The organism is Roseixanthobacter glucoisosaccharinicivorans, assembly GCF_043195095.2.
Lineage (GTDB): Bacteria > Pseudomonadota > Alphaproteobacteria > Rhizobiales > Xanthobacteraceae > NCEH01.
Window position 1 is genome coordinate 57,672 of the sequence record NZ_JBAFWN020000003.1, and the last position, 115,343, is coordinate 173,014.

The 115,343-nt window shown below is 63.7% G+C and carries 98 protein-coding genes and 5 pseudogenes (1 of these 103 only partly in view); 53 read left to right on the forward strand and 50 right to left on the reverse strand.

The window, feature by feature from the left end:
- Positions 1-233: 233 nt before the first annotated feature.
- The 5 genes from V5F78_RS24235 to V5F78_RS24255 form a co-directional block, all read right to left on the reverse strand.
- A complete protein-coding gene (locus tag V5F78_RS24235) occupies positions 234-458 on the reverse strand; it encodes a hypothetical protein (protein ID WP_213375315.1) in 225 nt (74 codons plus the stop codon).
- 210 nt (positions 459-668) lie between these two features.
- Positions 669-1,439 carry a polyphosphate kinase 2 gene (ppk2, locus tag V5F78_RS24240; RefSeq protein WP_394015568.1) on the reverse strand — a complete coding sequence of 257 codons (771 nt, stop codon included), beginning with the start codon at positions 1,437-1,439 and terminating at the stop codon, positions 669-671.
- Between the two features lie 195 nt (positions 1,440-1,634).
- Positions 1,635-2,858 carry an MFS transporter gene (locus V5F78_RS24245; protein WP_454919309.1) on the reverse strand — a complete coding sequence of 408 codons (1,224 nt, stop codon included), beginning with the start codon at positions 2,856-2,858 and terminating at the stop codon, positions 1,635-1,637.
- A 35-nt stretch (positions 2,859-2,893) separates the two neighbouring features.
- A complete protein-coding gene (locus V5F78_RS24250; protein WP_394071850.1) occupies positions 2,894-5,302 on the reverse strand; it encodes a heavy metal translocating P-type ATPase in 2,409 nt (802 codons plus the stop codon).
- A 72-nt stretch (positions 5,303-5,374) separates the two neighbouring features.
- A complete protein-coding gene (locus tag V5F78_RS24255) occupies positions 5,375-5,617 on the reverse strand; it encodes a hypothetical protein (protein ID WP_394015565.1) in 243 nt (80 codons plus the stop codon).
- A gap of 335 nt (positions 5,618-5,952) precedes the next feature.
- Here V5F78_RS24255 and V5F78_RS24260 point away from each other — a divergent pair, with 335 nt between their 5' ends.
- From V5F78_RS24260 to V5F78_RS24270, 3 genes are read left to right on the forward strand one after another with little or no spacing between them, the layout of a single operon-like run.
- Entirely contained in the window at positions 5,953-6,951 is a 999-nt protein-coding gene (locus tag V5F78_RS24260; RefSeq protein ID WP_394015564.1) for an HlyD family secretion protein, read from the forward strand.
- The gene (rbbA, locus tag V5F78_RS24265; protein ID WP_394015563.1) at positions 6,941-9,727 is read left to right on the forward strand and encodes a ribosome-associated ATPase/putative transporter RbbA; all 2,787 of its coding nucleotides are present in this window, start codon (positions 6,941-6,943) and stop codon (positions 9,725-9,727) included. Before V5F78_RS24260 ends, rbbA (V5F78_RS24265) begins: the two co-directional genes overlap by 11 nt.
- A 2-nt stretch (positions 9,728-9,729) precedes the next feature.
- Positions 9,730-10,857 (forward strand): ABC transporter permease, encoded by a 1,128-nt coding sequence (locus V5F78_RS24270; RefSeq protein ID WP_213375327.1) that lies wholly within the window; start codon positions 9,730-9,732, stop codon positions 10,855-10,857.
- 179 nt (positions 10,858-11,036) lie between these two features.
- Here V5F78_RS24270 and V5F78_RS24275 read toward each other — a convergent pair whose 3' ends face one another.
- From V5F78_RS24275 to V5F78_RS24290, 4 genes are all read right to left on the reverse strand, one after another.
- Positions 11,037-12,092 carry a 2-oxoacid:ferredoxin oxidoreductase subunit beta gene (locus V5F78_RS24275; protein ID WP_298307262.1) on the reverse strand — a complete coding sequence of 352 codons (1,056 nt, stop codon included), beginning with the start codon at positions 12,090-12,092 and terminating at the stop codon, positions 11,037-11,039.
- Positions 12,089-13,933 (reverse strand): 2-oxoacid:acceptor oxidoreductase subunit alpha, encoded by a 1,845-nt coding sequence (locus V5F78_RS24280; protein WP_298307265.1) that lies wholly within the window; start codon positions 13,931-13,933, stop codon positions 12,089-12,091. Before V5F78_RS24280 ends, V5F78_RS24275 begins: the two co-directional genes overlap by 4 nt.
- A complete protein-coding gene (locus V5F78_RS24285) occupies positions 13,912-15,702 on the reverse strand; it encodes an FAD-dependent oxidoreductase (RefSeq protein WP_298307267.1) in 1,791 nt (596 codons plus the stop codon). The genes V5F78_RS24280 and V5F78_RS24285 overlap by 22 nt, the downstream gene beginning before the upstream one ends.
- 84 nt (positions 15,703-15,786) lie before the next feature.
- A complete protein-coding gene (locus V5F78_RS24290; protein ID WP_509210865.1) occupies positions 15,787-17,349 on the reverse strand; it encodes a DASS family sodium-coupled anion symporter in 1,563 nt (520 codons plus the stop codon).
- A 287-nt stretch (positions 17,350-17,636) separates the two neighbouring features.
- Here V5F78_RS24290 and V5F78_RS24295 point away from each other — a divergent pair, with 287 nt between their 5' ends.
- The 8 genes and pseudogenes from V5F78_RS24295 to V5F78_RS24330 all read left to right on the forward strand — a co-directional run bounded on the left by V5F78_RS24295 (position 17,637) and on the right by V5F78_RS24330 (position 24,493).
- Positions 17,637-19,511, forward strand: a complete 1,875-nt coding sequence (locus tag V5F78_RS24295; RefSeq protein WP_394015562.1) for a heavy metal translocating P-type ATPase — start codon at positions 17,637-17,639, stop codon at positions 19,509-19,511.
- A pseudogene (locus tag V5F78_RS24300) lies at positions 19,498-19,704 on the forward strand (chromate transporter); the annotation flags it as partial. The gene V5F78_RS24295 and the pseudogene V5F78_RS24300, both read left to right, overlap by 14 nt.
- Positions 19,705-20,003: 299 nt before the next feature.
- The gene (locus tag V5F78_RS24305; protein WP_298307270.1) at positions 20,004-20,207 is read left to right on the forward strand and encodes a DUF2934 domain-containing protein; all 204 of its coding nucleotides are present in this window, start codon (positions 20,004-20,006) and stop codon (positions 20,205-20,207) included.
- Positions 20,208-20,382: 175 nt separating this feature from the next.
- Positions 20,383-22,074, forward strand: a complete 1,692-nt coding sequence (gene glgP / locus V5F78_RS24310; RefSeq protein ID WP_394015561.1) for an alpha-glucan family phosphorylase — start codon at positions 20,383-20,385, stop codon at positions 22,072-22,074.
- 140 nt (positions 22,075-22,214) lie between these two features.
- Positions 22,215-22,889 carry a CBS domain-containing protein gene (locus V5F78_RS24315; protein ID WP_394015560.1) on the forward strand — a complete coding sequence of 225 codons (675 nt, stop codon included), beginning with the start codon at positions 22,215-22,217 and terminating at the stop codon, positions 22,887-22,889.
- Between the two features lie 6 nt (positions 22,890-22,895).
- Complete coding sequence (locus V5F78_RS24320; RefSeq protein WP_298314247.1) at positions 22,896-23,573, forward strand: DUF6629 family protein; 678 nt, start codon at positions 22,896-22,898, stop codon at positions 23,571-23,573.
- Positions 23,574-23,723: 150 nt separating this feature from the next.
- Positions 23,724-23,882, forward strand: a pseudogene (locus tag V5F78_RS24325) (transposase); the annotation flags it as partial.
- Positions 23,882-24,493: an IS5 family transposase gene (locus V5F78_RS24330; RefSeq protein ID WP_394015559.1), complete on the forward strand. Its 612-nt coding sequence runs from the start codon at positions 23,882-23,884 to the stop codon at positions 24,491-24,493. The pseudogene V5F78_RS24325 and the gene V5F78_RS24330, both read left to right, overlap by 1 nt.
- A 177-nt stretch (positions 24,494-24,670) precedes the next feature.
- Here the strand turns inward: V5F78_RS24330 and cueR are convergent, their stop codons facing one another.
- Positions 24,671-25,162 (reverse strand): Cu(I)-responsive transcriptional regulator, encoded by a 492-nt coding sequence (gene cueR / locus V5F78_RS24335; RefSeq protein ID WP_298314249.1) that lies wholly within the window; start codon positions 25,160-25,162, stop codon positions 24,671-24,673.
- Positions 25,163-25,195: 33 nt separating this feature from the next.
- Positions 25,196-27,733 carry a heavy metal translocating P-type ATPase gene (locus tag V5F78_RS24340; protein ID WP_394015558.1) on the reverse strand — a complete coding sequence of 846 codons (2,538 nt, stop codon included), beginning with the start codon at positions 27,731-27,733 and terminating at the stop codon, positions 25,196-25,198.
- Positions 27,734-27,895: 162 nt separating this feature from the next.
- On the opposite strand from V5F78_RS24340, the gene V5F78_RS24345 reads away from it, so the two are divergent.
- The gene (locus tag V5F78_RS24345; RefSeq protein ID WP_213375400.1) at positions 27,896-28,099 is read left to right on the forward strand and encodes a heavy-metal-associated domain-containing protein; all 204 of its coding nucleotides are present in this window, start codon (positions 27,896-27,898) and stop codon (positions 28,097-28,099) included.
- A gap of 120 nt (positions 28,100-28,219) precedes the next feature.
- Entirely contained in the window at positions 28,220-28,426 is a 207-nt protein-coding gene (locus V5F78_RS24350; protein ID WP_213375401.1) for a hypothetical protein, read from the forward strand.
- On the opposite strand, the gene V5F78_RS24355 is transcribed toward V5F78_RS24350, so the two are convergent.
- The 6 genes from V5F78_RS24355 to V5F78_RS24380 all read right to left on the reverse strand — a co-directional run bounded on the left by V5F78_RS24355 (position 28,406) and on the right by V5F78_RS24380 (position 38,253).
- Positions 28,406-29,692 carry an MgtC/SapB family protein gene (locus tag V5F78_RS24355; protein ID WP_213375403.1) on the reverse strand — a complete coding sequence of 429 codons (1,287 nt, stop codon included), beginning with the start codon at positions 29,690-29,692 and terminating at the stop codon, positions 28,406-28,408. The two genes, V5F78_RS24350 and V5F78_RS24355, sit on opposite strands and share 21 nt — an antisense overlap.
- A gap of 140 nt (positions 29,693-29,832) precedes the next feature.
- Positions 29,833-31,365: a thymidine phosphorylase family protein gene (locus V5F78_RS24360; RefSeq protein WP_213375404.1), complete on the reverse strand. Its 1,533-nt coding sequence runs from the start codon at positions 31,363-31,365 to the stop codon at positions 29,833-29,835.
- A complete protein-coding gene (locus tag V5F78_RS24365) occupies positions 31,362-32,720 on the reverse strand; it encodes an MBL fold metallo-hydrolase RNA specificity domain-containing protein (protein ID WP_394071851.1) in 1,359 nt (452 codons plus the stop codon). The genes V5F78_RS24360 and V5F78_RS24365 overlap by 4 nt, the downstream gene beginning before the upstream one ends.
- Positions 32,721-32,728: 8 nt before the next feature.
- Entirely contained in the window at positions 32,729-35,098 is a 2,370-nt protein-coding gene (locus V5F78_RS24370) for a phosphoketolase family protein (RefSeq protein ID WP_394071852.1), read from the reverse strand.
- Positions 35,095-36,141: a ribose-phosphate pyrophosphokinase gene (locus V5F78_RS24375; protein ID WP_213375406.1), complete on the reverse strand. Its 1,047-nt coding sequence runs from the start codon at positions 36,139-36,141 to the stop codon at positions 35,095-35,097. Before V5F78_RS24375 ends, V5F78_RS24370 begins: the two co-directional genes overlap by 4 nt.
- 12 nt (positions 36,142-36,153) lie before the next feature.
- Positions 36,154-38,253: a heavy metal translocating P-type ATPase gene (locus tag V5F78_RS24380; RefSeq protein ID WP_394071853.1), complete on the reverse strand. Its 2,100-nt coding sequence runs from the start codon at positions 38,251-38,253 to the stop codon at positions 36,154-36,156.
- Positions 38,254-38,878: 625 nt separating this feature from the next.
- On the opposite strand from V5F78_RS24380, the gene V5F78_RS24385 reads away from it, so the two are divergent.
- Entirely contained in the window at positions 38,879-40,519 is a 1,641-nt protein-coding gene (locus V5F78_RS24385) for a Na+/H+ antiporter (RefSeq protein WP_394071854.1), read from the forward strand.
- 373 nt (positions 40,520-40,892) lie between these two features.
- Positions 40,893-41,192: pseudogene (locus V5F78_RS24390) on the forward strand (IS630 family transposase); the annotation flags it as partial.
- 470 nt (positions 41,193-41,662) lie between these two features.
- Here the strand turns inward: V5F78_RS24390 and pdxR are convergent.
- Positions 41,663-43,090, reverse strand: a complete 1,428-nt coding sequence (gene pdxR, locus V5F78_RS24395) for a MocR-like pyridoxine biosynthesis transcription factor PdxR (protein ID WP_509210864.1) — start codon at positions 43,088-43,090, stop codon at positions 41,663-41,665.
- Between the two features lie 75 nt (positions 43,091-43,165).
- Here pdxR and V5F78_RS24400 point away from each other — a divergent pair, with 75 nt between their 5' ends.
- The 3 genes from V5F78_RS24400 to V5F78_RS24410 are packed head-to-tail and all read left to right on the forward strand — an operon-like array spanning position 43,166 to position 44,717.
- The gene (locus V5F78_RS24400; protein WP_394071855.1) at positions 43,166-43,585 is read left to right on the forward strand and encodes a cupin domain-containing protein; all 420 of its coding nucleotides are present in this window, start codon (positions 43,166-43,168) and stop codon (positions 43,583-43,585) included.
- Positions 43,586-43,603: 18 nt separating this feature from the next.
- Positions 43,604-44,059, forward strand: a complete 456-nt coding sequence (locus V5F78_RS24405; RefSeq protein WP_394071856.1) for a carboxymuconolactone decarboxylase family protein — start codon at positions 43,604-43,606, stop codon at positions 44,057-44,059.
- A gap of 13 nt (positions 44,060-44,072) precedes the next feature.
- The gene (locus V5F78_RS24410; protein ID WP_509210863.1) at positions 44,073-44,717 is read left to right on the forward strand and encodes an HD domain-containing protein; all 645 of its coding nucleotides are present in this window, start codon (positions 44,073-44,075) and stop codon (positions 44,715-44,717) included.
- A 506-nt stretch (positions 44,718-45,223) separates the two neighbouring features.
- Here the strand turns inward: V5F78_RS24410 and V5F78_RS24415 are convergent.
- Positions 45,224-45,922, reverse strand: a complete 699-nt coding sequence (locus V5F78_RS24415; protein WP_394071858.1) for a Crp/Fnr family transcriptional regulator — start codon at positions 45,920-45,922, stop codon at positions 45,224-45,226.
- 246 nt (positions 45,923-46,168) lie between these two features.
- Here V5F78_RS24415 and V5F78_RS24420 point away from each other — a divergent pair, with 246 nt between their 5' ends.
- A complete protein-coding gene (locus V5F78_RS24420; RefSeq protein ID WP_509210862.1) occupies positions 46,169-47,107 on the forward strand; it encodes a linear amide C-N hydrolase in 939 nt (312 codons plus the stop codon).
- Between the two features lie 545 nt (positions 47,108-47,652).
- On the opposite strand, the gene V5F78_RS24425 is transcribed toward V5F78_RS24420, so the two are convergent.
- From V5F78_RS24425 to V5F78_RS24465, 9 genes are all read right to left on the reverse strand, one after another.
- On the reverse strand, positions 47,653-48,150 hold the full coding sequence (locus tag V5F78_RS24425; RefSeq protein WP_394071860.1) for a hypothetical protein: 498 nt from the start codon (positions 48,148-48,150) through the stop codon (positions 47,653-47,655).
- Positions 48,151-48,235: 85 nt separating this feature from the next.
- The gene (locus V5F78_RS24430) at positions 48,236-48,799 is read right to left on the reverse strand and encodes a cytochrome b (protein ID WP_394071861.1); all 564 of its coding nucleotides are present in this window, start codon (positions 48,797-48,799) and stop codon (positions 48,236-48,238) included.
- Between the two features lie 10 nt (positions 48,800-48,809).
- Positions 48,810-49,283: a DUF411 domain-containing protein gene (locus V5F78_RS24435; RefSeq protein ID WP_213375416.1), complete on the reverse strand. Its 474-nt coding sequence runs from the start codon at positions 49,281-49,283 to the stop codon at positions 48,810-48,812.
- Between the two features lie 56 nt (positions 49,284-49,339).
- Entirely contained in the window at positions 49,340-49,624 is a 285-nt protein-coding gene (locus V5F78_RS24440; protein ID WP_213375418.1) for a copper-binding protein, read from the reverse strand.
- Between the two features lie 25 nt (positions 49,625-49,649).
- Entirely contained in the window at positions 49,650-50,147 is a 498-nt protein-coding gene (locus V5F78_RS24445) for a cupredoxin domain-containing protein (protein ID WP_246544835.1), read from the reverse strand.
- On the reverse strand, positions 50,134-51,531 hold the full coding sequence (locus tag V5F78_RS24450) for a multicopper oxidase family protein (RefSeq protein ID WP_394071862.1): 1,398 nt from the start codon (positions 51,529-51,531) through the stop codon (positions 50,134-50,136). Before V5F78_RS24450 ends, V5F78_RS24445 begins: the two co-directional genes overlap by 14 nt.
- 19 nt (positions 51,532-51,550) lie before the next feature.
- Positions 51,551-53,017 (reverse strand): TolC family protein, encoded by a 1,467-nt coding sequence (locus V5F78_RS24455; RefSeq protein WP_213375421.1) that lies wholly within the window; start codon positions 53,015-53,017, stop codon positions 51,551-51,553.
- Positions 53,017-53,235 carry a hypothetical protein gene (locus V5F78_RS24460; protein WP_213375423.1) on the reverse strand — a complete coding sequence of 73 codons (219 nt, stop codon included), beginning with the start codon at positions 53,233-53,235 and terminating at the stop codon, positions 53,017-53,019. The genes V5F78_RS24455 and V5F78_RS24460 overlap by 1 nt, the downstream gene beginning before the upstream one ends.
- Before the next feature lie 178 nt (positions 53,236-53,413).
- Positions 53,414-53,872, reverse strand: coding sequence for a hypothetical protein (locus V5F78_RS24465; protein WP_394071863.1), 459 nt, complete (start codon positions 53,870-53,872; stop codon positions 53,414-53,416).
- 237 nt (positions 53,873-54,109) lie between these two features.
- On the opposite strand from V5F78_RS24465, the gene V5F78_RS24470 reads away from it, so the two are divergent.
- From V5F78_RS24470 to V5F78_RS24510, 9 genes are all read left to right on the forward strand, one after another.
- Positions 54,110-54,505: a hypothetical protein gene (locus V5F78_RS24470; protein WP_213375425.1), complete on the forward strand. Its 396-nt coding sequence runs from the start codon at positions 54,110-54,112 to the stop codon at positions 54,503-54,505.
- Positions 54,506-54,644: 139 nt separating this feature from the next.
- On the forward strand, positions 54,645-55,049 hold the full coding sequence (locus tag V5F78_RS24475; protein WP_213375426.1) for a FixH family protein: 405 nt from the start codon (positions 54,645-54,647) through the stop codon (positions 55,047-55,049).
- Positions 55,046-56,458: an efflux RND transporter periplasmic adaptor subunit gene (locus V5F78_RS24480; RefSeq protein ID WP_394071864.1), complete on the forward strand. Its 1,413-nt coding sequence runs from the start codon at positions 55,046-55,048 to the stop codon at positions 56,456-56,458. The genes V5F78_RS24475 and V5F78_RS24480 overlap by 4 nt, the downstream gene beginning before the upstream one ends.
- On the forward strand, positions 56,455-59,628 hold the full coding sequence (locus V5F78_RS24485; protein WP_394071865.1) for an efflux RND transporter permease subunit: 3,174 nt from the start codon (positions 56,455-56,457) through the stop codon (positions 59,626-59,628). Before V5F78_RS24480 ends, V5F78_RS24485 begins: the two co-directional genes overlap by 4 nt.
- Before the next feature lie 633 nt (positions 59,629-60,261).
- Entirely contained in the window at positions 60,262-61,755 is a 1,494-nt protein-coding gene (locus V5F78_RS24490) for a multicopper oxidase family protein (RefSeq protein ID WP_213375429.1), read from the forward strand.
- Between the two features lie 14 nt (positions 61,756-61,769).
- On the forward strand, positions 61,770-62,813 hold the full coding sequence (locus V5F78_RS24495) for a nitroreductase family protein (protein WP_246544836.1): 1,044 nt from the start codon (positions 61,770-61,772) through the stop codon (positions 62,811-62,813).
- 46 nt (positions 62,814-62,859) lie between these two features.
- Complete coding sequence (locus V5F78_RS24500; protein ID WP_394071866.1) at positions 62,860-63,912, forward strand: AI-2E family transporter; 1,053 nt, start codon at positions 62,860-62,862, stop codon at positions 63,910-63,912.
- Between the two features lie 13 nt (positions 63,913-63,925).
- Positions 63,926-64,060 (forward strand): hypothetical protein, encoded by a 135-nt coding sequence (locus V5F78_RS24505; RefSeq protein WP_271188698.1) that lies wholly within the window; start codon positions 63,926-63,928, stop codon positions 64,058-64,060.
- 83 nt (positions 64,061-64,143) lie between these two features.
- Positions 64,144-66,987 (forward strand): cation-translocating P-type ATPase, encoded by a 2,844-nt coding sequence (locus V5F78_RS24510; protein ID WP_394071867.1) that lies wholly within the window; start codon positions 64,144-64,146, stop codon positions 66,985-66,987.
- Between the two features lie 197 nt (positions 66,988-67,184).
- Here the strand turns inward: V5F78_RS24510 and phbB are convergent, their stop codons facing one another.
- The 5 genes from phbB to V5F78_RS24535 all read right to left on the reverse strand — a co-directional run bounded on the left by phbB (position 67,185) and on the right by V5F78_RS24535 (position 73,488).
- Positions 67,185-67,907 carry an acetoacetyl-CoA reductase gene (gene phbB, locus V5F78_RS24515; RefSeq protein WP_394071868.1) on the reverse strand — a complete coding sequence of 241 codons (723 nt, stop codon included), beginning with the start codon at positions 67,905-67,907 and terminating at the stop codon, positions 67,185-67,187.
- Positions 67,908-68,040: 133 nt separating this feature from the next.
- Positions 68,041-69,153 carry an ABC transporter permease gene (locus V5F78_RS24520; RefSeq protein WP_213375432.1) on the reverse strand — a complete coding sequence of 371 codons (1,113 nt, stop codon included), beginning with the start codon at positions 69,151-69,153 and terminating at the stop codon, positions 68,041-68,043.
- Positions 69,154-69,155: 2 nt separating this feature from the next.
- Complete coding sequence (rbbA, locus tag V5F78_RS24525) at positions 69,156-71,945, reverse strand: ribosome-associated ATPase/putative transporter RbbA (protein ID WP_394071878.1); 2,790 nt, start codon at positions 71,943-71,945, stop codon at positions 69,156-69,158.
- Positions 71,942-73,012, reverse strand: coding sequence for an HlyD family secretion protein (locus V5F78_RS24530; RefSeq protein ID WP_213375433.1), 1,071 nt, complete (start codon positions 73,010-73,012; stop codon positions 71,942-71,944). The genes rbbA (V5F78_RS24525) and V5F78_RS24530 overlap by 4 nt, the downstream gene beginning before the upstream one ends.
- Positions 73,013-73,155: 143 nt before the next feature.
- Positions 73,156-73,488, reverse strand: a complete 333-nt coding sequence (locus tag V5F78_RS24535; RefSeq protein WP_213375434.1) for a phasin family protein — start codon at positions 73,486-73,488, stop codon at positions 73,156-73,158.
- 147 nt (positions 73,489-73,635) lie between these two features.
- On the opposite strand from V5F78_RS24535, the gene V5F78_RS24540 reads away from it, so the two are divergent.
- The 9 genes and pseudogenes from V5F78_RS24540 to V5F78_RS24580 all read left to right on the forward strand — a co-directional run bounded on the left by V5F78_RS24540 (position 73,636) and on the right by V5F78_RS24580 (position 88,829).
- Positions 73,636-74,244, forward strand: coding sequence for a TetR/AcrR family transcriptional regulator (locus V5F78_RS24540; protein ID WP_213375435.1), 609 nt, complete (start codon positions 73,636-73,638; stop codon positions 74,242-74,244).
- Complete coding sequence (locus tag V5F78_RS24545; RefSeq protein WP_394071869.1) at positions 74,241-76,031, forward strand: PHA/PHB synthase family protein; 1,791 nt, start codon at positions 74,241-74,243, stop codon at positions 76,029-76,031. The genes V5F78_RS24540 and V5F78_RS24545 overlap by 4 nt, the downstream gene beginning before the upstream one ends.
- A gap of 347 nt (positions 76,032-76,378) precedes the next feature.
- Entirely contained in the window at positions 76,379-77,368 is a 990-nt protein-coding gene (gene phaZ / locus V5F78_RS24550; RefSeq protein ID WP_509210861.1) for a polyhydroxyalkanoate depolymerase, read from the forward strand.
- A gap of 145 nt (positions 77,369-77,513) precedes the next feature.
- Positions 77,514-79,835: an FAD-dependent oxidoreductase gene (locus V5F78_RS24555; protein WP_394071870.1), complete on the forward strand. Its 2,322-nt coding sequence runs from the start codon at positions 77,514-77,516 to the stop codon at positions 79,833-79,835.
- A gap of 382 nt (positions 79,836-80,217) precedes the next feature.
- A complete protein-coding gene (locus V5F78_RS24560) occupies positions 80,218-82,167 on the forward strand; it encodes a sigma-54-dependent Fis family transcriptional regulator (protein ID WP_213375439.1) in 1,950 nt (649 codons plus the stop codon).
- Positions 82,168-82,416: 249 nt separating this feature from the next.
- Complete coding sequence (locus tag V5F78_RS24565) at positions 82,417-84,507, forward strand: hydantoinase/oxoprolinase family protein (RefSeq protein ID WP_246544842.1); 2,091 nt, start codon at positions 82,417-82,419, stop codon at positions 84,505-84,507.
- Positions 84,508-84,548: 41 nt separating this feature from the next.
- Positions 84,549-86,881: pseudogene (locus tag V5F78_RS24570) on the forward strand (hydantoinase B/oxoprolinase family protein).
- Positions 86,882-86,951: 70 nt separating this feature from the next.
- Positions 86,952-87,461, forward strand: coding sequence for an acetone carboxylase subunit gamma (locus V5F78_RS24575; protein ID WP_213375442.1), 510 nt, complete (start codon positions 86,952-86,954; stop codon positions 87,459-87,461).
- A gap of 639 nt (positions 87,462-88,100) precedes the next feature.
- Positions 88,101-88,829, forward strand: coding sequence for a helix-turn-helix transcriptional regulator (locus tag V5F78_RS24580; protein ID WP_298310043.1), 729 nt, complete (start codon positions 88,101-88,103; stop codon positions 88,827-88,829).
- Positions 88,830-88,851: 22 nt separating this feature from the next.
- Here the strand turns inward: V5F78_RS24580 and V5F78_RS24585 are convergent, their stop codons facing one another.
- Together V5F78_RS24585 and V5F78_RS24590 are read right to left on the reverse strand one after the other, a co-directional pair.
- Positions 88,852-91,188 carry a relaxase/mobilization nuclease domain-containing protein gene (locus V5F78_RS24585; RefSeq protein WP_394071871.1) on the reverse strand — a complete coding sequence of 779 codons (2,337 nt, stop codon included), beginning with the start codon at positions 91,186-91,188 and terminating at the stop codon, positions 88,852-88,854.
- Complete coding sequence (locus tag V5F78_RS24590; protein ID WP_394071872.1) at positions 91,185-91,601, reverse strand: hypothetical protein; 417 nt, start codon at positions 91,599-91,601, stop codon at positions 91,185-91,187. Before V5F78_RS24590 ends, V5F78_RS24585 begins: the two co-directional genes overlap by 4 nt.
- Positions 91,602-92,187: 586 nt before the next feature.
- On the opposite strand from V5F78_RS24590, the gene V5F78_RS24595 reads away from it, so the two are divergent.
- Positions 92,188-92,889, forward strand: coding sequence for a ParA family protein (locus V5F78_RS24595; RefSeq protein ID WP_126280900.1), 702 nt, complete (start codon positions 92,188-92,190; stop codon positions 92,887-92,889).
- On the forward strand, positions 92,886-93,320 hold the full coding sequence (locus tag V5F78_RS24600; protein ID WP_394071873.1) for a hypothetical protein: 435 nt from the start codon (positions 92,886-92,888) through the stop codon (positions 93,318-93,320). Before V5F78_RS24595 ends, V5F78_RS24600 begins: the two co-directional genes overlap by 4 nt.
- Before the next feature lie 105 nt (positions 93,321-93,425).
- On the opposite strand, the gene V5F78_RS24605 is transcribed toward V5F78_RS24600, so the two are convergent.
- From V5F78_RS24605 to repC, 5 genes and pseudogenes are all read right to left on the reverse strand, one after another.
- Positions 93,426-93,584, reverse strand: a complete 159-nt coding sequence (locus V5F78_RS24605; RefSeq protein ID WP_298310033.1) for a hypothetical protein — start codon at positions 93,582-93,584, stop codon at positions 93,426-93,428.
- A 267-nt stretch (positions 93,585-93,851) separates the two neighbouring features.
- Positions 93,852-94,145: a type II toxin-antitoxin system RelE/ParE family toxin gene (locus V5F78_RS24610; RefSeq protein ID WP_298310031.1), complete on the reverse strand. Its 294-nt coding sequence runs from the start codon at positions 94,143-94,145 to the stop codon at positions 93,852-93,854.
- The gene (locus V5F78_RS24615) at positions 94,145-94,450 is read right to left on the reverse strand and encodes a type II toxin-antitoxin system RelB/DinJ family antitoxin (RefSeq protein ID WP_298310029.1); all 306 of its coding nucleotides are present in this window, start codon (positions 94,448-94,450) and stop codon (positions 94,145-94,147) included. Before V5F78_RS24615 ends, V5F78_RS24610 begins: the two co-directional genes overlap by 1 nt.
- A gap of 59 nt (positions 94,451-94,509) precedes the next feature.
- Positions 94,510-94,689: pseudogene (locus tag V5F78_RS24620) on the reverse strand (hypothetical protein); the annotation flags it as partial.
- Positions 94,690-95,119: 430 nt separating this feature from the next.
- Complete coding sequence (repC, locus tag V5F78_RS24625; protein ID WP_394071880.1) at positions 95,120-96,319, reverse strand: plasmid replication protein RepC; 1,200 nt, start codon at positions 96,317-96,319, stop codon at positions 95,120-95,122.
- A 309-nt stretch (positions 96,320-96,628) separates the two neighbouring features.
- Between repC and V5F78_RS24630 the strand changes: the two genes are divergently transcribed.
- On the forward strand, positions 96,629-96,970 hold the full coding sequence (locus tag V5F78_RS24630; protein ID WP_394071874.1) for a helix-turn-helix domain-containing protein: 342 nt from the start codon (positions 96,629-96,631) through the stop codon (positions 96,968-96,970).
- Positions 96,971-97,000: 30 nt separating this feature from the next.
- Positions 97,001-97,435 (forward strand): XRE family transcriptional regulator, encoded by a 435-nt coding sequence (locus V5F78_RS24635; RefSeq protein ID WP_394015542.1) that lies wholly within the window; start codon positions 97,001-97,003, stop codon positions 97,433-97,435.
- A gap of 75 nt (positions 97,436-97,510) precedes the next feature.
- On the opposite strand, the gene V5F78_RS24640 is transcribed toward V5F78_RS24635, so the two are convergent.
- The 6 genes from V5F78_RS24640 to V5F78_RS24665 all read right to left on the reverse strand — a co-directional run bounded on the left by V5F78_RS24640 (position 97,511) and on the right by V5F78_RS24665 (position 102,159).
- The gene (locus tag V5F78_RS24640; RefSeq protein ID WP_394016449.1) at positions 97,511-97,831 is read right to left on the reverse strand and encodes a DUF736 domain-containing protein; all 321 of its coding nucleotides are present in this window, start codon (positions 97,829-97,831) and stop codon (positions 97,511-97,513) included.
- 1,245 nt (positions 97,832-99,076) lie between these two features.
- Positions 99,077-99,769, reverse strand: coding sequence for an arsenical resistance protein ArsH (arsH, locus tag V5F78_RS24645; RefSeq protein ID WP_394016356.1), 693 nt, complete (start codon positions 99,767-99,769; stop codon positions 99,077-99,079).
- Positions 99,769-100,824, reverse strand: a complete 1,056-nt coding sequence (gene arsB, locus V5F78_RS24650) for an ACR3 family arsenite efflux transporter (protein WP_394072508.1) — start codon at positions 100,822-100,824, stop codon at positions 99,769-99,771. Before arsB ends, arsH begins: the two co-directional genes overlap by 1 nt.
- 9 nt (positions 100,825-100,833) lie before the next feature.
- Complete coding sequence (arsC, locus tag V5F78_RS24655) at positions 100,834-101,259, reverse strand: arsenate reductase (glutaredoxin) (protein ID WP_394072510.1); 426 nt, start codon at positions 101,257-101,259, stop codon at positions 100,834-100,836.
- An 8-nt stretch (positions 101,260-101,267) separates the two neighbouring features.
- The gene (locus V5F78_RS24660; protein ID WP_394072512.1) at positions 101,268-101,795 is read right to left on the reverse strand and encodes an arsenate reductase ArsC; all 528 of its coding nucleotides are present in this window, start codon (positions 101,793-101,795) and stop codon (positions 101,268-101,270) included.
- Complete coding sequence (locus V5F78_RS24665) at positions 101,788-102,159, reverse strand: ArsR/SmtB family transcription factor (protein WP_394072514.1); 372 nt, start codon at positions 102,157-102,159, stop codon at positions 101,788-101,790. Before V5F78_RS24665 ends, V5F78_RS24660 begins: the two co-directional genes overlap by 8 nt.
- A 164-nt stretch (positions 102,160-102,323) precedes the next feature.
- On the opposite strand from V5F78_RS24665, the gene V5F78_RS24670 reads away from it, so the two are divergent.
- Together V5F78_RS24670 and V5F78_RS24675 are read left to right on the forward strand one after the other, a co-directional pair.
- Positions 102,324-103,010 carry a hypothetical protein gene (locus V5F78_RS24670; protein ID WP_394072516.1) on the forward strand — a complete coding sequence of 229 codons (687 nt, stop codon included), beginning with the start codon at positions 102,324-102,326 and terminating at the stop codon, positions 103,008-103,010.
- A 91-nt stretch (positions 103,011-103,101) separates the two neighbouring features.
- The gene (locus V5F78_RS24675; RefSeq protein WP_394072518.1) at positions 103,102-103,704 is read left to right on the forward strand and encodes an RES family NAD+ phosphorylase; all 603 of its coding nucleotides are present in this window, start codon (positions 103,102-103,104) and stop codon (positions 103,702-103,704) included.
- 75 nt (positions 103,705-103,779) lie between these two features.
- On the opposite strand, the gene V5F78_RS24680 is transcribed toward V5F78_RS24675, so the two are convergent.
- The gene (locus V5F78_RS24680) at positions 103,780-104,643 is read right to left on the reverse strand and encodes a hypothetical protein (RefSeq protein WP_394072520.1); all 864 of its coding nucleotides are present in this window, start codon (positions 104,641-104,643) and stop codon (positions 103,780-103,782) included.
- A 174-nt stretch (positions 104,644-104,817) separates the two neighbouring features.
- Here V5F78_RS24680 and V5F78_RS24685 point away from each other — a divergent pair, with 174 nt between their 5' ends.
- The 3 genes from V5F78_RS24685 to V5F78_RS24695 all read left to right on the forward strand — a co-directional run bounded on the left by V5F78_RS24685 (position 104,818) and on the right by V5F78_RS24695 (position 105,814).
- Complete coding sequence (locus tag V5F78_RS24685) at positions 104,818-105,456, forward strand: Ros/MucR family transcriptional regulator (protein WP_394072522.1); 639 nt, start codon at positions 104,818-104,820, stop codon at positions 105,454-105,456.
- A gap of 68 nt (positions 105,457-105,524) precedes the next feature.
- Positions 105,525-105,677, forward strand: coding sequence for an FAD-dependent monooxygenase (locus V5F78_RS24690; RefSeq protein ID WP_509276864.1), 153 nt, complete (start codon positions 105,525-105,527; stop codon positions 105,675-105,677).
- Positions 105,650-105,814 (forward strand): hypothetical protein, encoded by a 165-nt coding sequence (locus V5F78_RS24695; RefSeq protein ID WP_298316528.1) that lies wholly within the window; start codon positions 105,650-105,652, stop codon positions 105,812-105,814. Before V5F78_RS24690 ends, V5F78_RS24695 begins: the two co-directional genes overlap by 28 nt.
- A 499-nt stretch (positions 105,815-106,313) precedes the next feature.
- Here V5F78_RS24695 and V5F78_RS24700 read toward each other — a convergent pair whose 3' ends face one another.
- The 3 genes from V5F78_RS24700 to V5F78_RS24710 all read right to left on the reverse strand — a co-directional run bounded on the left by V5F78_RS24700 (position 106,314) and on the right by V5F78_RS24710 (position 108,164).
- Positions 106,314-106,967, reverse strand: a complete 654-nt coding sequence (locus V5F78_RS24700; RefSeq protein WP_298316530.1) for a transmembrane anchor protein — start codon at positions 106,965-106,967, stop codon at positions 106,314-106,316.
- Between the two features lie 23 nt (positions 106,968-106,990).
- Positions 106,991-107,659: a HupE/UreJ family protein gene (locus V5F78_RS24705; RefSeq protein ID WP_394072548.1), complete on the reverse strand. Its 669-nt coding sequence runs from the start codon at positions 107,657-107,659 to the stop codon at positions 106,991-106,993.
- 115 nt (positions 107,660-107,774) lie between these two features.
- Positions 107,775-108,164, reverse strand: a complete 390-nt coding sequence (locus V5F78_RS24710; protein WP_394072525.1) for a hypothetical protein — start codon at positions 108,162-108,164, stop codon at positions 107,775-107,777.
- Between the two features lie 104 nt (positions 108,165-108,268).
- Between V5F78_RS24710 and V5F78_RS24715 the strand changes: the two genes are divergently transcribed.
- From V5F78_RS24715 to V5F78_RS24745, 7 genes are all read left to right on the forward strand, one after another.
- Positions 108,269-108,550: a metal-sensing transcriptional repressor gene (locus V5F78_RS24715; protein ID WP_394072527.1), complete on the forward strand. Its 282-nt coding sequence runs from the start codon at positions 108,269-108,271 to the stop codon at positions 108,548-108,550.
- A gap of 7 nt (positions 108,551-108,557) precedes the next feature.
- Positions 108,558-109,784: a nickel/cobalt efflux transporter gene (locus V5F78_RS24720; protein ID WP_394072529.1), complete on the forward strand. Its 1,227-nt coding sequence runs from the start codon at positions 108,558-108,560 to the stop codon at positions 109,782-109,784.
- A gap of 124 nt (positions 109,785-109,908) precedes the next feature.
- On the forward strand, positions 109,909-111,735 hold the full coding sequence (locus V5F78_RS24725) for a heavy metal translocating P-type ATPase (RefSeq protein WP_394072531.1): 1,827 nt from the start codon (positions 109,909-109,911) through the stop codon (positions 111,733-111,735).
- 60 nt (positions 111,736-111,795) lie between these two features.
- Positions 111,796-112,230 carry a YqaA family protein gene (locus tag V5F78_RS24730; protein ID WP_394072533.1) on the forward strand — a complete coding sequence of 145 codons (435 nt, stop codon included), beginning with the start codon at positions 111,796-111,798 and terminating at the stop codon, positions 112,228-112,230.
- 5 nt (positions 112,231-112,235) lie between these two features.
- Positions 112,236-112,955 (forward strand): nickel/cobalt transporter, encoded by a 720-nt coding sequence (locus V5F78_RS24735; RefSeq protein WP_394072550.1) that lies wholly within the window; start codon positions 112,236-112,238, stop codon positions 112,953-112,955.
- Positions 112,956-113,067: 112 nt separating this feature from the next.
- A complete protein-coding gene (locus V5F78_RS24740; RefSeq protein ID WP_394072535.1) occupies positions 113,068-114,402 on the forward strand; it encodes a hemolysin family protein in 1,335 nt (444 codons plus the stop codon).
- Between the two features lie 128 nt (positions 114,403-114,530).
- A protein-coding gene (locus V5F78_RS24745; protein WP_394072537.1) for a chromate resistance protein ChrB domain-containing protein crosses the window boundary here: on the forward strand, positions 114,531-115,343 show its 5' portion. It continues 6 nt past the right edge of the window; 813 of the gene's 819 nt are visible here — the first part of the coding sequence; the start codon lies at positions 114,531-114,533; the stop codon falls past the right edge of the window.

Below are 115,343 nucleotides of genomic sequence, written 5' to 3' on the forward strand. Positions count from 1 at the left end.
GAACCGACTGTTTCATCCGTCCTCTCCAATCTCTCGGCAGGGCTTGCATGCTACGACACCGATGTGACTGGCGTTTGATCTCAGTCAATTCCGTCGCAGCGGCACACTTACCTCAACCAATACATCGTCACTCGAAGGACCGGACTGCCTGGCAAACGCCGGAGTGCCGAACTCGACTTCCCGCCAAGCGGCATTCGGGCCCCCAAGGCCTTTTGAGCGACAGGGGTCGCGCGTCAGCGCGATCCAGACCTATCCCGCGGCCATTCCTGCAACGCAACAATCCAGAGACCCACCAAGTTGGCCAGAGGCACGAGCGCAACGATCGACCAAAGTGGCGAGAATCCAATTCGAGCGAGAATGCGTCCGACGGGGTAAAGCAGCAGCGTGACAAACAAGACGAAAGCGATCCAGTGCCAAGCCGACCAATAGCCAATCATCATATAGGGTTGGTCCATCATTAGAATGTCCTTAGCACTTTTGCTGCGTGAATTCACAACCTGAGATACAAGAATCTGCGAAGGGGCGAGCCCTCCGTCCAGGCTCGTCGCGGCAACACGCAAAGCCAGATACTTCTCGTGTCAACACCACCAATTGACATGTCTCAGCAGCCATGCCGACCTAACGTGCGACGATTTCATCGTAAGATGGCAAGTTCTATGCTGGACTAATTACTCCGAGATAAGGCCGTTCGTAACCGCCGCCTTGTCGTACAAGAATACGAGATTGGGGTCGGGGAGGTCGCGAGCGCGGTCCTTACCGTCGAAGTCGAAGCGCGTCAGGAAATCTCGGATGACATTAAGCCGTGCCTCTGACTTGTCGTCCGCGCGCACGACGGTCCAGGGCGCAAATGGCGTGTGCGTACGGGCCAGCATCTCGTTCCGGGCTACACTATAATCGTCCCAGTGCTTTGTCGCTGTATCGTCGATCGGGCTCAGCTTCCACTGCTTGAGCGGATCGTCGCGGCGATCCTTCAGCCGGCGCTTCTGTTCGGTTCGCGAGATATCCAAATAGTATTTGAGGATGGTGACGCCACAATGGGCGAGCAGCTGCTCGAACAGCGGGGCCGTCATGAGGAACTCGTCATATTCCTCGTTGCTGCAGAAGCCCATTACCCGCTCGACCCCGGCGCGATTGTACCAACTGCGGTTGAACAGCACGATCTCCCCGCCTGCCGGCAGATGCGGCACCCAACGTTGGAAATACCAAGACTTCTGGTCTCGGTCGGACGGTTTGCCCAGTGCGACCACCCGCGTCTCGCGCGGGCTGAGATGCTCAACGATTCGCTTGATCGTTCCATCCTTGCCGGAGGCGTCCCGTCCTTCGAAGATCACGAGAACCTTCTTGCTGGATTTGATGAGGTGCTTCTGAAGGCCCGCCAGCTCCACCTGGAGTTCGTGAAGTGCTTGTCTGGTGGCTTCGTGTTTTTCTTTCTTGCCCATCTGGAATTCCTGTCATGAAGTTTGTTGCATTCCGAAGTATCGTCGGTTGCAATTCAACGGTACGAAAGCGCAGCCGCCTGCCAACCTAGACAGGCGTTCACCGGGGGCCGATCCTACTCAGTCGGATATCTTCGGCTTGCCAATTCGTAACTCCCATTCTCTCGCTGAATCGCGATCTAAAGGCGCCGAAATCCATCAGTGCGCCGTTTCAAGAGCGGCGGGAGAGTTAACCCGTGCCAGGAGGCCCGGGATACCAAGACTTCCGACGACGCCTCCCAGCACCACGAGGGCCGTTAGCGTGAAGGGCGCGTTTGGCACGAAGGAAACCCCAAACAGCAGACCGCCAGCGGCCGATCCTGCCGCTTGGCCGAGACTTGCGGCCGCAGTCTGCCGACCCAATTCCGCTCCTTGCCTTTCCCCCGCACTGAGCGAAATCCAGTACGTCGCGATGGGGGAGAGGATACCAGCGCTGGCCGCGATCGCGGCTACGACGATGGCCGTAGGCACGGTCGCTGCGGCGAATGGCACGGCGGCGACGCTCACTGCCAAGACAACAAGGGCGGGCGTGAGGAACCAGCGTGTGGTCTGCGGCTTGACGAGCGGCGAGAAGATGATCGTTTGAGCGACCAACATGACGAGGCTGCACACACTGAACATGAGCCCGATCTGGTAGGTACTCATGTCGAGAACTTGCATTCCGCGAAGCGACAGGCCGACTTCGAAGGCACCCACAGCCGCGGCGGTTACGAACGAAATGACAAGGAGGCGTGGAAGGGCGGCACGGCCCTCAGGCCCACTTGCAACTCCCTCCTGATTTACGCCGCGCTCCATGGCGTCAGGCACAAAGAACCATACTGCCAGCGCCACCAGAAGCGAAAAGCCCGATGTCGTTAAATAGGGTGAAAGGGAAATTGCAGCCTCGCCCGAGCCTGGAAGGAGTTCGCGGGCGACAACCACGGTGAAGCTTCCCAGCATCGGCCCGACCAGGAAGCCGATGGCACCGGCAATGTTGAGCAGAGCAAAGCGGCGCGCGCGCCATTCCTTGGTCCGAGCATAGTCGCCGACAAGGGCATAGGCTGCGGGCACAATGGAAGCCGCGAACAACCCGTTCAGGAAGCGGCCGAGATAGAGCAGAGGGAGGCCATCGGCGAGCGCAAACAGTGCCAGGGTCAAGGAGAACCCCATCAGTCCCGCGAGCAGCACGGGGCGGCTACCATGCCGATCCGCAAGGCGGCCCCATAGTGGTGCGAACAAAAACAGCGCGAGGGTGTAGGTTCCGGTCAGTATGCCGGTATGCCGCGATAGGACAGTAGGATCCGTCGTTCCTGCTATCCGTTGAATCGCAAGCGGAAGTATCGGCAGAAGGAACCCGTAACCCACGGTAATCGTGAACATTGCTAGAAGCAATGAGATCATCATCCACCATCGCAATGGCTGGAAGGAACTTGCCGCGATCACGCCGCCGCCTCGACTGCGGCTTCCGTTGAACCACTTTGGACTCTGCTGTCGCGCGTGATGCCGGCCAGCCGTGTGCGCTTGAGCATCAGGGCGTTGATCGCCACCAGAGCCGAGCTGCCCGACATGGCGAGAGCGGCGATTTCGGGGCTCAGCAGCATTGGGTAGAGCACGCCCGCTGCGAGCGGGAAGGCGATGACATTGTAGGCCACGGCCCACCACAGGTTCTGGTGCATCTTGCGCAGGGTTGCGCGGGAGAGCTCGATGGCGCCGACGATGTCGTACGGATCGCTCTTCATCAGCACGACGTCGGCGCTCTCGATGGCGACGTCCGTCCCCGCACCGATGGCGAACCCCACATCGGCCTGGGTGAGTGCCGGAGCGTCGTTGACGCCGTCGCCGACCATCCCGACCTTGTGGCCTTGTGCCTGCAGCTCCTGAATCTTCGCCGCCTTCTGGCCCGGCAGTACATCGGCCAGCACCATATCAATGCCGAGAGTTGCGGCGATTCGCTTCGCCGTGCCGGCGTTGTCGCCGGTCAGCATGGCGACCTGGACGCCACGCTCGCGCAGCTTGGCTACGGTCGCCTGGGCGGTCGGGCGCGGTGCGTCGGCGATCGCGACGATGCCGAGAAGGCGGCCGCCACGGGCGACATGAACCACGGTTCGGCCGGCGCCCTTCAACTGCTCCGCCGCATCGGCGAGTTCGTCAAGGCCGATCTTTTCCTCGTCCATGAGCCGACGGTTGCCGAGAAACGTCGTCTGACCCTCGATCTCGGCGCGGGCGCCTTTCCCCTCGAGATTGAGGAAGGACTGCGCGTCCGGCACAGTGAGCCCTTCAGCGCGCTCGATGATCGCCAGCGCGAGCGGATGATCCGAACCGTGCTCGACCGCGGCCGCGATGCGCAGCACCTCATCGGGCGACGCCTGGCCTGCCGCGATCACGTCGACCACGCGCGGCTGACCCATGGTCAGCGTGCCGGTCTTGTCGAAAACGATGACGTCGAGCTTGGTCGCATCCTCCAGCGCGGACGCGTTCTTGAACAGGATGCCGTTCATCGCGCCGAGCCCGGTTCCCACCATCACCGCCATCGGCGTGGCGAGCCCGAGCGCATCGGGACAGGCGATGACAAAGACGGTGATGGTCAGCGTCAGCGCGAAGAGGAGGGTCTGACCGATCCAGAAATACCAGACCGCGAAGGTGACGAGACCGATCAGGATCGCCGCGAGCACAAGCCATTGCGAGGCCCGATCGGCGAGAAGCTGCGCCGGCGCCTTGGAATTCTGCGCTTCCTGGACGAGCTTGACGATTTGGGCGAGGGCCGTGTCGGCACCCACCTTCGTCGCCTTGTAGCGCAAGCTGCCACTCTTGTTGATGGTGGCTCCGATGACCATGTCGCCCGGCTTCTTCGAGACCGGCATCGACTCGCCCGTCAACATCGATTCATCGACGTCGGAGCGACCTTCGAAAACCTCGCCGTCCACAGGGATTTTGTTGCCGGGACGCAGAATGACCGTATCGCCCAGTAGGACCTCGGCGGTCGGGATCTCGATCTCGGCACCGCTCCTGAGCACCGTGGCCTTGGGCGGCGCGAGGTCCATGAGCTGACGGATTGCCTCCGACGCGCCAGCTCGTGCCCGCATCTCAAGCCAGTGTCCGAGCAGAATGAACACCAACAGAACGGCAACAGCCTCGTAGAACTGCTGGCCTTTGAAGAAAAAGGTCGAGCCGACGCTGAACAGGTAGCCCGTGCCGACACTGAGCAGCACCAATACCGCCATGTTGAGCACGCCGTTGCGCAGCGCGCGGATCGCCGCGACGACGAAGGGCCAACTCGGATAGAGGATCGCGGCGCTCGCGAGAACGAAAAGGAGGATCTCGCGATCGAGGCCGAATGGCGGATCGATGCGCAGGAAATCCATGCCCATCGGCTGCAGCAGAAATATCGGCACGGAGAAAATCAACGCGACCCAGAACCGGTTGCGCATGTCCCGGACCATGCCCTGCATGTCCATTCCCGCGCCATGACCCATCTCATGGGCCATGGCATCGTGCGAGATCGGCATCGCCTTACCCGGCGTCCCAGAGGCAGGATGCGCCCCGTGGCCCGCGTGACCGGCGCCATGACGATGCGGCGCCGCCGGATGCGCCGGCGGCACGGTCGTCTCGTTTGGCACGCATTGGTGCCTCGGAACCACCTCGCCGCGGCAATGGAAGCCGCAGGCGATCACCTCGGCCTGGATGGTCTCCAGGCTGGTACGTGTCTCGTCGAAGCCGACCGTAGCCGTGCCGGACGCGAAGTTGACGGCGGCGGAGGTGACACCGGGCAATCGACGCAGGCGCTTCTCGACCACGAGCGGATCGAGCACATCGAAGAATTGCTCCACGTCAATTGTTGTGGTCGTCACAACCGGCGTCTCCTGTCGAAATCGGAGCGGATGCCCACCACGAACCACCCGCCTTTTTCACGGATCGCGCTGTCAACTGCCGCCGCAGCAGCCGGTCTTCTTCGGGTGATGACCAGCACTGGAGACTGACTTGTCCAGTTCGCCAGCGGGCGCGACCGTGTCGGGCGCCGCAGCATTTTCGTAATTGCCGCAGGAGCCAAGAGCATTCGCTTTCTCCGCGGCCTCTGCGCCGGCATGGCCATCGCAGCAGGAAGAGGCATTTGGGACCGAATGCTCGGAGGTCGTCTTGGTCTGGTCGGCAGACGTGGTGCTCATTCCGGTGACTCCTGCTTGCGGGCACGACGATAGATAGCGCCATTGCGGGCGCTGTCGCCCCATGCCGCACCCGCACTCTCATTTCCTGATTTTCAAACTTAGGCGATGGCCCGGTCAGCCATCTTTAATCTCGATTAAGGATCGGCATCCTTGGGTCGCGCATCGCTCCCGGAGCTGACGACCCCTTCAGACTCAGTGTTCCGCTTGTCTCATTTGGCGGCATTTCGAATTGCATCGCTGCGATACGCCGAAGGGGGTCAATCGCGCATCCAGAAATCGCTCTCCCCAGGGTTGGCTGAAGTCGTTTCCACGATGGCGCCGACTACTCGCCTAACATGGATGAGAATGTGCGTATTGCTCCGATCATTGCCGTCGTCATCCTCGCGGCCGCCGGGGCTGCCGGCTATGCCTATTGGTGGAGGCAACAGGCGACCCGCGTCCCCGCGGGACTGGCCCGGGCAAATGGCCGGATCGAAGTCGAACGCGTCGACATCGCTACCAAGTACGCGGGCCGCCTCGCCGAAGTGCGCGTCAACGAGGGCGCCGATGTTCAGAAGGATGGCATCCTCGCCCGCATCGACACGACCGAAATTCTTGCGCAACTCGCGGCAGCCAGAGCTGCCGTGCACCGCAGCCACCAGGGTGTGGCCATCGCCGAGTCCAATGTGGCTCTCCGCTCGGCAGAGTTGAAGCTTGCCGAAGTCGAGCTCCGGCGCATCGTCGAACTGATGCGCACGAATACGGCGACGCAAGCGGAACTTGATCGCCGCACGGCGCAAAGGGATATTTCAAAGGCCTCGCTGGATAGCGCGAAAGTCGCCATCGAGGACGCCAAGGCGGCCGTCGAGGCGGCTGAGGCCCAGGTCAGCCAGATCGAAGCCGCAATTGCGGACATGACGCTGAAAGCGCCGGTATCGGGTCGCGTCGAGTATCGTCTTGCACAGGCCGGGGAGGTCGTAGCTGTCGGCGGGCGGGTACTCACCCTTCTCGACCTTTCCGACGTCCACATGACGATCTTCCTGCCGACGAGCCAGGTCGGCAGCGTCGAACTCGGGTCGGATGCCCGTATCATGCTGGATGGTACGCCCGGCTACGTCGTTCCCGCAACAGTCGCCTTCGTTGCCTCGGAAGCGCAGTTCACGCCGAAATATGTCGAGACCGCGAACGAGCGCGAGAAGCTGATGTACCGCGTCAAGCTGCACATCGATCCGAAGCTCATCGAGACCTATCGCGCTTACGTCAAAGCCGGCATGACCGGCAACGCCTACGTCAAGGTCCAGCCCGGAGCGGCGTGGCCGACGAATCTGACGCCGAGGCTTCCGGATGTCCGCTGATGCCGAGCCGGCCGTTCGAGTCGATTCGGTCCATCACCGCTACGGTGACACCGTTGCGATTGACGGCGTCAGCCTATCGATCGCCTCCGGATCGACGGCGGCCTTCATCGGCCCCGATGGCGTCGGAAAGTCGACTCTCCTTGGCCTGATCGCCGGCGTCAAGCGCATCCAGTCCGGAACCGTGACGGCCCTCTCCGGCAACATGGCATCGAGCTCTCACCGTGACATCGTCGCGCCGCGCATCGCCTATATGCCGCAAGGCCTCGGCCGCAACCTCTATCCGACGCTCTCGGTGGTCGAGAACATCGATTTCTTCGGGCGCCTCTATGGCCAGAGCGAGAACGAACGTCGCTCACGCATCGCGGGCCTGCTGACCGCCACGGGGCTCGACCCATTCCCGGACCGCCTCGCCGGCAAGCTCTCGGGCGGGATGAAGCAGAAGCTCGGCCTGTGCTGCGCGCTGATCCACGATCCGGACCTCTTGATCCTCGACGAGCCGACGACCGGCGTCGATCCCCTGTCACGGCGTCAGTTCTGGGAGTTGATCGAACGGATCCGTGCTGAGCGCCCCGGCATGACACTTCTGGTGGCGACCGCCTATATGGAGGAGGCCGCGCGTTTCGACCACATCATAGCGATCGACGAGGGCAAGGTCATCGCCGCCGGCGACATGGCGGGGCTACTTGATCGGACCGCGACGCGTACGCTGGAGGAGGCCTATGTCGCGCTACAGCGCCCCGAACGGCGCGGCGATCAGGCGGCATTGGCAATCCCGCCGCTGCTGGAGAGCGGCGGGCCTCCGGCGATCGTCGCAGAGGCCCTGACCATGCGCTTCGGCGATTTCACCGCCGTCGATCATGTCAGTTTCCGCATCCGGCGCGGCGAGATTTTTGGGTTTCTCGGGTCGAACGGCTGCGGCAAGACGACGACGATGAAGATGCTCACTGGACTGCTGCCGGCGAGCGAAGGGCGAGCTGAGCTGCTGGGGAAACCGATCGACGCCCGTGATATCGCAACAAGAATGCGCATCGGCTACATGTCGCAAGCGTTCTCGCTCTATGAAGAGATCTCCGTCCGCGCGAATCTGGAGCTGCACGGACGTCTCTTCCGCATTCCCTCGGGCGAACTCAGGCTGCGCGTCGCCGCGGCGCTTACCCGTTTCGACCTCGACGCCGTTGCCGACGCCTCGCCGGCGTCGCTCCCGCTCGGGATGCGTCAGCGGCTCCAGCTTGCCGCCGCCTGTTTGCATCGGCCTGAAATATTGATCCTTGACGAGCCCACATCCGGCGTCGATCCGGCAGCGCGCGACAGGTTCTGGCGCCTCCTCGTCGAGATGTCGCGCCGCGACGGTGTAACGATCTTCATATCGACCCACTTCATGAACGAGGCCGAGCGGTGCGACCGCGTATCCTTGATGCATGCGGGCCGTGTCTTATCCGTCGGCAGCCCGGAGGAGCTTCGCGTCGCTCGTGGCACCACGACTCTCGAGGGCGCTTTCGTTGCCTATCTGGAGGAGGCGTCAGCGCCGCCTGCGTCCAAAGTGATGAAGGAAGCGCCTTCATTGGCGGCTGCCCCAAAGCCGATCGGTGCCCCGGATAATGTCCAAAAGGGAACATCGTCGGTATCCCAATCATCGCATAGGTCGTCGTCGGCTTCTTTGCGCCGAGTCTGGGCCTTTGCCCGGCGAGAGGCTGTGGAAGTCCTCCGGGATCGCATTCGGCTCGCCTTTGCGCTCCTCGGCCCGCTCGTACTTATGGTCGGGTTCGGCTACGGCATTTCGTTCGACATCGAGAATCTCCGTTATGCGGTTCTTGATCGCGATCAGTCCTACGAGAGCCGGCTATTCCTGGAGCAGTTTTCGCAATCCCGTTATTTTGTCGAACAAACGCGGCTGGACGACGAATTTGAGATTGATCGGCGTCTCCGATCCGGCGAGCTGCGGTTTGCCGTCGATATTCCGCCCGGCTTCGGTCGCGACCTTCTGCAGGATCGCCAGCCGCAAGTGAGCTTCTGGCTCGACGGTGGCGCGACGTTCCCTGCAGAGACGGCACGGGCCTATATCCAGGGCGCTGTTCTAACCTATGCCGCGGATCGCTACCGCCAGCTGCACGGCCGCGCTCCACAGGTCCTCCCGATCAATGTGGAACCCCGGTTTCGCTACAATCAGGATTTCCGCAGCGTTTTCGCGATCACGCCCGGCGCGATCATGCTTCTCCTGATCCTCATCCCCGCGATGCTGACAGCCGTTGGTGTCGTGCGTGAAAAGGAGATGGGGTCCATCACCAATGTGTATGCCTCGCCCGCGACCGTGGGCGAATATCTTATCGGCAAGCAATTGCCCTATATTGCGATTGGGTTTGTCAGCTTCGCCAGTCTCGTGCTCTTGGCCGGCGCGCTCTTTGGAGTTGTGGCCAAAGGGTCTCTCATCGGCCTTTCTCTCGCAGCGCTCATGTACGTGTTCGCGGCAACGGCCTTTGGACTACTGATATCCGCGTTCGTCTCGACGCAAGTCGCGGCGATCTTCGCGACGGCCGTTCTAACCGTAATCCCCACGGCGCACTATTCGGGGTTCCTCTATCCGGCCTCGACGTTGGAAGGCTTGGCGCGCGCGATGGGGGTCGGCTTTCCGGCATTCTGGTTTCAGACCGTGAGCCTGGGCGTCTTCGCGAAAGGGCTCGATGCCGATGCGTTCGTGCGCGAAATCGCCGTGCTGTTCGGCTTCGGGGTCGTCTTTCTCCTGCTGGCGCGCCTCGCCGTCCGCAAGCAAGGTTCGTAGCGATGCGCCAATGGATCCTCAACGTACTTTATCTGGGTTTCAAAGAGATCGCGAGCGTCCTGCGTGACGTGGCGATGGTCGGGCTGATCATCTACGTTTTTACAGTTGCCGTTTATTCTATGGCCACTGGTCTCAAGACCGAAGTGAACAATGCCAGCGTCGCTGTCGTCGACGCCGACCGTTCGACACTGTCGTCTCGCATCAAGGATGCGCTGCAGCCGCCTTACTTCAGCCCAGCGCGCGACATCGACCGTTCCGAAGTCGACGAGCTGTTGGACAAAGGGTCATATACGTTTGTCCTGGAGATACCCCCCCGCCTCGAAGCGGACCTCCTCGCAAATCGTGGCCCCTCGATTCAAATCAACGTCGACGCGACGGCCGTGAGCCAAGCCGCTGTGGGAACGGCCTATATCCAGGAAATCATCGCCCGCGAGGCGGCAAACTTTCTGCATCAGCACGGCACGAGCGAAGTCGTTCCCATCGAGCCGGTCATCCGCGCCTTGTTCAACCAGAACCTTGAGGCGATCCGCTTCAATGCGAGCATGGACATCATCATGAACGTAACGATGCTCGGGATCATTCTCGTCGGGGCAGCCGTCATGCGCGAACGAGAACACGGCACCATTGAACATTTGCTGGTGATGCCGGTCCGGCCGAGTGAGATTGCCGCAGCGAAGATCTGGGCGAACGGTCTGATCATTCTCCTGGCAGCCGGCTTTTCTTTGCACGTTGTCATAGAGTTCGTGCTGCAGATACCGATCATCGGCTCTGTCGAGCTTTTCCTGGCTGGAACCGCCATCTATCTCTTCGCGGTGACGTCGCTCGGTATTTTGCTCGCGACGATCGCGAACTCGATGCCGCAGTTCGCGCTGCTGGCGATCCCGGTGTTCGTCGTCATGTTCCTGCTGTCAGGCACGTTCACGCCGTTTGAGAGCATGCCTCCGATCCTGCAGGACATCATGTATGCGGTGCCCTCGACGCACTTTGTGAGATTTGCGCAGTCGATCTTGTATCGAGGTGCGGGACTCGATGTCGTCTGGAAGGATTTGATGGTCATGACCGCATTGGGGGCGGTGTTCCTTGCCGCCGCTCTCTCACGATTCAGGTCGATGCTCGTACGACAGTCGTAAGGTGCTGTTCGTGAGTGGTCGAGACCTGCCTCTTCCACCGAATAGCCGGCAACTGTTCGCGCAATCCGCGGAGCGTGGCGCTCGCGGTCGTCCATTGATACTTCCTCGCCCGCCCATCGCCAGTGCCATGGCGCCGTTTCAGTTACGATAAACTCAGAAACATCGTCGAGAGGCGACATTCAGCCAAGGCTTGCATTGATTTCCTCCAATCGTGCCATGCCTGGGCACAGTTCCTTTTGCGACAGCGCATTGAGGGGCGTATCTGTCGTGTTGAGATCGGCGTGCAATTCATCCTTGTCGCTTGCAACATAGAGCAGGCCCGTCACGATCTCGGACTTGGCCTCGTGTTCGAGCAGAAAGTCTATTGCGGCGCGGCGATCGTGCACGCTGTATTCGGCGTTCAGCTTTCTCAGCCGGAGCCAGGACCCGTCGTGCTGTTGAACCAATTCGAGCTTGCCGGGCTCGTAGTCGACCGTGATCGGCGTGCGCCCGACGATCACGTCTATCCGATTGACCGCAATGTTGTGCTCGCGGACATAGTCATAACTCTTGGTGGAGCCCTCGTGGTTGTTGAAGGCGACGCAGGGCGAGATGACGTCGACAAAGGCCGCGCCTTCGTGCTCGATCGCGCCCTTGATGAGCGAGACGAGCTGCGCCTTGTCGCCGGAGAACGAGCGGGCGACGTAGCTTGCGCCGAGCTGGAGTGCCAGGGCGGTAAGATCGATGGGCTTGTCGATGTTGACGACACCCTGCTTGGACGTCGATCCATCATCGGCGGTTGCGGAGAACTGGCCCTTGGTCAGGCCATAGACGCCGTTGTTCTCGACGATATAGACCATGTTGACGCCGCGGCGCAGCGCATGCGCGAACTGGCCAAGGCCGATCGAGGCGCTGTCTCCATCGCCTGACACGCCGAGATAGATCAGGTCGCGATTGGCAAGGCTGGCCCCGGTCAGGACCGACGGCATGCGCCCGTGCACGGAGTTGAAGCCGTGGGAATTTCCCAGAAAATAGGTCGGCGTCTTCGAGGAGCAGCCGATGCCCGAGATCTTGGCCACTCGGTGCGGTGCGATCGATAGCTCGAAGCATGCCTCGACGATCGCAGCAGTGATGGAATCGTGGCCGCATCCCGCGCACAGCGTGGAAATCGCCCCCTCATAGTCGCGTCGCGTATAGCCGAGCGTGTTTTCCGGCAGTGCGGGGTGATGGAATTTTGGCTTGGCGAGATAACTCATGCGACTGCCCTTTCGCTCTGCTTCGCGGCTTCGCCGAGACGGGCGGCGATGGCGGCCGCGATGAATCGGGCGGTGATCGGCGTTCCGTCGAAATGCAGCACCGGCGTCAGCTTCGCAGGATTGACGCCGCATTCCGTGATGATCAGCGTGCGAAGCTGGGCGTCGCGGTTCTGCTCGACCACGAACACCGCCTCATGTGTGCGCAGGAAAGCGTCGACATCGCGGTTGAAGGGAAACGCCCTGACCCGCATCCGGTCGAGAGCATGGCCATCAGCCACCAACAGATCGACTGCCTCGTCCATGGCAGGAGATGTCGAGCCGAAATAGATCACCCCGTAGCGCGAAGGGGTGCTGGCCAGGGTGATGACGGGGCCGGGAACGAGATCCTTTGCTGTCTCGAACTTCTTTAGCAGCCGTTCCATGTTGTCGACATAGGGGCCGCCCTCTTCAGTATAGCGTGCATAGCGGTCCCGGGTCGTGCCGCGGGTAAAGAAGGAGCCCTTGCGCGGATGGGTGCCAGGGTAGGTACGATAGGGAATGCCGTCGCCGTCGACGTCGAGATAACGGCCGAAGTCCTTGCCGGCGTCGAGATCGGCTGCGGTCATCACCTTGCCGCGGTCGTAGACCCGGTCGTCGTCCCAGCGCAGCGGCGCACAGAGCCGATGGTTCATGCCGATGTCGAGATCGAGCATGAGCAGGACCGGCGTCTGCAGCCGGTCGGCGAGATCGAAGGAGAGGGCGCTGAACTCGAAAGCCTCTGCCGGCCCCTCCGGGAAGAGCAGGACATGCTTGGTGTCGCCGTGCGAGGCATAAGCCGCGAGCAGGATGTCGGACTGCTGCGTGCGCGTCGGCATGCCCGTCGAGGGGCCGCCGCGCTGCACATCCATGATCACGGCCGGGATCTCGGCGAAATAGGCTAGCCCGAGAAACTCCTGCATCAGCGAGATGCCGGGTCCGGAGGTCGGCGCGAAGGCCCGCGCGCCGTTCCAGGCGGCGCCGATCACCATGCCACTGGAAGCGAGCTCGTCCTCTGTCTGGATGATGGCGTAGCGCTTCTTTCCGGTCTCGGGATCGATCCGGAAGCGCGCGCAATAGGCGGAGAAGGCGTCGGCGATCGAGGTCGAGGGCGTGATCGGATACCACGCGCAGACCGTAGCGCCGCCGAACACCGCGCCGAGCGCCGTCGCGGAATTGCCGTCGATGAAGATGCGCCCGCCGACGGCGTCCGCGCGCCGAACGCGCAGGCCGATCGGACAGGGGAGATTTTCGATCGCCCAGTCACGGCCGAGATGGAAGGCCCGGACGTTGGCCTCGATGAGGCGCTCCTTGCCCGCGAATTGTCGGCCGATAAGCGTGTCGATCTCACCGGTGTCCATCTCGAGCACCGCGGCGAGAACACCAATATACATGATGTTCTTGAAGAGCTGCCGTTCCCGCGGGTCGTTGTATTCCTTGTTGCAGATTGCGCCCAGCGGAGCGCCGAGGACGGTGATATCCTCGCGGAACTGGGATTTCTGAACGGGACGCGTCGAATCGTAGATCAGGTATCCACCCGGTTCGAGCCCGGCCTGGTCCTTGGCGAAGGTCTGGGGGTTCATCGCCACCACGAGATCGGTTCCGCCGCGTGCGCCCAGATAGCCGGCCTCGCAGACGCGGACCTCGTACCAGGTCGGAAGGCCCTGGATGTTCGATGGGAATATGTTGCGCGCCGCGACCGGCACGCCCATTCGCAGCACCGCCCGCGCGAACAGCTCGTTGGCGCTTGCGGACCCCGATCCATTGGTGTTGGCAAAGCGGACGACGAAGTCGTTGACGCGGCTTATCGCGAGCGTGTCGGGCATGTGTCACCTGCATGGGTCATGTCGATGAAGTATTTCTGCATGCTCCAGGCGCCGGTCGGGCAGCGCTCGGCGCACAATCCGCAATGCAGGCAAAGGTCCTCGTCCTTCACCATGACGCGTCCGGTCTTCAACCCGTCCGCGACATAGAGATCCTGGAGCGGGTTCAGCGCGGGCACCCGTAGCCGCAGGCGCAGCTCCTGCTCCTCGCCGTTCTCGGTGAAGGTGATGCAGTCCATCGGGCAGATGTCGACGCAGGAATCGCATTCGATGCAGGACGGCCCGCTGAACACCGTTTCGACATCGCAGTTGAGGCAGCGATCTGCCTCGGCGAGCGCCAGGGCCGGGTCATAGCCGAGTTCCACCTCCGTGCGGATGTCCTTCAGCGCGGTCTTGTTATCGCGCGAGGGCACCGGGAAGCGGTGGTCGAGCGTGACCTCGCTGTCATAGGCCCACTCGTGGATGCCCAGCTTTTCGCTCTCGATCTGCACATGGGGTAACAGGCGTTCGCCGATGTCCTCGCCTGACAGCAGGCGGTGGATCGACAGCGCTGCGTCGTGGCCGTGGGCGACGGCGCTGATGATGTTTTTCGGGCCCCGCGCCGCGTCGCCCCCGAAGAACACCTTGGGGTGGGTCGAGGCGAAGGTCGTTTCCGCCACGACCGGCATGTCCCATTTGTCGAAGTCGATTCCGATATCGCGTTCGATCCATGGAAAGGCGTTCTGCTGACCGATTGCGATTACGACCTCGTCGCAGTCGATCTGCCGCGGCGGCTCGCCCGTCGGTACGAACGTGGAGCGGCCGTTTTCGGTGACGGTCGTGACTGGTTCGACCAGCAGGCCCGTCAGGCGACCGCCCTCGACGATGAAGGCTTTGGGCGCGAGATCGGCCGAGATGGTGATCCCCTCGTGGAGGAGCGCTTCCTTCTCCCAGCTTGCCGCCGGCATGTCGTCGAAGCCCTCGCGGACGATGACGCTGACCTCCTCGCCGCCGAGGCGCCGGGCAGAGCGGCCGCAATCCATGGCGGTGTTGCCGCCGCCGATCACGACGACACGCCGGCCTGTGCTTGTCACATGCCCGAACGACACTGACGCCAGCCAGTCGAGTCCGATGTGGACACTGCCTGCCGCTTCTTTCCGGCCGGGGATGTCAAGGTCTCGGGCGCGGGGGGCGCCGGAGCCGATGAACACGGCATCATAACCCTCCGAAAGCAGCGCCTTAAGGCTGTCGATGCGCTTGCCGGAATGAAAGGTGACGCCGAGATCGAGGATATAGCCGCATTCCTCGTCGATCACGGAATCAGGCAGCCGGAATTTCGGGATCTGGCTGCGTATCATGCCGCCGGCCTTGGGGTTGCCGTCGAACACGGTGCAGTCATATCCGAGCGGCGCAAGATCGCGCGCGACCGTCAGCGAGGCGGGACCTGCGCCCACCAGCGCGACGCGCTTGCCGTTCGTGTGGGCAGTCGGCCTGGGGAGGCGGTCGCGGATGTCGTCCTTGAAATCGGCCGCGACCCGCTTGAGCCGGCAGATCGCCACCGGCGCCTCCTCGACCCGGCCGCGCCGGCAGGCCGGCTCGCAGGGCCGGTCGCAGGTGCGCCCGAGGATTCCCGGAAAGACGTTCGATCTCCAGTTGATCATGTATGCGTCGGTATAGCGGCCCTGCGCGATCAGACGGATGTATTCGGGAACCGGCGTATGCGCCGGGCAGGCCCACTGACAGTCCACGACTTTGTGAAAATAGTCAGGTGCGGAAATGTCCGTCAGTTTCATCTCATCATCTCCTGCATCCGGGGTGCCTTCACGCGCGACGTCAAAGGTCTGCCGCCAAGACTGGGAGCAGGGTGCTGCCGGATCTTAGACATATCCGATCCATTTCCAGTAAGTTGCGCCAAGCAGCATGACGAGCGCGAAGGCGATCACTGTGAGCACGAGGCCGGTGCGCACGAAGTCCTTCGCCTCGAAGGTCTCGGTTCCGTATGCCACCATGTTCTGCGGCGCGTTCACCACGAGGATGAAGCCGAAGCTGACGACGAACTGCAGCAGTATGGTCATGCCGATGATGTTGATGCCGGGGGTCGATACGCTCTGCAGCACGGCGATGACGATGGGGATCATCGCAGAGGCGAGTGCCGTCGCGCTGGCGAAGCCGAGATGGATCACGATGAGGAACAGGCTGAGCACGGCGAGGATGAAGAGAGAGGTTCCGCCGGCGAGCCCGAACCGCTCCACCACGATGCCGGCGAGCCAGACCGCGCCGCCCGTCTGGAGAAGCGCGGTGCCGAGGCTGATGCCGATACCGAACAGGATGACCGTGCCCCACGGGATCCGCGGCTGCGCCTCTTTCCACGTCATGATGCCGATGCCGGGCACAAACATCAGCGCTACCGCGGCGACCGTCGTCGACGAGGTGTCGAACGGATGCAGGACCCCTTCCGTCGACCAGAAGGCGAGCAGGGTGAGCGACAGGGTGAGCAGCTTCTTTTCTGCCGTCTTCATGGGGCCGAGCTCGGCGAGCGATTTGCGGATCGCCGCCCGTCCGCCCGGGACTTCATCGACCTCTGGCTTCATCATCCGCGTCATGACGAAATAAAGCACCACCGTCATGATAACGGCGAAGGGCGCAGCGGCGACGAACCATTCCAGCCAGGTAACGGTGTAGTTCAGGGTTCGCTCGATGAAGCCGACGGCCACCATGTTTTGGGCGGCTGCCGTTTTGATGCCGATATTCCAAATGCTGGCGGTGTTCACCGTGGTGATCATCAGCATGCCGGCGAAGGCGCCGTTCTTGTTCACGCCGAACGCCGCGATGATGCCGAGCATGATGGGAACGATGCTGGCCACGCGGGCCGTGGTGGATGGCACGAGAAAAGCCATGACGATGCCCACGATGATCGCGCCGATGACGACGTCGCGGCTCCGGGTGCCGGTGCGCGAGAGGATGACGAGGGCAATGCGCTTGTCGAGCCCGGTGATCGTCATCGCGGCGGCGAGGAACAGCGCCGCCGCGACCAGAACGAGCGCAGTATTGGCGAAGCCGCCAAAGGCCAGGCCGAGCCCTCTGCTGGTGCCCATCAGCACGTCAGGATTCGTCTGAGAGGGGGACAGCCCCAGCAGGAACGCCATCAGGGCAGCGATGATCAGGGCCGAGACGGCGTAATCGACCGCTTCCGTCATCCACACGATCACGGCGAAGGCCAGCACCGCCAGCATGCGCTGGCCCGCGACGGGCAGCCCCTCCGGGGTCGGGAGCATGATGACGATGATAAGCGCCGCAAGACCCGTAAGCAGGCCCCAATGCGAGCGGAGCCAAGATGGCTCCTGAGGCGCGCGGCCAGACTGGGACCTCGAACCTTGCTCTGAAGGGGCGGCGATATTGCGATCTGTCGTTCCGGACACGATGTCGAAATCCCCTTGCATTGCCAGCGCAAACACTGGCCGGGGGGAACACCGGAAACCTTAATCGATATCAAAGAATCTACTGATCGCGGCATTCGACCGTTTGGACGTTGTACGAACAGCGGACTGAAACACTTTCTCGGGGCGGGCTGTTTTGAAGATGAAAAAGGGGAATCGTGAGCCTGTTGATCAACGGTATTGCTGGCTCTGTTGTTCGCGACTTTTGAATGGCGTATTAATTAGAATGATTATAAGGAAGGGCATTCGCCCGCCGTGGCAGTCGGCGACCAGCCATCCAGAGGTTCGACGTGGGTCTGTTCACCGGCCTGGCCACGGCCCGCGCCAGACTGTTGCTGGTCGTCATCGCATTATTGGGGCTGGCGGGCGGCGGGATCGCCTTTCTGACGGACAATGGCGCTTGGGCTGAACGCCTCTGGTCTGCAGGGACGCTCCCCGTTCTGGCGGCGCTCATCATCGAGATCTTCTCTGCCCTCCGACGCGGCCAGATCGGGCTCGACATCGTTGCCGGCTTGTCCATGTCGACGGCGCTCGCCTTCGGCGAACCGCTCGCCGGCAACGTCGTGGCGTTGATGTATGCTGGCGGCCAACAACTGGAGAGTTTCGCCGAGGGCCGGGCGCGGCGAGAAATGACGGCGCTGCTCGGGCGCGTCTCGCGGACCGCCATGCGCTATGCCGGCAATCTACTCGAGGAGGTGACGATCGAAAGCCTTCGCCCCGGCGATCGCATTCTGGTGCGCCGTGGCGAGGTGATCCCGGCTGACGGGAAGGTCGCGGCGGGTGAAGCGCTGCTCAACGAGGCGGCGCTCACTGGGGAGGCGTTGCCAGAACGCAGGCTCGCCGACGAGGAGATCCTGAGTGGTTCCACCTGCGTGGGTGACGCGTTCGATCTCGTCGTGGCCCGCGAGGCGGCGGAAAGCACCTACGCCAACATCGTCCGTCTGGTCGAGACGGCGCAGAAGAGCAAGGCGCCGATGGTACGCATGGCGGACCGCTATGCGATCTGGTTCCTGCTGTTCACGGTCGTTCTCGCTGGCGCGGCATGGGGGCTGAGCGGCGATCGCCTGCGCGCCTTGGCGGTTCTGGTCGTTGCCACCCCCTGTCCGCTCATCCTGGCCGTGCCCGTGGCGATCATATCGGGCATGTCGCGCGCGGCCGCGCGCGGCGTCCTCGTCAAGAACGGCGGGGCGCTCGAAGCGCTGGCCAGGATACGCACGGTCATTCTCGACAAGACCGGAACGCTGACTTTCGGCCGGGCCGCCGTCACCGGAATCCGGACCGTGGAAGGCTGGGACCAGGACGAGATCCTGCGGCTCGCTGCCTCGCTCGATCAGGCCTCGGCCCATGTCACGGCAGAGGCGCTGGTGACGGCGGCGCATGAGCGCGGGCTTGTTCTGTCGAGCCCTTCCGAGGCTCAGGAGACGGCAGGCACCGGCATCGAAGGCATCGTCGAGGGCCGGCGTGTCGTGGTCGGCGGCAGCGACTTCGTCCGCTCCCGCAGTGCCGCGGGCAATCCGCGTGCATTGGGGACCGGGCTCGCTCAGGGAACCGTGGTGGTCGCCGTGGCCGTGGATGGCACCGTGGCGGGCATCATCACGCTCGCCGACCCCATCCGCCCCGATGCCGCAGGCGTGCTCGCCGCGTTCCGCAAGGCCGGCATCCGCCGCATCGTCCTTGCCTCCGGCGATCGCGACGATGTCGTGGCGGATGTCGGACACCGGCTGCAACTGGACGCCGCGCAGGGTGAGCTGGACCCGGCCGCCAAGGTGGAGGTCGTCCTGCGCGAACGAGCCGCCGCCGCGGTGATGATGGTCGGCGACGGGGTCAATGACGCGCCTGCGCTCGCCGCGGCTGATGTCGGCGTCGCGATGGGCGCCCGGGGTTCGGCAGCGTCCTCGGAAGCGGCCGACATCGTTCTCCTTGTCGACCGGCTCGACCGGCTGGCCGACGCGCTTTTCCTGGCTCATCGCACGAAGCGGATCGCGCTGCAGAGCGTCATCGCCGGGATCGGTCTGTCGGTCATGGCGATGGCTGTTGCCTCCCTCGGGTTCCTTCCGCCGGTGCAGGGCGCGCTGACGCAGGAACTGATCGACGTCGCCGTCATCCTAAACGCGCTCAGGGCGCTGCGGCCAATCCCGGCCGGAGGCACCGATGAGCATTCCTGATGATCGTCCGCAGGCGGACAGGCGGGACTGGGGCACGCCGCCCGAAGTGTTCCACGCTTTCCTCAAGCTGGGCCTCACCTCCTTCGCCGGGCCGATCGCCGATCTCGGCTATTTCCGCGACGAACTCGTGGTGCGCCGGAAGTGGATCGATGCGGCCGGCTACGCCGATCTCGTCGCGCTCTGCCAGTTCTTGGCAAGCTGCTATGTGCCGGGATCCGACGGCGGCATTGAGTAATTTAACGCGTACAGAAATCGCTGTTCGCCGATCCGGCGACGTTCCTCGAACGCAGCCCATGGCGTCAGCATCGGCTCACCGATCGCGCCGGCGTGGGTGGCATCGAAGCTGTACCTCGCATCCGGCGTCGGGCTTGGCAGGCCATCGGGCTGGCTGAGCCCGAGGCCATCTTTAACCTGCATCAATGACATGCGGCGGAACGCAGGAGACCTGTATTGGGCGGGCGTGATGTCGCGCGGAAAAGGAGAGACGAGACGATGAGCACAGAGCAGGAAAGTCCGGCCGACAGCCCTCTCAAGCTGAAGATCGAGCACCGCGCATATGAAATCTGGGTGGGCGAAGGCAGTCCGAATGGCTGCGATCTGGAGCATTGGCTGCGAGCCGAAGCCGAGGTCACATCGGCAGAACCCGAGAGCAAACTCGCTTTGAAAAGCGCCGCAGCTGCGAAGAAGGCCTCATAGTGTTCATCGGCTGCTTCGGGCGTCCATGGCAGTGCGTACTGAAAAGTGATCTTGGTGTGCTCTGGCTTTGGCCGGCGATGGTAGGCGGGAGGTTTGGACGCGATCGAGCCTTTGTGCGATGCCGGGCTGCCGCGATATCCGGCCAGTCTGGCTGGAATGGGAATAGGGGACCTTCATGAAAGCCCTCGAACCCTTCCTCTATCACACGACTGTCGCGTACTTTTCGATGGAGATCGCGCTCCGTCCAGACATTCACACCTATAGCGGCGGGCTTGGCGTCCTGGCGGGCGACACGGCCCGCTCAGCGGCTGATCTGAATCTCCCGATGGTCTTCGTAACCTTACTCAGTCGAGAAGGCTATGTTCGCCAGGAGCTGAGCGCCGGTGGCGCGCAGATCGATAAGCCGAATCCATGGACGCCGACGGACTCGACACATCCGCTTCCCGCCATGGTGGCCATTTCCATCGAGGGGCGGAGCGTCTGGATCCAGCCGAGGCTCTACCGCCTGGCATGCCCGATCGGGCACGCCGTTCCGGTGTTGCTGCTGGACACCGACCTCGACCAGAACGCTGCTGAGGACAGGAAAATAACCGACCGCCTCTACGGCGGCGACGATGCCTATCGGCTGAAGCAGGACATCGTGCTCGGGATCGGAGGCCTGCTCGCGTTGCGCGCGCTCGGCTTCTCGATCCGCACCTACCATTTGAACGAGGGACATGCGGCGCTTCTTGCGCTGCAGTTGCTTCGGGAAACACGCCGACCGACCGACGATCTCGCTCCTGGCGGAAGTCTCTATGATCGCGGCGTGGTGCGAGAAAAATGCGTATTTACGACCCATACTCCGGTCGAGGCAGGGTTTGACAAGTTCGACTACGCTCTCATCGACCGCGTACTGGGCGACTACCTGGAAGTCGACGAGTTGAAACAGCTGGCCGGCCAGGATCGGCTCAATATGACGCAACTCGCCCTGAATCTGAGCGGCTATGTCAACGGCGTGGCGCGGCGGCATGCAGAGACCACCCGGAAGATGTTTCCGGGCTATCAAATACGCTCGATCACCAATGGTGTTCATGCCCACACGTGGACGCATCGGGCACTGGCGGAACTCCATGTGGCGCGGTTCCCGCACTGGGCTCACGAGCCCGAGATCCTGGCCTTTGCGGACCAATTGGCTGATGAGGATGTGTGGAACGCCCACCAGGTGGCAAAATCGGAACTTGTCGAACACGTCAGGAATGCAACTGGCACGCTGATGCATGCGGATGTTCCGCTTATCGGGCTTGCGCGGCGGATGACGGCCTATAAGCGACCGGATTTGCTTTTCAGCGACCTCGAGCGATTGATGACAATTGCCCAGGACCAGCCGTTCCAGGTCGTCCTGGCCGGTCTTGCTCACCCGCGCGATGAACCCGGGCACCGGTTGATCGAGAGCTTTCACCGGCACATCGAGCGGCTTGCCGGTGTCGTGCCCGTGGTATTCCTGCCCGGCTACGACATGAAACTTGGCGCTGCGATGGTTTCGGGCAGCGACATATGGCTGAATACGCCACTTCCACCTCTGGAGGCTTCTGGCACCAGCGGCATGAAGGCGGCGTTGAACGGCGTGTTGAACTTCAGCGTCCTTGACGGCTGGTGGATCGAGGGTTGGGTCGAGGGAGTTACCGGATGGGCGATCGAAGGACATCCGCCGGGAGCAGGAGACGCCTCGGCGCTTTTCGACAAGCTGCAGTCCGTCGTTCTTCCGCTCTATTACAATGACAGGGCGCGCTGGATCTGGATGATGAAGCAGTCGATCAGCAAGATCGGCGCGACCTTCAACAGCCAGCGCATGATGCGCCGCTATGCGACGGAAGCCTATATGCGCTGACCACAGCGGCCGACGCTGGTTCGACTCGAGCGGTGAAAAGGCCCCGATTGCTTGTACCGATTCCGGGTAGAGAACGCGGGGCCAGGTGCCGAGATCGATCAACGCAGGGTTCTGCAATGCAGAGGGACGTGGGCTGAACGATGAACGCAAAGGATCTGATGACAGAGGTGCCGACGACCGTGAGTCCAGAGCACAGTGTATGGCACGCGACTCAGATCATGCTGTCTGAACATGTGAGCGGGGTCCCCGTACTTGCCGATGATGGCCTGCTTGCCGGCATTGTGACCGAGGGCGACCTCCTGCGGCGCACGGAGCTCGGAACCGCAGAGGCGTTCCCCAATCCCTTGCAAGACGCCGATGCGGTTGCGAGGGCCTATGTGAAGAGTCGGAGCTGGAAGGTCGGCGATGTCATGACGAAGAATGTCATCACGATCGACGAGAACGCCGCTGTGCACGAGATCGCCAAGCTGATCGACCAGCATGACATCAAGCGCCTGCCGGTCATGCGCAAGGAGCGACTGGTTGGCATCGTCAGCCGGGCTGATCTCTTGAAGGTCATTGCGACCGGCAAGCCGGATGCCGAGATCCGAGGCGACGAGGCTGTGCGGCGCGCCATTGTCGCACGCCTCGCCGAAGCCGCTTCGGTTCTATCAGCCCAGCCGGTCGTCGCCGTCGAGGGCGGGATCGTGCATGTCGCAGGTGATATTCGGTCCCAAGACGAGCATGATGCGATTCGCATGATCGTTGAAGGTGTTGCCGGACCAGGGTTCAAGGATGATCTCAGTATCTCGAAAAAAGGTCCTGTAAGGCTATGATCTGAGATGTGCCTGTCCGCAGAAGCGAGCTTCACGGCCGCCGCGATTCTGATGCCTGCCGGAGTATTGAGCACCTATCGCGCCTGGCAGACCGATCGGCGATACCTCGCGATCGCTGCCCTGCCATTCCTGTTCGGTCTCCAGCAAGCGACGGAAGGGCTCGTATGGACTGCCGGACAGTGGGGCGATCAGGACCTCGTGACGCGCTATTCGCTGGCCTACATGTTCTTCACTTGGCTCGCCTGGCCGGTCGGCGCGCCGGTCTCGACCTACTTCATCGAGCACGGGCGGCGCCGGAGCCTCTATTTGTTCTTCGCTATCGCCGGGGGCATGCTAGGCGCACTGCAATATGTGCCGTATTTCGCGCATGAAGGCTGGCTGACGACAACGTTCCTCGAAAGGGCAGTCCGCTATCAGGATGTCAATCTTCTCGACTTCGTGGTGACGCGCGAAACAACCTATGGCATCTACGCTGCGCTCGTCACCGTTCCATTCCTGTTGTCGCGTGACCGTGCCGTAAAGGTCTTTGGCTTGCTGGTCCTGGGTGTTCTTGTGGTGACATACACATTCTTTGCCTATGCCTATATCTCCGTCTTCTGCTTCGGCGGAGCGCTCATGTCGCTTTATCTTGTCGCGATGACATTGCGTAAGCCGCGAACCGGTTCGGCTATGGGGACTGTCTGACAAGCCCCCAGACCGGCACTGCCAAGTCGCTTGCGGAGACCTAGGCGGTGTGGACGGATTGCCGCATGTCGTATGGCGAGGATTCCTCTGAAGCGTATTGTCTGATTCATGGAGAGCCGACTGATTTGGAGGTCGGCGATGTCCACGAAGATGACGGATGCAGACTGGTCGGTGGCGCTGGAGGTGTTGCGTGCCTCGCTGCCGCGCCGGGGCGACAAAGGTCGGGACGACCGGCTCTTCCTCGAAGCGTTGCACTACTTCTCGGTTCACAACATCACCTGGCGGACGCTGCCGGAGCGGTTCGGCAAGTGGAACAGCGTCTGGAAGCGCTTCGACCGGTTGAGCAAGGCGGGCGTGTTCGAGACCTTCTTCGATCATCTCGCCTCACTGTCGTCCTCGGCGCACCTCGTGCAGATGTTCGACTCGACGATCGTGCGCGCTCATGTCTCGGCGGCAGGCGCCAAAGGGGGCAGAAGGGTCAGGCGCTCGGCCGCTCGCGCGGCGGCTTCTCCACCAAGATCCATCTGAAGACCGATTTCGACGGCCATCCCATCGCCTTCGACCTGACCGGAGGCGAAAAAGGCGACGCACCGCATTTCCCGATCCTGCTTGGCCTCGGTCCCGACGTCGATCCGCGAGCAGTTGTCGGCGACAAGGGTTACGCCAGCAAGGCCAACCGGCAAGCCGCCCGTGCTCGCGGCATCATCCCGGTCATTCCGCACAAGGCCAACGAGAAGGATAAACCTCGCTTCTTCGCAAAGGCCCTCTACCGAGGACGGGCCCGCATCGAACAGGCCGTCGGCAAGCTTAAGCGCTTCAAACGCGTCGCTCTACGCTGCGAGAAGACCAAGCGAAACTTCGCATCCATCGTCGCTATCGCAGCCGGATTCACCTTGGTCAAATCCGTCCACACCACCTAGCGCCATCGCTCGATTGGGAAGACTCCACGAGGCGCAGGGCGGCTGCGGAAATGCTGATGAAGCAGCGAGCTGGAAGGAGCTGGCGAAGAGACCGGCATCGCCCACAGGCGCAATTCGATCTATTTCCATCGATGATGACACTGCAGGACGGGAAGCTTGTTCTTCGCTTTTCCAAGGTCAGGCCTTACGAGTGGACGTCCGTCCGAGGTGGCCCCTTTCGAGGGGAGCGATGGGAGCTTTGCTCGGACGGCTCTCGGCCTGTGGCTCACGCAGTTCGACGTCCGCATCGGCGAGATTGGCGATGATCGGGCAGTCTGGTCGTCCGTCGCCATGGCAATGCTGAGCGAGGTTGCTGAGCGTCGCGATCATGTCCTCTATGGCCTGCCTTTTGTCCTGCAGGTCCCGCACGTGCTGGAGGGAGATTGCCTTCACATCGGCGCTGCTGCGATCCCGGTCGCGCCAAAGCGCGAGAAGATCGCCGATCTGTTTGACAGAGAAGCCGAGGTCCCGAGCCCGACGGATAAAGCGGAGCGCATGAACGTCATTGTCCGAATAGTCACGATACCCCGATTCCTGTCGGGTTGCCGTTTCCGTAAGTCCGATGGATTCATAGTATCGGATCATCTTGGAGTTGACGCCCGAACGCTTCGCTGCCTCACCGATGTTCATGTTCCAAACTCTCCTACTGCGGCTCGGCTGGGGTCACTCGGCCGGAACAAGCGCCGGCCGATGCGCCCGCCTCGCGGGAGTGGAGTCCACGGTCATCGGCGGTCGGAAGCGCTTCAGACGGAGCGCATTGCCGAGCACGAAGACGCTCGATGCCGCCATGGCGCCTGCCGCGAAGATCGGCGAGAGCAGCGTTCCGTTAAACGGATAGAGGATGCCGGCCGCCACCGGGATCAGGCTGGCGTTGTAGGCGAATGCCCAGAACAGGTTCTGCTTGATGTTGCGGATCGTCGCCTTGCTGAGCGCGATGGCGTTGACCACGCCGCGCAGATCGCCTGACATCAGCACAACATCGGCCGCTTCGATCGCCACATCCGTGCCGGTCCCGATCGCGACGCCCACATCGGCCTCGGCGAGCGCCGGAGCGTCGTTGATGCCGTCGCCGACAAAGGCCACGGTTCCGAAGCGCTGGCGCAGCGCCTTGATCGCCTTGACCTTGCCGTCCGGCAGAACCTCCGCCATCACCTCGTCGATACCGAGTTGCCTGGCGATGGCGGTGGCGGTTCTGGCGTTGTCGCCGGTGATCATCGCTACCTTGATCCCCAGCCGATGCAGCGCTGCGATGGAATCGCGTGTCGTCGGCTTGATCGGATCGGCGACGGCAATCGCTGCCGCGAGCCGGCCGTCGATCGCGGCATAGAGCGGGCTCTTGCCCTGGCTCGCCAGACTCTGGCCGACCGGCTCGACCTCCGCGAGGTCGTAACCGAGCTTCTTCATGTAGCGATCCGCGCCAATCTCGACTTGACGGCCATCGACGGTCGCAGCGACGCCGAAGCCCGGAACCGCCTCGAAGTTCTGGACGGTCCCAAAGGTGAGAGCGCGCAGCTTCGCGGCGGCGACGATGGCCTCGGCAATCGGATGCTCGGAGCGTTCCTCGACGGCGGCGACGAGAGACAGGACGTCGGACTCCCCGAACCCGTTGATCAGCGAAAGGTCGGTCAGCTCCGGCCGCCCCTTCGTCAGCGTGCCCGTCTTGTCGAGCGCGATGGCCTTCGCGCTCCTCAGCGTCTGGAGCGCTTCGCCCTTGCGGAACAGGATGCCCATCCTCGCGGCGCGTCCCGTGCCAACCATGATCGACGTCGGCGTAGCGAGACCCATGGCGCAGGGGCAGGCGATGATCAGGACAGCGACGCCGTTGACCAGCGCGAAGGCGAGCGCCGGATCGGGACCGAACACCAGCCAGATTGCGAAGGTCAGTGCCGCGATTCCTATGACGATTGGCACGAAGACGCCGGTCACGCGGTCGACCAGCGCCTGGATAGGTAGCTTGGAGCCCTGCGCGGCTTCGACCATGCGGATGATCTGCGCCAGCACGGTGTCGCCGCCGACCTTGGTGGCGCGGAAGGTGATGCTGCCCGTCTTGTTGATCGTGCCGCCGACGACTGCCGCGCCCGCGCCCTTCTGAACCGGGATCGGCTCGCCCGTGATCATGGACTCGTCCACGAAGGAAGAACCATCGAGCACGTCGCCATCGACCGGCACCCGCTCGCCGGGACGCACCTGCACAATGTCGCCGGCAACGACCTCGGACAGGGCAACCTGTACCGCTTTCCCGTCGCGAAGGACCTGCGCCGTCTTTGCCTGCAGGTCCATCAGCTGTCTGATCGCTTCGCTCGTGCGCCCTTTTGCGCGCGCCTCGAGCCAACGGCCGAGCAGGATCAGCGCGACGATCACAGCCGCCGCTTCGTAATAGACGTTGTGGGTGCCTTCCGGCAGCAGGTGAGGCGCGAAGGTCGCGACCACGGAATAGGCCCAGGCCGCTCCGGTGCCGAGGCTGACCAGCGTGTTCATGTCAGGGCGGCCGCGCAGCAGCGCCGGGACGCCCTTGATGAAGAAACGCAGACCGGGGACGAACAATACCAGCGTCGTCAGAGCGAACTGCAGATACCAGTTCCCCTGCTGCCCGATGGTCTCCATCACCCAAATATGGATTGCCGGAACCAAGTGGCTGCCCATTTCGAGAACCACGACCGGCACGGTAAGGACCGCCGCGAGCATCAGCGCATTGCGCAGCGACCGCATGTCCCGCTCGCGCCGAGCGGCCTCCCGATCCTCGGCAACCGCCCCATTCGTCACCAGACGCGAGCCGTAGCCGGCGCTTACTACCGCAGCAATCATATCCGAGGCGGAAACAGAATTGTCGAGATACCGGATCCGCGCCTTCTCCGTGGCGAGGTTGACCGATGCATCAAGAACGCCGGGAAGCGCCTTCAAGACCTTCTCAACGCGTCCGACACAGGACGCACAGCTCATTCCTTCGACGACGAGTTCCGCCGTCTCGCTACCGACCTCGTAGCCGGCGGTCTCGACCGCGCCGACCACGGCAACCGGGTCGGGTTGTGCGGAAAAATCGACCTCGGCGCGCTCCGTCGCGAGATTGACCGACACGCGCGTCACCCCTGGCAGTGCCTTCAAGGCCTTCTCGACCCTCCCCACGCACGAAGCGCAGGTCATGCCTTCGATGCGTAGCCGCAACGTTGCGGATGGAGAGGCGAATGCGGTTGAGGTCGGCATGTCGTCAGCTCCTTGAATCACAGCTGACCGCGAACATGGTGCTTCCAACAATGGGAAGGTCAACGCCGACTGGTGCATTTTTTCGGCGGGCAGACCTATTGACCTTCCCATTGTTGGAAGCACCACCTTCACTCACGGAGTGCCAAATTGAGGAAAAAAGCCATGGTCTATCTGAAAATCCCCAACATGAACTGCGGCGGTTGTGCTGCGACCGTCACCAAAGCTCTCAAGAGCATCGACGTCGACGCCAGGATTGACGTCGACACGGCGCTGAAGACCGTAAAGCTGGAGAGCAAGGCAGACGTCGAACAAATCAGCGCGGTGCTCAAGTCGGCAGGCTATCCCGCAGAGGTTCAGCCCGGCTGACGCGCCTTTCTCTCGGGGCAAGGACAGGCGCTGGTCCGCTGGCCTGGAGCGGACCGGCGCTGTAGTGCGTTGTTCGGTGCGGAAACGCTGGGAGCCGTCCACCATTCCGGAGCCATCCCGATGCGCCGTGAAGCCGAGATCAACGACGCCGAGATCACCGAACTGTGCTCTCAGATCATGCCGTCCGAACAACATGAGATCGAGCAGACGGTGGGAGTTCTGACGCGACTTCAGGCACGGAGCTCCGTCCTCGGCAAATCTGCGGTCCGGGTGCGGGACGACGGTATATGCCCGCGCCTCGTCCATTCAAGAGCCGATCACGGCTGACGGTCCCGGCCACTCGAAATGCGGCAGCGTCGCAAAGGCAGCGTAGCCGAGCGCAATGGCCACCACCGTAGCGGCCGCCAGCGGGAGCCAGAAGCGAACCGGTCCCGCAACGGCGGCGACGGCCAGGCGGCCAATGGCATTCGTAGCGAGCGCCAGAAGCACGGCGTGTCCGACCGCCTCCATGGTTGCCGGCTGTCCGAGCAGCCGCAACGCGCTGAGCACTGCCACGTCGACATCGAATATTCCCGAGATGGCGGAGGTCGCCACCATCCCGCTGCTGCTTCCGACCGAAAGAGCGGCGCTCACGGTGGAGACGACCGCGAAGAGCGCCGCGAACAACATCAGCGGCCCCACCTCGAAGGGGTTGCGCGGCGGTTGCGTACCTTCGCCCGAAATGGTGTGGCGCGACAGCAGGAGGAGAATGCCGCAGGTCGCAAAGCCGCCGATTGCGGCCAGGATGGCCAGACCCGCGACGCCCAGCACCGACGGCGCGACGATGGCGACGATTGCCGTGACCCGTATCACGGATACGCCCGCCGCGAGGATCGCGGCACCTGCCAGCGGCCAGGGATTCGTTCCGGTCTTGGCGATCCGCGCCAGCGACAGAGTTACGGCGGTGGACGAGATGACGGCTCCGGCAAGACCGCTGACCAGAATACCCCGGGTCGTGCCGAGAGCCCGGACCGCGATGTAGCCGAGGAAGGAGATCGCCGCCGTCAGCACGGTGAAGAGCCACACCTGCCGGGGATTGAAGCCGCCCCAGGGATCGACGGCTCGATCGGGCAGCAGCGGCAGGATGATCGCCGTCATCACCGCGAGCACCAGAGCCGAACGAAGCTCGATCCAGGAAATTCGCCTGAGAAGCCCGTGCAGAAGCTCGCGACTGGCGAGAACCGCGGCGAGCGCGGCCCCACCGGCGGCGGCGGCGCGCTGATCCCCGACGACGGCAAGCGCCCCCAAGGCGAACACGCCCAGCGCGGCGATGATGCCGGTCACGCTGTAATCCTCATCGTGGAGGGACTCGCGTGCCTTGTACCAGGCGAAGACCGCGGTGAAGGCGAGGAAGCCGGCGATCAGAATGGAGGGAGCATCAAGGCTGGCGCTGAGAGCCGCCACCACGCCGCCGAGCAGTCCGGAGATGCCGTATGTTCGGATGCCCGCCGCGCGGCCGCCATCCGGCGTGTCGCGCTCGCGCCACCCACGCTCCAGGCCGACGAGCAAGCCAATGGCAAGTGCCAGACCGAGCTGCAGGATCAAGAAGTCCATGGCGTGGCCCGTGATGGATAAGTCACGTCATCAGCGCAGCTGATCATGACGGTCGCCTGTTCGTCTGAGCAGCACCTTGTCGCACCGATAGAATTGATCCCAAAGCGCTGCCACGACGCCGGCGAGAACCAATTGCCGCCTCATGCCTCGACCTTGACGATATCGCCGGACCGGGCGGCGTATTCCAGGGCATAGGCGAGTTCGGCACGCGTCTCGGCATGGACATGAAGCATTGGCTGGCCCTTGTCGATCTCGTTGCCCAGCCGCACGTCCATGCGAACGCCGGCGGCCTTGGCCTCGGGCGCTCCAGCGAGTTTTGCAAGCCGGGCGAGCTTTCGATTGTCGATATGGACGATGCGTCCTGCATGCGGGGCCACAAGCGGATGGACGTTGGACGCAGTCGGAGGTGTCCGCATCCCGCCCTGCGCCTCACAGATGGCTTCGAACTTCGCCCAGGCGCGCCCGTCGGAGAGCGTTTCGAGCGCCAGTCGAGTCCCTTCACCCGTTGCCACTTTTCCGCCGATTTCGAGCGCTGCACCCGCAAGCGTCGCGGCGCGCCTCCTGAGATCGTCCGGCGCATCGCCGGCATTTTGAAGGACAGCCAGGACATCGAGAGCCTCGAGCGCCGGCCCGATCCCCCGGCCGACCGGCTGTGAACCATCGGTCTGGAGACATATCGCGGTCAGGCCGAAACGCGCGGCGACCGCCCCCATGCGTTCGGCGAGGTGACCGGCGAGTTCCTCGCTGCGGACCTTGGCGGTCGGGCCGACAGGAATATCGATCACCACATGGGTCGAGCCCGCGGAAATTTTCTTCGACAGCACGGACGCGATGAGCTGGCCTTCGGTATCGACATCGAGCTCACGCTCGACGCGCACGAAGATGTCGTCGGCGGGACTGAGATGCACCGCGCCACCCCAGGCGATGCAGCCGCCTTCAGCCTCCACCACGCGCCGGAGCGTCGCAATGTCGAGGTCGACTGGAGCGAGCGTCTCCATCGTATCGGCCGTGCCTGCCGGCGAGGTTATCGCGCGTGAAGAGGTTTTGGGCATGATGAGGCCCTGCGCTGCGACGATCGCGACAATGATCGGCGTGGTGCGATTGCCCGGCAGGCCGCCGATGCAGTGCTTGTCGACGACGATCGGGGCATCCCAGCGCATACGCTCGCCAACCTCGACCATCGCGCCGGTCAGATCGGCGGTCTCCTGCTCGTCCAGAGGCAAGGCGGCGCCCGCCGTCAGGAATGCGGCAAGATGCACGTCGGTGTATCGTCCGGCGACAATGTCTTTGACAATCGCCGTGAAGGCGGATGCGTCGAGGCGGTTGCCGTAGATGCGCCGGCGCACGCTTGCCAACGATTCGATCGCCGGCGCATGTGTGACTTTAACGGCTTCGCCGTCCGCAATGCCGAGGATCGTCCAGGCGGTCTCAGAAAGAGCGACCTCGTCGAGCGCGATCAATTCGCCGCCCTCTATCTGAAAGAGCGTTGCCTGCACCTCCCGATTGCCTGTCGAAACAAGAACCTGCGAGCGTGCGGCAAGGCCCTCCGAACGGCAGACATGGCAGTCTGTGCGCATGATGACCACGGCCTGATGCTGGGTGTGCAGGCCAAGACGCTTGGCGCGGAGCATCGGCTGTGCAAGGGCGTCGGTCCGTTCGAGGGCTGCGGTCATAGATCGAACACCTGATCCTGACGGGGAACGCTCGCGCTCCATCCGAGATCCCTGTCGATGCGTACGCGCAGCGCCTCAGCGGCTTCGGGCTCGCCATGCACGATGAAGACACGCGAGGGGCTGTGACGGAAACCCGAGAGCCAGTGCATCAGGTCGTTGGCGTCGGCGTGAGCCGAGAGCATCGTCAGATCGTCGACCTCTGCGCGAACGGGAATCCATTGGCCGTGGATCTTGATCTCGCTTGCACCCTGCAACATGGCACGTCCGCGCGTTCCGACGGCCTGGAAGCCGGAGAACAGGATGGTGTTCTTCTGTTCGGGCGCGAAAGCCTTCAGATGATGGAGCACGCGACCGCCGGTCGCCATGCCGCTCGCCGAGATCACCACCTTGGGATAGGGGCTCGCCGTGATCGCCTTGGACCCTTCGACATCTCTCGTATACGTAGCAATTCCGCAGATCGCGCCGCAGACCTCCGGTGTGAGGCGATGATCAGCAGGGTGCGCATGAAGCAAATCGGTCGCGTCGATCGCCATAGGGCTGTCAAGATAGATCGGAATGTTCGACAGCCTGCTGGCGGTCTTCAGCTTCCACAGATGATAGAGCAGCGATTGTGCGCGGCCGACCGCGAAGGCCGGGATCACGACGGTGCCGCCGCGTTGGACTGTGCGCTCGATCACCGCGCCGAGAACCTCGGTGATGTCGCCCGGTTTATGAATGCGATCGCCGTAGGTGGATTCGATGACAATGAAGTCGGCTTCCGAGACTGGCTCGGGATCCGGCATGACCGGATCGCCGTAGCGTCCGAGATCGCCGGAGAAGGTAACGCGACGGCCGGCCCAGCCGATATCCGCGGTTGCAGCGCCCAGGATGTGCCCAGCATGGCGGAACATCAGCGTCGGACCGCCAGGAAGCTGAACGAGCTTTCCAAAGGGAACGGCTGAGAAGAACTCGAGCGCGCGTTCCGCGTCGCGAACTCCGTAGAGCGGCAAGGCCGGCTTGTGCTTCGAGAATCCCTTGCGGTTGGCGTATTCGGCGTCCTTCTCCTGCAGATAGCCGCTGTCTTGAAGGATCAGCTCGGCCACATCGCGCGTGGCCTCGGTTGCGAAGATGCGGCCGCGAAAGCCGTCGCGCACCAGCTTCGGCAGATAGCCGGAATGGTCGAGATGGGCATGGGTCAACACGACGGCGTCGATGCTGGAGGGCTCGACCGGCAAGGGCTCCCAATTCAGCTCGCGCAAGTTCTTGAGGCCCTGGAACAGGCCACAGTCGATCAGGATGTGCTTTCCATCATGAGTCAGGAGATGTTTCGAGCCAGTGACGGTGCCGGCACCGCCCAGCGAGGTCAGCGTAAGCATGGCGGCCTTCAGATCACGGGTTGGAAAAGATCGGCGGGGTTACCCCTACTGTCGACGGCGGCGCGTTCGGCGGGCGTGAGCAGATCGTCGCGTGACCAACCGGCAAGCGGGGTCGCCGCATCGATCAGGTGAGCCCAGGAGCAGCGATTGGCGAACAGCATGCCGTCGACATCGAGCGTGCCGCCCCGGCTGATATAGCCGCGCGCGGCGGTTCTCAGCGGTCCCCCGTCCAGCCGCCTCAACAGACCAAGCATCGGCTCGGGCCGCGTATGAGTGACGATGACGCGGGGAAGCTGCGGGGGAAATAGTGCGGCGAGATCCTCGTCGCTCGCGGTGAAGGCGGCCTCGATCGGGTCGCGCGGCGCACGGAAGCGACCCGGTTCCGCCAATGCCGTCACGACGGCTTTGAGGCCACGGGCCGAGAGGCGTCGTGACGCCTTGAGCGCCTCCTCGAGCTGATAGGCCCCGACCGCCACCAGTTGCAGGTCGGCTTCGCCGGGATTGCCATCGATATGGGCCGCGCCCTCGGACACGAACCGGCCAGCCGCCTCGCCGTCGAGCCGGTGCGGCATGTCGCGCTTCGATACGATCAGGCAGGCTACCTGGCCGCGTCCGTCATAGACCGATCGCAGCGCGGCCATTGCGCTGTTCGCGTCGACTGGAAAGAGCACCCGGGCTGTGTCCGACATCTCGCCGAGCAGTGCCTCGCCAATCGTCGGGTCCTGGTGCGATTGCTCATTCTTGGAGTTCTCCCAGGTGTGGGAGGTGACGACGAGGGGCACCGAGATCCAGCCGGACTCCTGACCGACCTCGCGACGACGCCGGGCGAAGACGATCTCCTGACGGAGGCCGCCCAGCATCTTCATGGCGAAGGCCTCATAGCTGACGATCAGGTTGAGCCCGCCTTTGTTGGCGAGCGCCGCACCTGCAACTGCTTCCTCGTTGAGCGCGGTGATGACGGCGCCATCAACGGCTTCGGCTACCCCGGGCTCGGCGACGTTGACGCGATGCCGCAGACGATCGAGCGCGGCGCCCATATGGTTGGAGCGCAACTCGTCGGGATTGCCGAGCCGCGGCCGTAAATCCGGATTGGCATCGACGACGCGCACGAACCAGCGGTCTAGCGCATGCATGGCGCAGTCCGGAGCATCGCCCACGCGGATCCATTCGGGTTCGGGGAGCTGGGGTGACGGCGGGCTTCGCAGTGCGAGGGGATGGCGGCTTTCGAGCGGCCGGTTCTGCGGGTCGTGAATGGCAAGCGCGCCGACCGCGCGGTCAATCTCTTGCAGCGGAACGAAGAGCGCTGCTGCAGCTTCGTTGAAGGCGTTTCGTGCCGCGTCATCGCGCGACGGGTTGCCGTCGATCGGAAGGTTGTGCGCCGCATTGGTGCCGGCGCCCGGAAAGCCGAACCCCTTGATCGTCTTGGCGATCACATAGGGGATGGGCGCGGGATAGACGTGATCGGCATCGGCGGCGAAACGTCCGAGCCGCTCCTCGGCCGTGAGGATCGCCCAGGCGAACGCGGCCGGGTCGCGGCCGTCGATCGCGAAGGGATCGAAGCCGTTATGGCGAAGATGGGCCGCGAGCCAGTCGGCCCCGCCCTGCTGGGCAATCTGAGCGCGCTCCTCGATGCGGCGTCCGTTGAGGATCATGATGGGGATCGCGAGGCCGGAATCCTCGGCGCGCCACCAGCGGGGTGTCCAGTCGGAGCCGCGCTGCTCCTCGAAGGCACCGTCACTCAGGAAGGCGATGAGACTCTCTCCGGGAAGCGGCATGTGCACATATTGCACCTCCGCGAAACCAAGATAGCCTCCCTCCGAGATCGCCCCGGCGGTGTTGGGACCAGCATGGCTGCCCAGCGGGACCGCGGCGCGACCCTCCGCATCGATCGCATAGGAATAGAAGTCGGCCGCGAGCTGAGAGAGCCCCTTCTCGGTCCGGTCGTAGCGGCCTTTCTGCGTCGGCGAGACGTCGCCAGTCAGCGCATTGACGGCCTCGATCGCTGCGACGCAATGGCCTTGCCCCATCAGCCACGAGCGGGTCTTGGCGGTGATCGTGTTGGCGGTGAGATAGCCGACAAAAGCAGGAACCATGTTGAGCGAGCCACCGGTATGGCCTTCAGGCGTCGGCTTGAACGCAGCGGCCGGCAGCGGCGCGCCGGAGAGATTGACCCGGCTGGCATAGGTCATGTGGACGACGGTCCACATCGCCGCGCAGGCCAGACGGTCGGCAGCGGCGAGCAGCCGGTAGAGCCTGTCGGGCGCCATGTATCCCGAGGCTGCGAGTGCTGCAACACGCTCGACCGTCTCGGCGCTGTGCTCGATGGGCCCGTAGCCCTTCTGCCAGATCGCGAATGCGTCCGATGTCATTTCACTCATGTTGCGCTATCACCTTTTCCTTGTTGTGGGACCGGCGTCCGCGTTCGACTGACGCCGCTTGTCCATGGCGGAGGATCGCTGGCCGGAAAGGAGTCGATGCCGGCGCGTTCGACTTCATCGAGCGGTTCGGCCGGCCGCCTGTGGCGGACAATATCCCGCGGGACATTCCGGGCGGCCGAGATGGCGGCGGCTATCAGGGGTGCGAGACGGATGGCGTTGCTCGCATGCAGGACAGAATCGCTCGAAACGATTCTGTCGGCGACGGCCAATAAGCGCTGGTAGGAATCCTCGGCGAAGAGGCCATGGATGACGGCGCAGACGGGCCGCGCGAACCCCTGGAGCGGAAGCTTGCATGCGGCTTCAAAGAGCGTGTCGCCGGACGACGCGATGTCGTCGACGAGGACCGGCCGGAGGCCGCTCCATTGCGAGAGGTCGGGGAGCTCGACGTCGACGCTGCGGTCGCCGTGCCTGGTTTTGCTTAGAACGGCATGGGGTGCGCCGATGCGCGCGGCAATGGCCGAGACCCACTGCTCGCTTTCCTCGTCCGGCCCGATGATGAGAGGCTTCTGCACCTCAGCCGCGATCCAGTCGGCGAGAAGCGGCGCGGCATGAAGCGTCTCTGTCGGGATCGTGTAGAGTGCGGAAAGAGCGGCATAGCGATGAAGGTGCGGGTCGACGGTCACCAACCGGTCGAAGGTCGAGGACACGAGGCGGGCAAAGGTCTTCGAGGTCACCGCTTCGCCGGGCAGAAAGCGACGGTCTTGCCGCATATAGGCGAGATAGGGCGCAACGAGCGTGACCTCGCGCGCACCGAGCGACCGGGCCGCATCGGCCGCGAAAACGAGACGCAGGAACCCGTCATCCGGCGGCGCCAGGGTGCAGACGAGATCGACGGGACGGTTCGCAATATTGGAGAGAATCCGAACGTAGGTCTCGCCGTCGGGAAAGCGGCGCGTCTCGATCGCACCCAGTTCCCATCCCCCGGACTCGGCAAGATGTCGGGCGAAGATTTCGTTTCCGGGCAAGGGAAGGATCAGGCGCATGGATCATGCTCCTCATTTCTTCCGGTAGAACCGCAGAAACTGCGCGTTGATGGCGACGATGACGGTGCTGGCCGACATGAAAACGGCGGCGACGGCTGGGGTCATCAGGAAACCCGTTCCGAAGGTGATGCCGGCCGCCATCGGGATGGCAATTGCGTTGTATCCGGTCGCCCAGATCAGGTTCTGTACCATCTTGCGGTAGGTGGCGCGTGACAGGCCGAGGATCGCGGCCACATCGCGCGGATCGCTTCTGACCAGGACGACGTCGGCCGATTCCACGGCAACGTCAGTGCCAGCGCCGATGGCGATCCCGAGATCGGCCACGACCAGCGCCGGCGCGTCATTCACGCCGTCGCCAACCATGGCAACCTGCAGTCCGCGCGCCTGCAATTCCTTGATCTTCTCGGACTTCTGATCCGGCAGCACCTCGGCGAAATATTCAGCTATGCCCAGTTCGTCCGACACCGCTTGCGCGACCCCCTTGGCATCGCCAGTGAGCATCACGGAGTTGATCCCGAGCGCCTTCAGTTCGGCGATGGCCTCCTTCGATTCCTGCCGGACGATATCGGCCAGCGCGAACAGCGCGCGCGGCTCGCCGTCGCGGACGAGCACGACCACTGTCTTGCCCTGGGCCTCCAATTGCTTGAGCCGCTCGTGGCCGATCGCCTTGCCCTGCCTTGCGAGGTGGCCGGGGCTGACGATACGGATGTCGGCGCAGTCAACCTTTGCGACGATGCCCTCTCCGGTGATGTTGCTGACCTCGCTTGCCTTCGGGACGGTCAAGTTGCGATCCCTGGCCTCGGCGACGATGCCGTGGGCGATCGGATGCTCGGACTGGCTCTCGGCCGCTGCCGCCAAGGCGAGTTCTTCGTTCTCGTCACCGCCGGCGAGCAGCACGATGTCGCTCACGCCAAACCGGCCCTCGGTCAGCGTTCCGGTCTTGTCAAAGACCACCGCATTTAGATTGCGCGCGCGTTCAAAGGCCGCGCGGTCACGGATCAGAAGTCCGTTTCCGGCGCTGAGCGAGGTGCTGACGGCGACGACGAGCGGAACGGCAAGCCCGAGCGCATGCGGGCAGGCGACGACCATCACCGTCACCATGCGCTCGAGCGCGAATTCAAGCGACGCGCCGAGAACGAGCCACCAGACGAAGAGCGTCCCGAAGCCTACGGTAAGGGCGATGTAAGTGAGCCACGAGGCAGCACGGTTGGCGATGTCCTGCGTCCTGGAGCGCGTCGCCTGCGCCTTCTTCACGAGATCGATGACCTGTGCGAGATAGGTGGCATCGCCCGTGGCGGTCACCTCGATGGTCACGGCGTTGGCGCCGTTGATCGCGCCGCCGATGGCGGTGGCACCGACGGTCTTGGAAACCGGGCGGGATTCGCCGGTCAGCATCGCCTCGTTGAAGCCGGACGACCCCTCGATGATCTTCCCGTCGACGGGCACCTTGGCGCCCGGGCGGACGAGAACCCGATCGCCCGGCTGCAATGCGGAGATGGGGACCTCTTGCATCGAGCCGTCGGCGCCGATCTTCGTAGCGCTGTCAGGCAGCAGCCGGACCAGTTCCTCGAGCGCGCGCGATGCACCCATCACGGAGCGCATCTCGACCCAGTGGCCGAGAAGCATGATCGCGACCAAAGTCACGAGCTCCCAATAGAATGGCTCTCCCGGAAAGCCAAAGGTGGTGGCGGCCGAGAAGAAGTAGGCGGCCGAGATCGCCAGCGCGATCAGAGTCATCATTCCGGGCTGCCCCTTGCGCAGCTCGGACAGGAAGCCGGTGAGAAACGGCCAACCCCCATAAACATAGACGATCGTTGAAAGAGCGAAGAGAACCAGTCCATCTCCCGCAAAGGCCAGCGTCTCGGCAACGCCAAGCCAGTGCTGGATCATCGGCGACAGAAGCAGGACCGGCGGCGTGAGAAGGAGTGTGACCCAGAACCTTCGGCGGAAGTCGGCGACCATCGCACCATGATCGTGCCCGGCATGCTCGGAATGACTGGAACCGGCCGCTGCCACGATCTTGGGATCGGTGTGACGATCGTCTTGGCGCCTGCCGCCAGCGTGATCGGCATGACCATTGTGATCGTGGGCATGTGGCCGGTCAGAGGTCATTCTACGAGATCCTGCTGTTTGCTACGGCCTTTGGGAGACCATGGTGCTTATGGAATGCTCGACGAGATTCGGCCCGCGCGCCAGCGACGTGAGCGCCATTTCGTGCCGAGCCAGCTTGGTCGCCGGTTCCCCACGGCACGTCTTTGATCGAGGTTAAGTTCGCCGATGGGCCAAAAGGTCATAGGTGAAGCTCAATCTCGGTGTCGTACTCCGACGGCCGAGCGGTAGCGGCCTGCCGTGTCGGATTGTGCGAGGCTCGGGCGGCAGACGATTGTCGAGACGGTAACCCCAACCCACGGACGGAGAGGCGCCGAGCCACCCGGCGTGCACCAGCCTGAGCATGCCGGACCTCAGAACCGGTTGCATTTGCCGCCGTTCCAAAACTCCAGTGCCGGAAAAAATGTCGCCGACACGCTACCATCATTTGTGCGACAAACCTGCGCTTCATCCTCCCCTGGCTGAGTTCGCTCGACCGGAATCCGCACTACGGCCGCCACGAACCTTCACCATAGGGCTCCTGCATACGCGGCCGATCGACGTGGGAGGCGAGATGGGTCTGGTCCCGAGCGCGGGATGAAGCCGGCTATCGACAGGCCGCGCCCATGCAACCGGGACTGGAGCAGACGTGGAGACCATCTCAGTTGCCTTGATCCTTCTGCTAGCCGTTGTGATCAGCGGTGCGCTCGCGCGCATGTCGCCGATCGCCCTACCGCTTCCCCTTTTTCAGATCGCGCTCGGCGTGGTCATCGCGTCGGTGGCCAATCTCGGCGTCGAACTGGAACCGGAGATTTTCTTCCTGCTGTTCCTGCCGCCGCTCCTGTTCCTGGACGGCTGGCGCATCCCCAAGGAGGGTGTGTTCCGGGACAAGGGCACGATCCTGGAGCTTGCCTTCGGCCTGGTCGTGTTCACCGTGGTCGGCGTCGGCTTCCTGGTGAACTGGATGATCCCGGCCATGCCGCTGGCGGTTGCTTTCGCGCTGGCGGCCATCGTCTCGCCCACCGATCCGATCGCGGTGTCGGCCATTGCTGCCAGAGTGCCCATTCCCAAGCGGCTGATGCACATCCTCGAAGGCGAGTCGCTGCTTAACGATGCGTCGGGCCTGGTCTGCATGCGCTTCGCGGTTGCCGCGACCCTGACCGGTACATTCTCCCTCGCCGAGGCCGCCGGCACATTCCTCTGGGTTGCGATCGGCGGCATCGCGATCGGCATGGGAGTGACCTGGTCGGCGACCAAGGCGAAGAACTGGATCTCGCGCAAATTCGGGGAAGAAACCGGCTCGCAGATCCTGATCAGTCTGCTGATCCCCTTCGCCGCCTATCTTCTGGCCGAGCGTCTTCATTGTTCGGGGATTCTCGCCGCGGTCGCGGCCGGCATCACCATGAGTTATGTGGAGCAGACCGGACAAGCGCTCGCCGTCACCCGTGTCCGTCGCAGCGCCGTCTGGGACACGGTCCAGTTCACCGCCAACGGAATCATTTTCGTTCTGCTGGGCGAGCAGCTCCCTCAGATCCTGGCCGGGGCGGCGCAGGTCGTGCACGAGACCGGGCATCACGAGCCGGCCTGGCTCCTCGTCTACGTCGTCTCCATCAACCTGGCGCTTGCGGCATTGCGGCTTCTTTGGGTTTGGACCTCGCTGCGTTTCACCTTGTTCCGGGCTGCGCGCCGGGGTGAAGCTCTCGTCACGCCGAGTTGGCGTCTGATCGCCGCCATGTCGCTTGCAGGCGTGCGCGGAACGATCACGCTCGCCGGCGTTCTGACCTTGCCGCTGGTGATGGCCGACGGGACAGCGTTTCCGGCGCGTGACCTCGCCATCTTCCTGGCCGCCGGCGTGATCATCCTGTCGCTCGTCGCCGCCAGCATCGGCCTGCCACATCTTCTCAAGGGGCTGGAACTGCCGCCGGAGCCTTCGCATCAGGAAGACGAAGACCGCGCCCGGATCGCCGCGTCCGAGGCGGCGATCCGGGCCGTCGAGCGGGCCCAGCATGATATGGGCGAGGGACGCAGCGACGCCGATCTTTACGTGGATGCCGGAGCGCGGATCATGGAGCTTTACCGCCAGCGCATCGATGGCCGTTCCAAGACTGGCGAGGAGCGCGATCTCGCCCGGAAGATCGACGAGATCGAACGCAGGCTGCGCCTGGCCGGCTTGCGTGCCGAACGCGACGAGATCTATCGCATTGTTCGCAGCCGGAGCCTCACAGACGAGGCGGCGCGCAAGCTGGTCAGGGAAGTCGATCTGCTGGATGCGAGATTCAGAGTAACGTGAGGAACCTTCGATAAGCGCACAAAGGTGCCGCAACACGACCGCGGCGTCGCTTCAGGACGACACTCATAGGTTTTGCGGGAGTGCTGAGCCGCGCCAACAAAGGGCGCGGCTCGATCTCCGAGTGGTGCGATGCAGGGCCTGCTAGAGCCTCGGCTTTGAGGGGATCGTGGCCCCACCCGTCATCGTCGGCATTTGCGGATCGCCCGGCGGCATGGATGACATATACGCGGGCGCCTGTCCGCTTGGGAAATCCTCCTTCTGGACGTCGAGAAACTCGTGACGTTCACGCTCCTTTTGGGGACGCGTAGACGGATAATAGTCAGCGAAAGCAGGTGCCGCAGACAGCAGCGCCACCATGCCACCGAACAGGATCTTCCTCACCCACAAGCATTCCAAGGTGATCGAATGGCTGGGCCGACACCCGCGCTGGACGTTCCATTTCACGCCCACCTCGGCGAGCTGGCTCAATGCCGTCGAGGGCTTCTTCGCCATCCTCACCAAGCGCCGCCTCACGCGCAGGGTCTTCAAGGGCGTCGTCGATCTCCAGGCCGGTATCAACTGCTTCGTCGTCGATCATAACCAGCAGCCAAAGCCCTTCGTCTGGACCGCCGATCCTAACAAAATCACCGCCGCCGCTGCCCGCGGCCACCAAGTGCTAACTTCCGTCCGATAGCCCTTGGGCATGTCAGCGCGGCAATCCTATCGTCGCACCGGATGTCCGATCTTCGGCTAGCGACCAAAGGGGAAGTTCGACCCCAAGCGGAAGTTCACTCGCCCTCGGTTAAACTCACACCCATGACCCGAAGCCAACTTCCGCAGCAGTGCTGGAGGTGACCGCTTGCGCCTTAATCCCGGCCGTTGAAATCAGCTTTGCCGATGCCTGAAAGCAGACATTGCTGACGACACGCGAATCCGCCGGATTGTCTTGCTCCACTAGCAGTCTCAGCGGAGGCCTCTACCTGCATGCAGCGGCCGCTAGCGCATCTGTCGAGTGCAGTGCTGCGGAAGTCGAAGTAGTTTAATCTAGAAAATACCTCCAGATATTCTAGTCAAAGTCCATGCGATAGAAAGGTTTGATGCGCGATGGGTGGCGCTAGCCGGTTGATGTCCCGGCAATAGCTGACGGTTCAGTTTCCAAATTGGTCAGCTGAACCGATGGATCATTTCTAAGAGCCGATCACAGGATCGAGCGAGGCTCCGCGTCGGCGCAGTCGCGACACCAAGTAAGAGCCCGGAAGCGGCGCCGTCGGGCGTCGCATACCAGGGTGAAAGCGGCGCCGGAAACATGCCGAACGTCAAAGCTTCGCGTGCCACGGCCACGTCCGATGCTCTCTTCGACAACTTAAGCAGCACGGCCAATCCGGGCGCAGCAACGCGATCCGCGCCGACCGACGCTTGAAAACAATCCAGAACCGCCTGTCGCTTGGCGGCATAGGCGCGCTTGGTGCGCCGGAGATGGCGCATATAGTGACCTTCATGCATGAACTCGGCAGTCGCGAGTTGCACCGCGGGGCCAGGTGGCGGCGCGAGACACGCTGCCACCTCCGCGAACCGGGAGATCAGTTCGACCGGCGCGACCAGAAAGCCAAGCCGAAGAGTCGGACTGATCGTCTTGCTGAACGAGCCGATGTGGATGACGCGCCCGTCCCGGTCGAGCGACGCGAGCGCCGGCGCAGCCCTTCCCGCCAGTTGCAACTCGCTCAGATAGTCGTCTTCGATCACCCAGACCTGGTTCGTCGCTGCCCATTCGAGCAGACGAAGGCGCCGCTCAAGCGACAAGGTGACCCCCAGTGGCGCCTGCTGACCGGGGGTCACGAGGACGAGCTTGGCATCAGGGTGATGGCGAAGCCCGTGATCGATATCGATACCGTGGGCATCAATCGGGATCGGAGCCAGGGATAAGCCGGCCAGTTCGAGGCCCTTTCTCGACCATGGAAAGCCGGGATTCTCAACCCACGCGATTCTGCCGCTCAGGCTGAGAGCGCTGGCCACCAGTCCCAGCCCGGCGCCAAACCCTGCGGTGATGATGACCTGCGATGGCAGGCAATTAATGCCGCGGGCGACGGCAAGATAGCCTGCGATTTCGCGCCTCAGCTCAAGCTCGCCGCGAGGGTCGGGATAAAGAGGAGGCGCACTCGCCTCGGCGCGGACCGCGTGCGCGCGAATGCGCGCGAATAGGGTTGCCGGGAAGGTCTCGGTTGCCGGCACGCCCATTTGGAAGAACGCGGGTCCCTGCGTCATTTCCAGATAGTTCTCCAGGAACGAGCCGACGTCCGGCGGCAGCTCGCTCTTGGTCGCGGCGCGGGGGCGTTGAGCGACGTGTGTGCCCGTCGCCCTCGATGCCTCGATCAACTGGGCGGCGGCGAGCTTCTCGTAGGCGGTCCGCACTGTTCCGCGCGCGACGCCGAGTTGGGCAGCGAGATCCTGCCATGATGGTAAGCGCGCACCCGGCTCCAGCACGCCATCTTCGATGGCTTTGGCCAACGCCTTTCGGATCTGCTCCGACAGAGGAGCCTTGGCCGAACGATCGACATTCAAGTTCAGTCGCTTATTCACGCCACCATAGTACACGATTTCTTCGTGTTCTTGGTTCTTTTGTCTGGCCCAAAATGGGTCATCTTCCGGGGCATCAGAAGGAGAAACCCCGTGAAGGCCAGAACCATCATCCCTGCCATCTGGATCGCGTTTGCCTCCGTGATCGCCGGGCCCGCCTCGGCCCATGACGGTCAGACCGAGACGGTCGCGCGCAAATTCGGCCAGGCGATTCCGAACATCCCCGGCAAGTCGCTCGTGGTCGTGGAAGTCGACTATGCGCCGGGCGCGGCTTCCCCGTCGCACCGGCACGCCAAGTCAGCGTTCATCTATGCCTATGTGCTTTCGGGCGAGATCGAATCGAAGGTGAACGACGGCGAGACCCGCATCTACAGTGCCGGCGAGAGCTGGTCCGAACCGCCGGACGCGATCCATTCGATCAGCCGCAACGCGAGCAAGACCGAGCCGGCGAAATTGCTGGCGGTCTTCGTCGTCGATTCCGACGACAAGACACTCACCACCCCCGTCAAGTGAGATGGAAGTAACCTGAAAATGACCAACAGGCTCGATTACAATCAGATTGCTCCCAACGGCGCCAAGGCGCTCGGCGGCGTCTATGGCTATGTCCTGCAGAGCGGCCTGCCCGGCGAACTGGTGGACCTTGTCTATCTGCGGATCTCGCAGATCAACAACTGCGCCTATTGCCTCGACATGCACACGCGCGAACTCATCAAGAGGGGCGTGAAGGTCGAGAAGCTCGCGCTGGTGCAGGCGTGGGCGGAAGGCGGCAGCCTCTTCAGCCAGGCCGAGCGTGCCGCGCTCGCCTGGGCCGAGAGCGTGACGCTCGTCGCCGAGACCGGCGTGCCGGACAGCGCCTACAAGGCCGCGCGGGAGGTTTTCGACGAGAAGCAGCTCGTCGACCTCACAATCGCGATCAGCGTGATGAACAGCTACAATCGCATGGCCATCAGCTTCCGCAACACGCCGCAGGCCGTGCTCGAAAATTGATGGAGTACGAGCCATGCCCATGGATGAGATTTCCGGGACAAGGATCCCCGACAGCAAGATTGCGCGTGAGGTGACCGAGTTCATTCGGGACACCGAAGGCGATCTGCTCTTCCATCACTCGGTCCGGGTCTATTTCTGGGGAGCCATGACGGGAAGCCGGAGGGGTATGACCTTTGACCCGGAGCTGCTCTATACGGCCGCCATGTTTCACGACATCGGCCTTACCACCCGCTATGAGAATAGCCAGCTACGCTTCGAAGTGGACGGCGCCAATGCCGCGCGTGATTTCCTGCGGGAGCATGGCATCTCCGAAAGCGATATCGAGATCGTCTGGAACGCCGTCGCTCTCCACACCACGCCTGGCATACCGGAATTCATGCGCCCGGAGATCGCGCTGGTGCAGGCGGGGGCCGGCATGGATGTCGCCGGCCGCGGCTATGACGAATTTACTGACGCGCAGCGCGATTCCGTCATCGCCGCCTTCCCCCGGGAAGCCGACTTCAAGCACGGGATCATCGACGCCTTCTACCGGGGCATGAAGCACCGTCCGCACAGCACGTTCGGAACGTTCAACGACGATGTCCTGGCGTTCAAGGATCCGAACTTTCGGCGGGTCGACATGTGCAGCATCATCCTTGCTTCAAACTGGAATAGCTGAACGGAAGCCGCTTCTGGTCCGAAGCCGAGGCTTCGATCCTGGACTCATCCACACCGGCATTGTGACGGGTCAGCCTGCCCGGTTCCGAGCCCGGGAATGCCAGGCACTGCCAGTCCGACCGTCCGCTTTGGCCGTCTCTGACCCCAAACCTGCCAGTCCGCAATCGGTCCCCGAAGCAGACGTCTAACCGGCGGCAGTGGCGGTTGATTTGCTGACGCGTCGACAAGACCTAGCCTAGTCGAGCCCCTGTGCCGGCTGCACAGAGGCGCGGTCCCGGTAGCCACTACAACCTGATGTTGTGGCTAATTAAACGGCAACAAGCGTTGGTGTTTCGGAACGACCGCTTGCGCGCACGTCGCCAACGGCAAGGCTGAACGTCTTAGATTGCGCTAATATCTTTGAAAAAGTCGGGGGTGATTGCTCGCGAGGTTCTTCGTACACGGCGGGCCAAGTAACGCCCCGGACTTTTTCAACGATGTCCCGCCATAAGCGGACATTTCAACCACTCAATCGACACCGTCATATGTGAACGACTGGAGCGCGTCGGCATCGACAATCCTTATGCGATTGTAACCCAGTTCGACCCATCCTTGCGTTTGCATTCGTTTGAGCAACCGGCTGACGACGTCGCGCGACGCGTTGGCGATCTCGCCAAGCTCGGACTGCGTCATCATGACCTCGTGCGGCGGCGGTGAAGGATCGGCCACCGATGCACCTGAAATTCGCAATAGCGCGGCCGAAATGCGACGGTCCGTAGAGCGAATGAGGAGATCGCTGACGACGTGGATCGCCAGCTTCATGTTTTCTTCAGCCAGCGCGCCAATCCGCTGGATGGCCGATGGATCTTCCGTCCTTAGCTTGTTGACCCCAGCGATGGGGAGGTGCAGTGCGGAGCCGGGTTCGATCGCACGAAACGTGAAGACGCGAGTTTGGCCCGAAAGCGCTGGACCGGTACCGATCCAATTGTATCTGCGAAGAACATGAGCCACGCGCGATAGCGACCGCCCGACCATCACCTCGGCGGCAAATCCGCCCTCCAGCAGTCCGTATATGCCACCGGCGGCATCGCCGATGCGGTAGAGGTACTCGCCTTTGGCGAAATTGACCAAATAGCCCTGGCGAAAGAGCGCATTCTGGAACGAGACCGGCTGGCGCGAAAGCCAACCGGCTGAAGCAAGAATGCGTTCAGCGTCGGCCCTGTCCATTCGCACTGCCCCTCATTGCCCTCATAGCCATAACCATTTTTTTTGACGATTGTTGTGTTTGCAGCAAAGGGGCCAAAAAATCGGTGTTACACGCGACCCGTTGTTTTTGGGGGAACCGAAATGATCTCACGCCGGACTTCACGTTACGCTGCGATTGGACTTGCATTCACCCTCTCATTAGGCGCTGCGGTGCCCATCGCGTCTGCCTGTACCAGAATTTTCCTGAACGAAGCTGGCGGACCATACGTGGTCGCGCGCAGCATGGATTGGGCGACGACCACGGAGCCGGTCCTGACCGTGCTTCCACGCGGGATGGCGCGCGACGGGTCCATGGCCGGGCCCCACGCCGTGTTCCCGAGCAATCCGATGAAATGGACCTCCAAATACGGCAGCGTCGTCACCACCATCTACGGGGTCGGCACCGCTGACGGGATCAACGAGAAGGGACTTGCCGCGCATATGCTGTATTTTCCGCCCGCCGATTTCGGCGCGCGCGACGAAGCAAAACCCGGCATCCAGTCCGCACTGTGGGCGCAGTACGTGCTAGACAATTCGGCGACGGTCGCGGAAGCGATCGAAAACGTCGAGAAGGTTCAGATCATCCTGGTCGAAGTCGATGTCGGCGGACAGAAGCAGCGCGGCACCGTTCACCTTGCGATCGAGGATGCGGCCGGCGACTCGGCGGTGCTCGAATATATCGACGGCAAGCTGGTCGTCTATCATGGCCCGCAGTACAAGGTCATGACTAACGCGCCGGCCTACAATGAGCAGTTGAAGATGCTCGCCGAACGCGACTTCGCAAACCCGACGATGGAGACCGACGTTCCCGGCAACGTCAACCCGCGCGACCGTTTTCAACGCGCCAGCTACTACCTCTCGACGTTGACAAAGCCGGGGACGGAACGCGCCGCGATCGCCGGCATGTTCACGTTGATCCGCTCGGTCTCGATCCCGTTTGGTGCACCGGTCAACGACTCGACGTTCGACACCGAATATCGCGTCGTCAGCGACCTCAGCAACAAGCGCTATTATTTCGAGCTCACCACCGGGCCGAACGTTGTCTGGATCGACGTCGACAAGCTCAACCTCGATCAGGGCGCGCCGGCAATGACGCTCGATCCCCACAACGACGATCTCACCGGCAACGTCACCGACAAGTTCCAAGCGGCGACGGCGCCGTTCTGAGCTAGTATCAACACCCGCTGCCCCGGGGGCCGCGGGTGTGGATGATGCCATGACAACGAATACCCGCCCCAGGTCAAAAGAGTACCTCGCGGCACATGGCGGCCCGTTCTACGATCTGCAATCCGACTCGAGCTTCTAAGAGAAGGCGCCTTTCGCGCAGGCCCCCGTGCTTTGCATCGCTTGGGGCGTTCCGGTCGTCCTTTCGCCGCTCGTCCGCGTCGATGTTCTCTCGAAAATCAGAGGGACCAATTTGGATCAGACGACGACGTTATCCGCGTCTACCCGAACGCCGCTTTTGAGGGTTCCCACCGTGAAACTGACAGTCCGCTTTCGGCCCCAATCAAGACTCGCGACTTCCTGAACGAGACGTTCGCTTCTGGCACTCCTTGCTCATTTGGGTGGACAATACAAACAGCCGCTTTCCACCCTCCTGCGACATTCGGAATTTCTGCTTCGGGGCAGGGTCAGAATGACCTTCCACGACCGGGACGGAGGTTTCTGCGCGGGTACCAGGCGTCAGATTCTATCCACAACATTCGTTTGGCTCACTTGAAGGAAGGATGTTTGTTAGGGAGCTGCAGGTCCTCGTTGGCCCTCGCAATTTCCGCATCGAACGCATCATGATGATCGCCGTGGCTACTGACGAACTCTTTGACCGAAGACGCTGCCGATCTTTCACACCAGTTAGCAAGTCGCGCGCGTTCTTCGCTTTGCTTTGGTCCGTAGCGCTCTCTGATAGCGAGCAACGCACCGATGCGCGCTGCATTCGCCGAACGGACCACAACTTCCGTCGCCTCAGCTTGAGGCAAACCGGAGATCACCTCGCTTCGAACGTGCAGCATGAGCTGTTGCGCATCGCCGACACTGCCTCTTGTCCTTTCTATGATCGATGGATCGTATTGAGCGCAATATACTACAAGATTGTGAGCAATATCTGCTTTCGCAAGAATTCGCACGAGACTGTCATCATCGGCGGCAAACGCTGGTGTCAAACAAGCGGAAAGTAGAATTGCGCCTGTTCCGATTTTCCACTCGCGTTTCATTGTCGAGTCCCTGGGGGCTGGCCTCTGTATTGAGCCGTCCTGATTTAGAGGACGCCAGTCAGGACCGCACCTGACCCATTCGTGGTCATTTCGCGGTTCGAACCCCCGTGATCATTCGACGAAGAACCTCGTCGCGCCGGATGAGATGGTGCCAGAGGGCTGCGCTCACGTGAACGACCACGACGGCGAGCAGCGACCATGTGAGAACCCGATGGATTGGGGCAAAGGCAGCGCTGTCCACGTACATCGCGGCGGTGCCAGTAATGGGCAGCGCGAAGAGCAGGCCGTACAGCAGCGCGTGACTAATCGCTGCCCCCCAACGCGTGATCTGCGAGGAGGCCGCTGGCAGCGGCGGGACACCATGAAGATATCTGAGGCCGATACGGACTACTGCGAAGGCCAGAACAAGCCAGCCGCCCCAGGCGTGGACGCGGTGCAGGAAGAGGTCGAATGGAGCCGGCTGCATGAAGGCATGCGTCATGTGGGTGCGGGCAATGGCCCATGACGTGGGAATCTGGGTCAGGCACAGCAGGACCACGCCCCAATGCAAGAGCCGCTGGACCACGGAATAGCCTGCTGCAGGGCGTGCAACCAAGAGCGCGCTGGTTAGCCGGCTTGCCTTCCGAATGCTCCCCGATTGTTCGTCCATGGCTGTGCGCTCAGCTCGGAATCGGGCTGGCGCCGCGGAAGCGCATGAACAGGTTCGGCGTTTCGGAACCGAAAGCCATCACGTCGTAGGTCTCGGGTTCCATCCCCGCGACGTCCATGCCCGGCGATCCCACCGGCATGCCGGCAACGGCGATGCCGCGTACGGACGGACGCGCGGCCAGGAGCCGGATCAATGCCGTGGCTGGAACATGGCCTTCGAGAAGGTAGCTTTCGACCTCGGCCGTGTGGCAGGACCAGAGGGCCGAGGGAATCCCAAAGCGAACTTTGATTGCGTTCATCCTGGGCTCCTCGACGATCGTCGTGGGAAAGCCGGCCTTCGCGACGTGGTCGGCCCAAGCGCCGCAACAGGCGCAGGACGGATCCTTGTAAACCGTGACGAGAGGTTGGCCGGCGGCCCTGGCAGGGACTGGCGCGAGCAGCGTCGCGCCTGCGAGCAGGAGCACGCGTCTGCGATCCATGTTCATCGGGTGGTCCTCCGGGGGAGGGGGAGCGCCGCAGCGCTCCCCGGGATAGCGAGATGTTAGTTCGCCTTGGCGATCTTGGTGACCGTCAGACGGCCGCTCACTCGATCGGCCTCGAACTTCACCTTGTCGCCGACCTTGACCGCTTTCAGCATGGCCGGGTCGGCGACGGCGAACACCATGGTCATGCCGTCCATGTCGAGATTCTTGATCGGCCCATGCTTGAGCGTGACCTTGCCCTGGGCCTGGTCGATCTTGGTGATCTGTCCATCGACCGGAGCCGCCTGCGCCAAGGCGGCGGTCGAAAACGCGGAGATCGCCGCTGCCATTATAAGCTTACGCATAATTATGCTCCTTTGTTGAGTGCAACTACTTGACGATGATGGTGCCGGTCATGCCGGATTCCCGGTGACCGGGGATGAGGCAAGAGAAGTCGAACTCCCCGACCTTGGTGAACTTCCAGACAATTTCGCCGGTCTTCTTCGGTGCCAGGCGCTTGGCGTTGGGATCGTCATGCTCCATGTCCGGGTTCTTCATCATCTCGGCCATGTGCTTGAGGTTTCCGTCGAGCGTGCCGACGACGATCTCGTGATCGAGCTCACCATTGTTACGGATGGCGAACTTGACCTGCTCTCCCTTGCGGATGTCGATCCGGTTCGGGATGAACACCATCTTCCCGTCCGATTCGCGCATGGTGATCTGGACGGTGCGTGCCGGTTTCTTGGGATCTCCAGGCTCGCCATACGCGCGGTCATCCCCATGGGAATGGCCAGCGTCGGCCAGCGCTGCGGTCGACAGGGTAAGGGCCGCAAGCGCGGCGATCAGGAATCGTGGTTGCACGTAGGAATCCTTCTCAATGATTGCCATGGGGGGATTTTTTGCCGGGTTTCACGACGTTGAACTCGGCGGTCCTCGACTTGTCGAACGCGGCAGGAGGCTCGCGTTCGGCTCTTTTCGGTTCGCCCTTCCACTCAAAGGCGACCGTACCTTCCGGGTGCTTGAACCATCCCGGATCCTTGTAATCGCCGGATGCGAGCCCCTCGCGCACCTTGACGACCGAGAACATGCCGCCCATCTCGACCGCCCCGAACTGGGCGAAGCCCGTCATCATCGGCAGGGTGTTGTCGGGCAGCGGCATCTCCATCTCGCCCATGTCCGCCATGCCGGCCGTGCCCATCGGCATGTAGTCGGGGACGAGCTTGCGGACCTTCTTGGCGAACTCCTTCTTGTCGACGCCGATGAAGTTGCGCACGTCGTGGCCCATGGCGTTCATGGTGTGATGCGACTTGTGGCAGTGGATCGCCCAATCGCCGGACTTGTCGGCGACGAAATCGAAGGCCCGCATCTGCCCGACCGCGCAGTCGATGGTGACCTCGGGCCAAGCAGCGCCCTCGGGAACCCAGCCGCCATCAGTGCACGACACCTTGAAGTCGTAGCCGTGCATGTGGATGGGGTGGTTCGTCATGGTGAGATTGCCGAACCGGATGCGGACCTTATCGCCCTTGCCGGCAACGATGTGGTCGATGCCGGGGAAGACCCGGCTGTTCCAGGTCCACATATTGAAGTTGGTCATCTCGGCGACCTTCGGCACATAGGTGCCGGGATCGATGTCGTAGGCCGCCATCAGGAACACGAAGTCCCGGTCAACGCGGCGAAATGCGGGATCCTTCGGATGCACCACGAAGAAGCCCATCATGCCCATGGCCATCTGGACCATCTCGTCGGCATGAGGGTGGTACATGAAGGTGCCGCTCTTCTGGAGCTGAAACTCGTAGACGAAGGTCTTGCCCGGCTTGATATGCGGTTGGGTCAGCCCACCGACCCCATCCATGCCGCTCGGCAGCAACTGGCCATGCCAGTGGATGGTGGTGTGTTCCGGCAGCTTGTTGGTGACGAAGATGCGGACCTTGTCGCCCTCGACCGCCTCGATCGTCGGTCCGGGCGACTGGCCGTTATAGCCCCACAGATGGCCGACCATGCCCGGCGAGAACTCGCGCACGACCGGTTCGGCGACGAGATGGAACTCCTTCCAGTCGCCGTTCATCCGCCAGGGCAGGGTCCAGCCATTGAGCGTGACGACGGGCTGGTAGTCCGGACCGCTCGTCGGAACGAGCGGTGGCTGCATGACCGCCTCTTTCATGGTGGCGGCTTCGGGGATCGCGGCCGCCTGGGCGCGGCCTGAGACGGCGCTTGCGCTGATCAGTGCCATGCCACCGGAGGCGCCGAGGAAATTTCGACGTGAGATCGTCATGATGGTCTCCTTTCTCGGGTCAGTTCACGCCGCCTTCGGCGGCCGCTGCCATGACGGAGCCTTCGCCAGCCGAGCCGGCTGAACTGCCTCCGCCGATGATCGCGGTCTCGAAGTCCACGGTGGCGATGAAGAAGTCGCGCTTGGCGGAGATCGCCGCGACGTTGGTGGCGATGCTTTCCCGCGCCGTCGTCAGAAGCTCGAAGACGTCGATCAGCATGCCGTTGTATTCGAGCAGGGCCTGCTCGTTGATCGTCCGGCGTAGCGGCAGAATGCTGTTCTGATACTGGCGGGCGATGTCGTAGCTGCCGCGATAGGTGAGATAGGCCGCGCGCGCTTCCGAGCGCACGTTCACGGCTTTTTCCATCAGGCGGTTGACCGCCTGCATGTAAGTCTCCCGCGATCGGCGCACGTTGACTTCGCCGCCGTCGAAGATCGGGATCTGGATTTCGAGCTCGAAGCCGCGCGGCGACGAGCTCTCCCGTACGCCGTCCACGGTCGATCGCTCGTAGTTGCCGCGCCAGCCACCATCGAGCATGGAGATGAACCGCGTCGCCTCGGTCAGCCCGAGGGTCTTGGCCATGGCATCGAGCTCGAGGCGCGCCGCGATGAGATCGACGCGCTTTCGAATGGCATCGACTTCGACCTGCTGTGCGGTCTGGATGCGGGGCATGCCCGGGAGCTGACCCGGCAATCTGTAGTCGACGTCGGGCCCCCACAGGCCCAGGATGCGGGTCAGGGCCTCGCGGTCCGTCCCGACCTTCAATCGAGCCTGGGCAAGCTCGTTGGACACCTCTGCGTAGAAGGAACTCGCTCGCGCCTGGTCGAGCTTCTTCGCGGCGCCTGTCTCTCCGAGCTTGCGCGTGAGGTCGGCGGCTGCATCAGCCGAGACCCGTGCCTGCTCGAGGAAGGACGCGGTCTGCCGCGACGCCACAGCGCGGTAGTAGGCGCGGCGGGTCTCCGCCGCAGTGCGGAAGGTTGCCTCGATTGCCTTCTGCCGGGCGGCTTCGAACTGCGTCCTGGCGATGTCGCTGCGGGCCGGAAGTGTCAGGAGCGCCAGGATGTTGGCGACCACGCGACGTTCGATATCCAGCGAAGCACCGGTGGAAAGCCGCTCGACCCCGATGACCGGATTTGGCGGCAGGCTGGCCTCGACGAAGGCGGCCTCGGAAATGCCGAGCGCATTGTACTCGGCCTGAAGACCGCGATTGTTGATGAGCGCAAGCTGGACAGCGCCGTCTGCGGTCAGGGGTTTGGCCAGGAGCGCCTTGACGCGGCTCTGGACCGCGGACGCCTCGGCGGAGGACGCGATCTTCACGGTGTCCTTGCCGATCGCGGCCGAGACCTCCGCCGACACCGGGCTCATGCCGCCGTCCGGCGTGAAGGTTACGCAGCCACCCAGTGTCGTGGCGACGGCGCCGATCGCGACAAGCCGCTTCCAAGGCGGCGCAGGAAGAGGCTTCGCCTGGCTATCGATTGTGAGCGCCATTATTCGCCCCCCGTCTTGGGAGCGACGCGCTCATTGCGCTCGATCCAGGGTTTCGGATCGACCGGACGGTAATCAACCGTTCCCGCGGTGACGGGCGCGTAGCGCAAGGGCTTCACGCTCGAACTCGCATCGGATGGGCTCGGCCCCACCTCGATCGCGGGCGGTCCGGAACATGCGGACAGAACGACGGCGAAGGCCGTCATCAAGACAGGTTTCATGGAGATCCTCGGAATCGGCCCAGTCGGCCTGAGCGGCATGGCCGCGCGGCATCGAACAGCGATCTTCAGCGGCTGCGGAGACGCAGCGGCGAAGGCCGTCGGCAGAAACCCGAAGACGGAAACGGAGACGGATCTTGTCCGTCAGCGATCAGAGGTCGTGAAGGGAGTCGGCCGACGATCAGACGTCGGCGGACCTCGGCGGGCGCTCGAGGCGCGTCGCGGACGATCCCTTTACACCCGCCTCGAGCGACGGATGATCGATGGTCCGCACAAAAGCAATGATCGCCATAGCGCATGCGCTGGCGGGAATCGCAGTGTGGCAGGCCATGGCGCAGCAGGAGTTGGATGCATCGCCGCGCTGATGTTTGGCCGCGCAGGCCGAGCCGTCTGCTTCCAGACAAGCGGAGTTCTGGGCGAGGTCGCTGTCGCCGTGCTCATGCGATCCGCTGGAATGGCTGGCTTCGATCGGCGCGTGGTGCCCTTTCCCGCCGCTCGATACCATCAAGCTGCTCGCAATGCCCCAACCCGTGCTTGTCACCGAAAAGGCGAGCACGGTCAGAAGAATCACAAAGGAACGAAGCGAGTGCATCATATCGCATCGCAAAATACGGGTGACGCCGTGAATGGCAAGGACCATTTTGGCGTCATGTGAAAAAGCTCCGACGCTGGTGCTCGGCAGTCACACGAAAATTCCTTGCAAGGCTTCCGCTGTTGAACGCCAACCCGTGAGTACGACGTGTTAGACGGCTCAGGATGACGAAACAATTATCCACGCGACTTTGACGTGACGATGGCCGTCATTGCTGCGGTATCTGCCGAGAACGTGAACGCAATGCTCTTCCGCCGGTCAAGCCATTGTGAGATTTAGGATGCGATGATCCGGTCCCAGCTCTTTCGACTTCTCTCGATCCTGGCGATCGTGGGCATGGTCGCTGTTCCCGTCGTTGCACCTGCGGGTGCCGGCATGGTGGCGGCTGTGTCGATGGCCGAGCCGTCGGATATGGCGATGTCGGACATGGACATGTCGGATGCGGCGATGTCCGACGACATGCCATGCTGCCCCTCCCAACAGCAGCAACAGACACCCGATTGCGGCAAGGCGACCTGCCCGTCGATGGCGCTCTGCTTTGCCAAGTGCTTCTCAAGCGGACCACCGGCAGCCGTCGTCCGGTCGTTGCCGATACACGCGGGCAAACTGTTCGGCCTGAAGGCCGATACCCGGCTCGCCAGCCTGGCGCCCCCGCCACTGATGCGACCTCCGCGAATCTAGGTCTCAGCGCCGGCCTTAGGGCTGGCGGATCGTCGGGCAGCCTGGGCGCTGCGCGGCGGTCTTGCGCGCCGCCATGTGCTGCCGCGCGCCACTCCGCCTTTCCGGTGGATCTGACACACTGAGACTCCAGGAACGACACATGACCACGTTCAATTCCGCGCGCGCCTTTGGCGCGGCGATCCTCGCCCTGTCATTGGCCGTGCCTCTGACGTCCACCTTCGCTGCCGCGAGCGACTACGAATTCCAGCTCGTCCAGACGGATATCAAGAAAGGCGACGCCCTCATTGCGGTCCGCCTGATCAACAAGAAGACCGGCAAGCCCGTGCCGGACGCCGTCATCTTCGCCACCCGGCTCGATATGGCACCCGAGGGCATGCAAAGCATGGCGACGAAACTGGAGCCAGTGTCCGGCGCGGAACCGGGGGTCTACCAGTTCAAGGCCAATCTCAGCATGGCCGGCGGCTGGCAGCTCTCGCTCGGCGCCAAGGTGCAGGGCGAGGCCGATACGGTCGAGAGCAAGCTGGTTCTCAAGGCAATCCCATGAGACCCCGGATCGCTTCGGTGGTCCTCACCCTCGCCGCCCTGATGGCGGCGGGGGCCGGGGGATACTACGCCGGCCGCCATGAGCTCCGATTGCCGGAACTCGGGGCGTTTCCGCTTCCATCCGCCCGAGCCGCGCAGGTGGTGTCGGGACCAGTGATCTATCATCGCGACCCCGATGGCAGACCGTTCTACGCCGCCGAGCCCCGCAAGACGGCGGATGGGCGTGCCTTTCGGCCGGTCCATGCCAGCGAAGATGTCAGCTTCGAGGATGCGCTGGAAGACGTGTCCGCAGTCTCGGGAGCGGCAGGAACCAAGCGCGTCCTCTATTACCGCAACCCGATGGGCCTGCCCGACACCTCGCCGGTGCCGAAGAAAGATTCCATGGGGATGGACTACATCCCGGTCTATGCGGGCGAGGACGATGACGGGAGCACCGTCAGGGTCAGTCCAGGTCGTCTGCAACGCACCGGCGTGCGCTCGGAACCCGCGCAGCAGCGCGTCCTTTCGGTCCCCATCCGCGGTTCCGGAACGATCCAGCTCGATGAACGGCGGATCGTCGTCGTCGCTGTGCGCTCCGACGCCTTCGTGGAGAACGTGTCCGAAGTGACGACGGGCGACCGGGTGAAAAAAGGCCAGGCCCTCCTGCGCCTCTATTCGCCGGAGGTCACCGCCGCCGGTGCGCTCTATCTGACCGATCTCAACGGCGCCGGGCGCGACGCCCTCGCCGGCGGCGCGCGCCTGCGCCTTGAGAACCTCGGTGTTCCGGCGGACGCGATCGCCGAGATAGAACGCCAGCGCAAGGTTCCCCGCTTGGTCACCTGGACTGCTCCGCGCGACGGTGTCGTGCTTGAGCGCAATGCCGTCGAGGGCATGAAGGCCGCTCCCGGAGACGTCCTGTTCCGGCTTGCGGATGTCTCCATCGTCTGGGCGCTGGTCGATGTCGCCGAGCGCGATCTGCCGATGATCGCGCTCGGGCAGCCCGTCTCGGTGCGCGCTCGCGGCTTCGTCGACCGGGTGTTCGCGGGCAAGGTCGCGATGATCTATCCGCAGGTCAACAAGGAGACGCGCACCACCCGCGTGCGCGTCGAACTCGCCAATCCCGACGGGATCCTGCGCCCCGACATGTATGTCGATGCCGACATCGCCACCGGCGCCGCGGCCTCGGTCGTCACCGTGCCAGCGAGCGCCGTGATCGACAGCGGCATGCGCCAAGTCGTGATCATCGACAAGGGCGAGGGCCGCTTCGAGCCTCGCCCGGTCAAGCTCGGCCGCCGGGACGCGGACTACGTCGAGATCCGGGACGGCGTCACGGCGGGCGACAAGGTCGTCGTCGCGGCGAACTTCCTCATCGATGCCGAAAGCAACCTCAAGGCGGCACTGAGCGGCCTCAACGGCGGGGTTCCCAAATGATCGGTCGCCTCATCGCCTGGTCGGCGCGCAATGTGATGCTTGTCCTGATCGGTACGGTCTTCGCCGTCTCGGCCGGCGTCTACGCCATTCGGACCTCGCCGCTCGACGCCATTCCCGACCTCTCCGACGTGCAGGTCATCGTCTATACCGAATATCCTGGCCAGGGGCCGCAGGTCGTCGAGGACCAGGTCACCTATCCGCTGACGACGGCGATGCTGACGGTCCCGAAGTCGAAAGTCGTGCGCGGCTTCTCCTTCTTCGGCGTCTCCTTCGTCTATGTGATCTTCCAGGACGGCACCGATCCCTATTGGGCGCGCAGTCGTGTCCTGGAATTCTTGAATGCCGCGGCACAACGCCTGCCGCAGGGCGTGACGCCCAGCCTCGGCCCGGATGCGACGGGCGTCGGCTGGGTCTACCAATATGCCGTCATCGCCAAGGAGCGCACGCTGGCCGAACTGCGCTCGCTTCAGGACTGGACCATCCGCTACGGGGTCGCCAAGGCGGAAGGCGTCGCCGAGGTCGCCAGCGTCGGCGGCTTCGTCAAGCAGTACAATATCGTGGTCGACCCGCAGCGCCTGCGCGCCTTCGGCATCCCGCTCCAGAAGATCCGCGAGGCCGTCCGGGCGAGCAATATGGACACCGGCGGCAGATCCGTCGAATTGTCCGAGTTCGAGTTCATGGTCCGCGGCCGCGGCTACCTCAGGGGCGTCGGCGATCTCGAGCAGATCGTCCTCAAGAATGACGGCGGCACGCCTGTCCTCCTGCGCGACGTCGCTTATGTCGAGCTCGGCCCCGACGAGCGGCGCGGCATCACCGAGCTCAACGGCGAAGGCGAGGTCGCGAGCGGCATCGTCCTGCAGCGGTTCGGGGCGAACGCGCTCGACGTCATCGACAACGTCAAGACGCGCCTTGCGGAGATCATGCCGAGCCTGCCCAAGGGCACGGAGATCGTCCCGGTCTATGACCGCTCGCAACTCATCGACGCGGCCATCGAAACACTGAAGGGAACGCTCATTGAGGAGAGCGTCATCGTCGCGCTGGTGTCGATCGTGTTCCTCCTGCATGTCCGAAGCGCGCTGGTCGCCATTCTGATGTTGCCGGTCGGCGTGCTGATGGCCTTCGTGGCGATGAAACTGCTCGGCCTCGGTTCCAACATCATGAGCCTTGGCGGCATCGCCATCGCCGTCGGCGCTATGATCGACGCCGCCATCGTGATGATCGAAAACGCTCACAAGCATCTTGAGCGGGCGCCGCCCGACAAGCCCCGCGTCGAGGTTCTGATAGAAGCGGCCAGGGAAGTCGGCCCGGCGCTGTTTTTCAGCCTTTTGATCATCACCGTCTCGTTCCTGCCGATCTTCACGCTGGAATCGCAGGAGGGCCGCCTGTTCGGGCCGCTCGCCTTCACCAAGACCTTCTCGATGGCGGCGGCCGCGCTGCTCTCGTTGACGCTGGTGCCGGCGCTGATGGTGATCTTCGTCCGGGGGCGGATCGTCCCGGAGCACAAGAATCCGATCAACCGCTTCCTGATCTTTATCTACCGGCCGGTCATTCGCGGCGTGCTCAAGGCCAAGACGCTGACGATCCTCGTCGCGCTCGCGGCACTCGGCGCCTCCTGGTGGCCCGCCACGCAGCTCGGCTCCGAGTTCATGCCGAATCTGAACGAGGGCACGCTAATGTACATGCCCACGACATTGCCGGGCATCTCGGTCACCAAGGCCGCGGAGCTTCTCCAGACCCAGGACCGCATCATCAAGTCCTTCCCCGAGGTCGAAACGGTCTACGGCAAGGCGGGACGCGCACTGACGGCGACCGATCCGGCGCCGACCGAGATGTTCGAGACCATCATCAACCTGAAGCCGAAGGATCAATGGCGGCCGGGCGTCACCATCGACAACCTGAAGGCCGAGATGGACGCCGCGCTCCAGTTCCCCGGTGTCTCCAATGCCTGGACCATGCCGATCCGGGCCCGTATCGACATGCTCTCGACAGGGATCCGCACGCCCGTCGGCATCAAGGTATTCGGCACGGACCTGACGCAGATGGAGACCGCGGCGCGGCAGATCGAGACCGTGGTCAAGAAGGTTCCCGGCACGTCGAGCGCTTATGCCGAGCGGGTGATCGGCGGCTATTATCTCGATATCGTCCCGGATCGGAGTTCACTCGCGCGCTACGGGCTCATGATCGGCGACGTGCAGGATGTGATCGCAACGGCGCTCGGCGGCGATGCGGTCACTACAGCGGTCGAGGGGCGCGAGCGCTACAGCGTCAACATCCGCTATCCGCGCGACTTCCGCAGCGACCCGTCCTCGATCGCCGGCAATGTGCTGGTGCCGTTGCCGAACGGCGGGACCGTGCCGCTCGGCGAGGTCGCCAAGGTGCAGCTCACCCGCGGGGCGACCTCGATCCGCACGGAGAACGGCCAGCTCGCCATCTACATCTATGTCGACATCGCCGGCCGCGATCTCGGCGGATATGTCGCCGAAGCGCAGCGCGCCGTCGCGACGCAGATCGCGTTCCCGGCCGGGACCTATGTCTCGTGGAGCGGTCAGTTCGAATATCTGGAGCGCGCGGAGGCCCGGCTGAAGATCGTCGTCCCGGTCACGCTGCTGATCATCTTCCTGCTGCTCTATCTGAACTTCCGCCGGATTACCGAGACGCTGATCGTGATGCTGTCGCTGCCGTTCGCGCTGGTCGGCGGCCTCTGGCTGATGTGGTGGCTCGGCTTCAACATGTCGGTTGCGGTCGCTGTCGGCTTCATCGCGCTCGCCGGCGTGGCCGCGGAAACGGGTGTGATCATGCTGATCTACCTCGACCACGCTTGGAGCGAACAGCGTGCGGTCGCTGAGGCGGCGCGCCGAAGTCTGACGCGGGCCGATCTCCAGCATGCCATCATGGAAGGGGCCGTCGAGCGCGTGCGGCCCAAGATGATGACCGTGGTCGCCATCATGGCCGGACTGATCCCGATCCTTTGGAGCACGGGAGCGGGTTCGGAAGTCATGCAGCGGATCGCCGTCCCGATGATTGGCGGTATGGTCTCCTCGACCCTGCTGACACTGATCGTGATCCCGGCCATCTATGGCCTGGTCAAGGGGTGGGGGCTGTCGTCGACTGCTGCGGCGTCCGACTCCGCGAGCTCGAAGTCCGTCGCCGGCCGGCTCGCCGCCGAATGAGACGTGAGCCAAGGCCGGATCGGCTGTCCCGGCCCAAGGGCCTCGCAAAGGGACAAGTTCTCGTGACGAGAGAACGCCTCAGAGAGGCCATTGATGTGGGTCAAGGTGGAATTGTGCGGAGGGTGCCTTCTTGAGGAGGCAGGGGTCGGGCATGAGCGTCAGGTTGCAAACGATAGGACAGATGAGAGCGTTGCTGGCCTTTCTGGTCGCGATCGCGCTGCTGGTTGCGCCTGTCGTCAGCGCGCAGGCTATGCCGTGTCACGACCTTGTCCGCCACGAGCAAGCAACCATGATGGTAAGCGGCGAGTTTCAGGCTGCCATCAGCGGCGATGGGCTCCAAGGTCATTCTCACGCTGTCGACCATACGCTCTGTTGCAGCAGTGCCTGCGCATCCTGTGTCGTAGCGCTCGCTGCACCGGGTACGACAGTCCCGCAGCGCATCGTGCTCACTGCGCGTTACGCACAGCGTGATGAGATCGTCCGCGGCCTAGCTTTTCCACCCACCCTCGGTCCTCCTCGAACCCGTGCCTGATCAGACCTGACCCGATGCTGCACTGGCATCGGGTCGCTCTATGCGCATTCGCATGATCAGTCAGCCGGCCTGCTACCGGCAAGGGAACAAGGACCCACACCATGAATCGTCGTCACTTTCTGAACCGGATGATGGCCGGAGCGGCCGCATTCGGCACATCAGCCGCCTTCCATCCAATCAACGCCTGGGCGCAGGCCGTGCCCGATGCTCCGCCGCCCGCGTCAAACGCTACGCCGCGCCCGCTTGGCGTGGTCAGTCGGACCATCGAGGTCAATGGCAAGGCCGCGCGCGTGTTCGGGCTTGCCCAACCCGATGGCACGCCGGGCCTGACGCTGGATGCCGGGAGCAGCTTCGACGTCGCCCTCTCCAACCGGATCGGCGAGCCGACGCTGATCCATTGGCACGGCCTGACACCGCCTTGGCCGATGGACGGCGTGCCGGACAATCCCGCCGCGCTCCTGGGACCCTCCGAAACTCGCCGCTACACGTTCCCGGCCGGCGCCGGAGGCACACACTGGATGCACGCCCATACGCTGCAGGAGCAGAACCTGCTGGCGGCGCCGCTGATCGTCCGGACCGCCGCCGACCGGCAGCGGGACGAGCAGGAGGTGGTGATCCTGCTGCACGACTTTTCGTTCACGCCTGCGGAAGAACTGCTCGCGAAGCTCAAAGGAAGCCCTGCCGCCGGCGGCATGCCGATGGATCACGGCGCGATGGGCCGGAGCGATGCGATGAAGGGCATGGCCGGCATGACGGCCTCCGGCGCGACGGGCCAGATGCAAGGCATGCCGGGCATGGCGATGGACCTCAACGACATCGACTATGACGCCTATCTCGCCAATGACCGCACGCTGGGTGACCCTGAGGTCGTGACGGTCGACAAGGGCGGCCGGGTGCGCCTGCGCATCATCAACGGCGCAACGGCGACCGCCTTCACCATCGATACTGGAAGGCTGGATGGGGAACTGATCGCAGTCGACGGTCAAGCGGTCCAGCCGATCGCCGGCCGGTCCTTCCCGATTTCCATGGGCCAGCGACTGGATATCCGGCTGGCCCTGCCGATGGCGGGCGGTTCGTACCCAATCCTCGCCCTTCGCGAGGGCAGCGCAGAACGAGCGGGGATCATCCTCGCATCCGCCGGCGCAGCCATCGCCAAGATTCCCGTGCTCGGACAGGCCAAGGGACCGGTGCTCGGGCTCGACCTCGAGCAGAGGCTGCGCGCAATCGAACCGCTGGCGCAGCGCGCCGCCGACCGCCGCTTCGCGCTCACCCTCACCGGCAACATGGCGGACTATAGCTGGGGTATCGGAGGGGGCGACGCGCTGCAGATCAAGCGGGGAGAGCGCGTTGAGGTCGCATTGGCGAACATGTCCATGATGGCCCACCCGATGCACCTGCACGGGCACGCATTCCAGGTGGTCGGCATCAACGGCAAGACGGTTGGCGGCGCGCTGCGCGACACCGTCCTGCTGCCGCCGATGGCGCGCGTGACCGTGGCATTCGACGCGGACAACCCCGGCCGCTGGCCGCTCCACTGCCACCATCTCTACCACATGGCGACCGGCATGATGTCGTTCGTCAGTTACGACGCGTGAATGGGGAGAGTGTCATGCAGCAACATGCCAATCATCTGCCCTCCACGACGGGTATCCGAGAACAACCGACCTCGGCGACAAACCATCCACTTGCCTCCGCGATCGTGGATGCGCCAAAGGAACGCGGCAACCGGTTCGGCGAAGCGCGGGATTTCGGCAGTTCGGTCGGCAAGGGCGTCGGCGGGTCGGTCGAAGGCAGGAAGCTCGCCACTGGCAGTCATCGCATCATGGCGGAAGCGGAAGTCGAGCTGTCGGCCTTGGCCGTCGAAGTCGAGCGGCTACGGGTGCAGGGTGCGACGGCGATCTTCGTAGCGATCGACAGAAAAGCGGACGGACCTCTCGCCATCGCCGTTCGGATCAAGGTGGCGGCTCCCCCAGCGATCCGGGCGTGCGGCAGGCAGTCATTCGCATCACGTCGCGCGCACGGCTTGCGATCCGTAGGCGACACAGCAAGGATAATCGCGATGGAACTGACAGAGGCGATCTATGGGCGTCGCGCCACCCGGGCCTTTACGGGTGAAACCGTGACGAGGCCGGTGCTGGAGCGCCTGGTCGACGCGGCAATTCAGGCACCCAGTGCAGTCAATGAACAGCCTTGGGACTTTGTCGTCATTCAGAACGCGCTTCTGCTCGACCGCATCTCGGTCGCGGCCAAGGCGCATATGCTCGAAGCCATGGACAGCGGCACCTATCCGCATTGGCTTCGTGAAAGCATGGAAAATCCTGACTTTCACATCTTTTATCACGCGCCGGCGCTGATCGTCATTTCCGTGAGTGCCGGAGGCTGGGCTGCGGAGCATGCGGCTCTGGCCGCAGAGAACCTGATGCTGGCGGCTTATGCTGAAGGCCTCGGCTCATGCTGGATCGGCTTCGCTCAGCGCTGGCTGGAGACCACCGAGGGCCGACGCGCCATCGACGTGCCCGAGGGGTTCGTGCCGGTCGCGCCAATCATCATAGGCCACCCGGCCGGAACGACGCCACCGGTGCCGCGCAAGCCCGCCCACCTGCGATGGGCCACAACACAACCGACGGTGATGAGCGCTATATCTACGTTATAGCGCTCTGAATCGGAGCGCCTGAAACCGCAGACGGGAGCACTGCCTAGTGCCCAAGGCGACGATCCAGGGGCTCAGCTTTCTCGCAGTCGTCATTGCGGTGACGGCGGCCTTCGTCTGGCTTCTGCTTCCCTATTATGGCGCCATCCTCTGGGCTGTCATCCTGGCGATCCTGTTCAATCCGCTGCACAGGAGACTTGAGACTTGGCTGGGCGGGCACCGAAATCTTGCGGCGGCGGTCAGCGTCCTGGCCTGCATCTGCATCGTCGTCATTCCCGGTGCAGCGATATTGGCCTCTCTGGCCCAGGAGGCGGCCAGCCTCTACAATAGAATCAGCACACGTGAGTTCGATCTCGCGACGTTATTCGGGCAAATCCAAAGCGCGCTTCCGCCCCTTATCGAGAGAGCGCTCTCCACATTAAACTTAGGCGATTTCGTAGAAATCCGGACGAGGCTGACTTCCTTTCTTATGCAGCTGAGCCAGGAGGTCGCCACACGAGCATTCAGCATCGGGCAGAACACGGCACAGTTTTTCGTCAGCCTCGGCGTGATGCTGTACCTGCTCTTCTTCCTGTTTCGCGACGGGAGGCAATTGGCGGGCATGATGCGGAACGCGAGCCCGCTCAGCGGCCGCTACACGGATTATATTTTCGGAAAATTCACGTCCGTCGTTACAGCGACGGTCAAAGGCAACGTCATCATAGCGGCGATTCAGGGCGGGATTGGCGGGATTGCATTCTGGATGCTTGGCATCGAGGCGGCGCTCCTGTGGGGAGTGCTTATGGCGTTCCTGTCGCTGCTTCCTGCAATCGGCGCCGCGCTCGTGTGGGCCCCCGCAGGCATATATTATCTGGTTACGGCCAACTATTTGAAAGGCGCGATCCTGTTGGCGGTCGGTGTGCTGGTTATCAGCACGATCGACAATATCCTACGGCCGGCCCTGGTCGGAAGAGGAACGCGTTTGCCAGACTACGTCGTCCTCATATCGACGGTTGGCGGCCTCTCGTTGATCGGCATGAATGGCTTCGTCATCGGTCCCCTGATCGCGGCGTTGTTTGTTGCCGTCTGGTCGCTGTTCACCGAGGAGCAGCTGCATTCCTGAATCCGACGTGCCAATGGATATGAAGGATGCAATCCTTCTGGAAATTGCCACGGAACTGGCCACGCCCGGCAACGGCCTCGCGTTCTTCGTCCCCGTCGCGACTGTAGCCGGCTTTGTCCATCTCGTCGAAGAGCACCTTCGTGATTGAAGCGGTATGGCCGGCTTGGCATAGATCGCGGCGCCAAGAGAAGTCCCGTATTGCAATCCATCGCGGATGCGTATCGTTGCGGCATGCCCGTCACATCCGCCGACCCGATCATCGATGAGCCGTACCGGCAGACTGCCGAAGAGGTCGTCGCCGCCTTGAAGACGCAGCCGCAGTCCGGCCTCAGCTTGACAGAGGCGGCGCGGCGCCTGGAGCACTATGGCCGCAACGAGCTGGACGCGGTGCCTCCGCGTCCGCAGTGGCTGAAGTTCCTCGACCAGTTCACCGACGTGCTGGTGCTTCTGCTGCTCGCCGCGGCGATGATCTCCGCCGTGATCTGGCTGCAGGAGCGCGACACGACGCTGCCCTACGAAGCGCTGGCGATCTTCGCCATCGTGATTCTCAACGCTCTGATGGGCTATATCCAGGAAGCCCGGGCGGAGCGGGCCGCTGCGGCCCTGCGGCAGATGTCCGCCACCCATTCGAGCGTCATCCGCGACGGCGACAGGCGGAGCATTCCGGCGGCGGAACTCGTGCCCGGAGACATCGTTTTCATTGCGGAAGGCGACACCATTCCCGCCGATGCGCGGCTGATCGAATCCACCTCCCTGCAGACGGTGGAGGCCGCGCTCACCGGCGAGAGCCTGCCGGTTTCGAAGCACGTCGCGCCCATCACCGGCACGTCGGAGCTCGGCGACCAGCACAATATGGTCTTCAGTGGGACCACGGCGGTCTATGGACATGGCAGCGCGGTCGTTACCGCGACCAGAATGCGGACCGCCATGGGGCGCATCGCCGGCATGCTGGAAAAGGCCCCGGACGAGATCACGCCGCTGCAGCGAGAGCTCGACCGCGTCGGCAAGGCACTGGCGGTCACCGTTGTCGTTATCGCACTCGTGATGATCGGCACCATCTTCCTTGTCAGCGATATCAGCGGCTTCTCCGAGATATTCGACGTGCTGATTCTCGGCGTCGCGCTCGCCGTCGCCGCGGTGCCGGAAGGACTGCCGGCGGTGGTGACCGCCGTGCTGTCGCTCGGCATGCAGCGCATGGCGAAGAACAAGGCGATCATTCGCCGCCTCGCCGCCGTGGAGACGCTTGGCTCGGCGACCGTCATCGCCTCCGACAAGACCGGCACGCTGACCAGGAACGAGATGACGGTGCGCCGGCTCATAACGGCGAGCGGCGGAGCGAATCTGTCGGGGACCGGATATGCGCCGCACGGCGACATACAGCTCGTCGGACCGCAATCGCGCGGCGAGCCGTTGCAGTTCGAGCTTACGCGCGCGCTGACGGCCGCCGAACGGGCCAATAACGCGGTGCTGCAGGAGCGCGACGGCAATTGGTCCGTCCAAGGGGACCCGACGGAGGGCGCCCTGATCGTTGCGGCGCGCAAGGCAGGCCTGCTTCCGGAAGTCCTCGATGCGCGCTTCGCGAGGGTCGGCGAGGTGCCGTTTTCTTCCGAACGCAAGCTGATGAGCACGGTCCATACCGACGCGGAGCAGCCCGAGCGTCTGGTCGCGGTGACCAAGGGGGCGCCTGATATTCTGCTCGCGCGCTGCACCCATGAGCTTGTCGGTCGGGACGCCGTCGCGCTCACCGAGGCGCGCAGGGCCGAGATCATGGCGAGCAACGATGCACTCGCGCAGGAGGCGCTGAGGACGCTTGGCGTCGCCTTCCGCTCGCTGCCGACCGATCGTCCGGACCATGACGCTTTCGAGGAGGATGTGGAGCACGATCTCGTCTTCCTCGGCCTGATCGGCATGATCGATCCGCCGCGCCAGGAAGCGCGCGCGGCGGTGGCGCGGGCGCAGGCCGCGGGCATCCGCTCCATCATGATCACCGGCGATCATCCAGTGACCGCGGCGATCATCGCCGCCGAGCTTGGCATCACCTCGGGAGGGCGCGCCATCACCGGCGTGGAGCTCGCGGCCATGACCGAGGCGGAGCTGGACCGAGCCGTTCAGGAGGTCTGCGTTTATGCGCGCGTCAATCCCGAGCACAAGCTGCGGATCGTCAAAGCGCTGCAGCGCGCGGGGGAGACGGTGGCCATGACGGGCGACGGCGTCAACGATGCCCCCGCGCTGAAGGCCGCCGATATCGGCGTCGCCATGGGGATCACCGGCACCGACGTTTCCAAGGAAGCAGCCGACATGGTGTTGGCGGACGACAATTTCGCCACCATCGTCGCCGCCGTCGCGGAGGGGCGGGCGATCTTCTCCAACATCAGGAAGTTTCTGCGCTACCTGCTGTCGTCGAATATCGGGGAGGTCATGACGATGTTCTTCGGCATTCTCCTCGCCGACGTGATCGGACTGACCGGCGCGGCGACCGGCGGCGTCGTGCTTCCGCTCCTGGCGACGCAGATCCTCTGGATCAATCTCGTCACCGATGGTGCGCCGGCGCTGGCGCTCGGCGTCGACCCGGCGGACAAGGACGTGATGCGCCAGCCGCCCCGTCCGCGGGGCGAGGGCGTGATCACGGGGCGCATGTGGGTGGGGATCTTCTTCGTGGGAGCGATCATGACGGTCGGCACGCTATTCGTCTTCGACGCCGCGCTGCCTGGAGGAATGATCGAAGGCTCGGGCACTCTCGCCTATGGCCAGACGATGGCCTTTACGACGCTCGTAATGTTCCAGCTCTTCAACGTCTTCAATGCACGCTCCGACGAGCGCAGCGTATTCCATGGCCTCTTCACCAACCGCTGGCTCTGGAGTGCGGTCGTGCTCTCGCTGCTGCTGCACGCTTGCGTCGTTTACACGCCTTTCCTGCAGGACGCGTTCTCGACCGTCAGCTTGAACACCGGAGACTGGCTGTTCTGCGCGGCGGTGTCGAGTTCGGTGCTGTGGCTGCGCGAGTTGAGCAAGATCGCGACGCGAAGGATTGGCGGGGACACGATATCCGCTGGCGTCTCCGAACGATCGGCATGATCGCGGACGGCCTGATCGATCGGGAAAGCGCGCGACGCAGGCCCCGCCCCATGGCGGATCCCCACCTGTCCCGCGACATGCCGGCGCGCCACGGCCGACCTACCCAAGCAGCTGCCGCAGGGGGAAAAAGGAACTGGCCTAGTCCGCCAGCAGTAGGCCGGCCGCCCCATCTTATCCATGCTCTTCGATGACGACCGTCAGGTCATGTATTTGCCGCCATTGATCGACAGCGTCTGGCCGGTGATGAAGCCGGCGTCGTCGGCGACCAAGAAGACGACCCCGCGGGCGATCTCCTCCGGGGTGGCGAGCCGCTTCACCGGCACCCCCTCGATGATCTTCTCCAGAATGTCGGGTCGCACCGCTGCCACCATTGCGGTCTGTGTGTAGCCAGGGGCGATGGCGTTCACGGTTATGTCGCGCGAGGCGCCCTCGAGCGCCAGCGCTTTGGTGAAACCGATCACGCCGGCCTTGGCGGCGGCGTAATTGGTCTGGCCCGCCTGACCCGACAGGCCGTTCACGGAGGAGATGTTGACGATGCGGCCGAAGCGGCGTTCGCGCATGCCCTCGATCACCGAGCGGCACATGTTGAAGCAGCCGCCGAGATCTATGTCGATGACCGAGCGCCATTGCTCGCCGGTCATCTTGTGGAGCATCGCGTCGCTGGTGATGCCGGCATTGTTGACCAGCACTTCGATCGGCCCGTGTTGGGCGGTGATGTCTGCCACTCCTTTGGTGCAGGCATCGAGATCGGCCACGTCCCAGGCATAGACGGGAAGGCCGCTCGCATTGGCGAATTCCTTCGCCTCGGCATCGTTGCCGAAATAGTTGGCGATGACCTGGTAGCCGGCCGCCTTGAGGGCGAGGCAAGTGGCGGCCCCGATCCCTGTGACGCCTCCGGTGATGAGAGCAATACGACTCATTCAAGGAACTCCTTTGGTTTGAAACCGCCTGCGCGGACATTCGGCCTGCGCGGCTCGGTGATTACCTGGTCGCAGACGTCGCCGGTCTTGTGGAGCCGACTTGCTGGAAGAGCGCGAATCCCTCGATCACGTTCTACTTCAGGAATTGTCTGAACCGCCGCAGCGAAAAGAAGAACAGAATCGCCCCGATCGCCAACAGAGCGGCGAGCTGCGGCCAGACGACGTCAAGTCCGGCGCCGCGGAACAAGATGGACTGCGCCAGAATGACGAAGTGCGTGTTGGGCGCCGCCAGCATGATGATCTGGATGATCTCGGGCATGCTTTCGCGCGGGGTCACGCCGCCGGAGAGAACCTGAAGCGGCAGGAGCACCATCATCAGCAACAGGCCGAACTGCGGCATGGTGCCGGCGATGGTGGCGAGGAAGATGCCCATGCAGGTGGTGGCGAAGAGTTGCAGGGCGGCGCCGAACAGGAAGAGGGCGAGCGAGCCTTCGATGGGCACGGCAAGCAAGCCCTGCACGACGACGACGAGCGAAAAGGCGGAAGCGAGAAGGACCACGAGCCCCATCGACCAGATCTTGCTCACCATGATCTCGGTGGGCGTGACGGGCATGACGAGCAGATGCTCGATGGTGCCGTGCTCGCGCTCGCGGATGAGCGCGGCACCGGTCAGGACGATCGACAACATGGTGATGGACGAGATGACATTGGTAATGGCGCCGAACCAGCCTTTGTTCAGTTCCTGATTGAAGCGGGCGCGCAGCGTCAGGTCGACCGGCACGCTTGCCACGCTCCGGTAGCGGTTCAGGAACTCGCTGACCTCGCTGGACACGATCGATTGAACGTATCCGCCGCCGCTAAACGCCTGCGACATCCTTGTGGCGTCGACATTGAGCTGGATAGTCGGCGATTTACCGGCGAGGAGGTCGCGCTGGAAGTTCGGTGGAATGTCGAGCGCGAAGGTATCGAGGCCGGAATCCATCCGGCTGTCCATTTCGTACTGGGTGATGAGTTTCGGGATCGAGAAATAGGGCGGAAAAAACGCCGTGACGATGCGCGACGAAGCGGGGGACTGATCCTCGTCGACGATCGCGATCGCCGCCCGATTGAGCGTCTCCGGCATCGCCTTCGAGGCGGTATAGATCGAGACGGTGAAGGCATAGGCGATCAGCACCAGCAGCATGGGATCGCGGGCGAGGCCGCGCAGTTCCTTGATGCCGAGCTGCAGGATGTTGGCAGTGTGCATGCTCAGCCCGCCTGCTTCTTGAGGAGAATGGCACTGAGGCCGAGCAGCACGGGAATGGCGATGAGCAATGGCACGAACGAGCCCCACAGATCGCTGAAGTCAAGTGCCTTGGAGAAGGTGCCGCGCGAGATCGTCACGAAATAAGTGGTCGGATAAATCCGCCCGATCAGGGCACCGACGCCCTGCAGCGACGAAACCGGGTCGATCATGCCGGAATATTGGACGGCCGGAATGAGGGTGATGAGCGCGGTCCCGAATATGGCCGCGATCTGGCTGTTCATGAAGGTCGAGATGAACAGGCCCATCCCCGTCGTGACGATGACGTAGAGCAGTGCCGCGCAGGTGAAGGCGAGGAAGCTGCCGGTGAACGGCACGCGGAAAATGAAGACCGCGACAGCCGTCAGCATGAAGAAGTTCAGCATGGCGAGCGCGACGTAGGGAAGCTGCTTGCCAATGAGGAATTCGAGGCGCGTCACAGGCGTGACGTAGAAATTGATGATCGATCCGAGCTCCTTCTCGCGCACGACGCTGAGCACGGCGAGCATCGCCGGGATCATCAGGAGCAGCAGCGGAATGACCGCCGGCGCCATCGCCACGAGGCTCTCGACGCCGGGATTGTAGCGGTAGCGGATGGCGAGCTGGAAATCGCCGACGGTCGCCGCGTCGCCGTACAGCTCCCGCGCCTTCTGCGTTAGCCAGCTCTGGTGCATGCCCTGCACATAGCCGCGCACGGTTTCGGCGCGGGTCGGCATGGCGCCATCGATCCAGGCGCCGATCTCCACGTTCCGGCCGCGCGCCACCTCACGGCCGAAGCCGGGGGGAATCTCGATGGCGAGACTCAGCTCTCCGTTGATCATACGCCGGTCCAGGTCGGCATAATCCGTGATCGGCGCCTTCTCGGTGAAGTAACGCGAGCCGGCGATCTGCAGCGCGTAGTCGCGGCTGATTGCCGTGTCGTCACGATCGAGCACAGCGAAGGAAAGGTCTTCGATGTCTATGTTGATGCCGTAGCCGACGACGAACATCAGCATGACCGTGCCGAGAATCGCGAGCGTGGCGCGGATTGGGTCGCGCTGCAGTTCGAGCGCCTCGCGCCGTGTGTAGGCGAGCATGCGCCGCAGGTTGAAGAAACGATCGGTGGATGGAACAGCGGGGGGCGGTGGTGCCGTCCCATCCACCGCCATGCTCTGCACCGGGGTGGGCACAGGCATCTCGCGTCCCGCGCCGATGGCGTCCTCGAGATAGCCGATGAAGGACTCTTCGAGCGTCGCCGCCGCGCGCTTGGCGATGATCGCGGCCGGGGTGTCGCTGACGAGCACCTTGCCGGCATGCATGAGCGAGATGCGGTCGCACAGCTCCGCCTCGTTCATGAAATGGGTGGAGACGAAGATCGTGACCTGGTCCTTGCGGGACAGGTCGGAGAGGATCTGCCAGAAGCCGTCGCGCGCCACCGGATCGACGCCGGAGGTCGGCTCGTCGAGGATCAGCATATCCGGCGCGTGGATCATCGCCACGGCCAGCGACAGGCGCTGGCGGATGCCGAGCGGCAGCGCGTCGGGAAGCGCGTCCATCACCTCGGCGAGATCGAAGCGTTGCGCCATCTCCTCGATCCGGCTCGGAATGGCCGCGGCCGGCATGGCGAACAGGCGGGCATGCAGGTCGAGGTTCTGCCGCACCGTCAGCTCGGTATAGAGCGAGAAGGCCTGGCTCATATAGCCGACGCGGCGGCGCACCTCCATGTCGTCGGGATCGACCTCCTGCCCGAACAGCCGCGCCGTGCCCTCGCTCGCGGCGAGGAGCCCGGTGAGCATCTTCATGGTGGTGGTCTTGCCGCAGCCGTTGGAACCGAGGAAGCCGAAGATCTCGCCGCGCCCGATGCGGAAGCTCACATCGTCCACGGCGGTGAAATCGCCGAACCGCATCGAAAGGTGCTCGGCCTCGATCGCGATCTCCCCGTCAGCCCCGGAAGCGCGGGGCGGGATGACCACCTCCCGGTGCCCGGCGCGGTCCTCTTCCGGCAGCAAAGCGATGAAGGCGGCATCGAGATTGGAAGCACCGGTCTTCGCGAGCAAATCCGCAGGCGTCCCGGTGGCGAGTACCCGGCCGGCATCCATGGCGATCAGCCAGTCGAAACGCGCGGCTTCCTCCATATAGGCGGTGGCGACGATGACGCTCATGCCCGGCCGGCCGGCGCGGATGGACTCGATCAGCTCCCAGAACTGGCGGCGCGACAGGGGATCGACGCCGGTGGTCGGCTCGTCGAGGATGAGCAGGTCGGGATCATGGATCAGGGCGCAGCACAGGCCGAGCTTCTGCTTCATGCCCCCCGACAGCTTGCCCGCCGGGCGATCGGCGAAGGGGGCGAGGCCGGTGCTCTCCAGCAACGCGCCGATCCGGCGCTCCCGCTCGGCCCGGTCCTGTCCGAACAGGCGGCCGAAGAAATCGACATTCTCGAACACCGAAAGGGTCGGGTAGAGGTTCTTGCCGAGCCCTTGCGGCATATAGGCGATGCGCGGGCAGACCTGCCGGCGATGGACGCGATCGGCCATGTCGCCCTCAAGCACCTCGATCCGGCCGTCCTGGATCGCGCGAGCGCCGGCGACCAGGGACAGGAGGCTCGATTTTCCAACCCCGTCCGGGCCGATCAGCCCGACCATGCAGCCCGACGGCATGTCGAGGCTGACGGCGTCGAGGGCACGGGTCTTGCCGTAGGACAGCCCGACGGCCGCGAGCCGGACGACCGGCTTTCCTGACACGGCAGGCGCCGCGATGGTCTCCGGCCCCGGCTTCATTCGACCGGCGCCCTGTTCAGGTCCGCGGGCCATTCGGTCTCAGGATCGAGCCGTACATAGGCCATGCCCGGCAGGCCGGTTTTCACCTGCTGAATGTATTTGCGCAGGAGCTCGGGCGGGATCTGCGCCTTGACGCGAAACGTTAGCTTCTGACGCTCCTCTTCCGTCTCGACGGTCTTGGGCGTGAACTGGGCGACATCGGCGACATAGGTCACCCTGGCGGGAATCACATATTGTGGGGCCGCGTCGAGTACGAGGCGCACATCCGTACCGATCGCCACGCGCCCGGCTTGCGCGGTCGGCAGGAAGAACGTCATGTAGACGTCGCCGAGATCGACGAGGTTGAGAACCCGGCCGCCGGCGGACAGCACCTCGCCGATCTGCGCCACACGATATTGGATCCGCCCATCACGCGGTGAGATCAGCACGCTGTCGTTGATATCGGCGGTGATGCTCTCGATGGCCGCATGCGCCGCATCAACCGCCGCTTCCGCATCCACCACCTGGGCCTTCGCCGCGCTGATCGCCGCCTCGGCGGCGGCGCGCTGCGCGCGGGCCGCGTTGACGTTCGCCGTTGCCGCTTTTTCGTTGGCGAAATCGTCGTCATAGGTTTGCTGCGAGACAGCATTGGTCTTCACGAGCTGCGCCGAGCGGGCGAACTTCCGCTGGGCCGCGTCGAGCTGCGCGTCACGTTGCTCGATCACTGCAACAGCCGCCTCCTTTTCCGCTTCGCGCTGGACGACGAGGCTCCTGGCAGTGTCGATGCTGATGGTCGCCCTGCGCAATTGCGCTTCCGCCTGACGGCGTTGCGCCTCCAGCTGCTCGGTGTCCATGCGGGCGAGGATCTGGCCGGCCGTGACGAAATCCCCTTCGTTGGCGAGGATTTCCTTGATGCGTCCGGCCGTCTTGGCCGAGATATCGATCTCCGTCGCCTCGATCCGGCCGTTGCCGCTGGCGATGCCGGCCGGAAGGCTAGGATTGGCGAAGGTCCTCCAAGCGTAATAGCCGGCGCCCAGCACGACGACAGCAAGAAGAACGACCAACCAGCGCCTCCGGCTTTCCTTCATGTCTCGAATTCTCCCCGGATTGAGCCCGCAAGTATTCATCGCGCACATGGGTTGCCGCGCGCACGAGAGCTATCCGCAACGAAGGTCTTACTGGAAAATCGGGTTCGTCCGCCGCCAGGGCAGCGGACGAGGCGGCTCAGATATTATTTGCCCGGCACACCCGCTGCGATGCTGGTGCGGATGCCGTCGAATATCTTCGTTCCGTCCTCCAGCAGATGCGACACCGACTGTTGCGCAAACGCGGCATTCAGCTTCAACGCTTCAGCGGGATCAGTGCACTGGGAGACCTGTCTCAGGTAAGTTGCCTGATCCTGCAGCCTGTCTGCGGCAAGGCCCAGAACCTTCCCCCATCCGTCGGCGTAAATCCTTGCTGGCGCGTCGCTCCAGAGTTTTGCCCAGTCTGTATTGCCCAGAGACGCGAATAGGGGATTGGATGCGGCCGTTTGGCTTTTCGGCACTGTCGTTTCGGTCGCCATGACAAGGTAATCCTTTCAAGAAAAGTGGTTGACACCATTATTCTATTATCAAGGCGCCGGTCGTCATTGATTTAGCGCAACGCGCGTTGACCAAAATTATGATACCGGTAGGCATTTCATAAACGCAAACGAAATCTGGAGTTCCCTATGGCCCGATCCACCGCCCGCGCCGCAGCAGCCAAGCGCGAGCAAATCCTCGAGGCGGCGATCCTGCGGTTCGCGCGGCAGTCCTATGAGGACACATCGCTCAGGGCGATCGCCGCCGATGTCGGTGTCGACGTCGCGCACGTGCACAGGTCCTTCGGCTCGAAGGAACTGCTCTTCGCCGAGGCTATCCGGGCAACGACACGCCCGGAACGTTTCCTTGGGATCTCGCCGGGCCTTCTTGCCGCCACGCTCTCGACCGAGCTCCTCTCGCACAAGGCACCACGCGACGACGACGAGGTGGGGGCGTTCGATATCGTCATGCGCTCGCTGAGCAGCCGTGAAGCCTCCAGGATCCTGCACGACAGCGCTCTGGCCGATTTCATCGAGCCGATTTCAAAGATGACCTATCCGTCCTCCGCGCGGCGCGCCGCGTTGATCGCCGCCGTGCTCCTGGGAATCGGTGCCGTCAGGGAGGTCCTCACGATCGAGCCGCTGCTTGATACCGAGGACGGAGAGGTCCAGCAGCTCACCGTCCAACTCCTCAACGTTCTGATCGGCGACCGTCCCTATGATGTGGCCGCGCGCGCGGCTGAAGGAGACGACCGATGACGGCAGCAGCCTCCGCCGCCAAGCCTTCGACGGCGGTAGTCGCGGCAGGCGAAGAGAGCGTCGGCACCGAAGGGTTTCGTGCCATCGACCGCATGAGTGACGTGTTCGTCGCCCAGGCCACGGCTGGCTTTTCCCCGGCCTCCCTCGCGCTCGCCTTTTTTGACTGGTCAATTCATCTGGCGGCGGCCCCGGGCAAGCGCGCTGAGCTCGTCAACAAGGCGGAGCGCAAGACAAGCCGCCTTCTGGGCTACCTCGCCGCGGCCAGCACCCATTCCGATACGCCGCCGTGCATCGAGCCGCTGCCCGGGGACTATCGGTTTGCGGCGGAGGGCTGGAAGAAACAGCCCTACGCCGCCTTCGCCCAGGCGTTCCTGCTCAATCAGCAATGGTGGCACAACGTGACCCATGAGGTGCCCGGCGTCACACCGCACCACGAGCACGTCATCTCCTTCCTCGCCCGCCAGCTGCTCGACATGTTCTCACCCTCGAACAATCCGCTCACCAATCCCGAGGTCGTAACCAAGGCCGTCGAGACCGGCGGTGCGAACTTCATCCAGGGCTGGCGCAACTTCGTCGAGGATGCCACGCGTACCGCCACCAATCAGCCGCCGGTCGGAACCGACGGCTTCATTCCCGGCAAGGATGTTGCCGTCACGCCCGGCAAAGTGGTCTACCGCAATCACCTGATCGAGCTGATCCAATACGCCCCGACGACCGACAAGGCTCGGGCGGAGCCGGTCCTGATCATCCCGGCCTGGATCATGAAGTACTACATTCTCGATCTGTCCCCGGAGAATTCGCTCGTTCGCTATCTGGTCGAGCAGGGACACACGGTCTTCTGCGTCTCCTGGCGCAATCCGGACGCCGCCGATCGCGACCTCACCATGGACGACTACCGGCGCATGGGCGTGATGGCCGCCCTCGACGCAGTCGGCGAGATCGTTCCCGATCGGAAGATCCACGCCACCGGTTACTGCCTCGGCGGCACGCTGCTGGCGATCGCCGCCGCGGCCATGGGACGGACCGGCGACGACCGGCTCGCCTCCGTCACCCTGTTTGCCGCCCAGATCGATTTCACCGAGCCTGGCGAACTCGCGCTCTTCGTCGACCACAGCGAGATGCATTTCCTTGAAAGCGTGATGTGGAACCGGGGCTATCTCGCGGCTGACCAGATGGCCGGCGCCTTCCAGCTTCTTCGCACCAACGATCTCGTCTGGTCGCGTCATGTCCGCGAATATCTCATGGGCGAGCGCGCGCCCATGATCGACCTCATGGCATGGAACGCGGATTCCACCCGCATGCCCTACCGGATGCACTCCGAATATCTGCGCCGCCTCTATCTCGACAACGAGCTGGCGGCCGGCCGCTTCATGGTCGACGGCCGCCCTGTGGCGCCGCAGAATATTCGCGTCCCCATGTTCGTCGTCGGTACCGAGCGCGACCATGTCGCGCCGTGGCGGTCCGTCTACAAGGTCCACCAGCTCACGGACACCGACGTCACCTTCGTCCTGACGAGCGGCGGCCACAATGCCGGCATCGTCAGCGAGCCCGGCCATCCCCGGCGCCGCTTCCGTGTGGCCACGAAGCACGTTGCCGACCTCGATCTCGGTCCGGAGGAATGGCTCCTCGCGGCGGAACAGAAGGACGGCTCCTGGTGGATCGAGTGGACGCAGTGGCTCGGTGCCCGTTCCTCATCGGAACCCATACCGCACCCCGGCATGGGCGCTCCGGACAAAGGCTATCCGCCGATCGAGGACGCGCCGGGCACCTACGTTTTGCAGCGATGAGGGTGTGATGACCTGGGATTTCCTCACCAATCACGCCTTCAATGCGCTGCAGCCCCGGAGGCACAGCCTCTCTGGTGCTGATCGCCGCACGCAACGACGTCGACTTGTTCGCCGCAGCCTCGGGGGACGTGAAGCTGGTGCATCACGTATTCAGGCAACTGTGAAAGGATGTGAGATTGATCTTTACGGGGCAGCTTCCAGTGCCGCATAAAAAGCACTCTGCGGAAGAGGAACAAGCCCCACGCTCGGGTCGCCCTCGAGCGCACATCAGTGGTCTCACAACACAAAACGACTTACCGCTCGGTCCAAGGATTGGTATCGAACATATAGTGATCGACGGGAGGTTGGTGAGCGTTCGAGAACTAAGCGTAGTCGAAAAATCATTTGGCCGCCTTCTGCATTTCGAGGCCGATCTGACCGGACAAAGGCCCCCGATTCTCCTCGTGGCGCCTCTCTCCGGCATGAGGGCAGAAATTCTCTACGACATGATCCTTGGACTACTGCCCTGGCACGACGTCTATTGTCTCGCCTGGAAAGACGCCGCTGACGTTCCCGCCGGAGACGGTCCGTTCCGCCTCGAAGACAACATCACCTATGTCGTCGAGACGATCCGGTATCTCGGGGCTGGAACCCATGTGATCGGACTTTGCCAGTCCGCCTTGCCCGCGCTGGCGGCGGCGGCGATCCTCTCGGAGGATCTGGGGCGGCCCGCGACGCTGACGCTCCTGGGCGGCAAGCTCGACACGCGCATCAACCCGACCCGGGTCGATCTCCTGACACGCAGCCTGCCTCCGGCGTGGTTCGAGAATTGTGCCATCTCCACCGTTCCCGCCTCCCGGCGAGGGCACGGCCGGCGTGTCTATCCGGGTAGCACCGAGTTGATGATGCTTTCGACCTATCTGTTCCGTCATTGCGCGAGCGGTGGCGAACTTCTCGCCAAGATCTTTCAGGACGACGGCAGCGATGCCGTGGGCCACCCTTTCCTCAGGCTTTTCTGCCAGACCTACGATGTGCCGGCGGAATTCTTCCTCGACACGGTCGCCCTGGTGTTCCAGCAGTCTGCCTTGGCAGAAGGCCACCTGGCGTGGCAGGGCACGACAATCACCCCTGAACGCATCACCGGGACCGCGCTGCTGACCATCGAAGGCGAGGCTGACGATATTTCAGGTCCAGGCCAAACGCGGATAGCCCATGATCTCTGTGAGGGGATACCCGCCGAACGGCGTGGCCATTTGCTCTGCCCGCACACTGGTCATGTCGGGCTGTTCTTCGGCTCCCGCTGGCGGCAGGAGGTTCTTCCGCATATCAGCCGCTTCATTCGGGAGAATGGAAATTGAGCCCTTCGGCCGCACGTATCCTGCGCGGGATTCCGGTCCCGCCGCCCGGGGAGAAATATGCCTTCCGGCCCGGGAGGGCCGCTCCCGGCGCTTATCTCGCTCAGGCGCGGCCCAGCCCTATATTGCGTACAGGACCCACGTCATAATGCCCGGGTTCGAGCCCGGCCAAGGGGTGGCGACGGACGCGGCTCCGTCCGGCAGCAACGCGCACTCCCCGCCGCGACATATCGATTTCCTGCTGGTCGGAGGCGGCGTCGCCAGCGCCGTCGCGGCCGAGACGCTGCGAGCGGAAGGAGCGGCCGGTTCGATTCTGATCCTGTCGCAGGAAGATCTGCCGCCCTATCACCGGCCGCCTCTGTCCAAGCAGATGCTGCTCGATGCCGGCAGCGAGCGGCAGATCTTCGTTCACCCCGAAAGCTTCTATCGCCAGAAGGCGATCGATCTGGAACTCAGTGTCCGGGTGGCATCCGTCGATCCGGAAAGCCACACGATAACGACCGCAACGGGCGAACGGATTCACTATGTTCGGCTCCTGATCGCCACCGGCGCGACACCGAAGCCTCTTCCCGTTCCCGGCGCGGACCTCGCCGGAATCCATACCCTGCGGCAGAAAGGCGACGCCGAGACGGTTCGTCGGGCGGCCGTCCAGGCCAGGCGTGCCGTGGTGCTCGGCGGCAGCTTTCTGGGGATGGAAATCGCCATGTCGCTCGTCGAGCGCGGCCTCGACGTCACCATCATCGAATTCGGCGCACGGCTTCTTCCCCGTCTCGAATCCGCCGACCTCTCCGCTCACTTCCAACGCTATGTCGAAAGTCGTGGAGTCTCGGTGCTGCTGAACGACACAGCAGCGGCGTTCCGCGGCCAGGACCATCTTCGGGAACTCGAAACGACATCGGGGCATCGGATATCCTGCGAGCTCGCCATCGTCAGCATCGGCGTCGTGCCGGCCACGGAGTTTCTGCGCGGCAGCAACATCGCCCTCGAGGATGGACGCGTCGTGGTGGACGCGCTGCTCAGGACGAACGTGCCGGATGTCTTCGCGGCCGGCGATGTCACCACGTTCTATGACCCGGGTTACGCGCGGCGCCGCCACATCGAACATTGGGACAATGCGGTGAAGCAGGGCCGTCTCGCCGCCAGGAACATGATGGGGCGCCGGCTGCCCTATGACGAGGTCTCCTATTTCTTCTGCCAGATCGGCGAGATTGCTTTCAACATGCTCGGCTGGCCGGCGGAGGCGGAAGAACGGATCGGTCGCGGCGCGATCGAGGACCGATCCTTCGCGCTGTTCTATCTCAGGGGCGACGTGCCGCGTGCGCTGTTCTCGATAGACAGGCCTGTCGACGAAACCCGGCTCGCCGAAAGCTGGATCCGCTATCGGATGAACCTGGGCGCGATCAAGGACCGGCTGAATGACCCCGCCTTTCCCCTCGACCGAGTTCCCGCGCAGACGGCGCTGGTTCTTCAGGGCGGGGGTGCGCGCGGCGCCTTCGAGTGCGGCGTCGTCAAGGCGCTCGAGGAGGAGCAGATTTTCCCGGACGTCGTCGCCGGCGTTTCGATCGGTGCGTTCAACGGCGCGATCATCGCCAGCCACCCTCGCCACGCGGCGCCGGCGCTTGAAGCATTCTGGGCCGAACTGGCCGTCGCGACCGCGGACTTGCCGTTCGCCTGCGGTGAGGGAATGGCCGCGGCATTGCAGATCCTGACATTCGGGGTGCCGCGCTTTTTCCGACCCCGCTGGATGCAGCCGTTCCATTCACTCACCGAATTCCCGATAAACTGGACGAGCTATTACGACACCGCGCCGGTGAGGGAGCTTCTTGCGAGATACGTGGATTTCGCGGCTCTCAAGACTAGCCCGGTGCGACTGCTTCTCAGCGCTGTCAATGTCACCACGGCGGAGCTTGAAGTCTTTGACAGCTATGTCGACGATCTCACTCCCGAGCATGTGCTGGCGAGCGGCAGCCTGCCGCCGGGGTTCCCCTGGACGGTCGTCGACGGCAAGGCCTATTGGGACGGCGGCATCGTCAGCAACTCGCCGATCGATCTTGTCATCGATCGCTGCGGTCCGGACGGGAAGCGCGTTTTCATCGTCGACCTGTTCTCGGGCACAAGTCCGCTTCCAACCAACATGATGGAGGTGCTGCTCCGGCGCGACGAGATCGTCTATTCCGAACGGATCAGAAGCGACCTGCGCCATCGCGAAACGATCGGCGCATACCGCAAGCTCATCGATCACCTTCTCACCCATCTCGCGCCGGCTGAGATCGCGAGGATCAAACACTTGCCAGCGTATATTCAGCTCATGGGCGACGGAGCTGCGACGACCATCACGCGGTTCGTGCGGCAAGGACGAGACCGGGAGCCTGCTTCCCTCGACTATGATTTTTCGTACAAGTCCATTCAGGCGCATCAAGCGGAAGGTTACGCGGTCGCCAGGAGGGTCATTCGCGGTGGCTCACCTTGAGGGCTCTTTGGACGAGTTTCCGACGCCCCTTCATTGTCACGATGATGCAGAAGCCTCGATACCCAGCCCCAGCCCCGGACGAAGCGCTGGGCGGCGCGCGCACTTCCAATCCGCGCCGGGTCTGGGACTGCGCTCGAGCCACCGACCGGGATCGTGACTTGCACGCGACGGGCATGCGTGCCTATCGTCAAACTTAGAGGGGCCAAAGAAGCCCCCGTTGCAGGAAACGCCAGCAGAGGCCTTACGGTCGGAAGAGTCGAAGCCTCGATCCGTTCCATCATGGACGCCGGCTCGGAGTTTGGCTCGATCCCCCGCCTCTGCGGCATCGGGAGGCGCGAAGCCGACAAGGCACGCATCGTCTCCCTAAGGCAAGGGATGCGAGTTGGAGCAGCACGCGATCCGCACGGCCTGGGAAGCTTTTGTCACCGGCGGCAGCAGGCCGCCGGACCTTCCTCTCGCTCTCCTCGCATCCTGGAAACGCTCACAGGCCCTGGGCGTGGGCGCGCGCGTCACGGAAGCCCCGCTCGCCGATACGCCCGAAATCTTCCGGCAGCGCTCGCAGAATGCCGACATCCTGGTCGCGGCGCGGCCCGCGCTCGAACGCGCGGGCCACTTTCTGGCCGAGGCTTCGTCCATGATGATCCTGGCCGATGCCAGCGGCTTCATCATCGAGACGGCCGGCGATCCCCGTGTCGTCGACAAGGGGCGGCGCAACCATCTCGAAACCGGCGGGCGCTGGGATGAGGGCGTCATCGGCACCAACGCGATCGGGACGGCGCTCGCCGATGGGCGTCCCACGCAGATCCGCGGCGCGGAGCATTTCTGCGAGGATGTCCAGCGCTGGACCTGCGCCGCGACCCCGGTGCGTCATCCGCTCGACGGCGCCCTGCTGGGTGTCGTCGACATCTCCGGACCTGTCACCGCCTTCAATTCGCAGAGCCTCGCCTTCGCCGTGACGATCGGCCAGGAGATCGAAACCACGCTCGGCCGAGCCGCCAAGATCGAGCACGAGGCCCTGCTGCGCAGTTTCGTCTCTAAGCGCTCGATCTGGCTCAGCGAGGAGATGCTGGTCGTCGATCGGCGCGGCTTCGTCGTGCACGCGGCCGAGAGTGCTCGCCGCAGGCTCGACTTCGCGACCCCGGACGATTTCAGCCGTGAGATGAAGCGGATGATCGACGCAGCCGCACCGGCGGAGCGCTGGGAGCAGAATTGCCGCGCCCGCTTCCCGAACGCCAGCCTGGAGGTTGTGCGGCATGAAGGGCAGGCGATCGGCTGCATCATCGTGATGCACCAGGCGCGTCGCGCTCGGGCCGCGCCAATCACCGCGAAGTCGAATGGGGAAGCGACGATCACCTTCGAGCAGATCGTGGGAGAATGCGCGCCCATGCGGGAGGCTCGAGAACGGGCGCGCAAACTGGCGGCGAACGCGCTGCCGGTGCTAATCGAGGGCGAAACCGGGGTCGGCAAGGAATTGTTCGCGCGCGCGATCAAGCAGGCCGGGCCGGCGGCGAGCGGACCGTTCGTGCCGCTGAATTGCGGCGGCATGCCGCGCGACCTGATCGCCAGCGAGTTGTTCGGCTATGCCAAGGGGGCTTTCACCGGCGCCGACGAGCGTGGCCGGCCCGGCAAGATCGAGGCGGCCGATGGCGGCGTGCTCTGCCTCGACGAGATCGGCGAGATGCCGCTCGACCTGCAATCCTATCTGCTGCGCGTGCTGGAGGACGGCGTCGTCTATCGCATCGGCGAGCATGAGGGGCGCCGGGTCGACATCCGTATCCTGTCCATGACCAACCGCGATCTGATGGCGGAGGTCGAGGCCGGCCGCTTCCGGCGGGACCTCTATTATCGCATCGCTGCAACGCGCCTGCGCATCCCGCCTCTGCGCGAGCGGGGCGAGGACATTGTCGCCCTGGCCTGGGGCTTCGCAACGGCGGCAGCGGCCCGGCTGGGCAAGGCGGTCCCGGATTTTGCACCCGATATGCTCGAGCGGCTGCGGGCGCATCACTGGTCGGGCAACGTCCGGGAATTGCGCAATGTCGTCGACGCCATGGTCGCTCTGGCCGAATCCGACCGGCTCGGCTGGGAGGATCTGCCTCCTGAGCTGAGCGAGGCGCCGGCGCCCAGGGAAATATTCGCGGCTGCGGCCAAGCTGTCCCCCGCTCCGCTCGCTTCAAAAGCCGATCTCAGGGCAGCCGAACGCACGACGATTCTCTCGCAAGTCGAAGCCTGCACCGGCAATCTGACGGAAGCCGCTCGACGCCTCGGCATCGCCCGCTCGACGCTCTATCTGAAGCTGGCGGAATATCGCATCGAGCCGTCCGCCGGACACTGAGGTTTCGTCCGTTCATCGAACGAACCGTCCGACGATCGGACGGTTGCGGACGCGAAAAGACTTATTCGCGCCTGCGGTAAGTTTCTGAAAAGTTAAACCTCCTGTTGCCGGCCTCAATTGGCACGGGTCCTGCGCTTCCTCTTTTGTCCGGCTCGTCAGAAGCCGGCCTCAAGCTGGAGGACGCCTGTGAACATCCACGCCCCAAACAGTAGAAGCGTGCAAGTGCTCGGCATCGATGCCGGCGGCACCATGACGGATACGTTTTTCGTCGATTCCGACGGCGATTTCGTCGTCGGCAAAGCGCAAAGCACCCCGGAAAACGAAGCGTTGGCTCTGATCGCCTCAAGCGAGGACGGCCTGGGCGCCTGGGGCCTCTCGCTCGGCGACGGCCTGAAGGGTCTTCAGACCGGCGTCTATTCCGGCACCGCGATGCTGAACCGCGTGGTCCAGCGCAAGGGCCTGAAATGCGGCCTCATCGTCAACAGCGGCATGGAAGACTTCCACCGCATGGGCCGGGCGATCCAGTGCTATCTCGGCTACGCCTATGAGGACCGCATCCACCTCAACACCCACCGCTACGACCCGCCGCTGGTGCCGCGCAACCTGACGCGCGGCGTGGTCGAGCGGATCGACATGTTCGGCACGGTGGTCATCCCGCTGCGCGAGGAGAGCGCCCGCCAGGCGGCGCGTGATCTGATCGCCGCCGATGTCGAGGGCGTCGTCATCAGCCTGCTGCATTCCTACAAGAACGCCGATCATGAGCGCCGGGTGCGCGACATCGTGACGGAAGAGATCGCGAAGAGCGGCAAGGCGATCCCGGTCTTCGCCTCGGCGGACTATTATCCGGTGCGCAAGGAGACCCACCGCACCAACACCACCATCCTGGAAGGCTATGCGGCCGAGCCATCGCGCCAGACGCTGAAGAAGATCTCCGACGCCTTCAAGGAGCACGGCACCAAGTTCGACTTCCGCGTCATGGCGACCCATGGCGGCACCATCTCCTGGAAGGCCAAGGAACTCGCCCGCACCATCGTCTCCGGCCCGATCGGCGGCGTCATCGGTGCCAAATATCTCGGCGAGGTGCTGGGCTATGGCAACATCGCCTGCTCGGATATCGGCGGCACATCCTTCGACGTGGCGCTGATCACCCAGGGCGAGCTGACCATCAAGAACGACCCGGACATGGCCCGGCTCGTGCTGTCGCTGCCGCTGGTGGCGATGGATTCGGTCGGCGCCGGGGCCGGCTCCTTCATCCGCCTCGACCCCTACACCAAGGCGATCAAGCTCGGACCGGATTCGGCCGGCTACCGCGTCGGCGTGTGCTGGAAGGAGAGCGGCATCGAGACGGTGACGATTTCCGACTGCCACATGGTGCTCGGCTATCTGAACCCGGACAACTTCCTCGGCGGCGCGGTCAAGCTCGACCGACAGCGCTCGGTGGATGCCATCAAGGCGCAGGTCGCCGACCCGCTCGGCCTGTCGGTCGAGGACGCCGCGGCCGGCGTCATCGAGCTGCTCGACTCCGACCTGCGCGACTATCTGCGCTCAATGATCTCGGCCAAGGGCTACTCGCCGCAGAGCTTCGTCTGCTTCTCCTATGGCGGCGCGGGGCCGGTCCACACCTATGGCTACACCGAGGGGCTCGGCTTCGAGGACGTGATCGTTCCCGCCTGGGCGGCGGGCTTCTCGGCCTTCGGCTGCGCGGCTGCGGATTTCGAATACCGCTACGACAAGTCGCTCGACATCAACCTCGCGCCCGACGCGCCGGCCGGCCAGCAGGAGCAGGCGTCAAAGACGCTCCAGTCGGCCTGGGACGAGCTGACCCGCAACGTGCTCGAGGAGTTCAAGCTGAACGGCTACGACGCCGATCAGGTCACGCTGCAGCCCGGCTATCGCATGCAGTATCGCGGCCAGCTCAACGATCTGGAGATCGAATCGCCGCTGCCTTCCGCCGATACGGCGGACGACTGGGGGCAATTGGTGGATGCCTTCAACACCACCTACGGGCGGGTCTATGCCGCCTCGGCCCGCTCGCCCGAGCTCGGCTATTCGGTGACCGGCGCGATCATGCGCGGCTCCGTGCCGATCCAGAAGCCGAAGATCCCCAAGGAGCCCCTCGAAGGCGAGACCCCGCCGGAAGAGGCCAAGCTCGGCACGCGCAAATTCTACCGCAAGAAGCGCTGGGTCGATGCGCAGCTCTACCGGATGGAGTCCCTGCGCCCGGGCAACCGCGTCGCTGGCCCCGCCATCATCGAATCCGACGCGACCACCTTCGTCGTCCCGGACGGCTTCGAGACCTTCCTCGACGGGCATCGCCTCTTCCACCTGAAGGAAGTCTAAGCGCGGCCCCTCCCATAACAACGAACTGAGGAAACAGAGCCATGAACGTCAATGTTCGATCCGAGGACATCGAGGGCGCGACGCGCGGCATCGTGCGCGGCGGCGAGACCTTGAAGGAGCACCGCGACCGCCTGATGGAGGCGACGAAGCGGACGAAGCACTATGCCGGCCTTAAGACGATGGAGCTGCGCGACAGCCAGCCCATCCAGTACAACAAGCTGTTCTCGCGGCTTCGCGCCGGCGTGGTCGACGCTCGCGAGCCGCCAAGAAGATCGCCGCCTCGCCGATCGTCGAGCAGGAGGGCGAGCTCTGCTTCACCCTCTACAACGCGGCGGGCGACAGCATCCTCACCTCCACCGGCATCATCATCCACGTCGGCACGATGGGCGCGGCGATCAAATACATGATCGAGAACGGCTGGGAGTCCAATCCCGGCGTCCGCGACAAGGACATCTTCTGCAACAACGACTGCCTGATCGGCAACGTCCACCCCTGCGACATCCATACCATCGTGCCGATCTTCTGGGAGGGCGAGCTGATCGGCTGGGTCGGCGGCGTCACCCACGTCATCGACACCGGCTCGGTGGGCCCGGGCTCCATGTCCACCGGCCAGGTGCAGCGTTTCGGCGACGGCTATCAGATCACCTGCCGCAGGGTCGGCGAGAACGACACGCTGTTCCGCGACTGGCTGCATGAGAGCCAGCGCATGGTGCGCACCACGCGCTATTGGATGCTGGACGAGCGCACCCGCATCGCCGGCTGCCACATGATCCGCAAGCTGGTCGAGGAGGTGATCGCCGAGGAGGGCATCGAGAACTACTGGAAATTCGCCTATGAGGCGGTCGAGCACGGCCGTGTCGGCCTTCAGAACCGCATCAAGGCGATGACCATTCCCGGCACCTACCGGCAGGTCGGCTTCGTCGACGTGCCCTATGCCCATGACGACGTGCGCGTCCCGTCGGACTTCGCCAAGCTCGACACCATCATGCACGCACCCTCCGAGATCACGATCCGGGGCGACGGGACGTGGCGGCTCGACTTCGAGGGATCGAGCCGCTGGGGCTGGCACACCTACAACGCCCATCAGGTCAGCTTCACCTCGGGCATCTGGGTGATGATGACGCAGACGCTGATCCCCTCCGAGATGATCAATGACGGGGCGGCCTACGGCACCGAGTTCCGCCTGCCCAAGGGCACCTGGATGAACCCGGACGACCGCCGCGTCGCCTTCTCCTATTCCTGGCACTTCCTGGTCTCGGCCTGGACGGCGCTTTGGCGCGGGCTGTCACGCTCCTATTACGGGCGCGGCTATCTGGAGGAGGTCAACGCCGGCAACGCCAACACCTCGAACTGGCTCCAGGGCGGTGGCTTTAACCAGTATGACGAGATTCACGCCGTCAACTCGTTCGAATGCGCCGCCAACGGCACCGGCGCCACCGCCGTCCATGACGGCCTGTCGCACGCCGCCGCCATCTGGAATCCGGAAGGCGACATGGGCGACATGGAGATCTGGGAGCTGGCCGAGCCGCTCGTCTATCTCGGCCGCCAGATCAAGGCATCCTCGGGCGGCGCCGGCAAGTACCGCGGCGGCTGCGGCTTCGAGAGCCTGCGCATGGTCTGGAACGCCAAGGACTGGACCATGTTCTTCATGGGCAACGGCCACATGTCCTCGGATTGGGGGCTGATGGGCGGCTATCCGGCAGCCTCGGGCTACCGCTTCGCCGCCCACCAGACCGGGCTGAAGGAATTGATCGCCAGCGGAGCGCCGATCCCGCTCGGCGGCGACACCGACCCCGAGAACCCGGTCTGGGACGGCCTCATCAAGGATGCCGTGATCAAGCGCGACAAGCAGGCGATCACGACGGAGGAGATGTTCGCCGACTACGATCTCTATCTCAACTATATGCGCGGCGGACCCGGCTTCGGCGATCCGATCGACCGCGAACCCCAAAGCGTGGTCGACGATCTCAATGGCGGCTACCTGATCGAGCGCTTCGCCTCCCAGGTCTACGGCGTGGTGGTGACGAAGGCCGCCGACGGCGCCTTCGCGCTGGACGGCGCGGCGACGGATGCGCGGCGCAAGGCCGTCCGCAAGGAGCGGATCGCCCAGTCCGTGCCGACCCGCGACTGGATGAAGGGCGAGCGGCAGAAGATCCTGGCCAAGGAGGGGGCGGGCGACCACGTCAAGCAGATGTTCGCTTCGTCCTTCAAGCTCGGCCCGAAATTCCTCTCCGACTTCAAGTCGTTCTGGGACCTTCCCGAAGACTGGAAGCTGCTGGAGGAGGAGATCGGCATCCCCCATTACGGCTCGCATTACCACATGGACGTGTCGGAGCTGCCGGACGTCAAGACTGTCCAGTTCGTCGAGGAATGAGCCGCAGGCGGGCACAGGCCGGGCGCCTGTGCCCCGACGCTCCCAATCATAGAAAACACGGAGGAACACCATGGCCTATACACGCGCCAAGATCGCCGATCTGGTCGACGGCAAGATCGATCACGACACGCTCCACCAGATGCTCTCGACGCCGAAGGATCCGGGGCGCTTCGTCACCTACATGGAAATCCTGCAGGATCGCGTGCCCTGGGACGACAGGATCGTGCTGCCGCTCGGACCGAAGCTCTACATCGTCCAGCGCAAGGACAACAAGCAATGGAAGATCCGCTGCGAATGCGGCCATGATTTCTGCGACTGGCGCCAGAACTGGAAGCTCTTCGCGAAGGTCCATGTTCGCGATACGCAGCAGAAGCTCGAGGAAATCTATCCGCGCCTGATGGCGCAGACCTCGACCTGGCAGGTGCTGCGCGAATATTATTGCCCGGAATGCGGCACGCTCCATGACGTCGAGGCGCCGACGCCCTGGTATCCGGTGATCCGCGACTTCGAGCCCGACATCGACACCTTCTACAAGGACTGGCTCGGCCTGGCCGTGCCAGAGCGGGCTGAGGCGGCCTGAGGCCGCAAGCTCCCGCCTGCTCGATACGAGCTTGATGGCCGCATCAGTCTGGCACGGGAATAGCCAGAAGACGCTGAACACCGATTTCCGTCCGGGCTTTTCGGACATCAATGGGACGACGATCGGGCATGGCGTTCTACACGCGCCATGCCCGATCCCGCTTGCGCAGATCGACAGGCGATCTTCGGCCCGTCAGGATCGGGGGCGTTCCAGTGCGCTTCAACTATCGAGAGGCCGGAAGCGCGAAGCGCGCCATCTCGTCAGACAATATGGCGGCGAACCGCTGGCAGTGCGCGGCGCGTGGCGCGCCCCCAAGCCACAGACCTTGTTGCCGGGCGCTTCTTGGACGGCGTTCTTTAACACGGGTCAAAGTCTGAGCCGGGATAGTCGGCTCTTAGTCATGCACGGCTCACCCGTGCGGTCACGCTTCAAACGGCACCGTCCCACGTTCCAGCCTCTTACCGCGAAGGATGCTGCTCGTCTGGACAACGAGAACTGATCGACACCTGCAAGTCTCGGGACACCGTCCAACCGGACAGATGCCATGACCAGACAGCGGCGCGGCGCGTTGGGCTGAGATGGCATCGATCGAACACCACCAACGCAGATTTCAGTTCTATCTGCAGAGGGCAATGGCAGTTGAACGAGGCACGCGACCAGACCTGGCAGTTCATTGAACGTGTCGAACGCTCGACCGAAGCGGGCCAAGTCGAGCAGTGCTTGATGGAGATTGCGTCCGACTATGGGTTCAGCACGCTATTCGGTGGGGTAGTACCCTCTGCCCGCGTGTCACCAGAGGAGATCAAGTCGCGGATCCTGTTCCAGCGGTTTCCCTTGGAATGGGCTGGACGCTACAACGACCGAGGCTACGTCTTTCGCGATCCCATCGTTCATCGGCTGCAGCACGATCGAAACCCTTTTGATTGGCAAGAGGCGTACACCTCCTGCGATTTTCCAAAGGATGTCGCGCTGATCCAAGGGGAGGCATCTGAATTTGGCCTTCGGGTCGGATATGTCGTCCCGGTGACGATGCTTGACGGGCGCGTCGCTGCCGTTTCATTCGGCGGGTGCCATGCCGACATTGGCGCAGAAGGCCGCGCCGCCTTGAGCTTCGTCGCAAACTACGCTGTCGGCAATCTCCTGCACTACAAGGAGAGCCGAAAGCGTCTCATTGGCAAGGTTACGCCAAGAGAGTTCGACTGCCTCCTCTGGGCATCCGAGGGCAAGACCGACTGGGAGATTTCCGTCATCCTCGGGATTTCGCGGTCAACCGTGACCAAACACATTGTCTCCGCCCGCGAGAAGCTCGGCGCGGTCAATAAGCCTCACGCAATTGCGATGGCGCTTCGCAGCAAATTACTCCGCTAATCAAAAGCAGAGTGTGTGATGTTCAGGTAGTCCGCTGCCCTTTGATGGATTGGGCCTCGGCACGCTCCGCCTCGATCTCCCGCACGATCTTCTCTTGCTCGGCCCGTAGCTGCGCCAGCGCGTCCGTCTGGATCAGCGTCTGCGGCAAAGGCTGCGCGGGATGCTCGGCGAGAACACGCGCGGCTTCAACGGCAGCGGCGGCCTCGCGCGCCTCGCGGGCTGCGGCTTGTTGTGAGCCTCGGACGATTGCCCTCTCGGCCGTCAGCTCGCGCTGCGACTGCGGGTCGAGCCCGCCCCGGCCTTCCTGGCGCCGCTCGGCTTCGATCGCGCGATCGGCCAGCCTTTCGGCCGAGGCCGCTTCTCGATCTTCTTTTATGCGAACCTGCTGGGCGTGGGCGATCAGCCGATCCGCATTGGGCCCGGCGATCGCCTCGACCTCGGATCGCGAGAGCTGCCGTGCACCATTTTCCTGGGCGCGCTGCAGGTCGACGCGATTGGCCAGCGTCTCGAGATAACGCGCCGACGTCTCCCGGAACTGCTGCTTCGTCTCGCCATCGAGGAGGTCGCCGGTGCGCGACACCGCCTCGTTCATGAGGCGAAGATCCTTCGCCATCTGCTCCGACGTGATCGCCATGTGCTGGTCCTCCTTGGTGAGATGATCCACCCGCTTTCCGATGGTGTGAAGAATAGTGCCGACCGTCTCCGCCATCGTCAGCCGCTCGAGCATGTGCTTCGCCACAGTATTGTCGGGCTGCTCGCGCGCCACCATGCTCCAGGCATTGAGGCTCTCATTGACCACACGCCGCTCGGGCTCGGAGGTGGGCAGCCTGATCGGATTGGTCCGCGCCGCGGCGATCCGCTGCCGGGCATTGTCGATGAGACGCTGGTTGGCCGGGTCCCCGGCATAGGCGCGATCCCGCGCTTCGCGTGCCGGACGTGGACGCTCGGCGACGTCGACGATCGCCTTGTCGCGCGCGCCGTAGCTTTGCGCCGACGCCCGCTCCATCGCCGAGGTCGCGACGATCTTGAGGCCCTCCGCCTGCGCATGCTGCGCGTAGCTTTCGCGCCAGCCGCGGAACTCGCTCGGCCCCGGGTGGATCTTCTGCCCGGATTCGTTCTTCACCGTGATCACGGCATGGATATGGATGTGCCCGTCGCTCTCCCGATCGACATGTACGCCGAACAGGAAGCGGTGATCGGCGAATCGGTCGTGCAGGAAATTGCGCGCGGCACGGCGCAAAGCCTCCGGATCGGGGCCAGCTTTCGACGACAGCATCAGGTGCATCGTGTCGCGGGGCGATTGCGAGCGCAGCGAGCGGCCCCACTCCTTCGCGGCGTTGCGGGCGGCGGCGACGTCGCCGATGGCTCTGCCGCGATCGTCGACCAGCGGCCCCCGGCGCTCGACCAACCTGTTCAACTGCCAGGTCACGCCCTCGCGTCCATGCTGTGGCTTTCCCGGATCGAGCGAGATGGCATGCTCCGCAATACCCGCGGCGGCATGGATGCGCGCCTTCATCACCGCCTCGGATCGGTAGTCGAACCGCTTCTGGTCGAAGCCGTTCTCGGCCGTGCCGATCCGCTCCACGCGAACACGGAAACGCTCCTTCGGTCCTCCGGCTGCGGCGGTGACGATATGGGCCTCAATCTCCCCGGACGGAAGCCGGTCGAGGCGGGAGGCATGACGATGACCTTCGAATCCGGCGGCGATGGCCTTCGCGTAGGTCTCACGCCCCTCGGCCGTATCAGCCACTCCATGAAGCTTGAGGCGGACGGTGACGACATCATGGCTGGGCTTGCGCTTCTCGAAATCCTTCGACCAGTCCTTGATCTCGTCGGCGACGGCCTCGCGATCCGACAGGATCCGGCCGTCATGGGTTTCGACCGGGACATCCTCGCGCTGGGCGTACTGGGCGGTCTTCGTCGCCCGCGTGACGCCGGTCGCGTAGGATAGCACCTTGACCACGGCGGGCTGATAGCCCGACGCGAGCTGCCGGGCGCGGGCGAGCGATCCCCCGCCGCCCTGCCCGCCACCCCCGCCGGAAAGACCGCCGTCGATGGGTGCGGCGGCCGAGCCGGGCCTCGGAGGAGCAGCCTGTCGTCCTGCGCCGCCGCCGGACGACGCCGGCAGCCGGCGCCGCCGCTCCTCATCCAGTCCGCCTGTCAGCGTCGCACCGCGAATGATCACATGCGCCGGCGTCGAGCCCGGCGCGGGCGCTGCCCGAGCAGCCCTTGGCCTGAGCTCCTCACCAAGCCCGCCGGACCGACGCGGCCGGCGCCGCTCGTCGCGCGCGGCATCGACGGTGCGGCGCGCGGCTTCCACCTGCTCCACCCACCACTCGATCTGCGCCGCGCGGCTCATGGCTCAGTCTCCTCCGGCAATGTCAGCCGCGCCTCGCGGCGCAGTTTCGAGCCATAAGCGACCGTCATCTCGGTGAGTTCGTCGTTGATCGCCGCGATCACATCGTGAAGCCCGCGCCAGACCGGCTCGGTGTCCTCGATGCGCACCGCCTGGCCGCGATGGATCGCCTTCAGCACCTGCGACAGGTTGCGGCCGACCATGCGGACCTGGCCGGCGAGCGCGACGACCGCCTTGGTGTTCTCGGCCGAGAGCGCCGGTCCCGCCTGCACCGAAGCCCGGATCAGCCGCCGTACCACCTCGGCCTTCGGCAGTCCAAACAGCGCGACCGCCTCGACGAGGCGCGCCTCATCCGCATCGGACAGCTCCGTCCGCAGCCGGGGCTTGCGTCTGGGCATTGCGGCGGAACGGGCCAAGGCCAGCCTCCCCTTCCCTTCACGGCGAACCGGCTCACGGGTGCAACCCGGGAGCCGAACTCCTGCCGATCCGACCAGGATCGGCAGCATGCGCGCGTCAGCGCAATGGCTGCGTTCAGCAGCCTCCCCGGGTTTGGCCCACAAACCGGTATCTTGTCAATCAATATCTAATACACTGAATGTTAGAAGTCTGCGCATAAAGGGCGGCAACGCCCGCAGGAGCAGTCCGTATGAATCCACCGGCCGCATGGCGCGAAGCGCCCCCCTTGTGGATCACTCGACGCCGCAAAGCGCTCTGCAGGGCAGGCCAGGGCATAACGCATTCACCCATTGCCGTTCTATCTATTTGAGACAATGCCGCATTTCGCGAATACGTTATTGTCTGGGTGATGGAATGCGGTAATCCCGCATTGCCCCGCCTCGGCAAGGCCGCATTGCTGTCTCCGGTTATTGCCGCATCACCAGAATGACGGAATCCAACAGAGCGACAAGACATCATTGCAGCGTTGTCGTTTGTCTATTTTATTGTATGTTGTCATTAACGGAGTGAGCCATTGCGGCACTGCCGCATCGACCCGAGGGACGCATGCCCAGCATCTTCGCCATCGCCAACCCCAAAGGCGGCAGCGGCAAGACCACCGTCGCCATCATCCTCGCCGGCGAATTCGCCAGGCATGGCTACTCCACCGCCATCGTCGACGCCGACCCGCAGGGGTCCTCCTATCAATGGCACGCCTCGTCGGTCGCGCGCGGTCTGAGCCCGGAAGGGGTCGATCTGGTGCGTGCGCCCGACGAGAAGGCATTGACGCAGGCGATCGAGCGTCTCGACAGCTATGACGTCGTCGTCGTGGACACCCCCGGCTACTACGGCAGCGTACTGGTTCAATCAGCGCTCCGCGCCGACCTCGTCGTTCTGCCCTGCAAGGTCCACACCTTCGATGCTTCGCAGGTCGTTCGGACCATCCGCAATCTCCAGCAGCACGCCGACGAGGCGAAGCTGCCGATGAGCCAGCACCGCGTCCTCTTCAACGAGTATGACAGCCTCGACCGCAACACCCGCCCGCTGCGCGAGGTCCTCGCCTATCTCAATGCCGAGAACGTCCCCGTCTGCGCCAACGCGCTCTACCGCCGCATCACCTATCGCACCATGACGAGCGGACATGGCACGCTCTACCAGATGAGCGACAAGGACGAGTCGATCCGCAAGGCGCGCTACAATGCCGATCAGGTCGTGCGCGAATTGCTCGCCGCTAGCCAGGGCGTCACGCAGGACGACAGTGCGGCATGAGCGATCCGGTAAAAGACCCGCACCCTGATCGCCCTGCCCTCCCTCGCGACGCGTTTCGCGCGCAGCGCCTCGTCCCCGTGGGAACCGCCGAGCCGGCCTCCAAGCCGGTTATCGTGACCCCGGAATACGAAGACGGCGCGCACGCGCCGATCTCGACGCTCGGCGCCAGCCAGGGAGAGCCGGCGACGATCGCTGCATCGAGGCCGTTGCCCAGGGCAAAGGTGAAGCCGGAGATCTCGCGCAACCCCTTCGATGCCTATGGCGAGCGCTCGTCGTCACGCCCTTATGCGCTGCGTCTTCCCGACGCCATCGACCTCGTCGTCCGGCAGATCGCAGCTGAAGAGCGGACCCATCCGCTGCGCGTGATCGATCGCATTCTTCACGATCACCTGAAACGGATCGGGCGCCTGCCACCCCCGCGCGGCGCCTGACCACAGGCCCTTCGCCGTATTTGCGAAGACCGCTTCCAGCGCCTTCTCCCGGACGCCATGCGAGGATAAGCAGCCGGGGACGCCGTCGCTGACAAAAAAAGGGGCTTACGCCCCCTCCGCTTCGCGACCCCGACGCTCGGCTTCCGCGAGCAGTTCTTCGAGGCGCCGGAGCCCGTCCCGCCGCTCCTTGCGGGTGAGGATGCAGTGCGCAAGCTCGGCGCGCAGCTCGGTGATTTCGGCGTGAATGTCGAGAAGCTGTGTCATGTGAACCTCCTTTGTCTTGATGACGGAGGCAGCCGGCCGGGCGTTGGAGGGACGGGTCAGGGATCGCGCAGCGACCGGCAGCGCCGGCGCGTGGGGGAGCCGATTTTGTCGTCGTGCAGCGGCGTCAAAATTGGGGGCACCGCGTGTCCTTGACGCGGCCCGACTGCCGGTATGATGGGCGGTCATTGAGAGAAAGACGGCCTGGCTCGACGCTGCGGCCGGGCTCCCTTCACGGCGCGCCGGCGCTGCAAAGACGGGGATCCGGTATCAGCTCCCGGTGAAATCCTCTGGCCAGATTTGCGCGCCGTGAAGGACACGCAGGATGCGGATCGTGCTCTCGGTCACCGCGTAGGCCGCGATATAGGGCGTGCCGGAGATCACGAGTTCGCGCGTGCCCGCGACGCGGCCGGGCCTTCCGCTTTCCGGGAACTCGACGAGCCGGCGCGCTGCAGCGGCGATCCTCTCGTCGACGGCGATGGCGGCCCTCGGGCTGTCTGCCTCGATATGCGTGAAGATGCCGTCGCGGTCGGAGAGCGCGAAGGCGGACCAGACAAGCCTCATCAATCGGCCGAGGCGGCCTTGCGCCGGGCTGCCGCCCGCCGTGCCGCGAAATGATCCTCGACCTCGTCGTCGGAAACGTCGGGTCGGCTATCCGCCAGTGCTTCGAGCACCTTTGCGCGGAACCATGCGTCATGCGCCTCGCTGTTGCTGACCAGCTCGAGCGGCAGCGCGCCTTCATTGGCGGTCCGGGTCAGCAGAATGCGTACCGCGTCGGATACGGTCAGGCCCATGCTTTCGAGCACAGCGGAGGCCCGGTCCCTCACGTCTGCGTCGATGCGGGTCTGAACCAGGGCATTGGCGGCCATGTCGATCTCCCTTCCTCCTGCCGCAATGTAATGCAATTGAATGACGATTGCCAGTGCCGCTACAGACCGCACATCCCCTTGCATTCGTTGGGCCACCGATCGCGTTGCACGTGATCGGTGTCCATCGAGAGATCGGCCTCATCCAGAGGCACGGCGGAGCGATGGAGAAAGACCTCGCCCCGGATTCCACGCAGTCCGCACCGGATCGTGCGATCGACCTCAACTGGATCCGCCCATGATCGATCGCATTCTTCACCACTACCTAACACGGATTGGACGCCTGCCACCCCCGCGCGGCGCCTGACCACAGGCCCTTCGCCGTACCTACGGCGCTCTATGAAAGCGCGGTCCGGCTACGGGCCTGCTCCGCTACGCTCCGGTCGCGTTCCGCGACTGGACAGCCGCCGTTAACAACCTCGACTCAAGGACAAGACGGTCGTTTTCGACATCGTCGAAGCGGCGAACGACACGCCGTCCCGGATCCGCCAGCTTCACTCACCACGTGACATCAGAATTCCCGATGTCTGTGGGGAAAGCGCAACGGCCGCAAAGTTGAGGCACGGAACCAACCAACATGCGCGCGGCCTCCGAGCCTGCTCGACGGAATTCCGGCGGGACCTCGCAAGGGCCTGGTCCCCAAGGCCAAGGTCATCTGATGCGCGGAACATTTCAGTCTCGATTTCGGGCAGACATGAGCGCCATCAGCATCGGCCCCAGCGAGAACGATCCGGCCTGCGCCCGTCGCGTCAGGGCTCGCAGATAGCCGCCCGGGCTTTTGATCGCGGACGCGCGCTGCAATATGGCAGCGACAACGATGCAGGCCTGCACCTCGCCCAGCACCGCACAGGCATCGGCCCAAGCACTCGGGCTGATCCCAAGCATCGGCCGGATCACAGCGGCGGTCGCGATGAAGTCGCGCCAGTGCGAAATCCCGTGTCGGGCATAGTCGGCGAGGTCCGGACAGGCCTCCAGCACCATGCCCAGCGGAAACGCCATTTCCCCCGACCTCATCGGTTTGGGGTCTGGCTCCGACCTCGCCGCCCGGCTTTCTCGAAAGCCAGGTTCAGGTTCATTCGAGATTTCGGTGTTTGAACTCTGTATGTGGTGCTCGGAACGGGACTCTGTGGCGCCTGATTCCGCTGGTTTTACGTGTTGTTCCAACGCTGTGAGGATGATTGCGGCCAATTCGGCGAGTGTTTCCGCGATTGGCTCCAGCGCCTCGAGATCCACACGGCGCGGGATAGAGCTGAGAATATCGATGAAGCTGCGATGCAGACCGGGCCAATCGGCCGGCACGCGCTCCTCGATCCCCGTCGCGATCATCTTTGCGATGTCGCGTCGGCAGAGCGCGACGGCCTGGCGCGCGAGAGCGAGCGCCCGTCGCTCGGCCCGAATGGTCTCGGCCAGGGCGGCGAACTCGTCGGCCCTGGCGATGAGCGGGCCGAGATCGAAGCCGAACGCCTGTTCGACGTCGCCGGCGGCGCCCTTGCGCGCGAAACGCTTGCCGTTCGGGCTGTCGCGCCGCAGGATCAGTCCGCACTCGATCAGCACGGCGAGATGGCGGCGCAGCGTCGAGGGCGCGATGCCGTGAGCCCGCAACATCAGTGCCCTGTTTGACGGAAAAACGACGAGGTCGCCGGCACCCGAGACCAGCACCGTGTCCGGATGGAACGTCAGCAATGCGTTCAACACCGCCAGCGCGCGATCGGAAATGTCGAGCGCCGCCTTCGCCTCGCAGACGAGCCGAAACACCTGCCACTTGTGGACGGGTTTGCCGTTGGGGCACTCCTTCACGAGGCGCTGCGTATTGACGACGGCGCGCGACAGCGCCCGCCGCCCGAAGGGTGTCGTTGGGATTTGGCCAAGCATCTGCATTCGCGTCCTCTCTTTGCGAGAGCGCGGGGCAAACAAAGACCGTGGCGTGAAAACGCAGGCCTCTTGAACTGTCGGATGGCGAGGGCTAATATGCTTGTGTGTTTTCGGGCACCGCTGACGACGGCAATCGTCGGCCCGTCCATCGTCTGAGAGACCCGGCTCTGCCGGGTTTTTCTTTGTCCGAGCGCACCTCTTCCGTTGAAACCGAATCCGTACATTATATTGAATGTCGAACGTCAGTCCAACGTGCTGGCGTGCGCCTTGTCGGGCTGCGCGGAGGGTCGCAGCCCGTCTTGGGATTCTATGTTCGAGGACGCGCCGATGAGAACCAAAGACTGTCGCCGGAAGGCCGCGCACGCGGCCGAGGGTCGTACGCTGCTTCGGACCTTTCAGGCGTCGATCGAGGCGATCCGATGCGCGAGCGGCCTCAGCCGCAAGGCCTTTGCCGCGCAGCTCGGTCTGGCGAGCTCAAGTTACTTCCACCTGATGACGCCGAATGCGAATCCGAGCCTGGATTACATCGAACTGATCGCCGAACGCGCCGGCGTCGAACCAGCGGGGCTGCTGGCGCGACCGGCGGCGACGGCAGAGCTCGAATCGGAGCAGACGCCAGGTCTCTTAAGACGACTCGATTCAAGGGGTTAGGCAGGATTTCGATAACATTCAATATACCAGATGATGGAGTTGCTGTATCATGCCGCTCGGCTCAATCTTGAGCCTTGGAGCCCCTGCCCTCCCATGCCCCCCGCCCGCAAGCCGCTGCCCGTCGATCACTCCATCCTCAACGAGATGCTGGCGATCCGGCTCCAGCAGCTCGAGAGCGAGAATGGCGGAATGGAGGCGTTCCTGCCGAAGACAGGATTGGCGCGCGGGACCTATTACACGATCCTTCGGGGGATCGGGAATCCGACGTTGAAGACAATGGAGCGCATCGCCTCGAGCCTCAATATGAGCGTCCTCGAGTTGCTCGGCTTCGAGATCGACGATGCGCGGCGTGCTCTCAGGAAGAACGGCGTCGATTATGACGAGGTCGTCTCTGCCATCGATAAGAAGAACCAGGCCGACCGACGCCTCGCCCGGCAATCGCGCTCGAGCAAGCTGCCGGGATAACCGCGTTGGCCGGGCGGCGCTCGCGGGAACAGAAGGTCGCCGACCCCGCTGTTGGGCGGGGCCGGCGGCTTCGGGTCAGCTGGCGGGGTTCCAGATGATGACCTTCTTGGCGGGATCCTCGCCCGGCGCCGGCGCCACGTTGCCGTAGATGGTGCCGAACTCGGGGGCCGAGAGCGAGACCGAGATGTACTCCTCGCCGGTGGTCTTCGAGATCCGGTTCCAGCCGGCGCCCAGCTCGAAGCCGTTCTTGCGCGAGATCACGCGGTAGTCAGGCTCGTTGTCCTTCGCCTTGCGGGTGTTCGGCACCAGCGCGATCGGGGCGGTGACGTTGAGGGTGGCGAGCGTGCCTTCGAGGTTGCCGTCCGCCTTCTGGGTGAGGGTTGCGATCGTGGCCATGTGAAGTCTCCTTGAGGTTGCTCGGGGACCATCCCCGATGACGCCCAAAGGAAGGGGCCGGACGCCGTCGTCACCGCAGCGCAGGGGAACCCCCGGTCGGGGTCCCCGCGATGCCCGCATCGTGGGGTGGCCAGCGGGGTTGACGGCACTAGGCGGCCGAGACCCGGACACAGGCGGCAAAGAGGAGGGGATGGGCTTCGAAGCCACCGACCACAGGAGCCCCTGCCACCAGGCCATGCCCCGCCCTCGCCCCCACCAGGCAGGACCCGCACCGCAGCGCCCGCCCCCCGTCCCGGCCACTGCCAGTCGCGACGCCGGCGCTCACACCCGCTGGCGGACATCCGGCATACGCAGGTCGATCACGCCGACGGCGCCGCGCCGGCGCCCGCCGGAACCACGGACCGCCACCAACGGCAGGAACCCTCACGTCGATCCCCAGCCACGGTCCAAGCTCTTTGCAAACACCCAGGCTTAGCGCCGGGCCATCACGCCCTGGCCAGCATCGGCCCGATACACCCGAAGCTCGACGTCACCTAACAGCGGGGTCGGCGCTCCCGCCAGGCCAGCATCTCCGTGCCGAGCCGATCGCGCAGCCCGCCGAACTCGAGATCTCACGGGAACTCGGTTGAGAAGTTAAGGATTCATGCCCTCATTGACCCGTGCTAATGGAGAAAGATCTCCCAACTTGAATCGGTTCCATGAAACGCCCGACGAAGCCTTTTGTTGTCGAATACAAGCGCAGCGCGCGAAAAGCCTTCGGACCGTCGACGATCTCGGCAAGGGATATGGCTGCGAGCCTTCCGACACCCGCAGCTGATTCGATCCCGAAATCTCCGCAGGCAGCAGCCTCCGCACTGTTCGAGATCACAAGTCAGTCGAGTCCCACCTCCAATTCGGTGCCGACGGAGCCGCGTATCTTGCCGGTCCTTACGGTTGAAGGCGACCGCACGCCTGTAACCGAGCAGACCCAGGACGATCCCCTTTGGCTGCATGACCCGTCATCACCGGCAATCGAAGCGAGAGCGTCACCTCGCAGGACAAAGGCGCGGAAGCAAGTTGCGGTTTCCGCGCCTGCCGATGTCGGTGCAGGCCCGCAGATGGCGCCGGCAGGGGATGATGGAGCGAGGGCTGGGACTTCCGAGCCGCGCACCGCTTCACTCCCGGCAGTCCGCCGGCGCCGAAGACTGCTGGAGGGGCAAGATTGTTTGCCGCGTGGGCAGCGTTGGAAACGGCGATTGCCGAAGTTCATGCGGTAGCTAGCTTCTCTGCCGCTTCTTTGCGCTCGCTGTAGCGGTTGGTGAGATAGGGGGAGAGATCGCGTGTCAGCAGCGTGAACTTAACCAATTCCTCCATCACGTCGACCACCCGGTCGTAATAGGAGGATGGCTTCATGCGGCCCGCCTCGTCGAATTCCTCGTAAGCCTTGGCGACGGAAGACTGGTTGGGGATGGTCACCATCCGCATCCAACGGCCGAGCACACGAAGCTGGTTGACCGCGTTGAAGCTCTGCGAACCGCCGGACACCTGCATGAGGGCCAACGTCCGGCCCTGCGTCGGCCGTATCACGCCAACCGATAGTGGTATCCAGTCGATCTGCGCCTTCATCACCGCGCTCATGGCGCCGTGCCGCTCCGGGCTGGTCCAGACCTGACCCTCGGACCATGCCGATAGATCGCGCAGTTCTCGCACCTTCGGATGGTCGATCTCCGCGCCGTCGGGTAGCGGCAGGCCGTGCGGATCGAAGATACGCGTCTCCGCACCGAAGTGCTTCAGCAGACGTTCGGCCTCCAGCGTCAGGAACCGGCTGTAGGAGCGTTCGCGCAGCGATCCATAGAGTAACAGAATACGCGGCGGATGCGTCGAGGGCGTCGCGCACAGCCGGTCGATGGTCGGCACGTCGAGGTTGTCGACAACGACATTGGGAAGATCGTTCTGCATCAACGGTGGGCCTCGGCAATCGCCGCGACCTTGTCGCCGCGCTCGTACCAGCCCTTGGACCTGTTCACGATCCAGACGACGGTGAGCATGACCGGCACCTCGATCAGCACGCCGACGACGGTGGCGAGCGCAGCTCCGGAATGGAATCCGAATAGACTGATGGCGGCGGCGACCGCCAGCTCGAAGAAATTGGACGCGCCGATCAGTGCCGAGGGGCCGGCGACGCAATGCTGCTCGCCCGCAACTCGGTTGAGGATATAGGCCAGCCCGGCATTGAAATACACCTGGATCAGGATCGGCACGGCGAGCAGCGCGATCACCAGCGGCTGTGCGATGATCTGTTCGCCCTGGAAGCCGAACAGCAGCACCAGCGTTGCCAGCAGCGCGACGAGTGAGACCGGGCCGAGCTTGGTCAGCAGCCGATCGAGCGCGGCTCGCCCACCTGTCGCCAACAGTCGGCGTCGAAGAAGCTGCGCGATGATCACCGGAATGACGATGTAGAGCACGACCGAAAGAACCAGCGTGCCCCATGGCACGGTGATAGCGGAGAGGCCGAGCAGCAGGCCGACGATCGGCGCGAAGGCCACCACCATGATGGCGTCGTTGAGCGCTACCTGGCTCAGCGTGAAATGCGGCTCGCCCTTGGTCAGGTTCGACCAGACGAACACCATCGCGGTACAGGGCGCTGCGGCGAGGATGATGAGGCCGGCGATATAACTGTCGATCTGATCGGCCGGCAGATGCGGTCGGAACAGCCAGCCGATAAACAGCCAGCCGAGCAGCGCCATCGAGAACGGTTTCACCGCCCAATTGATGAACAGGGTGACGCCGATGCCGCGCCAGTGGCGGCCGACCTCGCCGAGTGCCGCGAAATCGATCTTGAGCAGCATCGGGATGACCATCAGCCAGATCAGCACGGCAACCGGCAGATTGACCTTGGAAATCTCGGCCGCGCCGATCGCTTGAAATGCGCCGGGCATGATGTGCCCGAGCGCGATGCCGGCGACGATGCACAGCGCGACCCACAGCGTGAGATAGCGTTCAAAAATGGACATGGGTTTTCCTTACGCCGTCGCGACGCGGCGGCCGCGCTCGTCGATGACGCGCTCGCCGTCTTCCTTGGTAAACGCGCCCAGTTGCGAAGGCAGCAGATCGAGAACCTCTTCTGACGGCCGGCAGAGTCTCACGCCTTTCGGCGAAACGACGATCGGCCGGTTGATCAGGATCGGATGCGCCAGCATGGCGTCGAGAAGCTCGTCATCCGTCAGGCCGGGATCGCCGAGACCGAGTTCGGCATAGGGCGTTCCCTTCTCGCGCAGCAGCCCGCGCGTGGAAATCCCCATCCGCGCGATCAACTGGACCAGCATCGCCCGTGACGGTGGTGTCTTCAGATATTCGATGACATGCGGCTCGACGCCGGCATTGCGGATCAGCGCCAGCGTATTGCGCGAGGTACCGCAGTCGGGGTTGTGATAGATGATGACATCCATGATCGACCTCACGCCGCGCTGTGGCGGGGCGAGGTTGCCCCTTCGAATTGGCCGATCTCAATGAGCTTCGCCTTGAGCGAGGCCTTGTCGAGGCTTGCGACCGGCAAAGCCGCGAAGACCGAAATCCGGTTCCTGAGGTAGCGGAAGGCGGCGACAAAGGCGGCCTGCTTCTGGATATCCGTGCCTTCGACCGCGGCGGGATCCTCGATCCCCCAATGGGCCGTCATCGGCTGGCCTGGCCACACCAGGCACGCTTCACCGGCGGCGTTGTCGCAGACGGTGAAGACGAAATCCATGACAGGGGCATCCGGCATCGCGAACTCCTCCCAGCTCTTCGAGCGGAAGCCCTCGGTCGGATAGTCGAAGCTCTCCAGCACCTTCAGCGCGAACGGATTGATAGTCCCTTTCGGTTGGCTGCCGGCGGAGAAGGCACGGAAGCGGCCGCCGCCATCCTTGTTGAGAATGCTCTCGGCGAGGATCGACCGCGCCGAATTGCCCGTGCAAAGGAAGAGGACATTGTAGATACGGTCACTCATGAACAGCCTCCTGGGTGGCTTCATTTTTGGGTGTGCAGCAGGGCGACAGGTCGGCGATCAACGGGGCGCAGATCTCCGGGCGCCCGCCGCAGCAATCCTTGACGAGGTAGAAGGCAAGCTCGCGCACCGCATCAAGCTTGGCTCGGTAGATGATCGACCGGCTTTGCCGCTCGGCTTCGATGAGCCCGGCGCGTGTCAGGATCGCCAGATGGGTCGACATGGTGTTCTGCGGTACGCTCATGTGCCGGGCGATGTCGCCGGCCGGCAGCCCTTCCGGTTCGCGTGCGATCAGCAGCCGGAACACGTCGAGGCGCGTCGACTGGGCAAGCGCCGCGAAGGCGAGAATGGCTCTTTCTGATTCCATAATTCGAGATTACTCGATATATGGAATCATGTCCAGCCAAGCATGGTAGTGAAGGTCACCTGCCTGAGACGGCAGCTGCGCGGAGGTTGCGGCGAATCCATCTTGATTATTCTGGTTATCTATTTATATGGATAACCATGATAACCAACGAAGGGAACGCGGCCATGGCTGCCACCGATGCGACTGGCGCACTCGCCGGCTTCGCCACGATGACCGGCACGCCGGAGCAGGTCCGGCATCGTCTCGACCATCTCGGCGGTAAGCCGAAGCAGGTCATCGCTTTGACCCTCGAACACGGCAGTGAGCCGGCCGTGCGCGCGCTCGCCGAGACGTTCGAGAGCATCGCACCGCTTGTCGGCGCCATTCTCGCACGCCGCGAGACTGAGGCCATGCAGTCGATCCTTGAACTGTTGGTGCCTCACGTCCCTCCCCCCCAGCATATGTTGCTCGAGGCGCGGATGACGGCTGAGGCGCGCAAGGCCGTGCTGGAGAGCGGTGAATGGCTGACGGCGGCCCAGATCGCCGAGATGGCCGGCTTCAGTACCAACAATCCCAGCGCCCAGCCGAACAAGTGGAAGAAGGATGGCATTATCTTCGCAGTTCGGCATCGGGGGATCGATTACTTTCCTGGCTACGCGCTGGATCCGAAGACGGGCTATCGCCCGCTCAAGGCTCTCGCCGCCGTGCTCAAGGTCTTTAACGGCAGCAAGGACGATTGGGGGCTCGCATACTGGTTCGCCTCGGACAACAGCTTCCTCAGCGGCAAGCGTCCGCAGGATCTCCTGGTGGAGCAGTCTCAGCGCGTGATCGCGGCGGCCGAAGATGAGCGGCAAGGCGTGACGCATGGCTAAGCCGCCGGCCGAGCCGAAGCACGCAAAGGCGAAGGCCCCCGACGATGCAACGCCCCCTCCTCCGGCGGACTTGGGAGCAAAGACCTCAACGGTGATCTGGCCCAAGGGCCAGATCATTCATCGGATGCACCTGGACGCCTATCTCGGCGATCAGTTCAACCCGGGCCTCAAGGGCAATGCGCGCTTCAGCCCGATCGTCGACGGCGCCGACGTTGCAATCCCGACGCTCTATGGCGGCACGACTTTCGATTGCGCCGCCATGGAGACCGTTTTTCACGATGTCCCTTTCTCATCGGGTCTCAAGACCTACGACAAGGGCAAACTCACGGGTCAGACCTATTCGCGGCTGGAGCCACACCAGGATCTCGTCCTTGCCGATCTCAGCGCCACGGCACTTCGCAGATTGGGCGTCCGGCGCATCGAGCTCATCGACACTGAGAAAGATCGCTACCCGCAAACCCGCCCTTGGGCTGAGGCATTCTACGCCGCACGCCCCGACATTCACGGACTATGTTGGGTTTCGAGGCAGGATGATCGTGCGCTCGCGATCATCCTGTTCGGCAACCGGCTTCCGGCCGACGCGCTGCGCATGATCGCCCCGTCGCTCGAGGTTATCGGCACACCCGGCGTCTATGCGGACCTGATCTCCCTCGCGGATCGCATCGGGGTGAAGGTCGTCTCCGGGAAATCCTGACGCGGTATTAGACCGCAAGGCAACGGGTGGAACGAAAGCCTGCGTGAAAACCGATAATCAACGAGCTGTTCGTGACTAGTAACCGGCTTCTGCCCACAAAATCCGGTCCTGCTCCTGCTTCAAATCCTCCAGCGACACATCAACCATTTTGAGCTCGACGTTATACATTGGTAACGGCCAGTGTCGACCGAGTACAAAGACATGATCTTGTGTTGCAAAGTCGGCGGGCAACGCCTCCGTAACGAGCCGCTCGACAAGTTGATCCGTGAGCCGTTCTGCATCTCGCAGCGATTCATGCTCGACAAAATCCAGCGCTCCCCACACCTGCGCTGTTGCGTTCAGGCCAGGCAATGAAAACATCCCCAATGCGGCCATCGCTTCGGCGACAGCAAGAACGGATGGCTTCCGGGGCTCGAAGAAACCAGGATAGGTCTTCGGTGCATTCCAGATTGGAACGCGGTCCTCATAGGCTTCGATGTCCGCATAGAGTTTACTTTCGCGCCGATAGAGATTTGCGTTCGGAACGATATACTCTCCGACATCACCTTCTATGTAATGAGATTTGCGAAGAGGCTCGACGCGCTTTCGAAGGTCCGCAATGTCCTGGCTCCATCCGTCGCAAACGTCGGCATAAATCAATCGCTCGAGATGGCCGTAGAACCGACTGACGATCTGGCTCAATCTCGCGGCGATGAGGTGCCTTGGGCAGCGCACGGCATCCATCAAAATCAGAATCTTTGCCGCTTCCTCCTGCGCGAAGCCTGCCAACACCTCAGCCTCGCGTGGCTGCGCTGACAGATGGCAAGAGGCTGACCAAAATCCTCTGGCACTCTCCAGGAGAATGGGCAGTCCTTCCGCGATAAATCGGAGCAACTCGTCATAGGGCATCTGGCAGATGAGCTTCGCCTGCCGTTGCCCGAAATCCGGCGCCTTCCCCATCGTCAGTTGCCCTAAGGAGTTCTATTTACATGCGCCGTGTAATCCGACGTCCAGCACCGAAGGCGCCCGCCGCCGCCGATCGGAGTTGATGTGGACCACGAATGGTTGAAATAGTGACTGTCGCGCAATTCCAAGTCCAGCGCGGCGCTCATTGAACACAAAGGGCACTCAAGGATGCATCCGGAGCAGTCCGACACCCCCGACCTGGTGGCGGTTTCCGCCGCGCTCGTCGCAGCCTACGTTTCCAACAATTCCGTACCGACGGCCGAGCTGCCGAAATTGATCGATGACATCCACGCTGCCCTCCGGTCGCTGGGCGCTGCGGCGCCGATTGGGCCGGAGAAGAAACCGGGACCGGCGGTGTCGGTGCGCAAATCGGTCACGCCGGATTTCATCATCTGTCTCGAAGACGGCAAGAAATTCAAATCGCTGAAGCGGCATCTCCGCACGCAATATGGTCTGACGCCCGCAGAGTATCGGCAGAAATGGAACCTTCCGGCCGACTACCCGATGGTCGCGCCGAGCTATGCGCAATCCCGCTCAGCGCTGGCGAAGGCGTCCGGCCTTGGCCAGTTGCGCAAGGCTGCCGCTCCCGTGCCTGAGCCAATCGTCGAGGCCGCACCTGTGGTCGAGGAGAAGCCGAAACGCGCCTCGCGCATCAAGGCAAGCGCACCGACCGCGGTTGTGGCTGCGCCGGACACCGCCGCGTCGAAGCGCGCACCACGCAGGACGAAAGCCGTTGCTGAGCCGGTGGTGGAACCGGCCGCAAGACCCAAGAGGGGACGCAAGGCCGCCACAACCATCGATTCATGACGACGGTCGGCGCAGCGGGAGACCTCGACACCGGCTGCGTCATCGTCGAGGCAGGGCCGGCCTGGCCCATGCTCGGCTTGCTGCTCGCCCAAGCCGGCGTCGATGTGACGGTCGTCGAGAAGCACGAGGATTTCCTGCGCGATTTTCATGGTGACACGATTCACCTACCCGCGCTGGAGATGATGAGTCGGGCTTGCTCGACGAGTTTGTGCTCGACGTGAACATCGGTCAGGACCGCGATGTCCTTGAGCATCGCCTTGCGGCGGTTGCCGAAGCCGGGCGCTTTCACGCCGCGACCTTGAGGCGCGGCGGATGGTGGCGGCCGCGATGGCGTGACTTCCCGCTCGCGCGGCCGTGAATGGCGGATCGGCGGGAGCGTCTTGCGCCGGCCGCGCGAGGCTGGTCCATTCCCTATCGTCATGTCGACGCCATTCTGCTCGGGAGGTTTTCCGATGGACCGCCGAACCTTCCTGGCGACGGGATTTGCCCGCGTCGCCCTCGGCTCCGGAGCGATCGCGCAGCTCGAGCAGCACCTCAACGCTGCACCGGCAACCACTAACGATCGAGCGGTCTCCACGGTCCCTTTCGATCATCGGAATCCGACTCGGCCATGAAGATCTTTAGGGAAAGCGGCGCGCAATGTTGGCGGCTCGCGCCGCTCGCCCCGGACGATAACATAGCCGTCGCGCGCGAGCCCTCGTAGAAGGCCTGTCTGACGGAGCTGGACGAATCCTCCTCGGTGAGGCCGACAGCCTCGTGAACGAATGCCTCGGCCAGCGAGATTGTTCCGTCAGGCGGCCTGCTCGATGAGCAGGCCGCCTCGCTTCATCGTCGAAAGTCGGCCATGAGGGGCTTGGTCAAAGCGCCCGCTTGATCTCCGCGTAGTCGCCATTGGTACGCAGCGTCAACGTAACGTCGGCGCGGTCGCGGTTTCGCCAGAACCAGCCGTGGTTGCCGTCGAAGGCAGCCTCCAGCACTCCTTCGGCGCCCGGCACCGAGCGCCCCTTCTCGTAGCTGGTCTGCTGCCCGCCGCCGTCGCCATGAAGGTCGAAGTTCACGACACCTCCGGTGACGGTCCAAGAGAAGTTCACGCGGGCACCCTGATTCATCACCAGCTTGACCTCGGTGCCTTCGCCCGGCTTCAGCGTGATCGTCATCACATCAGTGCGGCCTGCCGGGGTCTGCGCCGCAGCCGAACCGATCACCAGCTCGGCGAAGATCCTGGCGGCCAGGCTGGAACGTTGATCAGGCGTCGGCAGCGCGGCCGGGATTTCTCCCTGCTGGCCGGCTGCACGATCCCGTTCCGCCTCATCGGCGAGCTGGGTCTTGATCTCGCCCATCTCGGCCAGGCCAAGCGCGCGCCCGATGCCGGTCGGGTCGATGGCGTACTCGGCCGGCAGGACGATGGTGACCAGGATCGCCGCCGCCGCGACGATGGCGATGATGGTGGAGCGGAGAAGCTGCTTCGAGGTCGGCAGCTCGGCGCGGGTCGGAATATCGGTGTTGTACATGGGAGGAATCCTTTTTCGGATGTTCAGGAGACGACCCAGCCGGTGAGCTGATAGCCGATCAGCACGAACCCGGCGGTCATCATGACGGTGTTGGCAGTGTAGGCATGGCGCCAGAAGCTGTCGGTTCGGCGCCAGTAGCCCATGACGATCAGGATGGCGGCGAGCGCCAGGAGCTGGCCGATTTCCACGCCGACATTGAAGGCGAGAAGGTTCGGCACGAGACCGTCGGGCGAGATGTTGTATTCGATGATCTTGGTCGACAGGCCGAAGCCGTGGAAGAAGCCGAAGATCAGGGTGGCGATCTTGGTGTTCGGCTGGAAGCCGAGCCAGCGCTGGAAGGCGCCCATATTGTCGAGCGCCTTGTAGACCACCGACAGGCCGATGATCGCATCGATGATGTAGCTGTTAATCCCGACGTTGAAATAGACGCCGAGCAGCATGGTCGTGGAGTGGCCGAGCGCGAACAGGCTCACATAGATGCCGATGTGCTTCATCCGGTAGAGGAAGAAGATCACGCCGAACAGGAACAGGATGTGGTCGTATCCCGTCACCATGTGCTTGGCGCCGAGATAGATGAAGGGCAGCAGGTTGATGCCGGTGATCTCCTGGATGTAGCCCTTGTCGCCTTCGGCCACGGCATGGGCGAAGGCCGCCCCGCCGAGCAGCGGCAGGGTCAGGAGAGCGATGAGCATGGGAAGGGCGAGCCGCCAGCGCGCGCAAGGCGTGCGTGGCGGGCCCTCGTAGAAGGGTCCTTGCATGAGAATTCCTATCGTCGTCGTTTGAGGGTGGCCGCGTGCGCGGCCGCGATCATGCGAGGAGGATCGGTCTCGGAGGGCGTTCAAGCCGGAAACGGGTTTCCAGATCGGCAAACGACGGCGGGTAAGCCAGCCAACTCCGACCTATCGAGGGAGCCGGCTGTGCGATGCCGGAAAGCATGCTCGCTGTCTCATGGGTATGATCGGCTGGATTGTGGCCGTGGGAATGGCCAGGGCTCTGCTCGTCGGCTTCGCCGTCGTCATGGCTGTGGTCGTGTGCTTCGATCTGCGCTGCCAATTCAGCATGACGGGCTGCTTCGGCGGACGCAAGCGCGACCGGATTGTGCGAGGCGGAGCTGCCCATTGGGGACAACAGCATGCCGATCGTCATCGCGACGGCGATGACGAAGCGAAAGGCTGCGCTGTAGGCCCAGTTCGGCATGCTCAACGACTATTCACTCAAATCTTAACGAATCGTTGTCAGGCCGGAATCATCTCCTGGCCAGTGTCTTGTGATATCCTCTCCAGGGGGATAGTATCAAGCCCATGAACGAAACCCTTCACGTCCACGAAACCCACCCCGAGATCGTCAAGCGGCTGAAGCGCGCCGATGGGCACCTCAAGGGCATCATCGAAATGATCGAGGCCGGCAGACCCTGCCTCGATATCGCCCAGCAGCTTCATGCGGTCGAGAAGGCAGTCTGTCAGGCCAAGCGGACGCTGATCCAGGACCATCTCGACCATTGCCTTGAAGACGTCGTCGGCCCGCTGGCGCGCGAGCAGCGCCGCTCGATCGACGAGTTCAAGGAAATCACCAAGTACCTGTGAGTCCCCGATGCCGTCCTTCGCCGAGCTGATCCAACAGAGTTCCGGCCACGCCTGGCTGTTCATCCCGAGCGCGATCCTGCTCGGTGCGCTGCACGGGCTGGAGCCCGGCCATTCCAAGACGATGATGGCGGCCTTCATCGTCGCCGTCCGTGGAACCGTGACGCAGGCCGTGCTGCTCGGCCTGGCGGCGACGGCGTCGCACACCCTCGTCGTGTGGGGCATCGCGCTCGGCGGCATGTATCTCTGGCGGGGTGTCGATGCCGAGACGTTCGAGCCGTATTTCCAGCTCGCCTCGGCAGCGATCATCATCGCGATCGCGCTGTGGATGCTCTGGCGCACGTGGCAGGATCAGCAGCGGGCCAAGGCCGCAGCCGGCGATCACGGCCATGGGCACGATCATCCTCACCCACATGGAGATCATGATGATAGCCACGCCCATGAGGGTCATCATGGGCACGATCATGGCCATGGCCATGGCGGTCATGCCCATGGGGAGGATATCCGCCGCATCGACACTGGCCATGGCGTCGTCGCGGTCGAGGTGTTCGAGGATGGCGTGCCGCCGCGCTGGCGCATCCGCACCGAGCGCGGTCACGCCTGGACGGCCGGTGACGTGACCGTCGTCACCGAGCGGCCGGACGGCGCACGGCGGGCCTTCACCTTCGTCGACCGTGGCGGCTATCTCGAATCCGTCGACGAGATTCCCGAGCCGCATGAGTTCATGGCGCGGGTCAGCCTCGGCCATGGCGGCCACACCCACGACTACGACCTGTCCTTCGTCGAGGGACAGGGCCACGACCGCATGCACGAGGAACTGCGCGGGCTCGAGGTGGCGACCGACGGCTATCAAGACGCGCACGAGCTGGCGCACGCCAACGACATCCGCCGCCAGTTTGCCGACCGCGACGTCACCACCTGGCAGATCATCATGTTCGGGCTGACCGGCGGCCTGATCCCATGCCCGGCGGCGATCACCGTCCTGCTGCTCTGCCTTCAACTCAAGGAGTTCACGCTCGGCTTCGCGCTGGTGCTGTGCTTCTCGATCGGTCTGGCGATCACGCTGGTGACGGTCGGCGCGGCTGCGGCACTGAGCGTCCGCCACGCGACCAAGCGCTGGTCGTGGTTCTCGACCTTCGCCCGGCGGGCCCCCTATTTCTCCAGCCTCCTCATCATCGCGGTCGGCCTCTACGTCGGATACCACGGTTGGGCGGGACTATCCGCCGCCGGGGCCTGATGCGCTCACGTTTCAAGCCAAGAACGCAATCCGAGACAGCGAGCCGATCATGATGTCCGAGATATCAGGCGCCGAAAGCGTTGCACCGGCGCCTGTAGCGGGTCCATCGGGTTGGCGATCGCTGATGACGCGCGAGCGCTGGTTCGAGGTCGCGCGCATCGTCTTTACCGGCCTGATGGCGTTGCTGTATTGGCGGCAGCTCATTCCGATACAAGCCTTGTGGGTGGCCGTTGCCATCGGCTTGTATCCGCTTGTCAAGACCGGCGTCGTTGACCTCGTAAAAGAGCGTAAGATCGGCACCGAGATATTCGTCACCATCGCCACGGTGGTCGCGCTGATCGGAGGCGAGACCGTCGCCGGCGCGGTCCTCATGGTGATCATTCTGATCGCCGAGTTCATCGCCGATCTGAATATGGATCGCGCGCGAGCCTCTATCAAAGACCTGATCGGCTCCGTGCCGCAGGTTGCGCTTGTGAGAGACGCGCGCGGCGAACGCATTGTCCCGATCGAGAAACTGCGCGCAGGCGACGTTGTCTTGGTGCGGGCCGGCGAGAAGATCCCGGTCGACGGCACCGTCGTCGGCGGAGCGGCTTCGGTCAACGAAGCGTCGATCACAGGCGAGAGCATTCCGAAGGACAAAAGCGACGGTGCCGATGTCTTTGCGGGGACCATCGTCGAATCCGGCGCTTTGGACATCGAGACCGAGAAGGTCGGTGCCGACACCACCTTTGCCCGCATCATCAGTCTGGTCGAGAATGCCGAAGCGGAACAGGCACCCGTCCAGAAACTGGCGGACAAGGTCGCGTCATGGCTGATTCCGGTCGTGCTGATCTTCCTCGTTGCGGTTTATCTTTATACTCGCGACATCCGGATGATCGTCACTCTGCTGATTTTTACATCGCCTGCCGAACTCGGATTGGCGACCCCGCTGGTGATCATCGCAGCCATTGCGCGGGCCGCACGCAGCGGAATTCTGGTCAAAGGAGGCATCTATCTGGAGTCGTTGGCCAAGGTCGACGTCCTGGTGTTCGACAAGACGGGCACCCTGACGGCGAACAAGCCGGAGGTCGTCGGCGTGGAGATGCAAGATGGCACGATTTCGGAAGCTGATCTGATCAGCCTTGCCGCCGCTGCTGATCGGCGCTCGGCTCACCCCTTGGCAAAGGCAGTCGTCAACTACGCCGCCCGGATGAAAATCGACGTCCCGGAACCGGAACAGTATCAGCAGTTGCAGGCGCGCGGTGTGAAGGCGACGGTCTCCGGCCGCGCCGTGCTGGTCGGAAATGCATCCTTGTTGCGCGAGAGCGGCGTGCCGCTTTCCGATGCGATCGAGAATGGCGGACAGACGCCGGTTCACGTCGCGATCGATGGCAGGTTCGCGGGCGTGATCTTCATTGCAGACACATTGCGGCCCGGTGCGCGCGAAGCGCTGGCACGACTCCGCGCGACCGGGGTGAAGCGCATCGTCATGCTGACGGGTGATAATGAGGCCACGGCGCGGACCATCGCCAAGGAACTCGGCGTGGATGAAGTGCGTGCCGATTTGATGCCGCAGGACAAGGTTGCCGCCATCGCCGAACTGCAAAGGCAGGGTCATCGCGTGGCGATGGTCGGCGACGGCATCAACGACGCGCCGGCGCTGGCACGCGCCGATGTCGGCATTGCGATGGGCAGCGGCGGCACGCAGGCGGCGCTGGAGGCCGCCGACATTGCATTGATGAAGGATGATCTCACAAAAATTGTCAGCGCCCGCGCGATTGCTCGACGTGCTTACCGGACAATTCAAGAGAATCTCTTCGTTGGCGTCGGTGTTGTGCATGTCTTGGGCATTACCGCGGCGCTGATGGGCTGGATCGGCCCCATCGAGGCTGCCATGTTGCACTTGGGTCCTGATATCCTGGTGTTCCTGAATTCGGCAAAATTGCTGCGCATTCGCATCCGTGACGTTTGACAATGCGTTGTGGCCTTTCGCCGTTGCGCATGCTCGTCGCTACTCGACAGGACCAGAGTGATGGCCGATCTCGCCGTCTATGCCGGCCTGTTCCTGGCCGCGCTCACCGCCGCGACCATCCTGCCGATGCAGTCGGAAGCGGTTCTGGTCGGGCTGCTGGTCGCGGATTATTCGCCGGGGCTGCTGATCACGGTGGCGAGCGTCGGCAATGTGCTGGGATCGGTGATCAACTGGCTGCTCGGGCGCGGCATCGAGCGGTTCCGGGACCGGCCCTGGTTCCCGGCAAGCGGCGGGAAACTGGAGCGCGCGCAGCGCTGGTATCGCCGCTACGGGAAATGGTCGCTGCTGCTGAGCTGGGCGCCGATCATCGGCGATCCGCTCACCGTCGTCGCCGGCGTTCTGCGTGAGCCGTTCCCGATGTTCCTGCTGCTTGTCACAATCGCCAAGATTGGCCGCTACCTTGTTCTCGCGGCCGCAACACTGGGATTCGCATGACGCAGATGCTCCAGGAGCTGATCAGTTTCCAGCGCGAGATCTATCTGGCTTTTGCGAACCAGATCACCGCGTTCGCCAATGGCGGCGGCTGGGGCGCGTTTCTGGTCTATCTGCCCATGGGCATCCTGTTCGGCGCCGCCCACGCCATGACGCCGGGCCACAGCAAGGCGGTGCTGGCCACCTATCTTGCCGGATCGCCGTCCGGCCTCGTTCGCGGGCTCGGCGTGTCGCTCGCACTGTCGTTCACCCATGTCACCATGTCGGTGATCATCGCGCTGTTGGCGCTGCCGCTGGTCTCGATCAGCCTGGGCAGCGTCGGGCGCGCGCCAATGCTCGAAGACGTCAGCCGCGGGCTTCTCGGCCTGATCGGCCTGTGGATGCTGTATCGCGCCTTCCGGCATAGGCCGCACCAGCATGACCACGGCGAAGGCATGGCCTTCGGCTTCATGGCCGGCCTCATCCCTTGTCCGCTGACGCTGTTCGTCATGACCTTCGCGATTTCACGGGGCGTGCCGGAGGCCGGTGTCGCCTTCGCGGTCACGATGATGATCGGCGTTGCGCTGGTCCTGTCGCTGGTGGCGGTCGCGACGATCCTCTTTCGCCAGAGGGTCGTTCATCTGATCGAAGGCCGGCCACTGCTGCTGGACAGGATCACAAGAGCCATCGAGGGGATCGCCGGGCTGTTGCTCACAACCATTGCCGTGCGCGAGCTGATCTGGCGATGAAGCCGCAGTCCAGTTCATCCGCCGGGCGGTCTGCCCCATCGTCACGCGGCGATGTTAGAAGTGTATTGCCTATCAACAACCCGAGGCGGCAGGAGCCGCCCGAGAGGAGACCATGCCTAGTACCGATGGCAGTAGTATCACCGACCTGATCGGGATACTCGCCGTACTTATTCTCGTTGCCGCAAATGGATTTTTCGTCGCGGCTGAATTTTCCCTCGTTGCCGTCCGCCGCAGCCGCGTCACGGAACTTGTCGCAGTAGGTCGGCTAAACGCTTCCGCGCTCGAGCGCGCCGTCGACAATCTCGACGCCAACCTTGCGGCGACACAACTCGGCATCACCCTGTCGTCGCTGGCGCTCGGCTGGGTCGGCGAGCCGGCGTTGGCCCATCTGATCGAACCTTTGTTGAGCGGCTTGCCCGGATCGCTCGCCACCGCCGGCTCGCACACCATCGCCGTCGTCATTGCCTTCGCCATCATCACCACGCTGCACATCGTGCTCGGCGAACTGGCGCCGAAGAGCCTTGCGCTCCAGCGCAGCGAGACCACGGCGCTCTGGGTCGTGCGGCCGCTCGGCATGTTCCTGTTCCTGCTCCGACCGGCGATCATCTTGCTCAACGGCTTGGGCAACCTCGTGCTGCGGCTCTGCGGACTGCAGCCGGGTGCCGGTGAGGGATCACTGCATTCACCCGAGGAGCTGAAGCTGCTCGTCGCCGCAAGCCAGGAAGCGGGCCTTCTTTATCAGGCCCAACAGGAGGTCGTCGAGCGCGTATTCAACATCGGTGATCGGCGCATCGCCGACATCATGACCCCGCGGCGTGACATCGACTGGATCGATGCCGATGACGGCCCGGATGAGATGCTCCGCACCATTCGCGAATGTCGCCATGAGCAGCTCCTTGTCGGTCAGGGTGGCATCGACGAGCCGCTCGGCATGATCCTGAAGAAGGATCTCCTCGATCAGGTCCTCGACGGGAAGACCATCGATCCAATGGCGGCGATCCGTGAACCCGTGATCGTACACGAGGCGACACCGATCTTCCGTGTGCTCGATCAGTTCAAGAAGGCGCCGGTGCGTCTGGCGATCGTCATCGACGAATATGGCGCCCTGGAAGGGATCGTCACCCAGACCGACCTGCTGGAAGCGATTGCCGGCGATCTGCCGGATGCGGAAGGTGAAGACCCGGATATCGTCGAGCGGGAGGATGGCTCGCTGCTGATCGACGGTATGATGCCGGCACATGATGCCTTCGCCCGGCTCGGCTTCAAGCTGCGATCGGCGGATGGCGACTTCCACACCATCGCCGGGTTCGCGCTCGCCCGGCTCGGGCATCTTCCCGAGGTCAGCGAGCATTTCGACTATGAGGGCTGGCGATTCGAAGTCATCGACATGGACGGGAGACGAATCGACAAGCTGCTGGCCCGTCGGGAGCACGTGGAGGGGTCTTGAGGCCAGCCATAGGCTTGCGAATGGAGGACCTTGCGGGTAGATTGAGGTTAAGGGGTTATTCGCGATTGCCCCGTGAGGCGGCAGCCCAAACATCGCGTCCATCGTTCCCCAGAAGGGAGTGGACGCTCATGCCGTCTAGCACTGAAATAACCACGTCTCAGCTCGCCCGCCTCGTCGGTATTCCATCCGCGCCGGCTATCGTAGATGTGCGCCTGGCCGAGGATTTTGACGCCGATCCGCGTCTCCTCCCGGCGGCTGTCCGCCGGGACTTCCAGACCGTCACGAACTGGGCGGCCGAGTTCGCCGGCCGCGACGTCGTTGTCGTCTGCCAGAGGGGGCAGAAGCTCAGCCAGGGCGTGACCGCCTGGCTCCGGCATGAGGGGATCAATGCCGAGACCCTCGAAGGCGGCTTCGAGGCCTGGCGGTCGGCCGGTGGACTGCTGGTCAAGACCGAAAAGCTGCCGCCGCGCGATGAGCAAGGCCGCACCGTCTGGGCGACACGCGCGCGACCGAAGGTCGACCGCATCGCCTGTCCCTGGCTCATCCGCCGCTTCATCGATCCGACCGCCGTGTTCCTGTTCGTCGCGGCGACCGAAGTGGCCGCCGTCGCCGAACGCTTCAACGCGATAGCCTTCGATATCGACGACGTGTTCTGGAGCCACCGTGGTGAGCGCTGCACCTTCGACACCATGGTCGAGGAGTTCGGCCTGACCTCGGAGCCACTGGACCGCCTGGCAACCATCGTGCGAGCGGCGGACACGGCGCGGCTTGATCTCGTGCCGCAGGCGGCCGGCTTCCTCGCCGCCTCGCTGGGCCTATCGCGGATGTTCCGCAACGATCTCGAACAGCTCGAAGCGGGCCTGCTGCTCTACGACGCCTTTTATCGCTGGTCCCGCGACGCGACCGAGGAAACGCACAACTGGCCGTCTAGCCAGAAGCTG

What these genes read in the sequence shown, in the direction of transcription:
- V5F78_RS24505 (WP_271188698.1), top strand. Translation starts at nt 63,926, where the DNA reads ATGGATATGAAGGATGCAATCCTTCTGGAAATTGCCACGGAACTGGCC.
- V5F78_RS24740 (WP_394072535.1), top strand. Translation starts at nt 113,068, where the DNA reads ATGCCTAGTACCGATGGCAGTAGTATCACCGACCTGATCGGGATACTC.
- V5F78_RS24715 (WP_394072527.1), top strand. Translation starts at nt 108,269, where the DNA reads ATGAACGAAACCCTTCACGTCCACGAAACCCACCCCGAGATCGTCAAG.
- V5F78_RS24255 (WP_394015565.1), bottom strand. Translation starts at nt 5,617, where the DNA reads ATGAGCACCACGTCTGCCGACCAGACCAAGACGACCTCCGAGCATTCG.
- repC (WP_394071880.1), bottom strand. Translation starts at nt 96,319, where the DNA reads ATGCTTGGCCAAATCCCAACGACACCCTTCGGGCGGCGGGCGCTGTCG.
- V5F78_RS24640 (WP_394016449.1), bottom strand. Translation starts at nt 97,831, where the DNA reads ATGGCCACGATCGCAACCCTCACCCAGAAGGCGGACGGCAACCTCGAA.
- V5F78_RS24245 (WP_454919309.1), bottom strand. Translation starts at nt 2,858, where the DNA reads ATGATGATCTCATTGCTTCTAGCAATGTTCACGATTACCGTGGGTTAC.
- V5F78_RS24430 (WP_394071861.1), bottom strand. Translation starts at nt 48,799, where the DNA reads ATGGACGAACAATCGGGGAGCATTCGGAAGGCAAGCCGGCTAACCAGC.
- V5F78_RS24565 (WP_246544842.1), top strand. Translation starts at nt 82,417, where the DNA reads ATGACGGATACGTTTTTCGTCGATTCCGACGGCGATTTCGTCGTCGGC.
- V5F78_RS24460 (WP_213375423.1), bottom strand. Translation starts at nt 53,235, where the DNA reads ATGAAACCTGTCTTGATGACGGCCTTCGCCGTCGTTCTGTCCGCATGT.
- arsB (WP_394072508.1), bottom strand. Translation starts at nt 100,824, where the DNA reads ATGTCCATTTTTGAACGCTATCTCACGCTGTGGGTCGCGCTGTGCATC.
- V5F78_RS24370 (WP_394071852.1), bottom strand. Translation starts at nt 35,098, where the DNA reads ATGAGTGAAATGACATCGGACGCATTCGCGATCTGGCAGAAGGGCTAC.
- ppk2 (WP_394015568.1), bottom strand. Translation starts at nt 1,439, where the DNA reads ATGGGCAAGAAAGAAAAACACGAAGCCACCAGACAAGCACTTCACGAA.
- V5F78_RS24435 (WP_213375416.1), bottom strand. Translation starts at nt 49,283, where the DNA reads ATGAACATGGATCGCAGACGCGTGCTCCTGCTCGCAGGCGCGACGCTG.
- V5F78_RS24480 (WP_394071864.1), top strand. Translation starts at nt 55,046, where the DNA reads ATGAGACCCCGGATCGCTTCGGTGGTCCTCACCCTCGCCGCCCTGATG.
- V5F78_RS24635 (WP_394015542.1), top strand. Translation starts at nt 97,001, where the DNA reads ATGATGGAGTTGCTGTATCATGCCGCTCGGCTCAATCTTGAGCCTTGG.
- arsC (WP_394072510.1), bottom strand. Translation starts at nt 101,259, where the DNA reads ATGGATGTCATCATCTATCACAACCCCGACTGCGGTACCTCGCGCAAT.
- rbbA (WP_394015563.1), top strand. Translation starts at nt 6,941, where the DNA reads ATGTCCGCTGATGCCGAGCCGGCCGTTCGAGTCGATTCGGTCCATCAC.
- V5F78_RS24260 (WP_394015564.1), top strand. Translation starts at nt 5,953, where the DNA reads ATGGATGAGAATGTGCGTATTGCTCCGATCATTGCCGTCGTCATCCTC.
- V5F78_RS24690 (WP_509276864.1), top strand. Translation starts at nt 105,525, where the DNA reads ATGCTCGGCTTGCTGCTCGCCCAAGCCGGCGTCGATGTGACGGTCGTC.
- V5F78_RS24425 (WP_394071860.1), bottom strand. Translation starts at nt 48,150, where the DNA reads ATGAAACGCGAGTGGAAAATCGGAACAGGCGCAATTCTACTTTCCGCT.
- V5F78_RS24530 (WP_213375433.1), bottom strand. Translation starts at nt 73,012, where the DNA reads ATGAAGGAAAGCCGGAGGCGCTGGTTGGTCGTTCTTCTTGCTGTCGTC.
- V5F78_RS24485 (WP_394071865.1), top strand. Translation starts at nt 56,455, where the DNA reads ATGATCGGTCGCCTCATCGCCTGGTCGGCGCGCAATGTGATGCTTGTC.
- V5F78_RS24280 (WP_298307265.1), bottom strand. Translation starts at nt 13,933, where the DNA reads ATGCCCGACACGCTCGCGATAAGCCGCGTCAACGACTTCGTCGTCCGC.
- V5F78_RS24235 (WP_213375315.1), bottom strand. Translation starts at nt 458, where the DNA reads ATGATGGACCAACCCTATATGATGATTGGCTATTGGTCGGCTTGGCAC.
- V5F78_RS24465 (WP_394071863.1), bottom strand. Translation starts at nt 53,872, where the DNA reads ATGGTCCTTGCCATTCACGGCGTCACCCGTATTTTGCGATGCGATATG.
- V5F78_RS24710 (WP_394072525.1), bottom strand. Translation starts at nt 108,164, where the DNA reads ATGCCGAACTGGGCCTACAGCGCAGCCTTTCGCTTCGTCATCGCCGTC.
- V5F78_RS24545 (WP_394071869.1), top strand. Translation starts at nt 74,241, where the DNA reads ATGACGGCAGCAGCCTCCGCCGCCAAGCCTTCGACGGCGGTAGTCGCG.
- V5F78_RS24660 (WP_394072512.1), bottom strand. Translation starts at nt 101,795, where the DNA reads ATGAGTGACCGTATCTACAATGTCCTCTTCCTTTGCACGGGCAATTCG.
- V5F78_RS24375 (WP_213375406.1), bottom strand. Translation starts at nt 36,141, where the DNA reads ATGCGCCTGATCCTTCCCTTGCCCGGAAACGAAATCTTCGCCCGACAT.
- V5F78_RS24610 (WP_298310031.1), bottom strand. Translation starts at nt 94,145, where the DNA reads ATGAGGCTTGTCTGGTCCGCCTTCGCGCTCTCCGACCGCGACGGCATC.
- V5F78_RS24415 (WP_394071858.1), bottom strand. Translation starts at nt 45,922, where the DNA reads ATGGACAGGGCCGACGCTGAACGCATTCTTGCTTCAGCCGGTTGGCTT.
- V5F78_RS24365 (WP_394071851.1), bottom strand. Translation starts at nt 32,720, where the DNA reads ATGCTTACGCTGACCTCGCTGGGCGGTGCCGGCACCGTCACTGGCTCG.
- V5F78_RS24450 (WP_394071862.1), bottom strand. Translation starts at nt 51,531, where the DNA reads ATGACGATCTCACGTCGAAATTTCCTCGGCGCCTCCGGTGGCATGGCA.
- phbB (WP_394071868.1), bottom strand. Translation starts at nt 67,907, where the DNA reads ATGAGTCGTATTGCTCTCATCACCGGAGGCGTCACAGGGATCGGGGCC.
- V5F78_RS24445 (WP_246544835.1), bottom strand. Translation starts at nt 50,147, where the DNA reads ATGGCAATCATTGAGAAGGATTCCTACGTGCAACCACGATTCCTGATC.
- V5F78_RS24440 (WP_213375418.1), bottom strand. Translation starts at nt 49,624, where the DNA reads ATGCGTAAGCTTATAATGGCAGCGGCGATCTCCGCGTTTTCGACCGCC.
- V5F78_RS24315 (WP_394015560.1), top strand. Translation starts at nt 22,215, where the DNA reads ATGAACGCAAAGGATCTGATGACAGAGGTGCCGACGACCGTGAGTCCA.
- V5F78_RS24490 (WP_213375429.1), top strand. Translation starts at nt 60,262, where the DNA reads ATGAATCGTCGTCACTTTCTGAACCGGATGATGGCCGGAGCGGCCGCA.
- V5F78_RS24360 (WP_213375404.1), bottom strand. Translation starts at nt 31,365, where the DNA reads ATGACCGCAGCCCTCGAACGGACCGACGCCCTTGCACAGCCGATGCTC.
- cueR (WP_298314249.1), bottom strand. Translation starts at nt 25,162, where the DNA reads ATGAACATCGGTGAGGCAGCGAAGCGTTCGGGCGTCAACTCCAAGATG.
- V5F78_RS24735 (WP_394072550.1), top strand. Translation starts at nt 112,236, where the DNA reads ATGCTCCAGGAGCTGATCAGTTTCCAGCGCGAGATCTATCTGGCTTTT.
- V5F78_RS24345 (WP_213375400.1), top strand. Translation starts at nt 27,896, where the DNA reads ATGGTCTATCTGAAAATCCCCAACATGAACTGCGGCGGTTGTGCTGCG.
- V5F78_RS24595 (WP_126280900.1), top strand. Translation starts at nt 92,188, where the DNA reads ATGCCCAGCATCTTCGCCATCGCCAACCCCAAAGGCGGCAGCGGCAAG.
- V5F78_RS24665 (WP_394072514.1), bottom strand. Translation starts at nt 102,159, where the DNA reads ATGGAATCAGAAAGAGCCATTCTCGCCTTCGCGGCGCTTGCCCAGTCG.
- V5F78_RS24275 (WP_298307262.1), bottom strand. Translation starts at nt 12,092, where the DNA reads ATGAGTTATCTCGCCAAGCCAAAATTCCATCACCCCGCACTGCCGGAA.
- V5F78_RS24535 (WP_213375434.1), bottom strand. Translation starts at nt 73,488, where the DNA reads ATGGCGACCGAAACGACAGTGCCGAAAAGCCAAACGGCCGCATCCAAT.
- V5F78_RS24680 (WP_394072520.1), bottom strand. Translation starts at nt 104,643, where the DNA reads ATGGGGAAGGCGCCGGATTTCGGGCAACGGCAGGCGAAGCTCATCTGC.
- V5F78_RS24520 (WP_213375432.1), bottom strand. Translation starts at nt 69,153, where the DNA reads ATGCACACTGCCAACATCCTGCAGCTCGGCATCAAGGAACTGCGCGGC.
- V5F78_RS24305 (WP_298307270.1), top strand. Translation starts at nt 20,004, where the DNA reads ATGAGCACAGAGCAGGAAAGTCCGGCCGACAGCCCTCTCAAGCTGAAG.
- V5F78_RS24705 (WP_394072548.1), bottom strand. Translation starts at nt 107,659, where the DNA reads ATGCTCATCGCTCTCCTGACCCTGCCGCTGCTCGGCGGGGCGGCCTTC.
- V5F78_RS24585 (WP_394071871.1), bottom strand. Translation starts at nt 91,188, where the DNA reads ATGAGCCGCGCGGCGCAGATCGAGTGGTGGGTGGAGCAGGTGGAAGCC.
- V5F78_RS24290 (WP_509210865.1), bottom strand. Translation starts at nt 17,349, where the DNA reads ATGCAAGGGGATTTCGACATCGTGTCCGGAACGACAGATCGCAATATC.
- V5F78_RS24405 (WP_394071856.1), top strand. Translation starts at nt 43,604, where the DNA reads ATGACCAACAGGCTCGATTACAATCAGATTGCTCCCAACGGCGCCAAG.
- V5F78_RS24670 (WP_394072516.1), top strand. Translation starts at nt 102,324, where the DNA reads ATGGCTGCCACCGATGCGACTGGCGCACTCGCCGGCTTCGCCACGATG.
- arsH (WP_394016356.1), bottom strand. Translation starts at nt 99,769, where the DNA reads ATGCAGAACGATCTTCCCAATGTCGTTGTCGACAACCTCGACGTGCCG.
- V5F78_RS24605 (WP_298310033.1), bottom strand. Translation starts at nt 93,584, where the DNA reads ATGACACAGCTTCTCGACATTCACGCCGAAATCACCGAGCTGCGCGCC.
- V5F78_RS24555 (WP_394071870.1), top strand. Translation starts at nt 77,514, where the DNA reads ATGCCCGGGTTCGAGCCCGGCCAAGGGGTGGCGACGGACGCGGCTCCG.
- V5F78_RS24410 (WP_509210863.1), top strand. Translation starts at nt 44,073, where the DNA reads ATGCCCATGGATGAGATTTCCGGGACAAGGATCCCCGACAGCAAGATT.
- V5F78_RS24600 (WP_394071873.1), top strand. Translation starts at nt 92,886, where the DNA reads ATGAGCGATCCGGTAAAAGACCCGCACCCTGATCGCCCTGCCCTCCCT.
- V5F78_RS24355 (WP_213375403.1), bottom strand. Translation starts at nt 29,692, where the DNA reads ATGGACTTCTTGATCCTGCAGCTCGGTCTGGCACTTGCCATTGGCTTG.
- V5F78_RS24615 (WP_298310029.1), bottom strand. Translation starts at nt 94,450, where the DNA reads ATGGCCGCCAATGCCCTGGTTCAGACCCGCATCGACGCAGACGTGAGG.
- V5F78_RS24730 (WP_394072533.1), top strand. Translation starts at nt 111,796, where the DNA reads ATGGCCGATCTCGCCGTCTATGCCGGCCTGTTCCTGGCCGCGCTCACC.
- glgP (WP_394015561.1), top strand. Translation starts at nt 20,383, where the DNA reads ATGAAAGCCCTCGAACCCTTCCTCTATCACACGACTGTCGCGTACTTT.
- V5F78_RS24725 (WP_394072531.1), top strand. Translation starts at nt 109,909, where the DNA reads ATGACGCGCGAGCGCTGGTTCGAGGTCGCGCGCATCGTCTTTACCGGC.
- V5F78_RS24380 (WP_394071853.1), bottom strand. Translation starts at nt 38,253, where the DNA reads ATGACCTCTGACCGGCCACATGCCCACGATCACAATGGTCATGCCGAT.
- V5F78_RS24340 (WP_394015558.1), bottom strand. Translation starts at nt 27,733, where the DNA reads ATGCCGACCTCAACCGCATTCGCCTCTCCATCCGCAACGTTGCGGCTA.
- V5F78_RS24470 (WP_213375425.1), top strand. Translation starts at nt 54,110, where the DNA reads ATGATCCGGTCCCAGCTCTTTCGACTTCTCTCGATCCTGGCGATCGTG.
- V5F78_RS24630 (WP_394071874.1), top strand. Translation starts at nt 96,629, where the DNA reads ATGTTCGAGGACGCGCCGATGAGAACCAAAGACTGTCGCCGGAAGGCC.
- V5F78_RS24700 (WP_298316530.1), bottom strand. Translation starts at nt 106,967, where the DNA reads ATGTACAACACCGATATTCCGACCCGCGCCGAGCTGCCGACCTCGAAG.
- V5F78_RS24720 (WP_394072529.1), top strand. Translation starts at nt 108,558, where the DNA reads ATGCCGTCCTTCGCCGAGCTGATCCAACAGAGTTCCGGCCACGCCTGG.
- V5F78_RS24540 (WP_213375435.1), top strand. Translation starts at nt 73,636, where the DNA reads ATGGCCCGATCCACCGCCCGCGCCGCAGCAGCCAAGCGCGAGCAAATC.
- V5F78_RS24475 (WP_213375426.1), top strand. Translation starts at nt 54,645, where the DNA reads ATGACCACGTTCAATTCCGCGCGCGCCTTTGGCGCGGCGATCCTCGCC.
- V5F78_RS24495 (WP_246544836.1), top strand. Translation starts at nt 61,770, where the DNA reads ATGCAGCAACATGCCAATCATCTGCCCTCCACGACGGGTATCCGAGAA.
- V5F78_RS24285 (WP_298307267.1), bottom strand. Translation starts at nt 15,702, where the DNA reads ATGAAACTGACGGACATTTCCGCACCTGACTATTTTCACAAAGTCGTG.
- V5F78_RS24320 (WP_298314247.1), top strand. Translation starts at nt 22,896, where the DNA reads ATGTGCCTGTCCGCAGAAGCGAGCTTCACGGCCGCCGCGATTCTGATG.
- rbbA (WP_394071878.1), bottom strand. Translation starts at nt 71,945, where the DNA reads ATGAAGCCGGGGCCGGAGACCATCGCGGCGCCTGCCGTGTCAGGAAAG.
- V5F78_RS24455 (WP_213375421.1), bottom strand. Translation starts at nt 53,017, where the DNA reads ATGGCGCTCACAATCGATAGCCAGGCGAAGCCTCTTCCTGCGCCGCCT.
- V5F78_RS24350 (WP_213375401.1), top strand. Translation starts at nt 28,220, where the DNA reads ATGCGCCGTGAAGCCGAGATCAACGACGCCGAGATCACCGAACTGTGC.
- V5F78_RS24685 (WP_394072522.1), top strand. Translation starts at nt 104,818, where the DNA reads ATGCATCCGGAGCAGTCCGACACCCCCGACCTGGTGGCGGTTTCCGCC.
- V5F78_RS24575 (WP_213375442.1), top strand. Translation starts at nt 86,952, where the DNA reads ATGGCCTATACACGCGCCAAGATCGCCGATCTGGTCGACGGCAAGATC.
- V5F78_RS24270 (WP_213375327.1), top strand. Translation starts at nt 9,730, where the DNA reads ATGCGCCAATGGATCCTCAACGTACTTTATCTGGGTTTCAAAGAGATC.
- V5F78_RS24510 (WP_394071867.1), top strand. Translation starts at nt 64,144, where the DNA reads ATGCCCGTCACATCCGCCGACCCGATCATCGATGAGCCGTACCGGCAG.